This window comes from Halomonas ramblicola (assembly GCF_030409215.1).
GTDB lineage: Bacteria > Pseudomonadota > Gammaproteobacteria > Pseudomonadales > Halomonadaceae > Halomonas > Halomonas ramblicola.
The window spans coordinates 1-84617 of the sequence record NZ_JAUFPL010000018.1 but is presented as its reverse complement, the minus strand read 5'-3'; the positions used below and the strand labels follow the sequence as shown (position 1 = coordinate 84617).

Here is an 84617-nt window from a genome sequence, read left to right as displayed (position 1 = left end):
GTAGGCGGGTAGCGGCGGGGCCCAGGGCCCCGCCGCCATCGACAGTAACGCCCCATGCGCAGGACTCGCTTGACCCGCCCCGACTCGAGAGCCTCACCATGAATGCCATTGCCAGGGCCATCGATGCCCTCAACGAGGGGTTCGGACGCCTGATCGCCCCGCTGCTCGCCGTGATCACCCTGATCGTGATCTACGATATCCTCGTGCGCTTCTTCATCGGTCGCCCCAGCGACTGGGCCTTCGATGTCACCAAGATGCTGTTCGGCGCCCACTTCATGCTGATGGCCGCCTACGGGCTGCGCCACCACGCCCATGTGGAGGTCGACGTGCTCAAGCGCCTGCTGTCCCGGCGCAAGCAGGCGGCACTCGCGCTCCTCGGCTACCTGATCTTCTTCGTGCCCTTCATCTGGATGCTGCTCACCTTCGGCTGGAGCTTCTTCGAGCGCTCCTTCAGCCGCGGCGAGACTACCTACGGCATGGTCGCCATCCCCGTCTACCCGGTGAAGGCGGTCATCGTCGTCACCGCGGTGCTGATCCTGCTCCAGGCCATCGCCATCGTGATCCGCGCCGTCCAGGAGTTGCGCAAGGAGGAAGCCGCATGAGCGCCGAGATGCTCACCCTGTTCATGTTCGGTGGCCTACTGGTCGGCCTGTTCATGGGCCACCCACTGGCCTTCGTGCTGGGCGGCGTCGCCGTACTGGGCGCCTGGCTGGGCCCCGGGGCCAATACCCTGGGTATCCTCATCAACAACATCTACGGCAACGCCATGGACAACTACGTCCTGGTGGCCATTCCACTGTTCATCCTGATGGCGCGTTTCCTCAACGACTCGGGCGTCACCGAGAAGATGTTCGAGTCGATGCGCCTGCTGCTGGCCAACCTGCGGGGCGGCCTGGCGCTCACCGTGGTCATCGTCTCGGTGCTGCTGGCCGCCACCACCGGCATCGTCGGCGCCTCCATCGCGGTGATGGGCATGATCGCGCTGGTGCCCATGCTCGGCTACGGCTACAACAAGGAGCTCAGCACCGGGGTGATCATGGCCAGCGGCTGCCTGGGCATCCTGATCCCGCCGAGCATCATGCTGATCCTGATGGCCAGCTACTCGCCGGTCTCGGTGGGCGCCCTGTTCGCCGGCGCCCTGGTGCCCGGCGTCATGCTGGGCGCGATGTATGCCCTCTACGTGCTGGTGATCTGCCACCTGAAGCCTTCCTACGGTCCACCGGTACCCGCCGAGGAGCGCGCCGAGGTCTCCACCGGCGAGCTGCTGGGCATGCTCGGCAAGTACGTGCTGCCGCCCATGGCGCTGATCCTCGGCGTGCTGGGCTCGCTGTTCACCGGCATCGCCACCGCCACCGAGGCCTCGGCCATCGGCGTGACCATCGCCTTCGTGCTGTTCCTGATCTTCGGCGACCGCAAGGCCGCCACCTGCTATCGCACCCTGATCGAGGCCAGCAAGACCACCACCATGGTGATGCTGGTGCTGGTGGGCGCCACCGCCTTCACCGGGGTGTTCTCCATCGGCGGCGGCATGGAGGTGATCCACGAGGTGGTGATGGCCATGCCGGGTGGCACCACCGGCGCGCTGATCCTGATGCTGTTCCTGGTGTTCATCCTGGGCATGTTCCTGGACTGGACCGGCATCGTGCTGCTCAGCTTCCCGATCATGCTGCCCATCGTCGAACAGATGGGTGTCGACGTGCTGTGGTTCGTGGTGATGGTGGCAGTGGTGCTGCAGACCTCCTTCCTCACCCCGCCCTTCGGCTATGCGCTCTTCTACCTCAAGGGGGTGGCCCCCAAGGGGGTCGAGATCGTCGACCTCTATCGGGCGGTGGTCCCCTTCTGCGCGTTGATCGTGCTGGCCTGCGTGCTGATGGCCTTCTTCCCGGGGCTGATCACCGGGCTGCCGTCGATGCTGCTGGGCTACTGAGCCCTGCCCCGCCGCCTCCCTCGAGCCCGCCATCCGCGGACGGCGGGCTCGTCTTGTGACGATCGGGCGTAGCGTTCCGGCTGCAGGGCCCGGCGGCAGCTGATACCATTTACCGCCGTCAACGCCTCGCATTCGTGAGGACAGGCCTCGCAAGGAGTCTCCGCTTGTCCCGATCCGCCAGCGGCGGGCCGGCCGCCATGGCGCGCCGGCTCGCCCCCGCCCTCACCCCCTGGAACCTGCTGCTGCTGGCCGTGGCGCTGGTCGTGGCCCTGCCGGTACTCGCGGTACTCGCCCATATCGTCATGCCCACCGACGGGGTGTGGGGACACCTGGCCAGCACCGTGCTGCCGCGCTACCTGGCCAACACCCTCTTCCTGGTGGTCACGGTGGGGATCGGCACCCTGGTGATCGGCACCGGCACCGCCTGGCTGGTGGTGATGTGCCGCTTCCCCGGGCGGCGGCTGTTCGAGTGGGCGCTGCTGCTGCCGCTGGCCGTGCCCACCTACGTGATCGCCTACGCCTATACCGACTTCCTGCAGTTCTCCGGGCCCTTCCAGGGCTGGCTGAGGACGCTGTTCGGCTGGAGCCACGGCGACTACTGGTTCCCCGCCATCCGCTCCCTCGGCGGGGCGGCGACGCTGATCACCCTGGTGCTCTACCCCTACGTCTACCTGCTGGCCCGCGCCAGCTTCATGGAGCAGTCGGTGTGCATGCTGGACGTGGGGCGCACCCTGGGACGCGGCCCCTGGCGGCTGTTCGCCGGCGTGGCGATCCCGCTGGCACGGCCCGCCCTGGTAGGCGGCGTGTCGCTGGTGCTGATGGAGACCCTCAACGAGTTCGGCGCGGTGCAGTTCTTCGGCGTCGACACCTTCACCACCGGCATCTACCGCACCTGGTTCGGCCTGGGGGAGCAGGTGGCCGCCGCCCAGCTCGCCGCCTGCCTGCTGGCCTTCGTGATCGCCCTGGTGCTGCTGGAACGCTGGTCGCGGGGCCGGCGCCGCTACTTCCACACCTCCGCCCGCTACCAGCAGCTGCCCGAGTTCCGGCTGCACGGTTGGCGCGCCGCCGCCGCCTGCCTGGCCTGCACCCTGCCGATCCTGATCGGCTTCCTGGTACCCAGCGGCATCCTCGCCCAGTTGGCCATCGAACGGGGCGACAGCCTCCTGGGCGCCCGCTTCCTCGACTATGCCCGCAACAGCCTGCTGTTGGCGACCGTCGCCGCGCTGATCGCCGTGACCCTGGCGGTGGTGCTCAGCTACGGGGTACGGCTCCACGACAGTCCCCTGACGCGCACCGCCACGCGCATCTCGGCCATGGGCTACGCCATTCCCGGCTCGGTAGTGGCGGTGGGCATCCTGATCCCCTTCGCCTGGCTGGACAACGCCATCAACACCTGGCTGCTGGCGCATCGAGGAGAGGTGATCGGACTGATCTTCAGCGGCTCGGCGTTCATCCTGGTCTACGCCTACGTGGTGCGCTTCCTGGCGGTGTCGTTCAATGCCGTGGAGGCCAGCCTGGGCAAGGTGACGCCGAGCATGGACGCCGCCGCCCGCACCCTGGGCCAGACGGCCACCGGCACCCTGCGGCGGGTCCACACCCCCATCATGCGCGGCAGCCTGCTGGCGGCCTGCATCCTGGTGTTCGTGGACGTGATGAAGGAACTGCCGGCGACCATCATCCTGCGCCCCTTCAACTTCGATACCCTGGCGGTGCGGGCCCACAGCCTGGCCTCGGACGAGCGCCTCGCCGAGGCCTCCACGGCGTCACTGGCCATCGTCGCCGTAGGCATAGTCCCGGTGATCCTGCTCAGCATCGCCATGCGACGCTCCCGCCCCGGCTCCGACGGGGCCTGAGGGAAAGACGAACACCTGGGAGGCGTCCAGGCGGATCGCCACCGGCTGCCCCTCGGCGGGCAGGAAGACGCCCGGCACCCGGGCGTGCAGGTGGGCTTCGCGCCCGTCCTCGCCGTGGGCGCAGATGTGCAGCAGGCTGCTGCGTCCCAGCAGCTTGGCCATGATGATATGGCTATGGCGATGCTCGGGCGTCTCATCCAGCGCCACCACGCGCAGCGCCTCGGGGCGCACCATCACCTGGGCCTCGCTGCCCTCGGCCAGCCAGCCGGCGTCCACCGGGCCCACCGGGGTCTGGACCCGGCCGTCGCGCACCACCCCGGTGAGCTCGTTCACCTCGCCGAAGAAGGTCACCACGAAGGGGTCGCTGGGGGTGCAGTAGAGCTCGCGGGGCGTCCCGGTCTGGACGATGCGGCCGTTGCGCATCAGGGCGATGCGGTCGGCCATGAACATCGCCTCCTCCGGGTCGTGGGTCACCAGCAGGGTGGCCGCCCCGACCTTCTTCAGCACGTGCAGGGTGTCGTCGCGGATGCGATCGCGCAGCCGCGCATCGAGGCTGGAGAAGGGCTCGTCGAGCAGCATCAGCTGGGGAGCCGGGGCTAGGGCCCGGGCCAGGGCCACGCGCTGCTGCTGGCCGCCGGAGAGGGTGTGGGGGTAGCCATCGGCATGGTCGACCATGCCCAGCTGCTCGAGCAGGTCCAGGGCGCGGCGGTGACGCTCACGCGCCGGCAGCCGCTTGAGGCCGAAGGTGACGTTCTCGCGCACCGAGAGGTGCGGGAAGAGCGCCGAGTCCTGGAAGGCCAGCCCCACGTTGCGCTTCTCGGGCGGCAGGTGGCGGCCACGCGACAGGGCGATGTCGCGCCCGTCCAGGGCGACCCGGCCCCGCTGCAGCCGTTCCAGGCCAGCCGCGATACGCAGCAGAGTGGTCTTGCCGCACCCCGAGGGGCCCAGCAGGCAGACTACCTCGCCGGCCCCCACCTCGAGGTCGATGCCCTTCACCACCTCGTGCTTGCCGAAGGAATGGTGCACGCCCCGCATCGACAGCGCCGGGGCAGAAGCATCATGGGAGGCGGGCGTTGGATTCGGATGACGATTCATAGGCTCACGACGCTGGGTCCATGGCAGTGTCACATCATACCCGATCGACGCGGTGAATGCGTTTGAAAGCGACTCGCATTCCTTCGCTTACCGGTATCGCCCGCCGATCGTCTATCAGCCGAGACTTGACGAAGGCCCCGGCAGGGACTTCAATACCTGAGAAGTAATGTAACGTATTATCATTTCACTGACAGTCCACACTCGAGGTCCCGATGATCAAGCCCGTTCGTCTCGCCGCCCCCTTCGCCGCCGTGCTGGCCGGCTCGGCCTTCGCCACCACCGCCGCCGCCGACGAGCTCAACCTCTACTCGGCGCGCCACTATGACTCCGACGAGGCGCTCTACCAGGCCTTCACCGAGGAGACCGGCATCGAGGTCAACCTGCTGGAGGGCGACTCCGACCAGCTGATCGAGCGCATCAAGCGCGAGGGCGTGGCCAGTCCCGCCGACGTGATGATCACAGTGGACGCCGGCCGCCTGTGGCGTGCCGAGCAGGAAGGCGTCTTCCAGGGCATCGAGTCCGAGGTGCTGGCCGAGCGCCTGCCGGAGTCCATGCGCCACCCCGAGGGGCTGTGGTTCGGCCTCAGCCAGCGCGCCCGAGCCATCTTCTATAACCCCGAGACGGTCGAGGCGGGCGAGCTCGAAAGCTATGAGGACCTGGCCGACCCCGAGTTCGAGGGTCAGGTGTGCATCCGCTCCTCCAACAACATCTACAACCAGTCGCTGCTCGCCTCGCTGATCGCCCATCACGGCGCCGAGGAAGCCGAGGCCTGGGCCCAGGGCGTGGTCGACAACATGGCCCGCGACCCCGAGGGTGGCGACACCGACCAGATCAAGGGCGTCGCCAGCGGCGAGTGCGACATCGCCGTGGCCAACCACTACTACTACGTGCGCCTGCTGAAGTCGGATGATGACGCCGACCGGGAAGTCGCCGAGCAGGTCGAGATCTTCTTCCCCAACCAGGACGGCCGCGGCACCCACGTCAACGTGGGCGGTGCCGGCGTCGTGGAGGGCGCGCCGAACCGCGAGAACGCCATCCGCTTCCTGGAGTTCCTGGCCTCCGACGAGGCCCAGACGATCTTCGCCGCGGGCAACTACGAGTTCCCGGTGGTCGAGGGCATCGAGAAGGATGAGGTGCTGGAATCCTGGGGCGACTTCAAGAAGGACGAGCTCAACGTCAGCGAGCTGGGCGAGAACAACCCCGAAGCCGTGCGGATCTTCGATCGCGTCGGCTGGCGGTAAGCATCATGCATCGATAGCGAGAGGCCCGCGGCAATGCCGTGGGCCTCTCATGTTACGCGCCTGGGACAGCGGTTAGCGCGGCACCATCAGCACCACGCCGGAGACCAGCGCGAACAGCAGCACCCCCTGGCGCAGCCGGCGGGCGTCGAGGCGGTGGTGCATGACGCGGCTGGCGACGCTGCCGACCAGCAACGGCGGCAACAGGTAGAGCGCCCAGCGCAGCTGCTCCTCACCGACCTTGCCCGCCGCGGCCAGGATCACAAGCGACACCAGCTCGCCGATCAGGAAGCAGCAGGCGATGGTCGAGCGCAGCTCCGGCCCGGGACGATGCTGATAGAGCAGCGCCAACGGAGGACCGCCGACGCCGGTGGCGGTCTCGGTGACCCCGGTGATCAGCCCCACCGAGGCGCAGGCCCCCGCCTTGGGGCGGAACACCGGCGCGAACAGCGCGGCGAGCACGGCCAGCACCGTCGAGGCGCCGATCAGCTGGTTGAGGCCGTTGGTGCTCATGATCACCAGGATCCACAACCCCAGGAAGGTCCCCGGCAGGCGGCCCACGCCGATCCAGGCCGTGCCGCGCCAGTCGATCGCCTCGCGCTCGCGCAGCGCCACATAGAGGTTGAGCGGCAGCATCAGCACCAGCAGGGCGACCGGCAGCAGGTCGGGACGCAGGAAGCCCATCACCGGGGCGACGATCAGCGCGAAGCCGATGCCGATCGCTCCCTGCATGAAGGCCGCGATGCCGGTGGCCGCGGCGAGGACGGCGTAGACGACGAGCTCACTCATGGGGCGTCCACGCCTCCGCGCCCGGCCGCGACGCCATGACTCGCTCGCGATGGACCGCCGAGGTCGGGTGCACCCGCTGGATCGGCGCACGTGCCACCGCGGCGCCGGCCGCCTCGCGCACCTCGGCGAGCAGCGCGCGGGCGTCCCAGTCCACCGGCCAGCCCTGCCACAACCGCAGCCGGCCGTTGGTGAACACCGCCTCGATCTGGTCGCGGTTGGCGTAGCGCACCAGCTCCCAGGGGCGATCCCAGGACGGTGTCATCTCCGGCACCTCGAGATCCACCAGCAGGAAGTCGGCGGCCAGGCCCGGGGCGATCGCCCCGGTCACGCCCGAAAGCCCCGCGGCATCGGCGCCGGCGCGGGTGGCGTGATCGAGCCACAGCCAGCCGCCGCCGCAGGAGGAATCGCCGCTGGCCAGCCCGAAGGCCAGGCGCTGGCTGGTCTCGGCGGCATCGAGCAGGCGGAAGGCGTCGCTGCGCGTGCCGTCGCTGCCCAGCCCGAAGCGAATGCCCTGGGCCGCCATCTGCAAGGCCGGCGCCACGGCGTTGCCTTTCCAACTGCTGGCCACCGGATTGACGGCCACCGCGGTGCCGGTGTCGCGCAGCAGGTTGAGCTCCCAGGGCGTCACCAGGGTGGCGTGGGCGACCAGGGTCTGCGGGCCCAGGGCGCCGGCGGCGTGCAGGTGCTCCAGCGGTCGCTGTCCCCGGGCCACCAGGGAGCGCTCCACGGCCTGCAGGTGCTCGTTGACATGGGTCTGGAAGATGGCCCCGCCCTCGGTACAGAGCGCCGCGGCGTCGCGCAGCATGGCATCGCTGGCCACCTCGGGGATCGATACCGCCAGCGACGGATGGACCAGCGAATGGCCCGCCCAGTCCGCCAGGTGGCGTTCGGCGGCGCGGCGGATCGTCCCGCCGTCGGGGCGGCCGCCGCCCAGGTCGTTGCAGATGAAGCCCAGCACGCAGCGCAGGCCGGTCTCCTCGGCGGCACCGGCGATGCCGTCGAGCTCCGCCGAGGCCCGGGTGCCGGCGTCCACGGCGGTGGTGAAGCCGCCGCGCAGGGCCTCCAGGGCGGCGAGCTTGGCCGACAGATGCAGCAGCCGCTCGTCCAGGCTGCCCTCCAGCGGTACCCAGATGCGCTTGAAGATCTCCGAGGGCTCGCCGAACACCAGCGACTTGCCGAGCGACTGCGTCAGGTGGTGATGGGCATCGATGAACCCCGGCATCAGCAGCTTGCCGGGGAGCTCGATGGGCACGAGCTCGGGGTGGCGGGCCAGCAGCTCCCGGCGCTCGCCGACCTCGGCGAAGCGGCCGTCCGCCACCAGCACCGCCCGGTCGCGGGCGCAGCCCCCCTCCAGCAGCACCTCCTCGGGCAGCAGCAGCAGCGTCTCGTCGGCGAAGTCGGCCGGGGCCAGCGGGTCGGTGGAATACGGTGTCGGCGACATGGGTTACTTTCCTTTGATCTCTTGACGGGGCAGCGCCGCGCCCGCGGGGGCATCGTTCCGGCGGCCGAGGTGATGGAACAGCAGGTTGACCAACACGGCGGTCAGGGTGCCCATGGCCAGGCCGTTGCCGAGCAGGATCTGCAGGTGTTCGGGGAAGGCGCTGTAGAAGCCGGGCACCAGGATCGGCAGCAGCCCCATGGCCAGCGCCGAGGCCAGGGTGAACATGTTGCCGTGCTCGTCGAAGTCGACCCGACGCAGGATATTGATGCCCATCACGCCGATGATGGCGAAGACGATTACCGCGGTGCCCGCCACCACGGCGGTGGGCAGCAGCGACGCCAGACGGCCGAGCGGCGCGAACAGGCCGAGCAGCACCAGGATCAGGCCGGCGGCAACGGTGACGTAGCGCGAGCGCACCCCGGTGGCACGCACGATGCCGATGTTCTCGCCGCTGGTGATGATCAGCGAGGTACCGAAGCAGCCGCCGAGCAGCGAGCCCAGGGCGTCGGCGCGGATGTTGCGCGGCACCAGGGCCCGGGCGTCGCCGTGCTTCTCGACGATCTCGGCGGTGGCCAGGGTCTGGCCGGTGGCCTCGGTCATCGACACCACGCTGAAGATGATCAGCGGCAGCGAGGCGAAGAGGTCGAACTTGGGCAGGCCGAAGGGGAACAGCGACGGCAGGGCCACCACCGGGCCGGTGAGCACGCCGTCGAACTCCATGACGCCGAACACCGCGGCCAGGGTGGCGCCGATGAGCAGCCCCAGCATCACCGCGATGCGCTGCAGCACGCCGGTGAACAGCCGGGCGCACAGCACGATGGCGGTCATGGTCGCCAGGGCCAAGGCGATGCTGGTCAGGTTGGCGAAGTCCGGCGAGCCCTCCTGGCCGGTGATCAGCCCGCCGAAGATGCGCACCAGGTTGATGGCGACCAGCAGCAGCATGGTGCCGATCACGATCGGCGGGAAGAACCTCAGCACCTTGGTGAAGAAGGGCAGCGCCAGGAAGTAGAACACCCCGGTGAGGATCACCGCGCCGGTGGCCGTCTGCAGGTCGGTGGCCTGGGCGATGGTCAGGAAGATCACCAGAGGCGCCCCGCCCGGCACCTGCACGAAGGGCAGGCGGGCGCCGATGCCGAAGGGGCCGAAGGACTGCAGCAGGGTGCCAAAGCCGCAGACCAGGAAGGTGGCGCTCATCAGCGCGACCATGACGTCGTTGCCGAAGCCCATCGCCTGGCCGACCAGGAAGACGGCGGTGATCGGCGCGGCGGCCATCACCAGCACGTGCTGCACGCCGTACAGCAGCATCGAGGGTAGCGGCAGCTTCTGGTCGACCGGTTCGACCCGGGAGTCGCGTGAGCCGAGTGGCTCGTGGGGAGTGCACATGGTGAGGAGCCTCGCTTGTTGTGTTGTGGAGGTAGGTTCAAGCTAGCGCCGCCCGACTGTACTGGTCCATAATAATGTTTCGCTCATTTCGTTGCCGAAAAGGCAACAGATATCCCTCGGGAGACGGCCATGCACCTGTTGCTCACGGGATTGCGCTACTTCGAGGAGGTCGCCCGTCAGGGCTCGCTGCGCAAGGCGGCGGAGCGGCTGCATGTCGCCGCCTCGGCGGTGAATCGCCAGATCCTCAAGCTGGAGGACGAGTTGGGCGTGCCGCTGTTCGAGCGGCTGCCGCGGGGCCTGCGGCTCTCCCCGGCGGGCGAGCTGATGCTCGCCCAGATCCGCCAGTGGCAGCGCGACGAGCGCCAGCTGCTCGAGACCCTCGGCGATATCCGCGGCACCGGCTGCGCCGAGGTGCGCATCGCCACCGTCGAGTCGCTGACCGACGAGGTCCTGCCCAGGCTGCTGGGCCGCTTCGGCGAGCGCTTTCCCCGGGTCCGCTTCGCGCTACGCACCGGTTTGACCGAGGCCATCCTCGAGGAAGTCGCCACCGGCGAGGCCGACATCGGCATCTGCATGAACCCGCCCCCGACGCCTCGGATCCGCTTCATCGAGTCGGTGGAGCTGGGCTTCGGGGCGGTCGTCGTCCCCTCCCACCCCTTGGCCGAGCGGCCGGACGTGCGCCTGGACGACTGCCGCGACTATCCGGCGATCCTGCCGGATGCCGAGATGTTCCGCGGCTCGACCCTGGAGCGGGTACTGGCCCAGTCCGATATCGAGCTCTCGCCGCTGGCCGGCTGCAACCGGATCCTGGCGATCAAGTCGCTGGCGCGGGCGGGGCTGGGGGTGGCCTTCCTCAACGAGCTCGACGTCGCCCGCGAGCTGGCGCATGGTGAGCTGGTGTTCAAGCCGTTGCGGGACCCGCGCATCGACGGCGCGCGGCTGGTGCTGTGCGGCGCCGCGGGGCGTACCCTGCCGCTGGCGGTGGAGGTCCTGGTGGAGGAGCTGAGCGTGGCGATCCGGGAGCTTGCACCCCAAGCATGACGAGCCTGGGGCGAGGCATCACCCTGGCCTTCCCTGCGCCGATAGCAAAAGGCCCGCGGCAGTGCCGCGGGCCTTGAGGATATGAATGAAATGCCAGGCCTCACCTCCGGCGCCTGTTTCCCTCTCCGTGGGGGTTCGGCATGACAGAGCATATCCCATCGATATGCTCATTCAACTCGGGCCGGATCGGATTCCACATGGGGTCGAGTATGAAGTCGATGCCATTGCGACGCGCCATCTTGGCAGCTGGAACAAAATCCGAATCCCCAGCGACCAGAATAATCTGGTCCACCTGCCCCTGCTGTGAGATCGACGCGATATCGAGACCGATCCGCATATCGACTCCTGCCTGCTTGACCTTGTAGAAAATGCTCGAAGGCTCCAGGTCGTCCAACGTCGCCCCAGCCCGTAGTCGGCGGACCGCCTCCCTGGACAAGGTCCAGTCCCCGTTCTTCACGTGGAGCTCCCCGAGACGAAGCGCCACCTTGCGCTGACGCCGCAGTTGCTCATGCAGGGCTTCCCGAAACGTGAAGTCGATCGTGTCCTCGACCCGAATAATGTCGCCGGTAATGGGGTGAGGGCCGGCGTTGTGCCGCTCGGGACCACAGTCATAGAAGAAAATCCGGTACAGCTCACGCTGTCGATAGCCATGAGGGTTGGCCTTGCGAATCCACCGAAAGGCCGACGCCGATATATCCCTGGCCAACGTCTCGGGCGTAACCTCCTCGTCGGGCGTCACTTTTGCCTTGATGGTCTGATAGCGCCTCACGAAGAAACCACCATCAATCAGAATGGCCGTCTTCATCGTCGCCCCTAACGTCCAGACATAAGAAAGCCCGCGAGGCTGCTCTGGCGGATAAGAGTGCCAGTTAGGCCTCGCGGGCACTATTCACCGTCAGTATATGGCCATCACGCTCATGGTCAAGGCCTCAGTGCGCCTCGTCCCAGTTGGCGCCGCTCTCGGCCTCGACGATCAGCGGCACGCCGAGCTCGGCGGCGGCCTGCATGCGCCCCTTCACCGCCTCGATGAAGGCGTCCACCTGGCCGTCGGCCACCTCGAAGACCAGCTCGTCGTGGACCTGCATGACCATCCAGGCGTCCATCTCGCCGGCCGTGAGCCAGGCATCCACGTCGATCATGGCGCGCTTGATGATGTCCGCCGCGCTGCCCTGCATGGGAGCATTGATGGCGGTGCGCTCGGCGCCCTGGCGGCGGGCGCGGTTCTGGGAGTGGATCTCCGGCAGGTAGAGGCGCCGGCCGAACACCGTCTCGACGAAGCCGTCTTCGGCGGCCTGGGACCGAATGCGCTCCATGTAGCGCGCCACGCCGGGGTAGCGGTCGAAGTAGCGGTCGATGTAGGTCTGGGCCTGGTTGCGCTCGATGTGCAGCTGGCGACCGAGGCCCCAGGCGCTCATGCCGTAGATCAGCCCGAAGTTGATCGCCTTGGCGCTGCGCCGCTGCTCGCCGGAGACCTTGTCCAGTTCCACGCCGAAGACCTCGGCGGCGGTGGCGGCGTGGATGTCGCGACCCTCGGCGAAGGCCTCGAGCAGGCCCTTGTCCTCGGAGAGGTGGGCCATGATGCGCAGCTCGATCTGCGAGTAGTCGGCGGCGACGATCCGGTAACCCGGGCGGGCGATAAAGGCCTGCCGGATCTTTCTTCCTTCTTCGGTCCTGATGGGGATGTTCTGCAGGTTGGGATCGGAGGAGGACAGCCGCCCGGTGGCGGTGACCGCCTGGTGGTAACTGGTGTGCAGTCGCCCGGTGGCCTTGTTGACCAGCTTCGGCAACTTGTCGGTGTAGGTGGACTTGAGCTTGGCGAGGCCCCGGTGCTCCATGATCACCTTGGGCAGCGGATAGTCCAGCGCCAGCTCCTCCAGCACCGCCTCGGCGGTGGAGGGCGCCCCCTTGGGGGTCTTCTTGATCACCGGGATCTGCTGCTCCTCGAAGAGGATCTGGCCGAGCTGCTTGGGCGAGCCCAGGTTGAACTCGCGTCCCGCCAGCTCGTGGGCGCGGGCCTCCAGCTCGCGGATACGCGTCTCGAGTTCGCGGCTCTGGGCATGCAGCCGCTCGGGGTCCAGGGCCACGCCGGTGCGCTCCATGCGCGACAGCACCGGCACCAGCGGTAGCTCGATCTCCTCGAGCACGCTGGCCAGCCGGCCCTCGGCCGCGACGCGCGGGCGCAGCTCGCGATGCAGGCGCAGGGTGATGTCGACGTCCTCGCAGGCGTAGGGCGCGGCCTGCTCCAGGGCGACCTGGTTGAAGGTGAGCTGCCCCGCTCCCTTGCCGGCGATCTCCTCGAAGGAGATGGTCTTCTCGCCCAGGTACTTCAGCGCCAGCGAGTCCATGTCGTGACGGGTAGCGGTGGAGTCGAGCACGTAGGACTCCAGCATGGTGTCCTCCAGCAGCCCGGCGACACGGATACCGTAATTGGCCAGTACCGAGATGTCGTACTTGAGGTTCTGGCCGATCTTGGTCTGGCGAGCGTCCTCCCACAGCGGGCGCAGCGCCTCCAGCACCGTCTGCCGGTCGAGCTGCGCCGGGGCGTCGAGGTAGTCGTGGGCCAGCGGGATATAGGCCGCCTCCCCGGGCTCGAGCGCCAGGCCCACGCCGACGACCTCCGCCTCCATGTAGTCGAGGCTGGTGGTCTCCAGGTCGAAGCAGAAGGCCTCCGCGGCACCGAGCCGCTCGAGCCAGCCATCGAGGTCGCCTCGCTCGAGGACGACATGATCCTCCCGGCCACCGGCCGTCGCGGCCTCCCGCGCCTCGCCGTCGCCCGCCGGCGTGCCGCCGGCCACGTCATCCACGCCCTCGTCCCGGCCCTCCAGCAGCTCGGCGAGCCAGGCCTTGAACTCGAGCTCGCGATAGAGCGCGAGCAGCGCCTCACGGTCCGGGTGGGCGATGTCGAGGTCGTCGAGCCCCACCGGCAGCTCGCAGTCGGTCTTGATGGTGGCCAGTCGATAGGAGAGGAAGGCCTGGTCGCGGTGCTCCTCGAGCTTCCTGGGCAGCGTCTTGGCGCCGCGGAAGCCCAGCTCTTTGACCCGCTCCAGCTCGGCGTAGATGGTCTCCAGGCCACCGTCCATGCCCTGCAGCAGGCCCAGGGCGGTCTTCTCGCCGACCCCCGGCACCCCCGGGATGTTGTCCACCTTGTCGCCCATCAGGGCCAGGAAGTCGATGATCCGCTCGGGCGGCAGCCCGAACTTCGCCTGCACGCCGGCCACGTCCAGGGTCTCGTCCTTCATGGTGTTGACCAGGGTGATGTGGTCGTTGACCAGTTGGGCCATGTCCTTGTCGCCGGTGGAGATCACCGCGTCGCGCCCGGCCTGGGTGGCGTGACGGGCCAGGGTGCCGATGACGTCGTCGGCCTCGACCCCCTCGATGCATAGCAGCGGCAGGCCCAGCGCCTCGACGCAGGCGTGCAGCGGTTCCACCTGGTCGCGCAGGTCGTCGGGCATCGGCGGACGCTGGGCCTTGTACTCCTCGAACAGCTCGTCGCGGAAGGTCTTGCCCGGGGCGTCGAAGACCACCGCCATGGGGCTGTCGGGATAGTCCTTGATCAGCCGCTTGAGCATGTTGAGCACGCCCTTGATGGCACCGGTGGGCTGCCCCTTCGAGGTGGTCAGCGGCGGCAGGGCGTGGAAGGCACGGTAGAGGTAGGAGGAACCGTCGACGAGAACGATGGGTGTGTCGGCCATGTAAGGCATCCATTCAAGCTGGGCGGAAAGTGATCCTGATCCCCCATGATACGCATTGCCGCCGCGTTTTGCCGCGGCCGGTGGGCGCCCCGTCCCTGAGGCCTTACACTGAGGGACAGTCACCCCGGCCAGGAGGCCACCATGAACGCGCATCGCACCCTTACCGCCCTGCTGCTGGTCCTGGGGCTCGCGCTCGTCGCCACGGGCCCGGCACTCGCCCAGTCCGAGGACGACCTGGAACCGGACATCACCATCCGCCAGGAGGAGGACCGCACCATCCGCGAATACCGCGTCAACGGCGAGCTCTACGCCATCGAGATCCGTCCCTCGAGAGGCCCCTCCTACTACCTGGTGGATCGCGACGGCGACGGCAACTTCGAACGCCAGGACGGCGACCGCATCGCGGTGCCCGAGTGGGTCCTGCGCACCTTCTGAGAAGGCACCCTTGCTTCAGAGCCATTCAGAGGTCTTCCATCGCTCGGGGCCGATCCGGGGACAGGCCTCCTCTTCAGCTTGTCCCCGGCGCCCCTCGCTGTAGGCAACGACAATAGCCCTGATCTCCGCCTACGGACGCGTGCATCACACTCCCAAGTCGCTACAATAGGCGGCTTGGCAACCCGGGTGAGAGACACATGGCCGTATTCACACCGCTTACCGAGACCCAGGTCGAGGCGTTCCTGGGCCGCTTCGATGCCGGCTCGCTGGTCTCCCTGGAGGGCGTGCCCGCCGGCACCGAGAACAGCACCTTCTTCGTCACCACCGACCGGCGCCAACTGGTGCTGACCCTGTTCGAGCAGGGCGAGCACGAGGAGTTGCCGTTCTTCGTCGAGCTGCTCGACTACCTCGACGAACACCGCCTGCCGGTACCGGGCCCGCTGCACGACCGTGACGGGGTGGCGCTGCACAGCCTGGCCGACAAGCCCGCCCTGCTGTTCCCGCGGCTGCCCGGCCGGCACCCCAAGGCCCCCAACCTGGCCCAGTGCCGCGCCCTGGGCGACGCCCTGGGTCACATGCACAGGGTATCGCAGCACTTCCCGGGCCACCGTCCCAACCCGCGCGACCTCCACTGGCTGCTGCCCATGCACCACAAGGTGCTGGTCTACCTCTCGCCGGAGGACCAGACGCTGATGAAGGACGAGGTGGAGATCTACCAGGACGCCTTCGGCAACGGCCCCGAGCTGCCCCAGGGGGCGCTGCACGGCGACCTGTTCCGCGACAACACCCTGTTCGAGGGCGACCGCCTGGGGGGGGTGATCGACTTCTACAACGGCTGCACCGGCGACCTGCTGTTCGACCTGGCCATCGTCATCAACGACTGGGCCATCGACGCCGACGGCCGGTTGAACCCCGAGCGCCACGACGCCATCCTCGGCGCCTACCAGGCGCGACGCCCGCTGACCGTCGCCGAGCGCGACGCCTGGCCGATGATGCTGCGCATGACCGCGCTGCGCTATTGGCTGTCGCGGCTGCTGGTGGTCTACGTGGACCCGCCGGCCCACGACCTCACCCCCCACGATCCCGAGCAGTTCCGCACCATCCTCAAGGCGCGCATCGACCACGGTGCCCTGCCGCTTCCGGAGGTGAATGCATGAGTCTCCCCATGGCCAGTGCCGGCAGCCCCGCACGGCGCGCCCGCCGCGTCTGGAACATCGACCAGTGGGGCAGCGGCTACTTCGACGTGGACGACTCCGGCCATGCCCTGGTGCGCCCGCTGGGCAGCGAGACCGAGGGCCCGGCCCTGCCCCTGGACGACCTGGTGGCCGAGCTCAAGGCCGCCGGCCTGCGCCTGCCGGTGCTGGTGCGCTTCATCGACATCCTCCACGACCGGGTCGAGCAGCTGTGCACCGCCTTCGACACCGCCATGGCCGAGGAGGCCTTCGATGGTGGCTACACCGCCGTCTATCCCATCAAGGTCAACCAGCAACGCCGCGTGGTGGAGGAGATACTCGCCACGCCCGAGCGCGGCCGCGACCGCGTGGGCCTGGAGGCCGGCAGCAAGCCGGAACTGCTCGCCGTGCTGGCGCTCTCCGGCGACGGCCCTTCGCTGATCGTCTGCAACGGCTACAAGGACCGCGAGTACGTGCGCCTAGCGCTGATGGGCGAGAAGCTCGGCCATCGCGTCTACCTGGTGGTGGAGAAGCTTTCCGAGCTGCCGCTGATCCTCGAGGAGGCCGCCGAACTCGGCGTCAAGCCGCGCATCGGCCTGCGCGCCCGCCTGGCCACCGTGGGCCGCGGCCGCTGGCAGAACACCGGCGGCGAGAAGTCCAAGTTCGGCCTCACCGCCAGCCAGGTGCTGGCGGTGGTGGAGCAGCTGCGCGAGGCCGATGCCCTGGCCAGCCTGCAACTGGTGCACTTCCACCTGGGCTCGCAGATCGCCAACATCCGCGACATCCAGCGCGGCCTGCGCGAGTGCGCGCGCTTCTACCAGAGCCTGGTGGAGCTGGGCGCCCCGGTGGACACCGTGGACGTGGGCGGCGGCCTGGGGGTCGACTACGAGGGCACCCGCTCGCGCAGCTTCTGCTCGGCCAACTACTCGATGCTGGAGTACGCCCGCAACGTGGTCTACGCCTTCCGCCTGGCCTGCCAGGAGCACGACCTGCCCCAGCCCCACCTGATCAGCGAATCGGGCCGCGCGCTCACCGCCCACCATGCGGTGCTGATCACCAACGTGATCGGCGAGGAGCGGGTCAGCGAGACCACCCCGGAGCGACGGATCGAGGGCGATCCCCAGGTGGACGAGCTGTGGCGGGTCCACGACCTGCTGGGTGATACGCCCGACCCGCGCGGCCTGGTGGAGGCCTGGCACGACCTGGTGCAGGCCATGGGCGAGCTGCACGAGCGCTTCGTGATGGGCCTCACCGACATCACCGCCCGCGCCGAGGGCGAGGCCGTCTACTTCGTCGCCTGCGCCCGGCTGCGCGCGCGCCTCGACACCCGCAACCGCGTGCACCGCGAGATCGACGACGAGCTGGCCGAGAAGCTCGCCGACAAGCTGTTCGTCAACTTCTCGTTGTTCCAGTCGATTCCCGACGTCTGGGGCATCCAGCAGATCTTCCCGGTGCTGCCGCTCACCGGCCTCGACCACGAGCCGGAACGCCGCGGCGTGATCCAGGACATCACCTGCGACAGCGACGGTCGCATCGACGGCTACGTGGACGGTCAGGGCGTCGAGACCACCCTGCCGCTGCCGGAATGGCAGGAGGGTGACGAGAAGCTGCTCGGCTTCTTCATGGTGGGAGCCTACCAGGAGATCCTCGGCGACCTGCACAACCTGTTCGGGGACACCGACTCGGTGGACGCCACCCTCAACCCGGACGGCAGCTGGACCTTCAGCCACGTCCAGCAGGGCGACCGGGTCGCCGACGTGCTCGGCTACGTCAACTTCGACGCCGAGGTACTGCGCGACAACCTGGCCGAGCAGCTGGCGGCCAGCGGCCTCGACGAGGCCGAGCAGCAGCGCTTCCTCGACGATCTCTCCGAGGGCCTGGCCGGCTACACCTACCTGGAGTGATCGCGCCAAATGATCAGCGTGAGAAGGCGCCGGGGTCAGATCGAAGAGGGAGTCTGACTGGTGGCGCTACTCCACCACGCGGGTGACCACCTCCAGGCCACCGGTGAGGGTGAAGCGCAGCTCGGCGCCGCGGGGCAGTGGCCCCACCCCGGCCGGCGTGCCGGTCAGCACCACGTCTCCCGGCTGCAGGGTGAAATGTCGACTCATCTCGGCGACCAGGCTGGCCACCGGGAAGAGCATCTCCGAGCCCTCGCCGTGCTGGCGCAGCTCGCCGTCCACCTCCAGGGTAAAGGAGATGGCGCTCCAGTTGGGCACCTGGGCGAGCGGTTGGAACACCGACAGCGGGCAGGCACCGTCGAACGCCTTGGCGATCTCCCAGGGATGGGCCTTCTCCTTGAGGCGCGACTGGACGTCGCGCAGGGTCAGGTCCAGCGCCAGGCCGATGCCCACCACGGCACGCTCCGCCTCGTCGGTGGTGGCGTGGGAGAGTTCCTCGCCGATCAGCAGCGCCAGCTCGGTCTCGTAATGCACCTCGCCCCGCGAGAAGGGAGCCTCGATGGTCGACTCCAGCGGCACCGCACTGGTCGCCGGCTTGATGAACAGCAACGGCTCGCTGGGCACCGGATTGTCGAGCTCCCGGGCGTGGTCGGCGTAGTTGCGGCCGACGCAGACGATCTTGCCGAGTGCGTGGGGGAACGCCTGGCCATCGGTGAATCGGGGTACAAAGCGCATGGCGCATCTTCTCCTTCTCATTGGGCGTGCCGTACCACGGCGACAAGCCCCCCAGTCTACCGCACCGGGCCCCGTGCACCACACACCGAGGCCGTGTCGCCGGATCAGGCATCCGGGTCCCACGCCGCGTCGGGATCATGGGCCAGGAAGTCCGGGCGCCGCTTGGGTGCCGCGAAGGGCGCCTGGCAGCGGTTGTCGCGCCGATTGTAGACGAAGAAGGCGTTGCTGCGCGGATCCGGTGACATGTTGGCGTTGGAGCCGTGCAACACGTTGCAGTCGAACAGCAGCAGGCCGCCGGCGGCCCCGGTGGGCGCCTCGATGCGGTGACGCTCGACCAGCGCGGTCAGCGCCTCGCGGCTCGGCACGCCGAGCTCCTGCCTCTTCAGCGACTGCTTGTGGTTGTCGTCCGGCGTCTCGCCCAGGCAGGGCACGAACACCCGGTGGGAGCCCGGGATCAGCATCAGCGGGCCGTTGAAGTGGTGGTTGTCGGTGAGCACGATGGAGGCACTCACCGCATGCATGCCCGGCATGCCGTCCTCGGCGTGCCACGTCTCGAAATCCGAGTGCCAGTTGAAGCCCTTGCCCTCGAAGCCGGGCTTGTAGTTGATGCGCGACTGGTGCACGTAGGGCTCGTCACCGATGATCTGGCGGGCGCGGCCCATCAGGCGCTCGTCGCGGGCCAGGCGGCCGAACAGCTCGGAGAGGAAGTGCACCGCGAACAGCGAGCGGATCTCCCGGCCCGACGGCTCGGTGATGCTGAAGTCGCGGTCGCGGAAGTCCTCGTGCTCGAGCAGCGCCGCCAGCTCCCGACGCAGCTCGTCGAGCTCGTCGCCGCCGATGAAGTTGGGCTCGAAGAGGAAGCCCTTGCGATCGAACTCGTCGAGTTGTGCCTGGCTCAGGGGGCCCTCCTCGGCACGCCCCTTGACCACCGGCTCGCGGCGGTTGAACCAGGGCATGTCGAACGGCTCGGCGAGACGGGTGGGATACGGATCCTCGCCCGGGCGCGGCGCGGTGCGCACGCGACTCTCCGGGTCCGGGGAATCGACGATGGTACGGTTGGTAACTGCCTGTTCCAGCGTACGGTTGGACGTTGTCTTGACTGACATCCAATCACCTCCTGTGCATCCGTGATCAGTTTCAGCAAGGCTCATCCCGACGGCGAGACAGCCGTGGGCGACCCCAATGAAGGAGCCGCGTATCGCCATGTAGGGACGCCCGGCACGGGGTTCAAGGCCCACAGGGCCGGGACCCGACGGCCGGGGACGAAAAAAACCGCCACGAGGGCGGTCCTGGACGTACTTCAAGCTACTGATGTGGCAGGCATTTTCGAGATGCCTTTACCCGGCATTGGAACCGGGTGCTGCGATGAAGGGTCGTTGGCCGCATGGGCCGCCGCATGGACTCCTTTACGAATCAGTAACTTGCAACGCCCTCGGCGTCACCGCCCACCCTAGCAGCCAAGATCCCTGGGGTGCAACGGCAAAAAACCGCCTCGATGGGCGGTTTTCAATCTAGGGCAATGCCTGATTTCCAAGGCGTTTAGATGGTGCTGGCACCAGGAGTCGAACCCGGGACCTGCTGATTACAAGTCAGCTGCTCTACCAACTGAGCTATGCCAGCAACGCGTCACCTACATCCCGCGCGGAGGCCGAGGCTCCGAGCGAGAAAGACCGTGAACCCCTGTTCACGGCCTTTCGGAATCGAGGTTGGCAATGGCTGGGGTACCAGGATTCGAACCTGGGAATGCCGATACCAAAAACCGGTGCCTTACCACTTGGCTATACCCCAGCAACGTGGTGGCCAGAGAGGGAATCGAACCCCCGACACGGGGATTTTCAATCCCCTGCTCTACCGACTGAGCTATCTGGCCCGTGCCAACGGGGCGTATTAAACCCTAGCGGGCTTTCCGCGTCAACCCCTTCCGTTTCAAAAAGATGGGGGCATCGGCGGGTCACTCGCCCCGAGGCACGTAGCCCTCGGCCTGGTCGGTCTCGCGGTTGTCGAGGAAGCGCTCCATCTGCTCCATCAGGTACTCCCGCGTGGACGGGTCGAGCATATTGAGGTGCTTCTCGTTGATCAGGCGGGTCTGCAGGGCCTGCCACTCCTCCCAGGCCCGGCGGGAGACGGTGGCCTGGATCTCCTGGCCCTTCTTGCCGGGCAACGGCGGGAATGGAAGGGCCTCGAGCTCCTGCTGGTACTTGCGACAGAAGACGGTCTGGCTCATGGGGTCTACTCCTCAGGGATCGGGGATTCAGGGGCCCGGCGGCGCGTCGAGGGTGAAGGCGGCCAGGCTGGCCAGCAGCGCCTTCACCGGCGCCGCCAGGCCGATGCTGTCGGGGTCATCGGGATCGTACCAGCGGCGCGCCTCGCCCACCGAATCGAGGCGCTCGATGCTGGCCGGCTGGGGGGTGATCTCCAGGCGGAAGTGGCTGAACACGTGGGTGAAGGGAGACCAGGCGGGGCCGAGCCGGCTGGCCGGGGCGTGGGCGTCCAGCCAGGCCCGCAGCGCCGCCGGGTCGTCGAACTGCGGCAGGCTCCACAGCCCGCCCCACAGCCCGCTGGGCGGGCGCTGCTCCAGCAGCACCCGGCCCCGGGCGTCGCGCAGCAGCAGCATGCGGGTGGTGCGGGTGGGCAGCGCCTTCTTCGGCTTGGACTCGGGGAAGCGGCGCTCCTCGCCACGGGCATGGGCCACGCAGACGTCCGCGAAGGGGCAGCGCCCGCACTCGGGGGTGCCGCGGCGGCACAGGGTGGCGCCGAGGTCCATCATCGCCTGGGTGTAGTCGGCGAGCCGTTCATGGGGCGTGTAGTGCTCGGCCAGGGCCCACAGGCGGCGCTCCACCGCGGGCCGGCCGGGCCAGCCCGCCACGCCGTGCAACCGGGTCAGGCTGCGCTTGACGTTGCCGTCGAGGATCACCGCCCGCCGCCCGCAGCTCTGGGCGACGATGGCCCCGGCGGTGGAGCGGCCGATGCCGGGCAGCGCGGCCAGGGCCTCGATGTCCAGCGGCAGTTCGCCGCCGTGTTCCATGACGATAGCCCGGGCCGCCTTGTGCAGGTTGCGTCCCCGGGCGTAGTAGCCGAGCCCCGTCCACAGGTGCAGCACCTCGTCCCGGTCGGCTTCTGCCAGGTCACGGACATCCGGAAACCGCGCCATGAAGCGCTCGAAATAGGGGATCACCGTGGCCACCTGGGTCTGCTGCAGCATGATCTCCGAGACCCACACCCGGTAGGGGGTGCGGTCCTGTTGCCAGGGCAGGTCGTGACGGCCGTGTGCGTCGAACCAGTTCAGCAGGCGGCGCTGGAAGGCCGCCGGGGGCAACACGGGAGTCGGCGTGTCGGTCATCGCGGCTCCATAAAAAAGCGCCGACACGAGGGTCGGCGCAGGGACTGACTGTTGCTCAATCGAATAGACCGCGCAGCGAGTCGCGAAGTTCCTCACCGGCTTCATCACCGATGCGCTCATCGAGATCCTCGAGGGCGCCTTCCAACTCCTCGCCGGCGCGGCGACCCAGCTCCTCGCTCAGCAGGCCGCCGAGCGTCTCCTGGAAGGCCGCCCGGTCGAAGCGGCACCACTCGCCGCTGTCGCCGCCCAGGCTGCCCTCGCAGCGTACCGGGAAGGGCACCCGCTCGAGCCGCGGGTTGACGTTGCAGGCCAGGTCGGCGGTGTCCACCACTCGGGCCGCGGCACGCAGGTCGAAACGCTCGCTGGTGAGGTCGAGCCAGCCCTCGCCACCCAGCTCCATGCCGGGCAGGGTGGCGATCAGGTCGTCGCTCTCCAGGGTGCCATCGCGCACCACGAAGCTGGCCTCGGCACGGTCGAAGCGGGTGTCCGGTGCCCAGTCGCGGCTGGTCTCCTCGCCCTCCAGGCTGGCCACCGCGGTGCACAGCTCCTTCGAGACGTTGACGTCGAGGATGGCGCCATCGTCCAGGCGCGAGGCGAAGTTGCCGTTGAGGTGGCGCTTCAGCGCCGGCCAGGTGTTACCGCGCGAGGTCAGCTCGCCCTCGGCGGAGAGGCGCCCGCGCAGCGGCGCGGACTCCTCGCCGAGCGCCTCGAACAGCGAGTCGGTCCGCACCCGGTCGAGGCGCGGCGCCAGCTGCCAGGCGACGGGATCGCGGGTCAGGTCCAGTTCGCCGCTGGCGGCCAGGTCGCCCTCGTAGAAGGCCGACTCGAGGCTCGTCAGCCGCTGGCGACCGTCGCCGCCATCGAGTGCCAGCGTCAGGTCGGTGAAGTCGAGCCCGGCCAGCGTCAGGCTGCCCAGGGTAAGGCGCGCATCCAGGCCGAGCTCGGCCAGCCACTCGACGGGCACCAGGGGCGCCGGTTCCTGGGCATGGGCGCTGGCGATCCCCGGCACGCCCAGGGCGGCGCTGTCCTCTCCGTTGGCCGACGCCTCGCGGGGCGGCAGGTAGGCATCCAGATCGAGGCCGTCGCCCTGCAGGTCGGCCTCCAGGCGCCGGCCATCCAGGCCGGCGGCGAGCCGCCCGGTGAAGGTGCTGTCGTCGAGCACCAGGGTCAGGCCGGTGAGCTCGACCCCGTCGAGGTCTCCCTCCAGCGGACTGGTCAGGGCCACGTCGGAGAGCGCCTCGGCATCGGCCGTGGCCGGCAGGCGGTCGAAGCGCTCGAGCCAGGGGCGCAGCGACAGCGGCGCCAGGCGCAACTGACCGTCGTAGGTCGGCGCCGCGGACAGGCCATGGAGGTTGAGGTTGCCGCTCAGCCGCAGGCCGTCGTCGCCGGTCAGCTCCAGGTCGCGGAGCTGGGCGCTCTCGGCGGCCAGGTCAGCCTCCAGGGCGAAGTCCAGGGCCAGCGCCAGGGGCGAGTCGCCCAGGGCGGGATGCTGGAGGTCGGCTTCCAGGTTGCCCTCGTCCAGGAGCAGGCGCCCCTCGTGCATGTCGACCACCAGCCGGGCGCCGCTGAGGTCCAGGCCCTGGGCGTTCTCTCCTCCGTCCAGGCGGCTGCTGGAAGAGAGCGTCAGGTCCTCCATGAGGTAGCGGCGCTCGGCCAGCTCCAGGGCCACGCGGCCGTCGAGGGTCACGTCGCTGGCCAGCCGCGGTGTCGCCTCGTCGATCACGTCCGGGTCGTCGTGGCTGATCAGGCGGAAGCTCGCCTCAAGCGGGAAGGCACGGCGCGGGTTAACGTTGCGGCCGGTGATGGAGAGCTCCTCCAGGCGCAGTGCCTGGTCGGCGCCCAGGTCGCGGTAGTTCAGCTCCCCATCGCGCACCTGCACGCTGGCGATGTTGAGCGCCACTGCCAGGCCGCCCTCGCCGCTGGGCAGGGGGCCGGTGGAGGCGCCGGCCGGCGCCAGCACCTCCTCGGCTCCGGTGCTGCCCTCGGCGAGACGCTCCAGCAGCGACTCCCAGTTGCCGCGGCCCTCGGCGTCGCGCTCCAGGTTGAGGCGCAGGCCGTCCAGGGTCATGCCGTCGATGGCGATTTCGCCGCGCAGCAGCGGCGCGAAGGAAAGGCTCACCTCGGCGCGGCGGAAGGCCATGAAGGAGGCCTCCTCGCCGGGCTCCTGGTCGGGCAGCCAGGCATCGGCCTGCTCCACGCCGACCCCCAGGCGGGGATAGAAAGACCAGGTCAGGGGGCCCTCCAGGGCCAGCTCCAGGCCGCTCTGCTCGCGCACCACCTCCACCAGTCGCGGCTTGAGGTCCTCGGGGTCGAAGAAGGTGGTGACATAGACCACGGCCCCCACGGCCAGCACGGCCAGTACGCCGATCACGGCCAGCAGGGCGCTCAGCAGTCGCTTCATCGATGGGTCTCCTTGTCCAGGCCCGGCAGAATGAGTTCGTAGTGGTCGCCGTCGCGGGTGAGTCGATAACCCAGCCGCGACAACAGCACCTGGTCGGCCATCTGCAGCTGGGCGGCCTCGGCACGCAGCGGCTTGCCCTCGGCGTTGGCCGACTCGCTGACCAGGGCGAGCAGGCGCGAGCCCACACCGCGCCGCCGGGTCGGCTTGCGTACGCAGAAGTGCGACAGCCACCAGGCAGTGCCATCGTCGCGCACGGCCACGGCGCCCAGCAGGCGGTCGTTGAAGCGGGCACACAGGAAGGCGTGGCCGGCGGCCAGGTGATCGTCGATGAAGGCATCGACGGGGGCCGGCAGGCGCTCGGCGGGGGCATCGGCATAGATGCGCGCTAGGTCGCTGCGGGCCTGGGCATCCGCTTCCCAGGCGGCGCGGTCGACGGGGTGCAGTGTCACCGGCATAGATGGGTCTCCCTGGCCCGGGGCGGCGTGTGTCGCCGCCGCGCAGTGGTGTGCATTGTAGCGGATGGGGTCGACGATTCTCTATAATGGCAGTTTTCGACCGCGCCCCGGCGCTGGAGAGCCTCAATGTCCGAGCGTATCGCCACGGTCAGCCGTGACACTCAGGAGACCCAGATCAGCGTCACCGTCAACCTCGACGGTACCGGCCAGTTGACCTGCGAGACCGGCGTCCCCTTCCTCGATCACATGCTCGACCAGGTGGCCCGCCACGGGCTGATCGACCTCGACATCAAGGCGGTGGGCGACCTGCATATCGACGACCATCATACCGTCGAGGACCTGGGCATCACCCTGGGTCAGGCCTTCGCCCGCGCCATCGGCGACAAGCGCGGCATCCGCCGCTACGGCCACGCCTACGTGCCGCTGGACGAGGCGCTCTCGCGGGTGGTGATCGACTTCTCCGGCCGCGCCGGGCTGTTCATGGACGTGACGTTCACCCGCGCCAGCATCGGCCGCCTGGACACCCAGCTGTTCTGGGAGTTCTTCCAGGGCTTCGTCAACCACGCCATGGTCACCCTGCACATCGACAACCTGAAGGGCTTCAACGCCCACCACCAGGCGGAGACCATCTTCAAGGCCTTCGGTCGCGCCCTGCGCATGGCCGTGGAGCCCGACCCGCGCATGGCCGGCCAGCTGCCGTCCACCAAGGGCAGCCTGTGAGGCCGCCGCACGACCACACGAGGAGCGCCCCATGACCATTGCCGTCATCGACTACGGGATGGGCAACCTGCATTCCGTCGCCAAGGCACTGGAGCACGTCACCCACGAGAACGTGGTGGTGACCCGCGATCCCCGCCGCATCCGCGGCGCTACCCGCCTGGTGCTGCCCGGCCAGGGGGCCATCCGCGACTGCATGGGCGAGCTGGAGAGGACCGAGCTGCGCGGCCTGGTGGAGGAGCAGCTCGCCAGCCAGGAGAAGCCGCTGCTGGGCATCTGCGTCGGCCAGCAGATGCTGCTCGACCACAGCGAGGAGAACGGCGGCATCGATTGCCTGGGCTTCCTCGCCGGCGAGGTGAGGCGCTTCCCGTCCGACATGACGGATGCCCGGGGCGACCGGCTCAAGGTGCCGCACATGGGCTGGAACCTGGTGAACCAGCGCCACGATCATCCGCTGTGGGCGGGCATCGACCAGGACGAACACTTCTATTTCGTGCACAGCTACTATGTCGATGCCGCCGACGACGCCAGCGTGTTCGGCACCACCGACTACGGCCGGGTGAGTGCCCATGTGGCCATCGGGCGCGACGCGACCTTCGCCGTGCAGTTCCATCCCGAGAAGAGCTCCCGCGCCGGCCTCCAGATGCTCGAGAATTTCGTCAACTGGGCGCCCTGAGCGGCGCCGAAAGGATCCCCACATGCTGGTAATTCCCGCCATCGACCTCAAGGACGGCCAGTGCGTCCGCCTCAAGCAGGGCCGCATGGACGACGCCACGACCTACGGCGACGACCCGGTGGCCATGGCCGAGCGCTGGGTCAAGGCCGGCGCCCGCCGCCTGCACCTGGTCGACCTCAACGGCGCCTTCGAGGGCAAGCCGGTCAACGGTGAGGCGGTCACCGCCATCGCCCGCCGCTACCCCGACCTGCCGATCCAGATCGGCGGCGGCATCCGCTCCGCCGAGACCATCCGCCACTACCTGGATGCCGGCGTCGCCTACGTGATCATCGGCACCAAGGCGGTCAAGGAGCCCGACTTCGTCGGCGAGATGTGCCGCCAGTTCCCGGGCCACGTGATCGTCGGCCTGGACGCCCGCGACGGCTATGTGGCCACCGACGGCTGGGCCGAGGTCTCCCGGGTGAAGGCGGTGGACCTGGCCCGGCGCTTCGCCGACGACGGCGTCTCGAGCATCGTCTACACCGATATCGCCCGCGATGGCATGCTGGGCGGCGTCAACGTCGAGGCCACCGCGGCGCTTGCCCGCGACGGCGGCCTGCCGGTGATCGCCTCCGGCGGGGTGACCGACCTCGACGACCTGCGCGCCCTGGTGGCCGCCGGCGAGCCCGGGATACTGGGTGCCATCACCGGTCGCGCCATCTACGAGGGCAGGCTGGACCTGGCCGAGGGCCAGCGGCTCTGCGATGCCCTCGGCCACGCCACCAACCCGCAAGGGGGGAGCTGATCATGGGACTCGCCAAGCGTATCATCCCCTGCCTGGACGTCGACGCCGGCCGCGTGGTCAAGGGCGTCAACTTCGTCGGCATCCGCGACGCCGGCGACCCGGTGGAGATCGCCCAGCGCTACAACCAGCAGGGCGCCGACGAGATCACCTTCCTCGACATCACGGCGAGCCACGAGGACCGCGACACCACCGTGGAGATGGTCGAACGCATCGCCGGTGAAGTGTTCATCCCGCTCACCGTGGGCGGCGGCATCCGCACCTGCGACGACATCCGTACCATGCTCAACGCCGGCGCCGACAAGATCTCCATCAACACCGCCGCGGTGAACAACCCCGAGTTCGTGCACGAGGCCGCCGAGCGCTTCGGTAGCCAGTGCATCGTGGTGGCCATCGACGCCAAGCGGGTCTCGCAGGAAGGCGAGACGCCGCGCTGGGAGATCTTCACCCACGGCGGCCGCCGCCCCACCGGCCTGGACGCCGTGGAGTGGGCGCAGAAGATGGTGGAGCTGGGCGCCGGCGAGCTGCTGCTCACCAGCATGGACCGCGACGGCACCAAGGCCGGCTTCGACCTGGGCGTGACCCGCGCCATCTCGGACGCGGTGAGCGTGCCGGTGATCGCCTCCGGCGGGGTCGGCAACCTCCAGCACCTGGTGGAGGGCGTGCGCGAGGGCGGCGCCGACGCGGTGCTCGCCGCCAGCATCTTCCACTTCAGCGAATACACGATCCCCGAGGCCAAGCGTTACATGGCCGAGCGGGGCATCGAGATGCGACTCTAGGGTCAGTCGGCGGAGAGCCCCAGGTTGCTGACGCCCTCGTTGCGCCCCAGGCGGCGCAGCGCCCTGAGGGCGTCGCGGTCCAGTTCGCCCTCCACGGCCTCGAGCACGGCGTCCTGGAAGTCGTTCTCGTCCGCCATCAACGGATGCTCGCGCACCAGCGCCGCCAGGCGCTGGTCGTCCTCCTCGCCCTCGGTCAGTTCGATGAAGGCCCTGACCCCACCGCGCGACGCCCTGCTCACCTCCAGCACCGCCTCCGGCGCCTCGCCCTGCAGGGTATCGAGCAGCGCCGAGAGCGCCGCCACCGCCTCGGTGGCCCGGCGGGCACCGAAGCTGTCGTCGGCGGCGGGGGGCTCCAGCGCGGCGAGCTTCTCGGCCTGGCGCTCGAAGTCGATCCGCGCCCCCTTCACCGTCAGCTGCTCCCACACCAGGTCGAGGATGGCGCGCAGGCCCTGGGGGTCGCCGTGGCCGGCGGTCTGGGCGTAGAGGGCATAGTTGGGCAGCAACCGCTCGCACAGCGCCGCCATGAAGGCCTGCTGGCGACGCGGCTCGAGCCGCTGCAGGCGCTGGAAGAAGCCGCTCATGGACTCTCCTTGGTATGTCGTTGTCTCAGGGCCACATAAGCGAGGCCGGGGCCCGGCCGCGGGCATCCAGCAGCACCCCCTCGGCGGCGAGCCGTTCACGCTGCTCGGCGGCGCCGGGATGGTCGGCCAGCTTGCGCGAGGCGGTGATGATGCGGAACCACGGCAGGCCGTGGCCCGCGGGCAGTTCGCGCAGGGCGCGGGCCACCAGCCGCGGGGTACCGCCCTCGGTCATGGCGGCGATGCGCCCGTAGGTGGTCACCCGGCCGGGGGGAATCTCGGCGATGATGGTATGGATCTGTTCGCGCAATGCCGCCTTCATGTACCCTTCCGCTCCCTGCATCTCCCACTCCGCCGGGCCCGGTACCCGGCACTCCGCGACGGTGAGGTTTCCCCATGCATCTGCACCTGCTCCAGCACAGCCCCCATCAGGGCCCGGCTCGCCTGGCCGACTGGCTGACCAGCATGGGCCACAGCCACACGGTGTTCCACCTGGACGCAGGCGACCTGCCGCCACGGCTGACCGACTGCGACGCCCTGGTGGTGCTCGACGGCCCGGCCGGCGCCATCGACCCGGCCGACCAGCCCTGGCTGAAGCGCGAGCGCAAGCTGATCGAGCGCGCCCTGGACAGCCGCAAGCCGCTGCTGGGCATCGGCTTCGGCGCGCGACTGATCGCCGAGGGACTGGGCGCCGTGGCGGCCTGCGGCACCTTCGCGGAGACCGGCTGGCACCGGGTCACCCTGGCGCCGGAGAGCGGCCTCGACCTGCCGGAGAACTTCGACGCCTTCATGTGGCACCGCGAGGTGTTCACCCTGCCCGACGCCGCCCTGCCGCTGGGCGGCAGCGAGGCCAGCCCGCTGCAGGGCTTCAGCTGGGACGGCGGCCGGGTGGTGGGACTGCTCTGCCACCTGGAGGCGACCCGGGAGAGCGTGGCCACACTGCTCGAGTACGTCGCGCCGCCCAGCGGCAGCGCCGAGAGCCCCCATGCCCAGGGCGGCGAGACGATGCTCGCCGATCCCCGGCGCTTCGACCGCCTGGCCCCGCTGCTCGACCGGCTGCTCAGCCAGTGGCTGCGCTCGTCCGCGACCTGACGCAGCCGGCCTGCTCCGCCGACCACTGGCGGGCGGCCTCCAGGCAGCTCTCCCAGTCGCCCACGTGCAGGAAGCGCTGCTCCGGATGCTTCTCCAGCTGGTAGCGGTACATGGGGTCGTAGTACTCGGTGAGCAGCGGTGCCAGCCAGGCCTCGTGGGCCCGGGCATTGCCGCGCTCGTGCTCGCGGAAGGCGAGTTCCTGCAGGCGCTGCAGCCGCGCCAGGCGCGCGCCGCCCAGGCGCTTGCGGAGCCGGGCCAGCGACGAGGCCAGCTGCTTGCGCATCAGCGCCCAGCCCAGCCATTCGCCGCACTGCATCCGGTAGACCTCCCAGAGGTCCTCGATGTAGTCCCTGTGGATCTGCGCCAGCCGCCAGTCCAGGGGCATCTCCACGCGCAGTCGCGGGGCCCGCTCCATGGCCCGCCAGAAGGTCAGCGGCAGGTTGGCGGCACCGATGTGGCGCGACTCGTCCTCCACCGCCACGGGGCCCTCGATGTCCAGCAGGCGCCGCCCCATGGCGTGCTCGAAGTCGATCTGGCTGGGCGCCGGCAACGGGTGGCGACCGAAGGCGGAGCCCTTGTGGCGGGCGCAGCCCTCCAGGTCGAGGCCATTGTCGAGGGCCTGGATCAGCGCCGTCTTGGCGCAGCCGGTCAGCCCGCCCACCACCAGCAGCGGCTGTTCGGCGGCGACGTCGATGCGTGCGCAGAGCGCCTGGCGCATCGCCTTCCAGCCACCGCGGATGCGCGGCCGGGTGATGCCGGTCTCGGCCAGCCACTGCTGGGCGACCTGCGAGCGCAGCCCGCCGCGGAAGCAGTAGACGATGGCGTCCGGATGGGCCTCGAGCAGTTGCCGCCAGGCCGCCACCCGGGCCGCCTTGATCTCGCCGCTGACCAGCCGCTCGCCCAGCACGATGGCGGCCTGCTGGCCGCGGCGCTTGTACTCGATGCCGACCCGGTGGCGCTCCTCGTCGTCCATCAGCGGCAGGTTCACCGCCCCGGGCAGGCCACCCTGGGCGAACTCCACCGGGGCACGCACGTCGATCAGCACCCGCCCCTCGCGCAGCAGGGAGAGGTCCGGCTCGACCAGCGGCAGCTCGCTCATCCGCGCACCTCGATCAGGGCCGGGCCGCCGCCGGCCTTGACCACCTCGCCGAAGGGCACGAGCTCGATGCCATGCTCGCGGCCGATGCGCTCCACGTCGTCCTCCCAGGAGGGATGCACGGAGAGCAGCAGGCCGCCGGAGGTCTGGGGATCGCAGAGCCACTGCCAGTGCACCTCGTCCATCGCCGGCAGGCTCTCGCCCAGCGCCTGGCGATTGCGCTCGGTGCCGCCGGGCACGGCGCCCTGGCGGCGGTAGGCCTCGGCCTCGGCCAGGCGCGGCAGGCGCCGGAAGTCGATACGCGCGGCCACCTCGCTGGCCGCACACATCTCGACCAGGTGGCCGGCCAGGCCGAAGCCGGTGACGTCGGTCATGGCGTGCACGCCCTGCACCTGGGCCAGCTTGGCGCCGATGCGGTTGGAACGCAGCATGGTCTCCCGCGCCAGGCCCTGGTGGCCGGCCTCCAGCAGCCCCTTCTTCTCGGCGGTGGTGAGCATGCCCACGCCCAGCGGCTTGGTCAGGAACAGCAGGTCGCCCGGCTGGGCGCCCTTGTTGAGCTTGAGGTGCTCGAGGTCGACCAGGCCGTTCACCGCCAGGCCGAAGATCGGCTCCGGGGCGTCGATGGAGTGGCCACCGGCCAGGGCCAGGCCCAGCTCGCGGCACACCGCCTGGGCCCCGGCCAGGACGTCGCCGGCCACCTCGGCGGAAAGCTTGTCCAGTGGCCAGCCGAGGATGCCCAGCGCCATCACCGGGGTGCCGCCCATGGCATAGACGTCGCTGATCGCATTGGTGGCGGCGATGCGGCCGAAGTCGAAGGGGTCATCGACGATGGGCATGAAGAAATCGGTGGTGGCGATCATGCCGCGCCCGTCGCCCAGGTCGTAGACGGCGGCGTCCTCGCGCCCCTGGTTGCCGACGATCAACCGGGAATGGCTCGCCCCGGGGCCGGCCTTGGCCAGGATGCCGTCCAGCACGTCGGGGGCGATCTTGCAGCCGCAGCCGGCGCCGTGGCTGTACTGTGTCAAGCGGATGGCGCTCATGATGGTCTCCTTGGCATGGGTTACCGTCATTCTACAACAGTGTGGCGCGGGTACGCGGCCGACTACAGAGCCTCCAGGGCGTCGGCGAGCTTGTCCACGGCCACCACCTGCATGCCCTCGGGGGCGCGCTTGGGGGCGTTGGCCCGTGGCACGATGGCGCGGATGAAGCCGTGCTTGGCCGCCTCGACGATGCGCTCCTGGCCGCTGGGCACCGGACGGATCTCGCCGGACAGGCCCACCTCGCCGAACACCACCAGCTCGCGGGGCAACGGCCGGTTCTGCAGGCTGGAGACCACCGCCAGCAACACCGCCAGGTCGGCGCTGGTCTCCAGCACCTTGACGCCCCCCACCACGTTGAGGAAGACGTCCTGGTCGCCGGTGAACAGCCCGCCGTGGCGGTGCAGCACGGCGAGCAGCATGGCCAGGCGGTTGGGGTCGAGGCCCACGGCGACGCGGCGCGGGTTGCCCAGGGCCGAGTCGTCGAGCAGCGCCTGCACCTCGACGAGGATCGGCCGGGTGCCCTCCCAGACCACCATCACCAGGCTGCCCGGCGCCTGTTCCTCGGCCCGCGACAGGAAGATGGCGCTGGGGTTCTTCACCTCCTTGAGGCCGTGCTCGAGCATGGCGAAGACCCCCAGCTCGTTGACCGCACCGAAGCGGTTCTTCTGGCCGCGCAGGGTGCGGAAGCGCGAGTCGGCGCCGCCCTCCAGCAGCAGCGAGGCGTCGATCATGTGCTCGAGCACCTTGGGGCCGGCCAGGGTGCCGTCCTTGGTGACGTGCCCCACCAGCAGCAGCACGGTGTCGGACTGCTTGGCGAAGCGCGTCAGGGCCGCGGCGGACTCGCGCACCTGGGCCACCCCGCCCGGTGCCGAGGCGATGTCCTCCAGGTGCATGGTCTGGATGGAGTCGATGACCAGGATCTCGGGACGCTCGCGCTCGGCCACGCCGAGGATCGTCTCGACGCTGGTCTCGGCCAGCATCTTCAGGCCCGCCACGGGCAGCTGCAGGCGGTGGGCGCGCATCGCCACCTGGGAGAGCGACTCCTCGCCGGTGACGTAGAGCACCCGCCGCGACTGGGCCAGCTTGCCGGCCGTCTGCAGCAGCAGGGTCGACTTGCCGGCGCCGGGATGGCCGCCCAGCAGAACCGCCGAGCCCGGCACCAGGCCGCCGCCCAGCACCCGATCGAATTCCTCGAAGGTGGAGGAGAGCCGCGGCACTTCCGAGAGATCGACATTGGCCAGGTCGACCACCTCCCGCGACAGCGCCCCGGCGTAGCCGCCCCGGCCCGCGCCGCCCACCGCGGCACCGCTCCCGGCACCGGGCCGCGCCGCCGACAGCCGCACCTCGCTGAGGGTGTTCCACTCCCGGCAGCTTCCGCACTGCCCCTGCCACTTGCGGTATTCGGCACCGCACTCGGTGCAGACGAAGGCGCTCTTTGCCTTGGCCATGGCTCGCTCGTATCTCGACTCTCGTGAAAAGGGGGCAGCCGCCAGGCCACCCCCTTCGATGATCGCCCTCGGCCGCTCACAGGCGCTTGAGCTGCAGCATCTCGCTGTTCTGGAAGCGACGACGCTGGGGATCGATCAGCTCCAGGGTCTGGCCGTCGACGCGCAGGAAGTAGTAGATCTGGCCATCGCCGTCCGGGGTCAGCTCGTAGACGGTGGCATCCGGCTCGTTGGCGGTGCCCTCGAGCACCTCCCAGTTGCCGGCGTAGTTCTCGTCGGGCGGATCCTGCGGGTGCTCGCGGTAGGAGGCCTGGAGTTCGAAGGTGCGCTCCTCGGCCGCCGCCTGCTCATCGCCACGCAGCAGCACGTCGAGGTCGATGCCATCGCAGTTGCGGCACGGCAGGGTGCCCTGGTAGCGCGCCTCGGCGGCTTCCTCGGGGGCGTCGGGGGTGGTGCCGGGGCCAGCGGCACAACCGGCCAGCACGAGCAGGGCCGATCCGGCGAGCAAGGTCCTGATTTGCATGTGTGTCCTCCTTCCCAATGGGCGTTTCACCGTGATCCACGGCGGCCTGGACCACAGCATAACCTCTCATTCCGTCGGCGGACAGCCTGGCTGCGACGAGGGTTCCTCAGCCCACCCCGGGACCTTGTCGTCGTGGGTCGTGAAGTCGGCCAGCCTAGCACGAAGGCGGCTTGCGCGGCCCGGCCGCGCAGGTCACCATGACCGTCGTTTCCCGTCGAGAGCCCGAGCGAGATCCATGAGCAAGTTCTGGAGTCCCGAGGTGCGCGAGCTGACGCCCTACGTCCCCGGCGAGCAGCCCCGCGAACGCCTGATCAAGCTGAACACCAACGAGAACCCCTACCCGCCGGCGCCGGGCGTCGAGGCGGTGCTGCGCGACTTCCCCGCCGACCACCTGCGCCGCTACCCGGACCCCGAATCCCGCGCCCTGCGCGAGGCCCTGGCCGCGGAACTCGGCGTGACCCCGGAACAGGTGTTCGTGGGCAACGGCTCCGACGAGGTGCTGGCCCTGGCCTTCCAGGCCTTCTTCCGCCAGCCGCGTCCCCTGGAGATGCCCGAGATCACCTACAGCTTCTACCCGGTCTACTGCCGGCTCTACGGCATCGAACGCCGGGCGCTGCCGCTGACCCCGGCCCACGAGGTGGACCTCGACGCCTTCTCCCCCGACAGCGGCGGGGCCGTCTTCGCCAACCCCAATGCTCCCACCGGCCACGGCCATGGCCGCGAGGCGCTCGCCGGGCTGCTCGAGCGGGTCAGCGAGTCGGTGGTGCTGGTGGACGAGGCCTACGTCGACTTCGGCGGCGAGAGCGCCGTGCCGCTCGTCGAGCGCTTCCCCAACCTGCTGGTCACCGGCACCTTCTCCAAGTCGCGCAGCCTGGCCGGCCTGCGTCTGGGCTATGCGGTGGGCTCGCGGGAACTGATCGAGGGCCTGGAGCGGGTCAAGGACTCCTTCAACTCCTACCCCATCGACAGCCTGGCCAGCGCCGTGGCCATCGCCGCCCTGGCCGACCGCGAGCACTTCGAGGCGTGCCGCGAGAAGGTGATCACCACCCGCGAACGCACCCGCGACCGGCTCGAGCGGCTGGGCTTCACGGTGCTGCCCTCGCGGACCAACTTCCTGCTGGTGACCCACCCCGAACAGGACGCCGCCCAGCTGTTCGTGGGACTGCGCGAGCGCGGCATCCTGGTGCGCCACTTCAATACCGAGGCGCTACGCGACTACCTGCGTATCAGCGTGGGTACCGAGGACGAGATGGACAGCCTGGTGGAGACCCTGGAGACGCTCTGCCAGGCCGCGCCATGAGCGCGCTGCCGCTGGCCGGGGTGCACCATGTGGCGCTGATCACCGCCGACTACCCCCGGGCCCGGCGCTTCTACCTGGAGGTGCTCGGCGCCGAGGTGATCCAGGAGGCGTACCGCGAGGCCCGCGACAGCCACAAGCTCGACCTGCGCCTGCCCGGCGGCATCCAGCTGGAGCTGTTCTCCTTCCCCGACCCGCCGCCGCGGCCCAGCCACCCCGAGGCGTGCGGGCTGCGCCACCTGGCCCTGGCCACGCCGGACCTGGACGCCTGCGTGGCGACCCTGGAGGCGCGTGGCGCCCGGCCGGAGCCGGTCCGCGTCGACGAATTCACCGGCGCCCGCTTCACCTTCCTGGCCGACCCCGACGGCACCCCCATCGAGCTTTATGAAATCACCGATTAGAAATGCGGCGTGAGCTGCTGCACCAGGGCCTTGTAGAGGCGCGGGCCGGCGGCCATCAGCTGGCCCTCCGCCGCCACCGACGGCTTGCCGTCCGGCGTGCCCATCAATGCGCCGGCTTCCTTGAGCAGCAACGAGCCGACCTGCAGGTCCTGCTCCTCCAGGCCCAGTACGAAGGCCGCGTCGGCACGGCCGGCAGCCAGCTCGGCGAGATCCAGCAGGCCGCTGCCGGTGGCGCGCTGCACCTCGATCACCGGCCCCAGTTGCTGCACCAGGGTCAGGTAGGCGGGCAGGTGACGCGAGCGCAGCCAGCTCTCCGGCATGCCCATGGCCACGCGCGCCCCGCCCACCGCGGTGGTGCGCGGCACGCGGATGCGTTTGCCGTTGAGCTGGGCGCCCCGGCCGCGGCTGGCCAGGTACTCGTCGTCACTGAAGGGACAGATCACCACCGCATGCTCCGGACGGCCCTTGACCAGGCACACCAGCGACAGGGCGAAACCGGGGGCGGCCACGCCGAGGTTAGAGTAGCCGTGGAAGGGTTCGAGCCGCCACAGGGTGTCCCGGCCCTCGCCTTCACCGTCGCGGTGCGGGGTGAAGCGGCCGACGACGCCGTGCTGGGGGTAGCCGCGGGAGAGCTGACGGACAATCAGCGCCTCGGCGTTGCGGCCGGCGTCCTCCAGCAGGCGATCGAGGTTGTGCTCTTCGTGGGCATTCTCGATTCGCTCGCGAATGCGCAGGAACTGTTCGCCGGCGCTGCGCGCGGCGCGCAGCGCGAATTGGACCATCGGATGCATGATCGGGCCTTGGGGAGTCGGTGGTGTTAAAGAACGGGTCGGCGCGAATGCTAGCAGAAGCACGCGGGACGCGCCATTCGACTCGCCGCTGTGGCCAAAGCATATGCTGCTGCGATAGCGAGGGGCGCCGGGGGCAGGCCGAAGAGGAGGTCCTACGCCAGGGAAGGCGTCGGTAGCGCCCAGGGAGGGGTTTACAGCGCCTCATCGATGGTCCGACACTTCGGGGCCTGCCGCCGGATCAGCCCCGAGCGCGACACCGCTGACGCTAAGCAGGCGCTAGGCAACATGCTAGACTCCCCTACCCTTATTTCCTTTCAGCTGCCCAACGGTTCTCCCATGCTCGACCGCATCCGCATCGTCCTGATCGGCACCAGCCACCCCGGTAACATCGGCGCCACCGCCCGCGCCATGCACAACATGGGCCTGGCCGACCTGGCCCTGGTGGCGCCACGCTGCGAGCCGATCACCGCCGACAGCGTGTCGCGGGCCTCCGGCGCCGACCACCTGGTCCACAGCGCCCGGGTGGCCGACGGCCTGGAGGAGGCGGTGGCGGACTGCACCCTGGTGGTGGGCGCCAGCGCCCGTTCGCGCACCCTGCCCTGGCCGATGATCACCCCCCGCCAGCTGGGCAGCCGGCTGCCGACCGAACTCGCCGGCGAGGGCGCCCGGGTGGCCCTGGTGTTGGGTCGCGAGGACAGCGGCCTGACCAACGCCGAGCTGCAGCGCTGCCACGCCCATGTGCACATCCCCACCAACCCCGAGTTCAGCTCCCTGAACCTGGCCGCCGCGGTGCAGGTGCTGGCCTACGAATGCCGCCTGGCCTGGCTCGAAGCCGCCGGAAACCCGCAGGCAGATGACGCGGAGACGCCGCCGCTGGCCAGCCACGAGGAGCTGGAGCACTACTTCGCCCACCTGGAGCGCACCCTGATCGCCATCGGCTTCCACGACCCGGCCACGCCGCGCCAGCTGATGGCCCGCCTGCGCCGCCTCACCCTGCGCGCCCGCCCCGAACGCATGGAGCTCAACATCCTGCGCGGCATCCTCAGCGCCACCGAACGGCTCGCCCCACGCCGGAACGACGACCCCGCGCCTTGAAGGGGGCGCCCGGCGCCCCCACACTTAAGGAATCGAACCCGTCCAGCCCCGCCCTCATCCCCAAGGACCGCCGCATGTTTCAACACCTGCGCGAGGACATCAACAGCGTCTTCGACCGTGACCCGGCCGCACGCAACTTCCTGGAAGTGCTGACCAACTATCCGGGCCTGCACGCCCTGTTGATCCATCGCCTCAGCCACCGGCTGTGGCGGGCCAACCTCAAGTGGTTGGCGCGCAGCCTCTCCACCTTCGCGCGCTGGCTCACCGGCATCGAGATCCATCCCGGCGCCAGCATCGGCCGGCGCTTCTTCATCGACCACGGCATGGGCGTGGTGATCGGCGAGACCGCCGAGGTGGGCGACGACGTCACCCTCTACCAGGGCGTGACCCTGGGTGGCACCAGCTGGAACAAGGGCAAGCGCCACCCCACCCTGGAGGACGGGGTGATCGTCGGCGCCGGCGCCAAGATCCTCGGCCCCTTCAGCGTGGGCGCCGGGGCCAAGATCGGTTCCAACGCCGTGGTCACCAAGGAGGTACCCGCCGGCGCCACCGTGGTGGGAATTCCCGGCAAGGTCGTCAAGCGCGCCGAACCGGACGCCGCCGAGGTGCTGGAGGTGGACCCGAAGCGCCGCGAGGCCATGCGCCGCAAGTTCGGCTTCGACGCCTACGGTATCAGCGAGGACATGCCCGACCCGGTAGCCCGCTCCATCCAGGCGATGCTCGACCACATGCACGCCGTGGACGAGCGCATCGAGCGCATGTGCCAGACCCTGCGCAAGGTGGACGCCAGCTACCGCGACGGCCAGCTGCCGGAGCTCCGCGACGAGGACTTCGCCGACGTCCTCGAGGATGCCTGCGGCATGCCGGAGAAGTCGCCGGCAGCGAAGTCGGAGGCCACCGACGACGACGTCGAACCGCCGCGCCGCGAGTCGAATGGTTGACCCTCGCACTGGGTCTTTCACATAATGCGCAGTCAGTCCATGCCGCTCCCGCCGGGAGCCGACGACCATCCACCGCCGCCCGCCGCGGCGCCGAGGACGCCATGCGCCTGACCACCAAGGGACGCTACGCCGTCACCGCCATGCTCGACCTGGCCGTGCACGCCCAGGCGGGGCCGATCTGCCTGGCCGACATCTCGCGGCGCCAGGAGATCTCGCTCTCCTACCTGGAGCAGCTGTTCGCCCGCCTGCGCCGCGCGAGCCTGGTGGAGAGCGTGCGCGGCCCGGGCGGCGGCTACCTGCTGGCCATGGCGCCGGCGGCGATCTCGGTGGCGCGGGTGATCGACGCGGTCGACGAGTCGGTGGACGCCACCCGCTGCGGCGGGCTCTCCGACTGCCAGCACGGCAACACCTGCCTGACCCATCACCTGTGGTGCGAACTGTCGGAGCAGATCCACGGCTTCCTCGACGGCATCACCCTGGCTGAACTGGCCAGCCGCCAGGAGGTCCAGCGGATCGCCAGCCGCCAGCGTCGCCACCAGGGCGATGACGGCATCCTCGCCTCGGCGCCCTGAATCGCCAGGCAGCAACCGACGACATCCCGAGGCCATGACCACACCCGTCTATCTCGACTACGCCGCCACCACGCCGGTCGACCCGCGAGTCGCCGAGGCCATGGCGCGCCACCTGACCCTCGACGGCATCTTCGCCAACCCCGCCTCGCGCAGCCACATGCTGGGCTGGCAGGCGGAACAGGCGGTGGAGAGCGCGCGTCGCCAGGTGGCCGACCCGATCGGCGCCGACCCCCGCGAGATCGTCTGGACCAGCGGCGCCACCGAGGCCGACAACCTGGCGCTCACCGGCCTGCTGCGCGCCAACCGGGCGCGGGGGCGCCACCTGGTGACCTCGCTCATCGAGCACAAGGCGGTGGTGGACACGGCCAAGGCCCTGGAGACAGAGGGCTTCGAGGTCACCTGGCTCGCCCCCGGCCGCGATGGCCGCGTCACGCCGGACCAGTTGCGCGAGGCGCTGCGCCCCGACACCGTGCTGGTGTCGCTGATGGCGGTGAACAACGAGCTGGGCAGCATCCACGACCTGGCCTCGCTCGCCGAAGTGGCCCATGCCGGCGGCGCCCTGTTCCACGTCGACGCCGCCCAGGCGGTGGGCCGCCTCCCCCTGGACGTCGAGCGCCTCGGCATCGACCTGATGTCGCTCTCCGGCCACAAGGCCTACGGCCCCAAGGGCGTCGGCGCCCTCTATGTGCGCCGCCACCCGGACATCCGCCTGGAGGCGCTGATCCACGGCGGCGGCCACGAGCGCGGCATGCGCTCCGGCACCCTGCCCACCCACCAGATCGTCGGCATGGGCGAGGCCTTCGCCCTGGCCGCCGCCGAGGGCGAGGCCGATCAGACGCGCATCGCCGCACTGCGCGACCGCCTGCTGGCGGGCCTCGACGGGCTGGGCGGCATCCACCGCAATACCGACACCGCGGTCTCGGTACCCAACATCCTCAACCTCGCCTTCGAGGGCGTGGATGGCGAATCGCTGCTGATGGCGCTGCGCGACATCGCGCTTTCCACCGGCTCGGCCTGCAACTCGGCGAGCGTCGAGCCGTCTTATGTGTTGAAGGGCATCGGCTTGCCCCGCACACTGGCGCTGGCCTCGCTGCGCTTCAGCTTCGGGCGCTTCACCACCGAGGCCGACATCGACCGGGCCATCACCGCCCTGCGCCACGCCCTGGACGGGCTGCGCCGCCAGGCGATCTGACCACTGCCGACAGGAGACAGACCATGGCGCACCTCAACATCACCACCGCCGCCGCCGACCAGATCCGCCGGGTGCTCGACGAGCGCGGCCAGGGCCTGGGCCTGCGCGTCTCGGTCAAGCCCAGCGGCTGCTCCGGCTACAGCTACGTGCTCGACTTCGCCGACGAGGCGGCGAGCCACGACGCCTGCTTCGAGGAGCACGGGGTCAGGGTCTTCGTGGCCCCCGACGCCCTGGAAATGCTCGACGGCAGCGAGGTCGACTATGTCAACGAAGGGCTCAACCGCTACTTCCGCTTCAACAACCCCAACGTCAAGGATCAGTGTGGCTGCGGCGAAAGCTTCAGCGTCTGACCCGGCGACGATTGTTCAACGCCCGCCCGGGGCGCTATAATCGCGGCCCAGTCGGCGCACAGCCGAACCGCATCACCCGATTCGCCGCGCCGCCCTCTCCCCCGGGGAGCCAGGGGCGGCGCGGCGCTATCCATCGACACCACGTCAACCACGCTTCCACTGGAGACCCCAATGGCCAACCAGCGCACCCTGTCCATCATCAAGCCCGACGCCGTCGCCAAGAACGCCATCGGCGAGATCATCGCCCGCTTCGAGAGGGCCGGCCTCCAGGTCGTCGCCGCCAAGATGCAGCGCCTCTCCCAGGAGCAGGCCGAGGGCTTCTACGCCGAGCACAAGGAGCGCCCCTTCTTCAAGGACTTGGTGGGCTTCATGACCTCCGGCCCGGTGGTGGTGCAGGTGCTGGAAGGCGAGGACGCCATCGCCAGGAACCGCGACCTGATGGGCGCCACCAACCCCCAAGAAGCCGCGCCGGGCACCATCCGCGCGGACTTCGCCGAGACCATCGACGCCAACGCCGTGCACGGCTCCGACTCCCCCGAGTCCGCCGAGCGCGAAGTGGCCTACTTCTTTGGTGCCGACGAGATCTGCCCGCGCTGATCGGCCCAGGGGCGGGGAGTCTCCCCCGCCCTCCGGCCGCCGCCCTCCACTGCCCCACGACCCGCTGACCGCCATGACCGCTGATACCGCACCCCAACGCACCAACCTGCTCGGCATGACGCGCGAGGAGATGGAAGCCTTCTTCCTCTCCATCGGCGAGAAGAAGTTCCGTGCCGCCCAGGTGATGAAGTGGATCCACCACGAGGGCTGTGACGACTTCGCGGCCATGACCAACCTCTCCAAGGCGCTGCGCGCCAGGCTCGCCGAGGTGGCCGAGATCCGCGGCCCCGGCGTGGTCTACGAGGGCAGCTCCAGCGACGGCACCCGCAAATGGGTGCTGGAGGTGGAGGACGGCAGCTATGTCGAGACGGTGCTGATCCCTGCCGACAACGGCAAGCGCCGCACCCTGTGCGTCTCCTCCCAGGTGGGCTGCTCGCTGGACTGCAGCTTCTGCTCCACCGGCAAGCAGGGCTTCCAGCGCAACCTCACCGCCGCCGAGATCATCGGCCAGGTGTGGGTCGCCCAGCGCAGCGTGGGCCCGCGCCGCGATACCGCCAATCGCCCGGTCACCAATGTGGTGATGATGGGCATGGGCGAGCCGCTCTTGAATTACGACAACGTCGTGCCGGCCATGAAGCTGATGCTCGACGACGACGGCTACGGGCTCTCCAAGCGCCGCGTCACCCTCTCCACCTCCGGGGTGGTACCGATGCTCGACCGCCTCGGCGACGAACTCGACGTGAGCCTGGCCATCTCGCTGCATGCCGCCAACGACGAGCTGCGCAACGAGCTGGTGCCGCTCAACCGCAAGTACAACATCCGCACCCTGCTGGACGCCTGCCACCGCTACCTGGCCAAGTGCGACGACACCCGCATGGTCACCATCGAGTACACGGTGATCAAGGACGTCAACGACCAGCAGGAGCACGCCCGCCAGCTCGCCGAGCTGCTGCGCGAGCTGCCGTGCAAGATCAACCTGATCCCCTTCAACCCCTTCCCCCACTCGGGCTACGAGCAGCCGTCGCGCAACCAGGTGCGACGCTTCCAGCAGTGGCTCTTTGAACTGGGCTACACGGCGCCGATCCGCACCACCCGCGGCGACGACATCGACGCCGCCTGCGGCCAGCTGGTGGGTCGGGTGAAGGATCGCACCCGCCGTCACGAGCGCTACATCCAGTCCATCCAGATCGACGCCGACTGAGCGGGGGCCACCTTGACTTCGACCGGGCACAACGCTTTGATGGTCAGGCCCTGTTTCCCCCCGGCACTCGTCCGCGCGCGGCACGCCGCCGGAGGGAGGCTGTCGATCGTCCGGAGGAAACCATGACGCGCCGTTATCGCCTGCCCGCCGCCGTCCTGCTGGGGGCCCTGTGGCTCGCCGGCTGCGCCACCCAGCCCCAAGGCGTGGCCGGTGGCGAGCGCGACGAGGATCCCGCCGCCGCCTACACCCAGTTGGGCGTCGCCTATCTGGAACGCGACAACCTGAGGCGCGCCATGGGAGCCCTGGACCGCGCCCTGGAGATCGACCCCGACGACGCCGAGGCCCTGCAGGCCATGGCCATGGTCTACCAGCGCCAGGGGGAGCGCGACCTGGCCGACGAGACCTTCCGTCGCGCCCTGTCCGCCGACGCCGACTTCACCCGGGCGCGCAACAACTACGCGGCCTTCCTGTATGGCCAGGGGCGGGTCCGCGAGGCCTGCGAGCAGCTGGACCGGGCCTCCGGCGATGCCCAGTACCCCAACCGCGCCCAGCTGTTCGCCAACCTCGGCCAGTGCCGGCTCGAACTCGGCGAGACGAAGGCGGCCCGGCAGAGCCTGCAGCGCGCCCAGGATATCGACCCGCGGGCGGCGCGCAGCTACTACACCCTGGCCGAGCTGGAGTACGCCGAGAACAACCTGGCCCGGGCGCGGCAGCAGATCGAGGCCTTCATGCGCCTGGCCGGCCCGCGCCCAGAGGCCCTGCGGCTGGCCGAGGAGATCGCCCGCGCCCAGGGCGACGGCGAGACCGCCGCCGTCTATGCCGAACAGCTGGAGGGGAGCCCCTCGGCGCCCTGACCCACGACCACTGACGAAGGAATGCTCCGCCATGAGCGACACCCACGAACCGGATCTGACCGATGCTGACGTCTCGGCCTCGCCGGGCGAGCAGCTGAGGCGCGAGCGCGAGTCCCAGGGCCTCTCCGTCTCCGAGGTGGCCGGCGCGCTCAACCTCCGGCCAGCGGTGATTCGTGGCCTGGAGGAGGACAGCTACGACGAGGTGCCGATCGCCACCTACCGGCGCGGCTACCTGCGTGCCTATGCCCACCTGCTGGGCATCGACGACCGCCCCGTGCTGGACGCCTACCGCACCCGCTTCGGCCACGAGGACGCCGCCCAGCGCAAGGTCACCCCGGTGCACGTCACCAAGCCGCCGTCGCGCCTCGGCGCCTGGCTGTTCCGCCTGGTCACCCTGCTGGTGATCGCCGGCCTGGTCGGCCTGACGCTGCTGTGGTGGCAGAGCCGCGGTGGCAACGAGCCGCCCCGCATCGGCAATAGCGACCCGGTGTCGGTGGACAGCCTCGACGGCTCCACCACAGTCACCGAATCCAACGCCGCGGCCCCCGCCGAGCCCGAGAGCCTGCCGCCACTGCCCGAGGAGACGGTCGACGCCGCGCCCAGCGCAGACCTCGCCGCGGCCGACGGCCCGGCGAATGCGGCCGACGCCCCGGCGGGGGACACGGCGACGGTCGACGCGCCCCCCGCGGAGGGCAGCGAGCTGCCGGACGCGGAGGCCGCCGCCGCCCCGGACGAGGCCGAAGAGGCCAGCGAGAGCGCCGAGGACGAGTCCGAGGCCCCGGCCGTCGACCCGCGCCAGCTGGAGCTGACCTTCAACGAGCAGTCCTGGACCGAGATCTTCGACGCCGACAACCAGCGCATCTTCGTCGGCCTGCAGGAACCCGGCACCACGGCGAGCGTCGAAGGCGAACCGCCCTTCCGCCTGACCGTGGGCAACGCCACCGGCGTCGAACTGGTCTGGCAGGGCGAGAGTGTCGATCTCGGCGCGCGCGCCGGGGCCAACAACGTCGCCCGCTTCACCCTGGGAGAGTGATACCGTCGCCATGCACGCAGCATCCCCCATCGTTCGTCGCAAGTCACGCCAGATCCACGTCGGCCGGGTGCCGGTCGGGGGCGACGCCCCCATCTCCGTGCAGAGCATGACCAACACCGACACCCTGGACGTGGCCGCCACCGTGGCGCAGATCCGCCAGCTGGAAGCCGCCGGGGCCGATATCGTGCGCGTCTCGGTGCCCAGCATGGACGCCGCCGAGGCCTTCGGCCGGATCAAGCAGCACGTGGCCATCCCCCTGGTGGCCGACATCCACTTCGACTACCGGATCGCCCTGCGCGTCGCCGAGCTCGGCGTCGACTGCCTGCGCATCAACCCCGGCAATATCGGCCGGGAGGATCGTGTCCGGGCGGTGGTCGGCGCCGCCCGCGACAACGGCATCCCGATCCGCATCGGCGTCAACGCCGGCTCGCTGGAGAAGGACCTGCAGAAGAAGTACGGCGAGCCCACCCCGGCGGCGCTGGTCGAGTCGGCGATGCGCCACATCGACCACCTGGAGCGCCTCGACTTCCCCGACTTCAAGGTCAGCGTCAAGGCCTCCGACGTCTTCATGGCAGTGGCCGCCTACCGCGAGCTGGCCGGCCGCATCGAGCAGCCGCTGCACCTCGGCATCACCGAGGCGGGCGGGCTGCGCTCGGGCACCGTCAAGTCCTCCATCGGGCTGGGCATGCTGCTGATGGACGGCATCGGCGACACCATCCGGGTATCGCTGGCCGCCGACCCGGTCGAGGAGATCAAGGTCGGCTTCGACATGCTCAAGAGCCTGCGCCTGCGCAGCAAGGGCATCAACTTCGTCGCCTGTCCCAGCTGCTCGCGCCAGAACTTCGACGTCATCGGCACCATGAACGCCCTGGAGGAGCGCCTCGAGGACGTCATGACCCCGCTCGACGTCTCGGTGATCGGCTGCGTGGTCAACGGCCCCGGCGAGGCCAAGGAGAGCGACATCGGCCTGACCGGCGGCTCGCCGGCCAACCTCGTCTACATCGACGGCAAGCCGGCCAGCAAGCTGCGCAACGACCACCTGGTCGACGACCTGGAGCGGCTGATCCGCGACAAGGTGCGCGAGAAGGAGCAGGCCGAGAAGGACGTGATCGCCCGCGACGCCTGAGCCGCCGGCGACCCATCAAGGAGCAACCGTTGAGCAAGCCCGAAGCAAGCCAGAAACGAATCCAGGCCATCCGTGGCATGAACGACCTGCTGCCCGACCAGTCGGCCCTGTGGCAGTACTTCGAGGGCACGGTCCAGGCGCTGATGCAGCGCTACGGCTACGCCGAGATCCGCACCCCCATCGTCGAGCAGACCGCCCTGTTCGCCCGCTCCATCGGCGAGGTCACCGACATCGTCGAGAAGGAGATGTACACCTTCGACGACCGCAACGGTGACAGCCTGACCCTGCGTCCCGAGGGCACGGCCAGCTGCGTGCGCGCCGCCATGGAGCACGGCCTGCTGCACAACCAGACCCAGCGCCTCTGGTACCAGGGCCCGATGTTCCGCCACGAGCGTCCCCAGAAGGGCCGCTACCGCCAGTTCCACCAGGTCGGCGTGGAGACCTTCGGCCTCGACGGCCCCGACATCGACGCCGAGCTGATCCTGCTCTCGGCGCGGCTGTGGCGCGAGCTGGGCCTGATGGAGCACGTCACCCTGGAGCTCAACTCCCTGGGCTCCTCTGATGCCCGCGCCGCCTATCGCGACCGACTGGTGGCCTACTTCGAGGAACATCACGAGCTGCTCGACGAGGACTCCCGCCGGCGCCTGTCCAGTAACCCGCTGCGCATCCTCGACTCCAAGAACCCGGCGATGGCCGAGATGCTGGCCGGGGCCCCTCGACTGATCGACCACCTCGACGCCGAATCCCGCGAGCACTTCGAAGCGCTCACCGCCATGCTCGACGCCGCCGGCATCGACTACGTGATCAATCCACGGCTGGTGCGCGGCCTCGACTACTACTCGCGCACCGTCTTCGAATGGACCACCGCGGCGCTGGGCAGCCAGGGCACGGTGTGCGCCGGCGGCCGCTACGACGGCCTGGTGGAACAGCTGGGCGGCAAGCCGACCCCGGCGGTGGGCTTCGCCATGGGCATCGAGCGGCTGATCCTGCTGCTCGAGACCCTGGAGCTGGTGCCCGACGCGGCCCGCGGCGAACTCGACCTCTACCTGCTGCCCATGGAGGACGCCGCCATCGGCGCGGCCCTGCAGCTCGGCGAGCGCCTGCGCGGCGAGCTGCCCGGGCTGCGCGCCCAGCTGCACTGCGGCGGCGGCAGCTTCAAGAGCCGCATCAAGAAGGCCGACCGCAGCGGCGCCCACCTGGCCCTGCTGCTGGGCGAGGACGAGCTGGCCCGGGGCACGGCCACGCTGAAGTTCCTGCGCGAGGAGCGCGAGCAACTGAGCCTGTCCCAGGACGCGCTCGCCGCCACCCTGCGCGACCTGCTGCCCATCGCCTGACGGCGAACCGACACAGAGGAGACCGCCCGTGGCGGAGCTGAGAACCGAAGAAGAACAGGTCGAGGCGCTGAAGCGCTGGTGGAAGGAGAACGGGCTGGCGCTGGTGGCCGGGGTGGCCATCGCCGCCGCCGGCGTGATCGGCTGGAATGCCTGGCAGGGCTATCAGGAGAACCAGGCCACCGCCGCCTCCATGCGCTATCAACAGCTGATCAACCTGACCGGCGGCGAGACCCTCGACGAGGAGCGCCTGCCCGAGGCCCGCGCCCTGGTGACCGAGATCGTCGACGAGCACGGCACGACCCTCTACGCCGACCTGGCCCGGCTGATCGACGCCCGGCTGGCCGTGACCCAGGGCGACAACGCCACCGCCCGGGCCAGCCTGGAGGCGGTGATCGACGCCGGGCGTCGCGACTACGTGACCGGCCTGGCGCGGCTGCGCCTGGCCCGCCTGCAACTCGCCGACGGCGACGCCGAGGCGGCCCTGGCCACCCTCGAGGCGGGGGTACCCGAGGCCCTGGCCGCCCAGCGCGCCGAGGTGCGCGGCGACGCCCACCATGCCCTGGGCCGCGACGACAAGGCCGGCGAGGCCTGGCGCGAGGCCCTGGAGCTCGCCGAGGCCGACGACCAGCCGCTCTACGGCGTCCAGCTCAAGCTCGACAACTTAGGTCTTGACAACCAGGGACTCGACTCATGAAACCGACCCTCCTGATCGCCGCCCTGGCGGGCCTGACCCTGCTGGCCGGCTGTGCCGGCAACGACGTGGAACCGCAGTATCCGCCCAAGGAGCTCGGCGACTTCGACGCGCGCGTCAGCCTGGAGCGCGCCTGGCGCGAAGGCGCCGGTGACGGCCTCGGCCGCGCCGGCTACCCCATCGCCCCCGCCCGCGACGGCGACGCCGTCTTCGCCGCCGACGTGAACGGCGAGCTGTTCGCCTTCGATGCCGACGACGGCGAGACCCGCTGGGAGGTGGAGCTCGAGGTGCCGGTCTCCAGCGCCCTGACCGCCGTGGCCGGCGAGGTCTACCTGGGCACCCGCAACGGCGAGGTGCTGGCCATCGACCAGGACGACGGCAGCGTGCGCTGGCGCGCCCGGGTGCCCAGCGAGGTATTGGCCGCCCCTCAGCCCAACCAGCAGTTGCTGGTGGTGCAGGGCGTCGACGGCAGCGTCACCGCCCTGGATCGCACCAGCGGCGACCAGCGCTGGAGCTACAGCGCCAACCTGCCCTCACTGACCCTGCGCGGCACCGGCACGCCCACGGTGATCGATCCGGTCACCTTCGCCGGCTTCGCCAACGGCCGCCTGGTGACCCTCGACAACCGCAGCGGCCAGCCACTGTGGGAGCAGCGCATCGCCGTGGCCCAGGGCCGCAGCGACATCGAACGCCTGGTGGACCTGGCCGGCCAGCCGGTGCTGACCCCCGACGGCCGCCTCTTCGTGACCAGCTACAACGGTCGCCTGGTGGCGCTGGAGGCGACCCGCGGCGAACCCCTGTGGGCCCGGGAACTCTCCAGCTTCCACACCCCCATCGTGGTGGGCGACCTGCTGTTCGTGGTCGAGGAATCGGGCCGCATCCTGGCCCTGGACGTCGACAGCGGCGACGAAGTCTGGCGCAACGCGGCCCTGGAGGGTCGCCAGCCCACCTCGCCCGCCTTCGCCGACGGCCACCTGGTGTTCGGCGACTTCGAGGGCTACCTGCACCTGATCGACGCCCGCAGCGGCGAGCTGGTGGGCCGCGAGCGCATCGACGGCTCCGGCATCAGCGTACGCCCGGTCACCGATGGCAACCGCATCCACGTGCTGGCCAACGACGGCAGCCTCGAGACCCTGGACCTCCGATGACCCCAGTGATCGCCCTGGTCGGCCGCCCCAACGTGGGCAAGTCGACCCTGTTCAACCGCCTGACCCGCTCCCGCGACGCCCTGGTGGCCGACTTCCCGGGGCTGACCCGCGACCGCAAGTACGGCAACGGCGTGCTCGGCGGCAAGGCCTACACGGTGATCGACACCGGCGGCATCAGCGGCGACGAGGCGGGCATCAATGCGGTCATGGCCGAACAGTCGCTGCAGGCCATCGACGAGGCCGACATCGTGCTGTTCATGGTCGACGCCCGCGCCGGGCTCAACGTCGCCGACGAGGCCATCGCCAACCACCTGCGGGTCAACCAGAAGAAGACCTGGCTGGTGGTCAACAAGACCGACGGCCTGGAAGAGCATGCCGCCATGGCCGACTTCTGGCAGCTGGGGCTCGGCGACCCGCACCCCATCGCCGCCGCCCACGGCCGCAACGTCACCACCCTGATCGAGGAGGTGCTCGCGCCCTTCCCCGAGCGCGACGAGAGCATCCCCGCCGACACCGGCACCAAGGGCATCCGCATCGGCGTGATCGGCCGCCCCAACGTGGGCAAGTCGACCCTGGTCAACCGCCTGCTCGGCGAGGAGCGGGTGGTGGTGTTCGACGAGGCCGGCACCACCCGTGACGCCATCGAGATTCCCTTCGAGCGGCGCGGCAAGCCCTATGTGCTGGTGGACACCGCCGGCGTCCGACGACGCAAGAACGTCCGTGAGATCGCCGAGAAGTTCTCGATCATCAAGACCCTGGAAGCGATCAAGGAGTGCCATGTCGCCATCATGGTGCTCGACGCCCGCTCCGGCCTCGTCGAGCAGGACCTGCACCTGCTCGACTATGTGCTGACCAGCGGCCGCGCCCTGGTGCTGGCGGTCAACAAGTGGGACGGCCTGGAGCACGAGGCGAAGGACAGGATGCGCGCCGAGATCAAGCGCCGCCTGGGCTTCACCGACTACGCCGACCTGCACTTCATCTCGGCGCTGCACGGCACCGGGGTGGGCGACCTCTACCCCTCCCTCGAGCGCGCCTTCGCCTCGGCCAACGCCCACTGGTCCACCAACCGCCTGACCACCCTCCTCCAGGACGCCGTGGAGGCCCACCAGCCGCCCATGGTGCGCGGGCGGCGCATCAAGCTGCGCATGGCTCACCAGGGCGGCAGCAACCCGCCGATCATCGTGGTCCACGGCAACCAGACCGAGGCCCTGCCCGAGGCCTACCGCCGCTACCTCATCAACACCTTCCGCAAGGTGCTCAAGGTGCGCGGCACGCCGATGCGCTTCGAGTTCCGCTCCGGCAAGAACCCCTACGACAAGCTGGCCGGCGCCAGCGACCGGGAGAAGGCCAAGCAGCGCGAGCTCGGCCGCACCCGGGAGGCGCGCGGCGGTCGCCGCCGCTGACCCGCGCCAGACGGGAGTCGGATGCCCGGCCCTCGTCGTGGGCCGGCCTGGACGTCGGCGGCCTGCGACAGGGAGGATTCGAGGGTGTGCACCCGGGGCGGGGTGGCCATTGACAGCCGGGGCCCGGCGGCCTCAAATACGCTGCCTTGCGCTGCAGCAACGGCGCACAGGACCGTCGCCCCCACCACCGGAGCCCCTCCATGCCGCTCTCCCGAACCCTTCGCGCCCGGCGCTGGCGCCTGCTCGCTCCCCTCTGTCTCTCCGCCCTGCTCGCCGGCTGCCTGGCGCTGCCCTCGACCGGCCTGTTCGCCTTCCGCCTGGCGGTCACCTCCTTGGGGGTGGAGGAGGTGCGCATCGGCCCTTATACCCTCCAGGCCGGCCTCGACACCAGCGATGTCATGTCGCTGGCGCTGTCGAGCCTGGGCGCCGGCAGCCTGCCGGTGCAGGCGACCCTGGCCATGGGCCTGGGGCTGCCCACCGGCATGCCCGCGGTGGAGATGGCCGGCTTCCGCTGGACCCTGGACATGCCCGGCGTCGACCCGGTCAGCGGCGACTACGACGAGGACGTCACCCTGACCTCCGGCGACGACGCCAACCTGCGCCTACCGGTGGCCTTCGACCTGCTGGGCGGCGACCGCGAGCGGCTGGCGCCCATGGTGGAGCTGGCCACCCAGTTGGCCAACCGCGGGGAGCTGCCGCCCGGCAGCGAGCTGGCCATCACCCCCGGCGACCTGCGCGGCCTGGGCATGACCCTGCCCGCCGGCCTGCTCACGCCCACCCTCCGCCTGGGCGTGGGCGAGGACGGCACCCTGATCCCCCAGGGCTGAGCCCAAGGGAGCGGCAAGGGAGCTGGCCGCCGAGGATCTGCACCGAACATGCCGCTTACGTCACGGAAGTCGTGGTGGGGGCTGCCCCAAAGGCGCAGCCTCGGTCCTTGTCGCTACTCCCCGTGCAGGCGGCGCCTGCCCACCCACTGGCTGGCGAACTGCCAGGCGCCGCGACCGCTGCGCCCGCCGCGCAGGGTGGCGAAGCGGATCGCCTCGGCACGGGCCTCGGCGTTCCAGTCCTCGCGGCCACCCAACTGGGTCACCCAGTGGCAGCACGCCTCCAGGTAGACATCCTGGTTGAAGGGGTGGAAGCCCAGCCACAGCCCGAAGCGATCGGAGAGCGAGATCTTCTCCTCCACGGCGTCGCCGTGGTGCAGCTCATCGCCCACCAGGCGCGAGGCGTCGTTGTCGCTCATCGCCTCCGGCAGCAGGTGGCGACGATTGGAGGTGGCGTAGAGCAGCACGTTCTCTGGCGGCCCGGTCAGGGCGCCGTCGAGCACGCTCTTCAGCGCCTTGTAGGCATCGTCATGGCCCTCGAAGGAGAGGTCGTCGCAATAGACCACGAAGCGGTGCGGCGTGCGACGCAGCTGCTCCACCAGGGTCGGCAGGCCGGAGAGGTCGTGGCGGTCCACCTGCACCAGGCGCAGCCCCTCGGGGGCCAGGGCATTGAGCAGGGCACGGATCAGCGACGACTTGCCGCTGCCCCGCGAGCCCCACAGCAGGGCGTGGTTGGCCGGCAGGCCCTGGAGGAAGGCGCGGGTGTTGTCCACCAGCGCCAGCTTCTGGCGCTCGATGCCCAGCAGGTCGTCGAGGCCCAGGGCGTCCCGGGACGGGACCGGCACCAGGTGGCCGCCCAGGCTGTGGCGCTGCCACAGGGCGGCGATATCCCGGTACCAGTCCACCGGCTGGGGCGCCGGAGGCAGCCAGTGCTCCGCACGCTCCAGCAATTGGGTGAGGCGGCGGACGAGTTCGGCATCCATGTTTCCTTGTCTCCTCTGCGATACGGTTGACCCGGCGGGCATTCCGGGTATCTTGTGGCGAACCGCGCGGCCCCGTCCAGGGTCACAGGAGCCGGACCACAAGGAGGAACCCTTCCATGCGCTGGATCCATTGTCTCGCCATCGGTGCCCTGAGCCTTGCCCTGGCCGCCTGCACCACCTCGCCCACCGGCCGCCAGCAATTGACCCTGGCGTCCGACGCCCAGCTCGACCAGATGGGCGCCCAGGCCTACCAGCAGTACCAGCAGGAACTGCCCACCGTGGGCGGTGCCCCGCAACGCTACGTGCAGTGCGTGGCCAACGCCCTGGTGCAGGCCCTGCCCGCCGAACAGCGCCAGTCCCAGGACTGGCAGATCCGCGTCTTCGAGTCGGAGGATGCCAACGCCTTCGCCCTGCCCGGCGGCTACATGGGCGTCAACACCGGCCTGCTGGAGATCGCCGAGAACCAGGACCAGCTGGCCGCGGTGATCGGCCACGAGATCACCCACGTGCTGGCCCGCCACGCCAACGAGCGGGTCTCCACCCAGACCGCCACCCAGCTCGGCCTGTCGGTGCTCTCCTCGGCCGCCGGCCTGGAGGGCCAGGGCGGCCAGCAATTGATGGGGGCCCTGGGCCTGGGGGCCCAGTACGGCATCCTGATGCCCTTCTCGCGGCGCCATGAGAGCGAGGCCGACGAGCTGGGCCTGCGGCTGATGGCCGACGCCGGCTTCGATCCCCGCGCCAGCCTCGCGCTGTGGGAGAACATGAGCGCCCAGGGCGGCGCCCGGCCGCCGGCCTGGATGTCCAGCCACCCCAGCCACGGCCAGCGCGTGCAGGGCCTGCAGGCCCGCATGGACGACGCCCTGGGCCGCTACGAGCAGGCCCGTCAGGCCGGCCGGACGCCCAACTGCCCGAGGCCCTGACACCCAGGCAACCGCCGCAAGGGGAGTTGGTGAGGGGCGCCGGGGACAAGTCGTAGGGGAGGTCCTATTCCAGGGGTGAGGAGCACTGCTCCGAACGGGCTGGCCATGGATGGCCAGCACCGGCCCTGCAAGCGGAGCAGGATGCGAGAGCGAAGCAGGGAATCGGTAGCGCCCAGGGAGGGGTTCACAGCGCCTCCCCGAAGACTTGTCGCTGGGTCAGCCCCGTGCCGACTAATCCTTTAACGACCTTACTAACCGCCAGGAAGACGCATGTTGAGAGTGGGACTGCTGCTGTTGATCGCCCCCATGCTGCTGCTGATGGGAGGCTACCTCTGGGAGCTGTCGGCGGTGCGCGAGTGCACCCTCGGCGGCGGCCACTGGGACTACCTGGAGGGGGTGTGCCGCGACACGCCCCAGCCCTTCGTCTCCTGGCTCGAACGCTACCCCTGGCGGGTCAACGGCGGCATGCTGCTGTCGGTGATCGGGCTGGGGATGTGCATGGTGGGACTCTACACGAAACGGCGGTAATGCCTCACCTTTCTCGACGATGACGCCTTTTTGTCGCAGGCGGCGGCATGGCCCGCCGGCGCTGGAGATCAACCACATACCGCGTGGTAATTAGCCGCATGAAGTCCTACCCGCCAGTTACGCCTACAGCGCCCGCCTGAGCGCCTCGAGCACCGGGGCGGTGTCGGGGTGCTTGCCGCGCCACTGGAAGAAGGACTCGGCGGCCTGCTCCACCAGCATGCCCAGGCCGTCGACGCCACGCGCACCGCGTTCGGCGGCCCAACGCAGGAAGACCGTGGGCTGGGCACCGTACATCATGTCGTAGGCGCTGGCGGCCGCGGCGAAGAGGTCGTCGGGCAGCGGCGGCAGGTCCCCGGCCAGGCTCGCGCTGGTGCCATTGATCACCAGGTCGAAGGGGCCGGCCACGGCGTCGAAGCCGCCGCCGGCGATCGCCCCCAGGTCGCGAAAGTCCGCGGCCAGGGCGCAGGCCTTGGCCGCGGTGCGATTGGCCACGAACAGGCTCGCCGGCCGCTCGGCCAGCAGCGGCTCGAGCACGCCGCGCACCGCGCCGCCGGCGCCCAGCACCAGGATCCGCGCCCCCGCGAGGGTAACGCCATGCCGCCGGAGATCGCGCACCAGGCCGATGCCGTCGGTGGTGTCGCCATAGACCTTGCGATCAATGCTGGCGCCGTTGCCGCCCAGGATCAGGGTATTCACCGCCCCGGCGCGCCGGGCGCGCTCGCTCAGGGTATCGCAGAGCCGGAACGCCTCCTCCTTGAAGGGCACGGTGACGTTGGCGCCGCGTCCGCCCTCCGCCACGAAGCGCCGCCAGGCGCCGGCGAAGTCGTCCAGCGGCGCCTCGATGGCGGCGTAGTCGATGGCCTCGCCGGTCTGCTCGGCGAAGGCGGCGTGGATGGTCGGGGACTTCGAATGGCCCACGGGGTGGCCGAAGACACAGTAGCGGTCGATCATGGAACCTCCTCGGTCAGTCGCGCGGCTCGGCCTCGCCGAGCCAGTCGCGGGGACGCAGGTAATCGCGGTAGAGCGCCTCCTCGGGGCTGCCGGGCTCGGGCGTCCAGGCGTATTCCCAGCGCGCCAGCGGCGGCATCGACATCAGGATCGACTCGGTGCGCCCGCCGCTCTGCAGCCCGAACAGGGTGCCGCGGTCCCACACCAGGTTGAACTCCACGTAGCGGCCCCGGCGGTAGAGCTGGAAGTCACGCTCGCGCTCACCCCAGGGAGTGTCGCGGCGGCGCCGCACGATGGGCAGGTAGGCGTCGAGGAAGGCGTCGCCCACGGCGCGCTGGAAGGCGAAGCAGCGCTCGAAGTCCCAGGCGTTGAGGTCGTCGAAGAACAGCCCGCCCACGCCGCGGGTCTCGTCGCGGTGCCTGAGGTAGAAGTAGTCGTCGCACCAGGCCTTGAAGCGCGGGTAGACGTCGTCGCCGAAGGGCGCACAGGCGTCCCGGGCCACCCGGTGCCAGTGCAGCACGTCCTCGCGCACCGGGTAGTAGGGGGTGAGGTCGAAGCCGCCGCCGAACCACCATACCGGCGCCTCGCCGGCCTTCTCGGCGATCAGGAAGCGCACGTTGCCGTGGCTGGTGGGCACGTGGGGGTTCTCGGGGTGCAGCACCCAGGAAACGCCCACCGCATGGAAGCTGCGTCCGGCCAGTTCGGGCCGCGCGGCGGTGGCCGAGGGCGGCAGCCGCTCGCCGAAGACGTGGGAGAAGTTGACGCCGCCCTTCTCGAAGACGCGCCCGCCCTCGAGCACCCGGGAACGCCCGCCGCCGCCCTCGGGACGCTGCCAGGCGTCATCGCGGAAGCCGGGGCCGCCGTCCTCGGCGGCCAGGGCGTCGCACAGGCGCTCCTGGAGGTCGAGCAGGTAGGTCTTGACGTCGTCGAGTCGGGGGTGGGCCAAGGCGAACTCCTCGCGCAGCGATCGGTGTGGATAACGGGAATCAGGAACGCAGCACCCGGCCGGTGACCAGGTCGCGGATGACGCTGGGGCGCTCGAGGCCGCCGAGTTCGCCCTCGACGACGGCATCGAGGGCGTCGCCGAAGGCGGCACGCACCTGCTCGGCGCTCATGGCCGGCGGCTCGCCGGCCCGGTTGGCGGAGGTGGAGACGATCGGCCCGCCGAAGGCATCGCACAGGGCGACCACCAGCGGATGGGCACTGACCCGCAGCGCGACCCGCTCATGGCAGCCGCGCACCAGGGCGCGGGCGCGGCCGTTGTCGGGCACCAGCCAGGTGTGGGGGCCCGGCCAGCTGGCCGCCAACGGTGCATGCAGCTCCACGGGCAGCCCCTCGAGCCAGGGGGCGAACTGCTCGATGCGCCCCGCCACCAGGATCACCCCCTTAGCGGGGTCGCGGGCCTTGATCCGCAACAGGCGGGTCAGCGCCGCGTCGTCGTCGGGGTCGCAGCCGAGGCCCCAGACGGCCTCGGTAGGATAGGCGATCACGCCGCCGGCGCGCAGGGCGGCCACGGCGGCCTGGAGTGCATGGGCCTGGGTCATGGGCGATGGGCAGTCCTGGATCGTTCCGGATGGGCTGGGAGTCTATCACGGCCCCGACAGGCGCACCCAGCCACCGGCGACCTGGGCGACGCTGCCCTCCAGCTCCAGGCCCAGCAGGCGGCGCTGGCACTCGGCGATCCCCAGGCCGGTCAGGCCCACCAGGCTGTCCACCGGCGTGGGAGCCCCGCTCAGCCAGCGCAGCAGGGGGTCGTCCGTCGCCGGTGGCGCCGCGTCCGGGACCACCGGCACCAGCGCCGCCTGCCACTGGGTGAGCTCGGCGAGGATGTCGTCCACCCCGCGCACCAGCACGGCGCCGTCGCGGATCAGCCGCAGGCAGCCCCGGGCCTGGGGGTTGTGCAGCGAGCCGGGCAGGGCGAAGACCTCGCGCCCCTGTTCGGCGGCCAGCCGGGCGCTGACCAGCGAGCCGCTCTGCTCGGCGGCCTCGACCACCAGCACGCCCAGCGACAGGCCGGTGACGATGCGGTTGCGGCGGGGGAAGAAGCCAGCGCGCGCCGGGGTGCCCGGCGGATGCTCGGCGAGCAGCAGCCCGCCCGGCTCGCGCAGGCGGGCGTGCAGGCGGTGGTGGCGCGGCGGATAGACGACGTCGGCCCCGCAGCCGAGCACCGCCACGCTGGTCCCGCCGGCCTCCAGGGCGGCCCACTGGGCCGCGGCGTCGATGCCCAGGGCCATGCCGCTGACCACGCACCAGTCTCGGCCGGCCAGCTCCCGGGCGAAGGCGGCGGCGTTGGCCAGCCCCTCGCGGGTGGCGCGCCGCGCCCCTACCATGGCCAACCGCGGCGGCTCCAGGGCGGCGAGGTCGCCCCAGGCCCACAGCAGCGGGGGCGGGTCGGCGATCTGGGCGAGCAGGGCCGGCCAGGCCGGGTGATCGGCATGCAGCAGGTGGCGGCCGTCGCCCTCGACCTGCCAGGCCAATTGGGCCTCGACGACCGGAGTCAGCGAGCTGCGCGCGGGGTGGTCGAGCCACAGGCGCAGCGCCGTGGCGGCCTCCCGCGGCAGCAACGCCAGCCAGCCGTCGGGCCAGGCCGGTGCCCGGGCCGCCAGTCGCGCCAGCTGTCCGGCCCCCATCCCCGGCAGCCACGCCAGGGCCAGCCACTCCCGGGTTCCCAGCCTCCCTGCCGACATGCCGGGTGCCTCAGCGCAGGGCGGCGCTCAGTGCGCGCTGCGGGCTGTGCACGCGGTCGCCCACCGAGAGGGTACGGTTCGCCCGCATCACCAGGGCATAGCTCATCTTCTCGTAGGGCTTGAAGACCAGCACCAGGCCGGCCTCCTCGCCGGGCAGGCGCAGGACCTCGTCGGTACGCGGGTCGCTGACCAGCTCGCCCTGCTGCTCCACGCGCAGCACATGCCCGGGCTCCAGGCCGTCGCGGCGCCCGCGGTCGAGGGCCACCACCTCCAGGCGACCGATGAACTGCACGCCCCCGGGCACCGACAGGATGGTGCCCTCCACCTCGCGGTCGGGGGCACGGGGGATGAACTCGGTGACCAGCTCACGGCTCTCCAGGGGCAGCACGATGTCGTCGTTGCGCACCTCCTGTCTCGAGCGGGTCACCTCCAGCACCACGATGTCATCCTCCTGGCGCTCACGGCGCGCCTGGCCGACGCCTTCGAGTTCCAGGCCCAGCAGCTCGCCACTGACCGGGGCGTGGAAGCGCTCACCCACACGATAGAAGCCGACGCGGCCGCCGCCCGGCACCTCGCCGCGGGCGTAGAGTCGGTCGCCCTCGCCGCTGAGCAGCCGGCGGTCGTCGCCGCCCACCACATAGGCCAGCTCGTCGAGGGCCTCGGGGTCGTCGACGATGCGGTAATCGCGCAGGAAGTGACGGATCGCCTCCAGGGGGATCGGCTCGATCGCCTCGCGATGGGGGATGGTGCGCATCTCGGGCGAGAGCCGCACCTGTCCCTGACCGCGCTCGAGTCCCAGGCAGGGCCGCCCGCCGCAGTCGTAGAGGTAGATGACGTCACCCGGGTAGATCAGGTGAGGATTGTCGATCTGCGGGTTGACCTGCCACACCTCGGGCCACTGCCAGGGATGGCGCAGGAAGCGCCCCGAGATGTCCCACAGGGTGTCGCCGCGTACCACGGTGTAGCGCTCCGGCGCATCGCCGCGCAAGCCGTCATCCCAGGTGAGCCCCTGGGCCAGGGCATCGCCGGCCAGGGCCAGGGTCGCACCCAGCGCCATGGCCGTCCCGCCCAGCCAGCGGCGCCAGGCCTTGCCGTCTGTCGTCTGCTTCATCCCTGCTGTCCCCCGCGTTTGGCCTCTGCCGGTCCACGGAACGCGGCCGGCATGGTATAGTCTGACACTATCCAGATGATGCGCGGTCGGTGGTTTCTTCCCCCGGCGCGTCTCCCTAGAATAGTGTCATTGTGTAAATGACAGCATAACGGTGAATCCAACGCCATGGCCAAATTACCGATTCTCGAATATCCCGACGAGCGCCTGCGCACCAAGGCGGCGCCCGTCGAGACGGTCGACGACGAGGTGCGCCGGCTGGTCGACGACATGCTCGAGACCATGTACGACGCCCAGGGCATCGGGCTGGCCGCCACCCAGGTGGACGTGCACCGGCGGGTGATCGTCATGGACGTCAGCGACGAGCGCGCGAGCCCCCTGGTGCTGATCAACCCCGAGGTCACCCCGCTGGGCGACGAACGCGAGCCCATGCAGGAGGGCTGCCTGTCGATCCCCGACTACTATGCCGAGGTGCCGCGCGCCCTGCGGGTCCACCTCAAGGCCCTGAATCGCGACGGCGAGTCCTACGAGCTGGAGGCCGAGGGCCTGCTGGCCCACTGCATCCAGCACGAGCACGACCACTTGGAGGGGGTGCTGTTCGTCGACTACCTGTCGCCGCTCAAGCGCGACCGGGTGCTGAAGAAGATGCAGAAGCGCCACAAGCAGATGCAGGGCGCCTGAACCCGGGTTAGCGCACCGCCCCGTGAAGGCCGATGCGATCCGCGTCGGCCTTCGTCGTTCGGGCCCGGCTCCGTTATGATGGGGCAGATCCACTCACCGGCCAGGCCCCGAACCATGTCACGACCCCTCGACGTCATCTTCGCCGGCACCCCCGACTTCGCCGCCGGGAGCCTCAAGGCGCTGCTGGCCAGCCGCCATCGCGTGCGCGCCGTCTACACCCAGCCCGACCGGCCGGCTGGCCGCGGCCGCCGGCTGACGCCAAGTCCGGTCAAGGCGCTGGCCCTCGAGCACGGCCTGGCGGTCCATCAGCCGGCGACGCTCAAGTCCGCGGAGGTTCAGGCCGAGCTGGCGAGCCTCGGCGCCGATGTCATGGTGGTGGTGGCCTACGGCCTGATCCTGCCCGCGGCGGTGCTGGAGACGCCCCGGCTCGGCTGCCTCAACGTCCACGCCTCGCTGCTGCCGCGCTGGCGTGGCGCCGCCCCCATCCAGCGCGCCATCGAGGCCGGCGACCCCGAGAGCGGCGTGACCATCATGCAGATGGACGAGGGGCTCGACACCGGCGACATGCTGCTGGTCCGACGCACGCCGATCACCGCCACCACCACCGGCGGCGAGCTTCACGACACCCTGGCGGAGCTGGGCGGGGAGGCCCTCGTCGAGGCGCTGGACGCCCTGGCCGGCGAGGGCCTCGACGCCAGCCCGCAACCCGAGGCCGGCGTCACCTATGCCGCCAAGCTCTCCAAGGCCGAGGCCGAGCTCGACTTCCGCGAGCCCGCCGACGCCCTGGCGGCCCGGGTCCGCGCCTTCAACCCCTGGCCGGTGACCTGGTGCGCCCTGGGCGACGACCGCCTGCGCCTGTTGCTGGCCGAGGCCACCCCCCCGGCATCGGCGGAAGCCCCGCAGGCCCCGGGCACCCTACTGGCCGACGACGGCGAGGCGCTGCGCATCGCCGTCGGCCCCGCGGGCGACCAGGTACTGCGCGTGACTCGCGCCCAGCTCCCCGGTGGCAAGGCGCTGCCGGTAAGCGAGCTGCTGCGCGCCCGCGCCGACCGCTTCCCCCCCGGCCTGCGCCTGGGCCGCCACGATGAGGAGGCCCCGGCATGAGCCAGGAGACCCCTGACAACCGCCAGCACAAGAGTCCGCGCGGCCTGGAAAACGATGGTGGCCTGGCGGTGCGCGCCGCCGCCGCCCGCGCCCTGGTCCCGGTGATCACCGGCAAGGGCTCGCTGGCCGGGCTCGACGACCACCAGGTGGTGGCTCGCGACCGCGCCCTGTTCAAGGCGCTCTGCTACGGCACCTGCCGCACCCTGCCGCGGCTGGAGGCACTGGCCGCCAAGCTGCTGGTCAAGCCGTTCAAGGTCCGCGATGCCGACGTCCAGGCGCTGCTGCTGCTGGGCATCTACCAGCTGCTCTACCTGCGCGTGCCCGCCCATGCCGCCGTGGGCGAGACCGCCGGCGCCGCGCGCCTGCTGGGCAAGGAGTGGGCCACCCGGGTGCTCAACGGCTGCCTGCGCCGCCTGCAGCGCGAGTCCGCCGCCCTGCAGGCCGAGGCGGACCGCGACCCGGCGGTGGCCCTGCTGCACCCCAAGTGGCTGCTCAAGGAGCTGCGCCAGGCCTGGCCCGACGACTGGCGCACCATCGCCGAGGCCAATAACCGCCCCGGTCCCATGACCCTGCGGGTCAATCGCCGCCATGGCGACCGCGAGGCCTACCTCGACCGTTTGGACGCCGCCGGCCTGGAGGGCCGGCTGTGCCTGCACGCCCCGGACGGCATCACCCTGGAGGCGCCCTGCGACGTCCACGACCTGCCGGGCTTCGCCGCCGGCCACGTCAGCGTCCAGGACGAGGCCGCCCAGCTCGCCAGCGTGCTGCTGGGCCCGGTGCTGGCGCCACGCCCGGGGGCCCGGGTGCTGGACGCCTGCTGCGCCCCGGGCGGCAAGACCGCCCACCTGCTGGAGATCTTCGACATCGACTTGCACGCCCTGGACAGCGACGCCGAGCGCCTGGCCCGGGTCGAGGACACCCTCGAGCGCCTGGGCCTGGAGGCGAGCCTGGGCCACGGCGACGCCACCGGACGCGACTGGTGGGACGGCACCCCCTTCGACGCCATCCTGCTCGACGCCCCCTGCTCGGGCAGCGGTGTGATCCGCCGCCACCCCGACATCAAGCGGCTGCGCCGCCCCGCGGACATCCCGGCGCTGGCCGCTCTCCAGGCCGGCCTGCTCGACAACCTCTGGCCGCTGCTCGCCCCCGGCGGCACCCTGCTCTACGCCACCTGCTCGGTGCTGCCCGAGGAGAACCACGAGCAGGTGGCGGCCTTCCTGGCCCGCACCCCCGACGCCGAGTCGACCACGCCCGGCGACGTGGCCTGGGGGCGTCCGGCCGGGGCCGGCCGCCAGCTGCTGCCGGAGATCGACAGCCACGACGGCTTCTTCTATGCCAGACTGAGGAAGCGGTCCGACTGAGGGCCGCCATCCGCCAGGCAACCAGGGAGGCTGCATGAGCCATCACATCTACAAGCACATCGAGCTGACCGGCTCCTCCGAGCAGGGCATCCAGCCGGCCATCGAGAACGCCATCGCCAAGGCCGCCGAGAGCCTGCACGGCATGCGCTGGTTCGAGGTGATCGACACCCGGGGCCATGTCGAGCACGGCCGCGTCGCCCACTGGCAGGTCACCATCAAGGTGGGCTTCACCCTCGACTGACCCCGGTGGCCTGTCATTCTCGCCACGGCTGGTTTAGGCTGGCCGTCACGTGCTGCGGCGCACCAGGCTGCGCCGCTCCCGACCCAGCGGAACCCTCTACGCGATGAAGATCATCATTCTCGGCGCCGGCCAGGTCGGCGGCACCCTGGCCGAACACCTGGCCCGCGAGGAGAACGACATCACCGTCGTCGACACCAACGGCGACAAGCTGCGCGAGCTGCATACCCGGCTCGACATCCGCACCGTGACAGGGCCCGGCTCCTACCCCATGGTGCTGCGCCAGGCGGGCTGCGAGGACGCCGACATGCTGATCGCGGTGACCAGCGCCGACGAGGTCAACATGATCGCCTGCCAGGTCGCCCATACCCTGTTCCGCACCCCCACCAAGATCGCCCGGGTGCGCGCCACCGCCTACCTGACCCGCAAGGGGCTGTTCGCCCACGAGGCGGTGCCCATCGACGTGCTGATCAGCCCCGAACAGGTGGTCACCGACCATATCCGCCGGCTGATCGAGCACCCCGGCGCCCTGCAGGTGCTCGAGTTCGCCGGCGGCCTGGTGCAGCTCGTCGCGGTCAAGGCGATCTACGGCGGCCCCCTGGTCGGCCAGGACCTGGCCTTCCTGCGCCGCCACATGCCCAGCGTGGACACCCGGGTCGCCGCCATCTACCGCCGCAACCGGCCGATCATCCCGCGCGGCGACACCGTGATCGAGGCCGACGACGAGGTATTCTTCATCGCCGCCCGGCGCGACATCCGCGCGGTGATGAGCGAACTGCGGCGCCTCGACCGCGACTTCCGCCGGGTGATGATCGCCGGCGGCGGCAACATCGGCGAGCGCCTCGCCGAACACCTCGAGCACAGCCACCAGGTGAAGATCATCGAGCACAGCCTGGAGCGCTGCACCATCCTCTCCGAACGCCTCGACCGCACCGTGGTGCTGCATGGCAGCGCCACCAGCAAGCGGCTGCTGGAGGAGGAGAACATCGAGGAGTGCGACATCTTCTGCGCGCTGACCAACGACGACGAGGTCAACATCATGTCGTCGATGCTGGCCAAGCGCATGGGCGCCAAGAAGGTGCTGACGCTGATCAACAACGCCGCCTACGTGGACCTGGTGCAGGGCGGCGAGATCGACATCGCCATCTCGCCACAGCAGGCCACCATCGGCAGCCTGCTGACCCATGTGCGGCGCGGCGACATCGTCAACGTCCACTCGCTGCGCCGCGGCGCCGCCGAGGCCATCGAGGCGATCGCCCACGGCGACACCCAGTCGTCGAAGGTGGTGGGACGCGCCATCGGCGAGATCGACCTGCCGCGGGGCAGCACCATCGGCGCCATCGTGCGCGGCAAGGAGGTGCTGATCGCCCACGACGACGTGGTGGTGGAGTCCGGCGACCACGTCATCCTGTTCGTCATCGACAAGCGCCGCATCCGCGACGTGGAGCGGCTGTTCCAGGTGGGGCTGACCTTCTTCTGATGGCCCGCGACGCAAGGAGAGCCGTCCGATGAGCCTGCGCATGATCCTGCGCATCCTGGGCCTGCTGCTGATGCTGTTCAGCCTGACCATGATGCCGCCGATCCTGATCTCGCTGCTGTTCGGCGACGGCCTGTGGCAGGCCTTCATCATCGCCATCGGCATCACCGTGGCCACCGGCGCGCTGATGTACCTGCCCAACCGCGGCTCGCGCAAGGAACTGCGTACCCGCGACGGCTTCCTGATCGCCGCCCTCTTCTGGAGCGTGCTGGGACTGTTCGGCTCGCTGCCGCTGATGCTCACCGGCGACGCGGCGCTCTCGCCCACCGACGCCGTCTTCGAGTCCTTCTCGGGGCTGACCACCACCGGTGCCACGGTGATCACCGGCATCGACCACCTGCCGGAGTCGATCCTCTACTACCGCCAGCAGCTGCAGTGGCTGGGCGGCATGGGGATCGTGGTGCTGGCGGTGGCCATCCTGCCGACCCTGGGCGTCGGCGGCATGGCCCTCTACCGCACCGAGATCCCGGGGCCGTTGAAGGACTCCAAGCTCACCCCACGCATCACCGAGACCGCCAAGGCGCTGTGGTACATCTACGCCACCCTGACGCTGACCTGCTTCGCCGCCTACTGGGCGGCGGGCATGGACTGGTTCGACGCCCTGGGCCACAGCTTCTCCACCGTGGCCATCGGCGGCTTCTCCACCCATGACGCCAGCATCGGCCACTTCGACAGCGCCATCATCGAGCTGATCTGCGTGTTCTTCCTGATCGTCTCGGCGATGAGCTTCAGCCTGCACTTCACCGCCTGGCGCGAGCGCCGCCTGACCCACTACTTCCAGGATCCCGAGGCACGCTTCCTGCTGCTGTTCCTGGCCGGCCTGATCACGATCACCGCCATCTCCCTGTGGCTCACCGGCACCTACGAGACCGAGCTCGGCCTGCGCCATGCGCTGTTCGAGGTGGTCTCGGTGGCCACCACCGCCGGCTTCGCGGTGGCCGACTTCTCGCTGTGGCCCGGCGCCCTGCCCTTCCTGCTGTTCATGGCCGCCTTCGTGGGCGGCTGCTCCGGCTCCACCGGCGGCGGCATGAAGGTGATCCGCATCATCCTGATCCTCAAGCAGGGCATGCGCGAGGTGATGCGCCTGATCCACCCCAGCGCGGTGATCACCGTGAAGATCGGCCGGGTCAGCGTGCCCGACGGCATCGCCCAGGCGGTGTGGGGCTTCTTCTCGGTCTACGTGATGCTGTTCTTCCTGATGCTGGTGGGGGTGATGGCCACCGGGGTCGACCAGGTCACCGCCTGGTCCACGGTGGGCTCGGCGCTCAACAACCTGGGCCCGGCCCTGGGCGAGGCCTCGGCCCACTACGGCGACATGCCGGCCCTGGCCAAGTGGATCCTGGTGATGGCCATGCTGCTCGGCCGCCTGGAGATCTTCACCGTGCTGGTACTCTTCACCCCGGCCTTCTGGCGGGGCTGAGACGCTGGCAGGCAAACCCGCTCGAGCCTGATCCGGCGGCAGGCCTCTCGCCCGACTTGGCAAGTCTTCTTCAACAGCACTGCTCGGGGTTTGGCCGCCCGGGGCCGTTCGTGGATAATCGACCTCTCACCCCTTCGAATCGAGCCTTCATGACCGAGTCCCAGGCCCCGACCCCCACCCGCCCGGATGACGCCGCCAGCGGCCCGTGCCGCGTGCTGCAACTGGGCGAGACCCGCTACACCCTGCTGGGCACGGCGCATGTCTCCGCCGAGAGCGCCGCGGACGTGCGCCGCCTGGTCCGCTCCGGCGAGTTCGACGCCGTGGCCATCGAGCTGTGCGACTCCCGCCACCAGAGCCTCGCCAACCCGGACGCCCTGCACGACCAGGACCTGTTCGCGATCTTCCGCCAGGGCAAGGCCGGCATGGTGGCCGCCAGCCTGGCGCTGGGCGCCTTTCAGCAGCGCGTGGCCGAGCAGTCGGGCATCGAGCCCGGCGCCGAGATGCGCGCCGCCCTGGAGGAGTCGAAGCGGGCCGAGCTGCCGCTGCTGCTGATCGACCGCGACGTGGGGGTGACCCTCAAGCGCATCTACCACAACGTGCCCTGGTGGCAGCGCCTGTCGCTGTTCTCGGGACTGCTGGGCAGCGTGCTGTCGCGCCAGGACGTCTCCGCCGAGGAGATCGAGCGGCTCAAGGAGGGCGACGTCCTGGAGTCCACCTTCAGCGAGTTCGCCGCCCAGTCGGAGTCCCTCTACGCGCCGCTGATCAGCGAGCGCGACCGCTACATGGTGCTGCGCCTGGCCGAGGAGGCCCCGCCGGGGCGCTATGCCAACGTGCTGGTGGTGATCGGCGCCGGCCACATGAAGGGCATGGTCGAGCACCTGGAGGCGCCGCTGCCGGAGGCCCCCACCCCGGAGCGCGAGCGGCTCGAGGCCACGCCGCCGCCGTCGCGGCTGTGGAAGGCGCTGCCCTGGCTGATCACCGCCCTGGTGCTGACCGGCTTCGTCATCGGCTTCTCGCGCAACACCGACCTGGGCTGGCAGTTGGTGGGCGAGTGGTTCCTGATCAACGGCGTCCTCTCGGGGCTGGCCACCCTGGTGGCCCTGGCCCACCCGCTCACCGTGCTGGCCACGGCGCTCGCCGCCCCGCTCACCTCGCTCAACCCCACCATCGGCGCCGGTTTCGTCGCCGCCGGGGTGGAGCTCTACCTGCGCAAGCCCAAGGTGCGCGACTTCTCGACCCTGCGCCACGACGTCACCGAGTTGAAGGGCTGGTGGCGCAACCGGGTGTCGCGCACCCTGCTGGTGTTCCTGATGGCCACCCTGGGCTCGGCCGCCGGCACCTGGATCGCCGGCTTCCGCATCGCCGGGGCGCTGTTCGGCGGCGCCGCCTAGCGCCTCTCCTTGCGCGCCAGCAGCCGCCGCATCGCCGCCGTCGGCGCCTCGATCCGCTCGAAGCGCCGGCTGGCGGCATAGCTGTCGTTGAAGGCATCGAAGTAGTCGTCCAGCACCCCGGCGGCCTCCCCGTCGCCCCCCTGACGCAGCAGCTCGGCGGCCACCTCGGCGGTGCACAGATGCGCCCGGGAGGCCGGCTTGCGCAGCCGATAGCGGGTCAGTCGCTCGCTGCGCAGCGGCAACACCGGCAGGGCGTCCAGGTAGGGGCTCTTGCGGAAGATGCGCCGCGCCTGGCGCCAGGTGCCGTCGAGCAGGATGAAGACCGGGATTCTGGCATCCCGCTGCACCTCGGCAACCGCCTCCATGCCCACCACCCGGTGGGCATAGTCGGGCTGGTCGTCGGGGAAGATCACGAAGGGGGCATAGGCCGGGTCGTCGAGCAACGCCAGCAGGGTCGCGTCGGGAGCGATGCGATACCAGGTGAAGACCCGGGTGCCGGGCAGCACGTCACGAATCAGCCGCCCGGTATTGGTGGGCTTGTGGTGCTCCAGGGGATGGGTGAGCAGCCACACCCGGGCCCGGCTCGCGGCTTCCACGCGATAGGGACAGAGGCAGTTGAGCGCCGGCAGGTGGCACCCGGAGCAGCGTTCGACGAAGCTGCCCCGCGCCTTGAACTCGCGGCGCGGCGGACGCGGGCGATGGGAGACGGGGTCACGGCTTTCCGCGACAGGGGCTTCGCGGCTAGGGTCATCCTGCATGGGCGGCTCCCGGATCGAGGGGGTGGCATTCTACCACCGCTCATGCGCGCTTCGCTCGGCGCGACCGCTACGCCAGCAGGGCCTCCGGCATCCACAGCCGTCCCTCGCGCTTCCAGTGGCGCACCAGGGCGGGCACCCCCTCGCCGGCCGGCCGGGCGAGCCGGGTGACGCCGGGCGGCGCCAGCGCCTCGGCCTCGGGGTCGACCAGTACGCAGGGGGCATCCAGGGGGGCGTGATGCAGCAACGAGGCCGCCGGCATCACCGCCAGCGAGGTGCCCACCACCAGCAGCAGGTCGGCCTCGGCGACCAGATCGCAGGCCTCGCCGAAGTGCGGCACCGCCTCGCCGAACCACACCACGTCGGGGCGCAGTTGGCTGCCCTTGTCGCACACATCGCCGAGTTCGATGCCGCCACGCGGCAGTGGGTAGTGCATGCGCCGGTCCACCGTGGAGCGCGCCTTGAGGATCTCGCCGTGCAGGTGCAGCACCCGGCGCGAGCCGGCCCGCTCATGGAGGTCGTCGATGTTCTGGGTGACGATGCTGACCCGGAGGCCCGCCTTCTCCAGGGCCGCCAGGGCCTGGTGGGCGGCGTTGGGCCGGGCACGGCGCACCTGGTCGCGGCGGGCGTTGTAGAAGGCCAGCACCCGGCCGGGGTCGCGCCGCCAGGCCTCGGGGGTGGCCACCTCCTCGATGGGATGGTCCGCCCACAGGCCGTCGTCGGCGCGGAAGGTCTGGATGCCGCTCTCGGCGCTGATGCCCGCCCCGGTGAGCACCACCAGGTGCGGCGGAATCGGCTCCGCCATGCGCTGCCTCGCTGGTCGCTACGGATGGCCCCGGCCATGCCACGCGTTGCCACAGTGGCCAGGTTCCCCGGGAAGGTAGCACCGGACCCCGGGAATACCAAGCGACGTCCGCAGGCGCCTACCAGGGCAGCGGCTCGCCGTTGCTGTGCCAGAAGCCGCCGCTGGTCTCGAGGGTCAAGGCCGCGATGCGCTCGGCGATGCCGGCCGCGGCCTCTTCCGGGGTGATCATCCCGCCGAAGTTGACCATGCGTGTCTTGACGAAGCCCGGGTGCAGCTGGGCCACGGCGATGCCGCGCGGCGCCAGGTCCACCGCCAGAGACTTGCCGAAGGCGTTGAGTGCGGCCTTGGAGGCGCGATAGCCGTAGCGGCCGCCGGAGTCGTTGTCGGCGATGGAGCCCATGCGGCTGGTGATATTGGCCACCTTGCCGCCCTCGACCAGGTGGTCGAGCAGCGCCTCGGTGACGCGCAGCGGCGCATAGGCGTTGATCTCCATCTGGCTGCGGATGGAGTCGAAGTCGATCTCGCCGAGCACCTCGTCGCGCAGCAGGCCGGCGTTGTTGATCAACAGGTCGAGGCGCTGCCCGGCGAGTTCGCCGGCCAGGCGGGCCACGTCCTCGGGCCGGGTGACATCGATGCCCTCGATCACCCGCTCGGCAACCTCGCGCAACTCGGCGGCCGCCTCGCCGCCGCTGCGGCAGACGCCGATGACACGCCAACCGGCATCGTGGTAGTGGCGGGCCAGCGCCAGGCCGACGCCGCGATTGGCGCCGGTGATCAATGCAGTCTGTGCCATGGGGATTCCGCTCTCGTCGCAGGGTTCAGGACGGGAGATGGGGGCCCGGAGAGGCGATTCAACCCATGACGCCCACGATGGGCTCCCGGGCCACGCCCGCCCCGGCGCCATCCTGCCCCCAGGAGGTGACGAATCGATGACGGTGGGACCGGACGATCCATGCTTGCCGAAATCCGTACCCCTTCGGTACCATTTAGCAGGCTAAGACCCTGCCCACGGTGTCAACCCGAGGTAGCGTTCCAGGATCCGCTATGCAAACGAACCCCGACAAGCATCAGGCCACCCGCCGCGTCACCTTCCTGTCGCTCGGGGTGAACACCCTGCTGGGCATCGTCAAGATCATCGTCGGCTGGATCGTGGGCTCCGCCGCCCTGGTGGCCGACGGGCTGCACTCTTTCTCCGACCTGGTCACCGACGGCTTCGTGCTGGCCGCCTCGCACTACGGCCACCAGGGGCCCGATCACGACCACCACTACGGCCACGGCCGCATCGAGACCCTGGCCACCCTCTTCCTGGGCAGCGTGCTGATCTTCGTGGCCGGCGCCATCGCCTGGTCCAGCCTGGAGCGCCTGCTCTCCGCCGCCGAGATCCCGCCGCCGGGCTACTGGGCCATCCTGCTGACCGCCTTCGCCCTGCTGACCAAGGAGTGGCTCTTCCATCTCACCCGTCGCGTGGCCCGGCGCATCGGCTCCAAGATGCTCGAGGCCAATGCCTGGCACCACCGCAGCGACGTGCTCTCCACCGGGGTGGTGATGGTGGCGCTGGTGGGCAGCCAGTTCGGGGCCGCCTGGATCGATACCCTGGCCGCGGTGGTGGTCGGCCTGCTGGTCGGCAAGGTGGGCTGGGACCTGCTGTGGGAGTCGGGCCGCGAGCTGGTGGACACGGCCCTGCCCGTGGCGACCCAGGAGGGCATGCGCGAGGTGGCGATGAGCGTGCCCGGGGTGGAGGGCATCCACGACCTGCGCACCCGTCAATCCGCCGGCCACACCATGCTCGACCTGCACGTGGTGGTCTCGCCGCGCATCAGCGTCTCCGAGGGCCACGAGATCGGCAACGAGGTGAGCCGGCGCCTGCGCCGCGCCTACCCGGCCCTGACCGACCTCACCTTCCACATCGACCCCGAGGACGACGCCGGCGAGGGGGATCCCAGCCGTTTCCCCGGGCTGCCGCTGCGTCCCGACGTGGAGGACGCCCTGGCCCGACGCTGGGCGACCCTGGACGTCTGGCAGGAGATCCGCGACCTGGAGCTGCACTACCTGGAGGGCGAGGTGATCGTGGTGGTCTGCCTGGAAGAGAAGTCCCCCTTCGACAGCGCCGAGGTCATCCGCCGCCTCGAGGCCCGCGCCAGCGACATCGACTGGTTCTCCCACGTGGAGGTGCGCCGCCTGGCCCACGCCACCGTCCCATCCGCCTCCTGACCCTCGCTCCCGCACGGGCGAAGCCGGCGACAGAACCCACCTCAGGCCGCTGGAAAACGGGCCTGGAAGGCCTCCACCACCGCGCATAGCTCCGGCGTCAGCCGCGTCAGGGTCTCGTGTCGAAGGTCCTCGGGCAGCCCGCCATGGAAGGCCTCGGCCATGGCCCCCGCCATGCACGCCTGGGTATCCGCGTCGCCACCCAGCGAGACGGCGTTGCGGATCGCCGCCTCGACGCTCTCCGCCTCCAGGAAGGCGATGATCGCCGGCGGCACCGAGCCCTGGCAGGAGACGTCGAAGCGGTACCCCGGGCGGATCTCGTCCAGGCGCCGGGAGAGGTCGTAGCCGAAGCGCGCCTCCACCTCCTCGCGCAGGCTCGCCTTGTCGGCGCCCTGGCGCGCCAGGAAGATCACCGCCGCCACGGCCTGGGCGCCGCGGATGCCCTCGGGGTGGTCGTGGGTGACCTCGGCGCTGCGCCGCGCCAGCCACAGGGTCTCGTCCAGCGTCTGGGCGGCGAAGCCCACTGGCGGCACCCGCATGGCCGAGCCGTTGCCCCAGCTGTGGTAGGGTCGCCGGTCACGGCTCGCCGCCCAGCGCATGAAGCCACCGCCGAAGCCGGCATCCGGGTAGCGGTGGAAGTAGTCGTGGAAGGCATCGACGAAGTCGCCGCCCGAGAGCAGCACCTCCGCCACCGCCACGCAGAGCACGCTGTCGTCGGTGAAGGTGCTGTGCGGCGTGAACAGGGGAAAGTCCCGGCGCTTGGTTCCCCGCCCCTCATGCACCGAGCCGATGATATCGCCGGCAATGGCGCCGAGCATGGTGACCTCCTGGGCTATCGATCACTCCTCATAGGGCTCATCCGAGCGTGGAGCCTGGGGCGCCTGCTCGTCCAGGGACTGGCGATACCTGATGCAGCCCCGCATGAACTCCGGCCATTCCGGCACCACCGGCAAGGGATCCGTTCTCTCGGGCAGCAGGCACCAGAGCGCCGGTTGATGCCAGCAGAGGTCGTGCCCGCTGCAGTCCCGGTGCTCGCGGATCGCCTGCCGCAACTTCTTGACCTCGCTCAGCAACTCCTCGCGCGTCATCTCGGCCAGATCTTCATCCACGACACCCTCCCGGGCTCACGCCCCGTGGTAGCCATCCTCCTCCGGCTCGTCGCTGGCGCCGCTGGGCAATTCGCCGACCCAGGCCATGGCGGCGTCGCGTTCGCGCCGGGGGAAGGTGCGGATCTCCAGGGTCCTGAACAGCCGCTCCTCCAGGTGGGCGATGTGCTTGATCCACTCCTTGTCGGTGATCACTGCGACACGGTAGTAGTGTTCGAGGTCGCCGAGCTGGGTCAGGCCATAGCCGATGTCCCTGATCAAGGCGGTCAGCGTCATCCAGCGCAGGTCGTCGAGCTCGGCCACCATGCTGACCCGTTGATGCGCCTGCTTGGCGGCCTCGAGGGCGTCGATGGCGCGCTGCAGCTCCTGCGCGGTCACGGTACCTCCGGCCTTCATCGCCACGACGTGGTCCGCCGGGTGGGGAATGAGTTCCAACATGGACGGTCTCCTGGGATCGAGGGAAACGAAACGCCTCGCTGACTTTCAGCATAGCGCGGCCACCCTGCCGGGGCCCACGGGACGGTTCACAATAGCGTCACCATCTGCGCGCTAGACTGTCATGGGAGCCGAGCACCATGTCACGACCGCGAAGTCGCCCATGAAGCATCTCTACCTGATCCGCCATGCCCGCGCGAAGCGGGCCGGCGACGTCGACGACCACGGGCGCCCGCTGAGCGGCCGCGGTCGGCGCCAGGTGGCCGCCATGGCGGAACCGCTGCAGCGCCTGGGCGCCTTCGACGGCGAGGTCCATGTCAGTACCGCCGTCCGCGCCAGAGAGACGCTGATGGGGCTGGATGCGGCACTGCCCGAGCTCGGCCTGGCCGGCCGGGCCCACTATCACGAGGCACTCTATGCCTTCGAGGAGAAGTCGCTGCGCCGGTGGCTCAAGGCCACCGCCCCCGACGCCGACCACCTGGCCCTGATCGGCCACAACCCGGCCCTGCTGGAGCTCGCCCGGCGACTATGCCCCCAGGCGGCGCAGTGCCTGCCCACCGGAGGCTTGCTGCACCTCGCCCTGCCCATCGCCACCTGGCAGGAGCTCGGCCGCCGGCACGGCGAGGTGCTCCACTGCCTCACGCCGCGGATGGCGAGCCATGCCCTCTTCCGGCGCCAGGCACCGGCGCCTCCCGCCCTCGACGGCCTGGGAACCCGGCATCGCGTCATTACCCAGCTCGAACACCAGTACCGCATGATCCGGGCCCTGGAGCAGGGCGTCGCCGCGGGCCAGGACCCCGAGTTCCTGCACCAGTACCGGGTCAACCTGCGTCGCAGCCGGGCCCTGGCCGAGACCCTGCTGGCCATCGTCGAGGTCGCGGGCCTGAATGGGGCCCTGAAGGGGCTCAGGCGACGCGCTCGGGCCACCAGCGAGCTGCGCGACCTCGACGTCTTCCTGGATGGCCTGGATCACCGCCCCCCACCTGAAGCCGGCCCCGCCCTCACGCCCCTGGTCGCCTGGCTCCACGAGCGAGCCCGTGAGGCCCGCCGCGAGCTCTGTCGCCAGCTGCGGCGCCGGGCCTATGCCCGGGACATGCTGGCATGGCGGGACGCCATCGCCTCCCAGGAGCTGGCCGGGGCGCTGTCCGGCCTGCAGGAGCACCAGATCGACGGAGTGCTCGAAGAGCGCCTGGCCCGGCACGATGCCCAGGCGCTCTCGCTGACCGAGGCCTCGACGGATGCGGCACTGCACAAACTGCGCAAGCGGGTGAAACGCATCCGCTACCTGGCGGAACTCTCGCCGGAGCGGCATCGGCACCTGCTCGAACGCCTCAAGGAGCGACAGGCGCTGCTCGACGACTTTCAGGACCTCTGCACCCAGCTCGACTGGCTCGACACCTTCGTCGCCTCGTCGGCGGGCCCGGAACTGCCGGACGCCTCGCACCAGGGGCTGGAGCACTGGCTCACCACGCTGCGCGTACGCAAGGCCGAGCTGCGCCTGGCGATCCTGGCCCTCCCGCCACTGGGCCAGGGGGCACGCTGAGGCCCCGGCGGGATGACAAGCCGGCGCCTGGCGGCGACAATGGCCGCCCTCCACGAGTGGATCGGATGGCATGATGGATGACCTGCGGATACTCCATGGCGACGAGCACCTGGTCGTCGTGCACAAGCCGGCGGGGCTGCTGGTGCATCGCACCGCCCTGGCCCGCGGCGAGCGCGACTTCCTGGTGCAGCGCCTGCGCGACCGGCTGGGTCGGCGGGTCTACCCGGTGCATCGCCTCGACCGCCCCACCTCCGGGGCCATGGTCTTCGCCCTGTCGCCGGAGATTGCCGCGTGCCTCGGCGAGGCCTTCAGCGGCCGCGGGGTGGCCAAGCGCTACCTGGCGGTGGTACGCGGCATCGGCCCCGAGGCCGAGCGTCTCGCCTACCCGCTGCGCGAGGAGGACGGCCGACGCCCCAAGGCGGAGATGCCGGCCCAGGAGGCCATCACCGAGGTGCGCCGCCTGGACAGCGTGGAGCTGCCGGTACGGGTGGATCGCTACCCCCAGGCCCGCTACTCGCTGATGGAGGCGCGCCCGCTCACCGGTCGCCGCCACCAGATCCGCCGCCACCTGTCGCGGCGCGGCTATCCGATCATCGGCGACGCCAAGCACGGCAAGGGCAACCACAACCGCTTCTTCGCCGAGCGCCTCGACGCCCCGCGCCTGCTGCTGGTCGCGGTGGGCCTGGCCTTCGAGCATCCGGTGACGGGCCGGCGCCTGGCCATCGACTGCGCCCCGGACGCCACCCTCGCGGCGCTGCTACAGCGCCTCGGCTGGGCCGGTCACCTGCCCGTGGATGCCATTCACCACGCCCCGCAAGTCTCGACCACTGCCGCCATTCCCTGAGCCCATGACCGACTCCATCGCCCCCTCCCCCGCCAGCTCCTTCCAGGACGACCATGCCCTGCGCTTCGGCGGCATCCGCCGGCTCTACGGCACCCGCGCCTATGAGCACTTCCGGCGCGCCCACGTGGTGGTGGTCGGCGTGGGCGGCGTGGGCAGCTGGGCGGTGGAGGCCCTGGCCCGCTCCGGGATCGGCAAGCTGACCCTGATTGACCTCGACGACGTCTGCGTATCGAACGTCAACCGCCAGTTGCACGCCCTGGACGGCACCGTGGGCCGCCCCAAGGTGGAGGTGCTGGCCGAGCGCTGCCGGGCGATCCAGCCGGGCATCGAGGCGGTGGCCGACACCGCCTTCGTGACCCCCGGGAACCTGGCCCAGCGCATCCCCGAGGACGCCGACCACCTCATCGACGCCATCGACAGCGTGGCGGCCAAGGCGGCGCTGATCGCCTGGTGCCGACGGCGCAAGTTGCCGCTCACCGTGACCGGCGCGGCGGGTGGCCAGACCGATCCCACCCGCATCCGGGTGGCGGACCTGGCGCGCACCGAGCACGACCCCCTGCTGGCCAAGGTGCGTGCCCGGCTGCGCCGCGACTACGGCTTCTCGCGCAATCCCAGGCGGCGCTTCGCGGTGGAGTGCGTCTACTCCGACGAGCAGCTGGTCTATCCGAGCGGCGACGGCGAGGTGTGCCTGCAGAAGCCCGGCCACGGCGAGGCGATGCGCCTCGACTGCGCCTCGGGCTTCGGCGCCGCCACCTTCGTCACCGGCGGCTTCGGCTTCGCGGCCGCCTCGCGGACCCTGGCCCGGCTGGCCAGGCAGGCCACCAGGGACCACACTGCCTCAGACCGGGGGTGACCCCCGCCATCGCCATCCGGGGCCGTCCCGGCCCCGCCGACCTGGAGCCCACCATGACCCAGCCGTTACCCGTCCCCGGTATCTACTACCACTACAAGGGCAACCGCTACGAGGTGCTCGGCGTGGCCCACCACAGCGAGACAGAGGAGCCGCTGGTGGTCTATCGCGCCCTGTACGGCGACTATGGCCTCTGGGTGCGGCCCCTCGACGACTTCACCGAGCTGGTGGAGGTGCAGGGCGAACCGGTACCCCGCTTCGACCTGGAGAAGGCCTTCTAGCCAACAACGCGACACCGGCGCCACGTGGGCGCCGGTGCGGAAAGGCATGCTGGCGGAATCGCCGGGCGGGAATCACTCCTCGCCGGCCTGCTGCATCTGCTTCTGCAGGTAGTTCTCGAGGCCAACCTTGTCGATGAGGCCGAGCTCGGTCTCGATGTGGTCGATGTGCTCTTCCTCGTCGGCCAGCAGGTCACGCAACAGATCGCGGGTCACATAGTCCTTGACCTGCTCGCAGTAGGTGATCGCCGCGATGTAGTCCTTGCGGCCGTCATGCTCGATCTGCAGGTCGCACTCCAGCATCTCGCGCACGTTCTCGCCGATGTGCAGCTTGCCGAGGTCCTGCAGGTTGGGGATGCCCTCGAGGAAGAGGATGCGCTCGATCAGCTTGTCGGCGTGGACCATCTCCTCGATCGACTCGTCGTACTCCCACTTGGCCAGCTTCTGCAGGCCCCAGTCCTTGTACATCTTGGCGTGCAGGAAGTACTGGTTGATGGCCACCAGCTCGTTGCCCAGGGCGCGGTTGAGATGTTCGATGACCTTGCTGTCGCCTTTCATGGATTCGCCTCTCGCAATCGTCGGGGGAGATGACTGAAAGCTTGGCACGCCGTGAGAAGCTTGCCAAACACTGAGTGACAGTCTAGACGAATCTCAGAAAAATCCAATGAAATCAGCGCCCTGATAACGCCAACAAGAATGATCGCGATTGCCGTCAAACGGCGTAGGCGAGCTCGTCGGCGGTCATCAGCAGTTCGTCCTTCACGGCCTCGCGGGTGATGTCCTTGCCCAGGCAGGCACACTTGCCGCACTGGGTGCCACAGCCGGTCTCGGCCTGGACCTCGCGCCAGTTGCGCGCGCCGTCCTCGACGGCCCGGCGGATGCGGTGGTCGGAGACCCCCTTGCAGATGCACACGTACATGCCTGTCACCTCGCGTTCGATTGCGAGGAATAATGTAAATGATTCGCAAAGGTCATTGCAAGCCACTTGCCGACCAAAGTCTGATGCCTACCATCCCCGCCGTGACTTCCCCGCCCGGGGCAGCACCACCACCCGGGTGCCGGAGGCGATGTCCGACCAACTGCGCCGCTCGCGATCGACCAGGATCCACAGGTAGCCGAGCCCCAGGGCCGCCACCGAGAGCCAGGCCACCAGGTAGCGGACCAGGCTCTGGCACAGGGTGATGGAGTAGCCGTCGCGGGTCTGCACCCGCAGGCGCCAGGCCTGCATGCCCAGGGTCATGCCCCCGCGGCACCAGCAGAAGGCGAAGAAGGCGAAGGCGGCGGCGAGCATGGCCAGGCGCAGCGACAGTACCTGAACGAGGCCGGTGCCCACCTGCTCTGCCGACAACCCGATCAACTGGCGCACCACCAGGAGGTGCAGGCCGGCCACCAGGATCCAGAGGGCGGCGACCAGGAAACCGTCGTAGAGCATGGCACCGAGCCGGCGGGCGAGTCCCGCCGGCCAGGCGTCGTCGAGATTGCCGAAGCGTCGCTGCATGGGAAGTCCTTGACTCAGGCGGTACGCCGCAACAGGTAGAGGCCCAGGGCGGCACAGATCAGGGTCGGCGCCAGCACCGCCCAGGCGGGGGAGAAGCCGAACACCGTGGAGGCCGGCGCCAGCAGGTCCTGCAGGTACTTGAACACCAGGCCGGTGACCACGCCGTAGAAGACCCGGGTGCCGGCCGCCACGCTGCGCAGCGGTCCGAACACGAAGGAAGCCGCCACCAGCACCAGCGAGGCCATGGTCAGCGGCATCAGTATCTTCTGCCAGAAGTGCAGCAGCGGCAGGGTCGCCTGCTGCCCCTGGCCCCGCAGGTAGTGCGCATAGGCCCACAGCTCGCTGGGTGCCTGGCTCTCGACGTCGCGCAGCAGGCGCGACAGCTGTGCCGGCGTCAGGGCGGTCTCCCAGGGCTGGCGATCGAGGCGCTCGGCCTCGGTCCGGCCCTCCTCGAAGCGCGTCACCGCCACGTCCTCGAGCTCCCAGCGCCCCTCCCGCCAGACGGCGCGCTCGGCGCTGGTCGCCTCGCGCAGCTGCTGCCCCTCGAAGCGGTAGCGGGTCAGGTCGAGCACGGTGTCGTCGGCGCGGATGGCGCCGAAGCGGTAGAAGCTGTCGCCCTCGCGTTGCCAGCCACCGCTCTGGGTGACCACGGCCCCCGTCCCCTGGATCTTCTCCAGCCGCCAGGCGTTGGCGAATTGCTCGGTGCGCGGGCTGACGAACTCGGCCACCAGCAGCAGCACTACCACCACCAGGATGATCGGCTTCATCGTCCCCCAGAGGATGCGCGCCAGCGAACGGCCTGCGGCGCGCATCACGGTGAGCTCGTTGCTCGAGGCCATGCTGCCCAGCCCCACCAGGGCACCGATCAGCACCGCCACCGGGGCGTACTGGTAGAGCCGCCAGGGCAGCCGCATGAGCAGGTAGAGCAGCACCTGGAAGGCGCCGTAGTCGCCCTCCACGTCGCCCAGGTCGTTGATGTAGGTGATGACCAGGTCGAGCCCCAGCAGCACCAGCTGCACCACGATGATGGCGGCCAGGACGTTGCGCGCCAGGTAGCGGTCGAAGCGATCGGCGATCATCCGGCCATCCCCCGGCGCTGGGCACGCACCGTCATGATCAGGCCCAGGGCCAGGAAGGCAGCGTGGATCGGCCACATGCCCAGCGCGGCCGGGAAGCGACCGCGACCGATGGCGTCCAGGGTCGCCAGTAGCAGGCTCAGGTAGGCCACGTGCAGGAAGATCGCCGGCAGCAGCTTGGCGAAGCGCCCCTGGCGCGGATTGACCCGGGACAGCGGCATGGCCAGCAGGGTGAGGATGAACACCATCAGCGGCATCCCCAACCGCCACTGCAGCTGGGCCTGGGCCCGCGGCGCGTCATCACCGAGCAGCGCCGCCGTGGTGGCATACTCGACGGCGTCCGGATCGCCGGCCACCTCGGCGCGGGAGAGGCGCACCGCATAGGTGTCGAACTCCAGGCGCTCGGCCTGGTGGCGACCGGGCTCGACGCTGTAGCGCTCGCCGTCGGCGAGCACCAGGAAGCGGCTGCCGGTCTCGGGGTCCAGGGTCTGGTAGCCGGCCTCGGCGCGGGTCACCACGCTCTCCGGCGTGCCATCGCTGCGGCGTTGGCGCTCGCTGATGAAGACTCCGCGCATCTCGCGGCCGTCCTCGCTGAAGCCCTCGGTGTAGGCCGTGCGCCCGCTGCCGAACTCCTGGAAGCGCCCCGGTCCCAGGGTCGTGAAGTCCACCCGGCTGCGCTGGTCCTCGAGCAGCCGCTCGGTCTGCAACGCCCCGGTCGGGGTCAGCCAGAGGCTGCACAGGCCCACCAGCAGCGCCACCAGGGTCGCCGGCACCAGGCTCACCTGCAGCAGCCGGTTGGGACTGGTGCCACAGGCCACCAGCACGGTGATCTCGCTGTTGAGGTAGAGCTGGCCGTAAGCGAGCAGGATCCCCAGGAAGAAGGCCAACGGCAGGATCAGTTCGAGGAATCCCGGCAGGTGGAGCAGCATCAGGGTACCCAGGATATCCACCGGGATCTCGCCCTCGGCGGCGTTGCTGAAGTAGCGGATGAAGCGGCTACCCATGATCACCAGCAGCAGCACGCCGGCGACGGCGGCCATGGTCAGCAGGATCTCGCGGGTCAGGTAACGAAAGATGATCATGTGGCGGCTGCCATGCAATGGGGCCATGCCTTGGGTACACTGGGGTGACACGGCGACGTGCCGGCATTATCCAGAATCCCTCTTCGACTTGTAACCCCAACGCTTGTCTTGTGGAGACGTCATGGAATTCCCAGTAAAGACGGGTAATCCCGCCAAGATCGAGACCGCCTGTCTCGTCATCCCGGTGTTCAAGGAGGCCGAGCTGCTGCCCACCGCCGCCCGCCTCGACGACGCCAGCGAGAAGCTGATCGGCCAGCTTCTGGAGCGCGGCGACTTCGACGCCAAGCTGGGCAACGTACAGCTGATCCCCTTCGCGCCGGGGCTGGGGACTGAACGCCTGCTGCTGGTGGGCCTGGGCGAGCGCGACAAGTGCCAGGAAGCGGGCTTCCGCAAGGCCCTGGACGCCGCCCTGGGCGCCCTGGCGGGCCTGCCCGTGGACGACTGCGTCATGGCCTTCACCGAGGTGCCGCTGGCCGAGCGTGACGTCGCCTGGAAGGCACGCATGGTGGCCGAGGCGACCCACCGCACCCTCTATCGCTTCGACGAGTTCAAGTCCGAGAAGGCCCCCACCCCACGCCTGGAGCGGGTCACCCTGCTGGTCAGCGAGGACGGCGACGCCGCGGCCGCCGGCGAGGGCGCCCGTATCGGCGATGCCGTGGGCGAGGGCATCGACTACACCCGCACCCTGGGCAACCTGCCGGCCAACGTCTGCACCCCGCGCTACCTGGCCGACCAGGCCGAGGCACTGGGCCAGGCCTCCGGCGGGGCGCTGGAGGTGGAGATCCTCGACGAGGAGGCCCTCGAGGCGCTGGGGGCCAATACCCTGCTCTCCGTGGGCCGCGGCAGTGCCGAACCCTCGCGGCTGATCGTCATGAAGTACCAGGGCGCCGAGGATCCCGACGAGGCGCCGCATGTGCTGATAGGCAAGGGCATCACCTTCGATACCGGCGGCATCTCGCTCAAGCCCGGCGAGGCCATGGACGAGATGAAGTTCGACATGTGCGGTGCGGCCAGCGTGTTCGGCACCGTCAAGGCCACCCTGGCGATCCGCCCGAGCATCAACCTGGTGGCCATTGTCGCCGCCGCCGAGAACATGCCCGACGGTCGCGCCACCAAGCCCGGCGACATCATCAAGACCCTCAAGGGCCTGTCGGTGGAGGTGCTCAACACCGACGCCGAGGGTCGCCTGGTGCTGTGCGACGCCCTGACCTACGCCGAGCGCTTCGAGCCGGCCAGCGTGGTGGACATCGCCACCCTCACCGGCGCCGCCATCATCGCCCTGGGCCACCACGCCTCCGGACTGCTGTCCAACGACGACGACCTGGCCCTCGACCTGCTCGAGGCCGGCGAGACCGCCTGGGACCGCGCCTGGCACCTGCCGCTGTGGGACGAGTACCAGGAGCAGCTCGACTCCAATTTCGCCGACCTGGCCAACATCGGCGGCCGCCCGGCGGGTACCATCACCGCCGCCTGCTTCCTCTCGCGCTTCGCCGACACCTTCCCCTGGGCGCACCTGGACATCGCCGGCACCGCCTGGGCCTCCGGCAAGCAGAAGGGCGCCAGCGGTCGTCCGGTGGGCCTGCTGACCCAGTATCTGCTCGACCGTGAGGCGGACGCCAGTGTGGAGACCGAGGCCTCCTGACCCCTGCTCCCCATGGAGGGGTTGCCTTTTTGCGGCGGCGACTTTCTCATGGGGACTGACCGACGAATCGATGTCCCGGGCCGGCCGATGCCGGCCCGTGGTTCCCTTACTACCCCGGGGCGGGGAGAGCGCCCCGGGTGCAGCGGAGACCCCTTGCCGTGTCGACAGACAGCTTCGAACTGCTACCCAATGCCCATCCCACGGCCGATGCCATCCGCGAGGACATCCTCGCCAATCCCGGCTTCGGCCGCCACTTCGCCGACCATATGGCCCACGTGCGCTGGACCCTGGACGCCGGCTGGCACGGCCGCGAGGTGCGCCCCTATGGCCCGCTGACCCTGGACCCGGCCGCCGCCGTGCTGCACTACGGCCAGGAGATCTTCGAAGGCATCAAGGCCTACCGTCACGCCGACGGTTCCGTCTGGACCTTCCGCCCCGAGAAGAACGCCGAGCGCTTCCGCCGCAGCGCGCGTCGCCTGGCGCTGCCGGAGCTCTCCGACGCCGACTTCATCGGCTCGCTCAAGGCGCTGCTCGCCCAGGACCACGCCTGGGTGCCGACCCCGGCCGGCGAGGCCGACGAATCGAGCCTCTACCTGCGCCCCTTCATGATCGCCAGCGAGAAGTTCCTCGGCGTGCGTCCGGCCCACGAGGTGGACTACTACGTGATCGCCTCGCCGGCGGCGGCCTATTTCAAGGGCGGCGTGGAGCCGGTGTCGATCTGGCTCTCCAGCCACTACAAGCGCGCCGCCCCCGGCGGCACCGGCTTCGCCAAGTGCGGCGGCAACTACGCCGCCTCGCTGGCCGCCCAGAAGGAGGCCGAGAAGCACGGCTGCGGCCAGGTGGCCTTCCTCGACGCCCGCGAGAACAAGTGGCTGGAAGAACTGGGCGGAATGAACCTGTTCTTCGTCTACCAGGACGGGCGCCTGGTCACCCCGCGCCTCACCGACACCATCCTCGAGGGCGTGACCCGCGACTCGGTACTGACCCTGGGCCGCGACGAGGGCCTGACCCCCGAGGAGCGCCCGATCAGCATCGACGAGTGGCATGAGGGTGCCGCCAGCGGTGAGATCACCGAGGTCTTCGCCTGCGGCACCGCCGCGGTGATCACCCCGGTCGGCGAGCTGGTCACCGAGGAGGACCGCATCCGGCTGGCCGGCGCGGACGGCAACCCCATCGCCAAGCGCCTGCGCACCAAGCTGCTCGACCTGCAGTACGGCCGCGCCGAGGACACCCACGGCTGGCTGACCCGGTTGACTTGATCCACTGGTAGCTTTCTTCCGTTCTCATACGCCGACGGGGCGCCGGGGACAGGGCGAAGAGGGGGTCCTATGCCAGGGATGGCATCGGTAGCGCCCAGGGAAGGGTTCACAGCGCCCCCTCGCAGCCCTGTCGCCGGATCAGCCCCGACTACCACTGTCTGGCGAGTGCCATGACCCAAGTCGATTTCTACGTCTTACCCGACACCACGCTGGAAGCGCGCCTCGACTTCGCCTGCCGGCTGGCCGAGACCATCCAGCGCAAGGGCTACCGGCTGCACCTGCACGCCGAGGACGAGGCCATGGCCAAAGAGCTCGACGAGCGGCTCTGGACCTTCCGTGGCGATGCCTACGTGCCCCATGCCCTGGCGAACAGCGAACATGCCGGGGCGGTACCGGTGACCCTGGGCTGGGAGGCTCCCCCCGATCCCGACGCGTCCGTCCAGGCCCTGCTCAACCTCTCGCCGGGCATCCCCGAGTGGTTCTCGCGCTTCGAGCGGGTCGCCGAGATCATCAACCAGCACCAGGACGTGCTGACCGCCAAGCGCGAATGCTGGCAGACCTACCGGAAGCGCGGCTACCCGGTGAAGGCCCACCAGTTACGCGGCCAGTCGAGCTGACGTTCGAGGCCCCGACAGGCTATAATCGGGGCCATTTTTCAGCATATCCTGACGCAATCCCGCCCCTCGGCCGGCGGCGCCCCCGGTGGGCCCGACGCCGAGTGCGCCCATTTCTGGACCCGGAACGCCCATGGACAAGACCTACCAACCCGAGCAGATCGAATCCCGCTGGTACGAGCGCTGGGAGGCCGACAACCGCTTCGCCCCCTCGGGCCAGGGCGAGCCCTACTCGATCATGATCCCGCCGCCCAACGTCACCGGTAGCCTGCACATGGGGCACGCCTTCCAGGACACCATCATGGACACCCTGATCCGCTGGCGGCGCATGCAGGGCCGCAACACCCTGTGGCAGGTGGGCACCGACCACGCCGGCATCGCCACCCAGATGCTGGTGGAGCGCAAGGTCGCCGCCGAGGAGGGCAAGAGTCGCCATGACCTGGGGCGCGAGACCTTCATCGACAAGGTGTGGGAGTGGAAGCACGAATCCGGTGACCATATCACCCGTCAACTGCGCCGCATGGGCGCCAGCGTCGACTGGAGCCGCGAGCGCTTCACCATGGACGACGGCTTCTACAAGGCGGTGCAGGAAGTCTTCGTGCGCCTCCATGAAGAGGACCTGATCTACCGCGGCAAGCGCCTGGTCAACTGGGACCCGACCCTGCACACCGCCATCTCCGACCTGGAGGTGGAGAACCGCGACCAGCAGGGCCAGTTCTGGCACTTCCGCTATCCGCTGACCGATGGCGTGAAGACGGAGGCGGGCCACGACCACCTGGTCGTCGCCACCACCCGCCCCGAGACCCTGCTGGGTGATACCGGGGTGGCGGTCAACCCCGAGGATCCACGCTATGCCTCCCTGGTGGGCAAGTTCGTGGAGCTCCCCCTGGTCGGCCGACGCATCCCCATCGTCGCCGACGAACACGCCGACATGGACAAGGGTTCCGGCTGCGTGAAGGTCACCCCGGCCCACGACTTCAACGACTACGAGGTCGGTCGCCGCCAGGACCTGCCGCTGATCAACGTCTTCACCCAGGACGCCGCGATCCTCGAACGCGCCGAGGCCTTCGATATCCAGGGCCGGCCACTGCCGGACATCGACCCGACGCTGCCCGAGGCCTACGCCGGGCTCGACCGCTTCGAGGCCCGCAAGCGGATCGTCGCCGACATGGAGGCGGCGGGACTGCTCGAGCAGGTCGAGACGGTCAGCAACACCCTGCCCTATGGCGACCGCTCCGGCGACGTCATCGAGCCGCTGCTCACCGACCAGTGGTTCGTCGCCGTGGAGAGCCTCGCCAAGCCGGCCATCGAGGCCGTGGAGAAGGGTGACATCCAGTTCGTGCCGAAGAACTACGAGAACATGTACTTCTCGTGGATGCGCGACCTCCAGGACTGGTGCATCTCCCGCCAGCTGTGGTGGGGCCACCGCATCCCCGCCTGGTACGACGCCGAGGGCAACGTCTTCGTGGCCCGCAGCGAGGCCGAGGCCCGTGACAAGTACGGCCTGCCCGAAGACCTCGAGCTGGCTCAGGACGAGGACGTGCTGGACACCTGGTTCAGCTCCGGGCTGTGGACCTTCGGCACCCTGGGCTGGCCGGAGCATACTGAGGAGCTGGCCACCTTCCACCCCTCGAGCGTTCTGGTCACCGGCTTCGACATCATCTTCTTCTGGGTCGCGCGGATGATCATGCTGACATGCAAGTTCACCGGCGAGGTGCCCTTCAAGCAGGTCTATGTCCACGGCCTGATCCGCGACGGCCAGGGTCAGAAGATGTCCAAGTCCAAGGGCAACGTCCTGGATCCCATCGACCTGATCGACGGCATCGACCTGGACAGCCTGGTCGAGAAGCGCACCGGCAGCCTGATGCAGCCGCAGAAGGCCCAGGCGATCGCCAAGGCCACCCGCGCCGAGTTCCCCGAGGGCATCGAGCCCCACGGCACCGATGCGCTGCGCTTCACCTTCCTCTCCCAGGCCACCACCGGGCGCGACATCAAGTTCGACATGGGCCGCCTGGATGGCTACCGCAACTTCTGCAACAAGCTGTGGAACGCCTCGCGCTATGTGCTGATGAATGCCGAGGGGCAGGACACCGGCCTGGGCGACGCCCCCGTGGAGCTGTCGCTCGCCGACCGCTGGATCGTCTCGCGCCTGCAACAGACCGAGGCCCAGGTGACCCGTGCGATGGAGGAGTTCCGCTTCGACCACGCCTCCCAGGCGCTCTACGAGTTCGTGTGGAACGAGTACTGCGACTGGTACCTGGAGCTCTCCAAGCCGGTACTCTGGGACGACAACGCCAGCGCGGAAGCCAAGCGCGGCACCCGCCGCACCCTGGTCCGCGTGCTGGAGGCGATCCTGCGCCTGGCCCACCCGATGATGCCCTACATCAGCGAGGAGATCTGGCAGCGCGTGGCGCCGCTGGCCGGCGTGGAAGGTGAGTCGATCATGGTCCAGCCCTGGCCGCAGGCCGAAGACGACAAGATCGACGCAACGGCCACCCACGATATCGAGTGGCTCAAGGGGGTGATCGTGGCGGTGCGCAACATCCGCGCCGAGATGAACATCGCCCCGGGCAAGCCATTGGATGTGCACCTGGCCAAATGTGATCAAGAGGATCTTAGGCGTTACATCCAGAATCATCGTTTCCTGATGAAGCTGGCGAAACTCAACTCGATCGCTCCTCTCGACGAGTCAAAAGAGGCGCCGCTGTCGGCGACGCAACTGGTCGGCGATATGGAAGTCCTGGTGCCCATGGCCGACCTGATCGACAAGGAAGCAGAGCTCCAACGCCTCGCCAAGGAGATCGACAAGCAGGAAAAATTGATCGGCGGCATCGAGAAGAAGCTCGGCAACGAGAACTTCGTGGCCAAGGCCCCCGAGGCGGTGGTGGAGAAGGAGCGCGGCAAGCTCCAGGAGTACCAGGCCGCCCGCAACCTGCTGGTGGAACAACGCGACAAGATCGCCGCGCTGTGAGGGGTTCCATCCCCCGATGATGCTTCCAGGCCCGGCCCATGCAGTCGGGCTTTTTCATGCGCCACCTCCGCGAAATATCGCGTCGCATGATGGTGGCTCGGAAACGACAAAACCCCAGCCTCTCTCGAAGCTGGGGTTTCTGAATTTGTGCCTGACGATGACTGGGCCGTAACCGCCCGGTGAACACACCTTACACGGAAGGCCCTGGCTGGCGACATTAGGTGCCCATCTATTGTTACGTGGGCACCTATTCATGACTCCCCCAAGCAC

The 84617-nt window shown here is 69.9% G+C and carries 84 protein-coding genes and 3 tRNA genes; 48 read left to right on the top strand and 39 right to left on the bottom strand.

The genetic code is table 11. The features are described from left to right. The first annotated feature begins 98 nt into the window (after positions 1–98). From QWY80_RS06955 to QWY80_RS06945, 3 genes are all read left to right on the top strand, one after another. Positions 99–602, top strand: a complete 504-nt coding sequence (locus tag QWY80_RS06955) for a TRAP transporter small permease subunit (protein ID WP_290230018.1) — start codon at positions 99–101, stop codon at positions 600–602. Further along, positions 599–1927, top strand: a complete 1329-nt coding sequence (locus tag QWY80_RS06950; RefSeq protein WP_290230017.1) for a TRAP transporter large permease — start codon at positions 599–601, stop codon at positions 1925–1927. Before QWY80_RS06955 ends, QWY80_RS06950 begins: the two co-directional genes overlap by 4 nt. A gap of 197 nt (positions 1928–2124) precedes the next feature. Further along, on the top strand, positions 2125–3780 hold the full coding sequence (locus tag QWY80_RS06945; protein WP_290230269.1) for an ABC transporter permease: 1656 nt from the start codon (positions 2125–2127) through the stop codon (positions 3778–3780). Here QWY80_RS06945 and QWY80_RS06940 read toward each other — a convergent pair. Further along, a complete protein-coding gene (locus tag QWY80_RS06940; RefSeq protein ID WP_290230268.1) occupies positions 3691–4815 on the bottom strand; it encodes an ABC transporter ATP-binding protein in 1125 nt (374 codons plus the stop codon). The genes QWY80_RS06945 and QWY80_RS06940 overlap by 90 nt on opposite strands. A 272-nt stretch (positions 4816–5087) precedes the next feature. On the opposite strand from QWY80_RS06940, the gene QWY80_RS06935 reads away from it, so the two are divergent. Then, entirely contained in the window at positions 5088–6116 is a 1029-nt protein-coding gene (locus tag QWY80_RS06935; protein ID WP_290230016.1) for a Fe(3+) ABC transporter substrate-binding protein, read from the top strand. 72 nt (positions 6117–6188) lie between these two features. Here the strand turns inward: QWY80_RS06935 and QWY80_RS06930 are convergent, their stop codons facing one another. From QWY80_RS06930 to QWY80_RS06920, 3 genes are read right to left on the bottom strand one after another with little or no spacing between them, the layout of a single operon-like run. After that, entirely contained in the window at positions 6189–6902 is a 714-nt protein-coding gene (locus QWY80_RS06930) for a sulfite exporter TauE/SafE family protein (RefSeq protein ID WP_290230015.1), read from the bottom strand. Further along, a complete protein-coding gene (locus tag QWY80_RS06925) occupies positions 6895–8343 on the bottom strand; it encodes an amidohydrolase family protein (RefSeq protein ID WP_290230014.1) in 1449 nt (482 codons plus the stop codon). The genes QWY80_RS06930 and QWY80_RS06925 overlap by 8 nt, the downstream gene beginning before the upstream one ends. Before the next feature lie 3 nt (positions 8344–8346). Then, a complete protein-coding gene (locus tag QWY80_RS06920; protein ID WP_290230013.1) occupies positions 8347–9726 on the bottom strand; it encodes a uracil-xanthine permease family protein in 1380 nt (459 codons plus the stop codon). A 129-nt stretch (positions 9727–9855) separates the two neighbouring features. Here QWY80_RS06920 and QWY80_RS06915 point away from each other — a divergent pair, with 129 nt between their 5' ends. Next, on the top strand, positions 9856–10767 hold the full coding sequence (locus QWY80_RS06915; RefSeq protein ID WP_290230011.1) for a LysR family transcriptional regulator: 912 nt from the start codon (positions 9856–9858) through the stop codon (positions 10765–10767). Between the two features lie 100 nt (positions 10768–10867). Here the strand turns inward: QWY80_RS06915 and QWY80_RS06910 are convergent, their stop codons facing one another. Both QWY80_RS06910 and polA read right to left on the bottom strand, forming a co-directional pair. Beyond that, the gene (locus QWY80_RS06910; protein WP_290230010.1) at positions 10868–11572 is read right to left on the bottom strand and encodes an NYN domain-containing protein; all 705 of its coding nucleotides are present in this window, start codon (positions 11570–11572) and stop codon (positions 10868–10870) included. Between the two features lie 124 nt (positions 11573–11696). Next, complete coding sequence (gene polA, locus QWY80_RS06905) at positions 11697–14459, bottom strand: DNA polymerase I (protein ID WP_290230008.1); 2763 nt, start codon at positions 14457–14459, stop codon at positions 11697–11699. A 141-nt stretch (positions 14460–14600) separates the two neighbouring features. Here polA and QWY80_RS06900 point away from each other — a divergent pair, with 141 nt between their 5' ends. The 3 genes from QWY80_RS06900 to speA all read left to right on the top strand — a co-directional run bounded on the left by QWY80_RS06900 (position 14601) and on the right by speA (position 17970). Then, positions 14601–14894 (top strand): DUF2782 domain-containing protein, encoded by a 294-nt coding sequence (locus QWY80_RS06900; RefSeq protein WP_290230007.1) that lies wholly within the window; start codon positions 14601–14603, stop codon positions 14892–14894. 197 nt (positions 14895–15091) lie between these two features. Then, positions 15092–16051, top strand: a complete 960-nt coding sequence (locus tag QWY80_RS06895) for a homoserine kinase (protein ID WP_290230006.1) — start codon at positions 15092–15094, stop codon at positions 16049–16051. Continuing rightward, complete coding sequence (gene speA / locus QWY80_RS06890; protein WP_290230004.1) at positions 16048–17970, top strand: biosynthetic arginine decarboxylase; 1923 nt, start codon at positions 16048–16050, stop codon at positions 17968–17970. The genes QWY80_RS06895 and speA overlap by 4 nt, the downstream gene beginning before the upstream one ends. 66 nt (positions 17971–18036) lie before the next feature. On the opposite strand, the gene QWY80_RS06885 is transcribed toward speA, so the two are convergent. The 9 genes from QWY80_RS06885 to QWY80_RS06845 all read right to left on the bottom strand — a co-directional run bounded on the left by QWY80_RS06885 (position 18037) and on the right by QWY80_RS06845 (position 24898). After that, positions 18037–18702: a fumarylacetoacetate hydrolase family protein gene (locus QWY80_RS06885; protein ID WP_290230003.1), complete on the bottom strand. Its 666-nt coding sequence runs from the start codon at positions 18700–18702 to the stop codon at positions 18037–18039. A 104-nt stretch (positions 18703–18806) separates the two neighbouring features. Then, on the bottom strand, positions 18807–19808 hold the full coding sequence (gene thpD / locus QWY80_RS06880; RefSeq protein ID WP_290230002.1) for an ectoine hydroxylase: 1002 nt from the start codon (positions 19806–19808) through the stop codon (positions 18807–18809). A 438-nt stretch (positions 19809–20246) separates the two neighbouring features. Next, a tRNA-Thr gene (locus QWY80_RS06875) sits at positions 20247–20322 on the bottom strand. A 93-nt stretch (positions 20323–20415) separates the two neighbouring features. Then, positions 20416–20490, bottom strand: a tRNA-Gln gene (locus tag QWY80_RS06870). A 6-nt stretch (positions 20491–20496) separates the two neighbouring features. After that, positions 20497–20572 (bottom strand) — tRNA-Phe (locus QWY80_RS06865). Between the two features lie 81 nt (positions 20573–20653). Further along, the gene (locus QWY80_RS06860) at positions 20654–20926 is read right to left on the bottom strand and encodes an oxidative damage protection protein (protein WP_290230001.1); all 273 of its coding nucleotides are present in this window, start codon (positions 20924–20926) and stop codon (positions 20654–20656) included. Between the two features lie 27 nt (positions 20927–20953). Next, entirely contained in the window at positions 20954–22042 is a 1089-nt protein-coding gene (gene mutY / locus QWY80_RS06855) for an A/G-specific adenine glycosylase (protein ID WP_290230000.1), read from the bottom strand. A gap of 55 nt (positions 22043–22097) precedes the next feature. After that, positions 22098–24443, bottom strand: a complete 2346-nt coding sequence (locus QWY80_RS06850) for an AsmA family protein (RefSeq protein ID WP_290229999.1) — start codon at positions 24441–24443, stop codon at positions 22098–22100. Further along, on the bottom strand, positions 24440–24898 hold the full coding sequence (locus tag QWY80_RS06845; RefSeq protein WP_290229998.1) for an acetyl-CoA sensor PanZ family protein: 459 nt from the start codon (positions 24896–24898) through the stop codon (positions 24440–24442). Before QWY80_RS06845 ends, QWY80_RS06850 begins: the two co-directional genes overlap by 4 nt. 126 nt (positions 24899–25024) lie before the next feature. Here QWY80_RS06845 and hisB point away from each other — a divergent pair, with 126 nt between their 5' ends. Genes hisB through hisF form a run of 4 tightly spaced genes read left to right on the top strand, consistent with a single transcriptional unit; the run spans position 25025 to position 27851 of the window. Next, positions 25025–25618, top strand: coding sequence for an imidazoleglycerol-phosphate dehydratase HisB (gene hisB, locus QWY80_RS06840; RefSeq protein WP_290229997.1), 594 nt, complete (start codon positions 25025–25027; stop codon positions 25616–25618). A 31-nt stretch (positions 25619–25649) separates the two neighbouring features. Continuing rightward, on the top strand, positions 25650–26291 hold the full coding sequence (gene hisH, locus QWY80_RS06835) for an imidazole glycerol phosphate synthase subunit HisH (RefSeq protein ID WP_290229996.1): 642 nt from the start codon (positions 25650–25652) through the stop codon (positions 26289–26291). Positions 26292–26313: 22 nt separating this feature from the next. After that, positions 26314–27075, top strand: a complete 762-nt coding sequence (gene hisA, locus QWY80_RS06830) for a 1-(5-phosphoribosyl)-5-[(5-phosphoribosylamino)methylideneamino]imidazole-4-carboxamide isomerase (RefSeq protein ID WP_290229995.1) — start codon at positions 26314–26316, stop codon at positions 27073–27075. A gap of 2 nt (positions 27076–27077) precedes the next feature. Beyond that, on the top strand, positions 27078–27851 hold the full coding sequence (gene hisF / locus QWY80_RS06825; protein WP_290229994.1) for an imidazole glycerol phosphate synthase subunit HisF: 774 nt from the start codon (positions 27078–27080) through the stop codon (positions 27849–27851). A 2-nt stretch (positions 27852–27853) separates the two neighbouring features. Here hisF and QWY80_RS06820 read toward each other — a convergent pair whose 3' ends face one another. Together QWY80_RS06820 and QWY80_RS06815 are read right to left on the bottom strand one after the other, a co-directional pair. Then, a complete protein-coding gene (locus QWY80_RS06820; protein WP_290229993.1) occupies positions 27854–28432 on the bottom strand; it encodes a YjaG family protein in 579 nt (192 codons plus the stop codon). A gap of 25 nt (positions 28433–28457) precedes the next feature. Next, on the bottom strand, positions 28458–28751 hold the full coding sequence (locus QWY80_RS06815; protein WP_290230267.1) for an MGMT family protein: 294 nt from the start codon (positions 28749–28751) through the stop codon (positions 28458–28460). Positions 28752–28825: 74 nt separating this feature from the next. Here QWY80_RS06815 and QWY80_RS06810 point away from each other — a divergent pair, with 74 nt between their 5' ends. Continuing rightward, a complete protein-coding gene (locus tag QWY80_RS06810) occupies positions 28826–29521 on the top strand; it encodes a type 1 glutamine amidotransferase (protein ID WP_290229992.1) in 696 nt (231 codons plus the stop codon). Here QWY80_RS06810 and mnmH read toward each other — a convergent pair. The 4 genes from mnmH to QWY80_RS06790 form a co-directional block, all read right to left on the bottom strand. Continuing rightward, the gene (mnmH, locus tag QWY80_RS06805) at positions 29490–30620 is read right to left on the bottom strand and encodes a tRNA 2-selenouridine(34) synthase MnmH (RefSeq protein WP_290229991.1); all 1131 of its coding nucleotides are present in this window, start codon (positions 30618–30620) and stop codon (positions 29490–29492) included. The genes QWY80_RS06810 and mnmH overlap by 32 nt on opposite strands. Beyond that, positions 30617–31660 (bottom strand): selenide, water dikinase SelD, encoded by a 1044-nt coding sequence (gene selD / locus QWY80_RS06800; RefSeq protein WP_435389306.1) that lies wholly within the window; start codon positions 31658–31660, stop codon positions 30617–30619. Before selD ends, mnmH begins: the two co-directional genes overlap by 4 nt. Positions 31661–31719: 59 nt before the next feature. Continuing rightward, positions 31720–33105, bottom strand: coding sequence for a DNA repair protein RadA (radA, locus tag QWY80_RS06795; protein WP_290229988.1), 1386 nt, complete (start codon positions 33103–33105; stop codon positions 31720–31722). Positions 33106–33181: 76 nt separating this feature from the next. Then, complete coding sequence (locus tag QWY80_RS06790; protein WP_290229986.1) at positions 33182–33625, bottom strand: copper resistance protein NlpE N-terminal domain-containing protein; 444 nt, start codon at positions 33623–33625, stop codon at positions 33182–33184. Between the two features lie 235 nt (positions 33626–33860). On the opposite strand from QWY80_RS06790, the gene hisC reads away from it, so the two are divergent. Beyond that, entirely contained in the window at positions 33861–34925 is a 1065-nt protein-coding gene (gene hisC, locus QWY80_RS06785) for a histidinol-phosphate transaminase (protein WP_290229985.1), read from the top strand. Then, a complete protein-coding gene (gene gloA2 / locus QWY80_RS06780) occupies positions 34922–35323 on the top strand; it encodes an SMU1112c/YaeR family gloxylase I-like metalloprotein (protein WP_290229984.1) in 402 nt (133 codons plus the stop codon). The genes hisC and gloA2 overlap by 4 nt, the downstream gene beginning before the upstream one ends. Here gloA2 and QWY80_RS06775 read toward each other — a convergent pair. Continuing rightward, positions 35320–36114, bottom strand: a complete 795-nt coding sequence (locus tag QWY80_RS06775) for an inositol monophosphatase family protein (RefSeq protein ID WP_290229983.1) — start codon at positions 36112–36114, stop codon at positions 35320–35322. The genes gloA2 and QWY80_RS06775 overlap by 4 nt on opposite strands. A gap of 336 nt (positions 36115–36450) precedes the next feature. On the opposite strand from QWY80_RS06775, the gene trmJ reads away from it, so the two are divergent. From trmJ to QWY80_RS06700, 15 genes are all read left to right on the top strand, one after another. After that, positions 36451–37209 (top strand): tRNA (cytosine(32)/uridine(32)-2'-O)-methyltransferase TrmJ, encoded by a 759-nt coding sequence (gene trmJ / locus QWY80_RS06770; protein WP_290229982.1) that lies wholly within the window; start codon positions 36451–36453, stop codon positions 37207–37209. 74 nt (positions 37210–37283) lie between these two features. Continuing rightward, on the top strand, positions 37284–38150 hold the full coding sequence (gene cysE / locus QWY80_RS06765; RefSeq protein ID WP_290229981.1) for a serine O-acetyltransferase: 867 nt from the start codon (positions 37284–37286) through the stop codon (positions 38148–38150). A gap of 101 nt (positions 38151–38251) precedes the next feature. Further along, positions 38252–38722, top strand: a complete 471-nt coding sequence (gene iscR, locus QWY80_RS06760; RefSeq protein ID WP_290229980.1) for a Fe-S cluster assembly transcriptional regulator IscR — start codon at positions 38252–38254, stop codon at positions 38720–38722. Positions 38723–38756: 34 nt separating this feature from the next. Next, positions 38757–39914, top strand: coding sequence for an aminotransferase class V-fold PLP-dependent enzyme (locus QWY80_RS06755; protein WP_290229979.1), 1158 nt, complete (start codon positions 38757–38759; stop codon positions 39912–39914). Between the two features lie 23 nt (positions 39915–39937). Then, positions 39938–40264 (top strand): HesB/IscA family protein, encoded by a 327-nt coding sequence (locus QWY80_RS06750; RefSeq protein ID WP_290229978.1) that lies wholly within the window; start codon positions 39938–39940, stop codon positions 40262–40264. Between the two features lie 171 nt (positions 40265–40435). Next, complete coding sequence (gene ndk / locus QWY80_RS06745; protein WP_290229976.1) at positions 40436–40861, top strand: nucleoside-diphosphate kinase; 426 nt, start codon at positions 40436–40438, stop codon at positions 40859–40861. Positions 40862–40934: 73 nt separating this feature from the next. Then, entirely contained in the window at positions 40935–42062 is a 1128-nt protein-coding gene (gene rlmN / locus QWY80_RS06740; RefSeq protein ID WP_290229975.1) for a dual-specificity RNA methyltransferase RlmN, read from the top strand. 122 nt (positions 42063–42184) lie between these two features. Beyond that, positions 42185–42916, top strand: coding sequence for a type IV pilus biogenesis/stability protein PilW (gene pilW / locus QWY80_RS06735; RefSeq protein WP_290229973.1), 732 nt, complete (start codon positions 42185–42187; stop codon positions 42914–42916). A 31-nt stretch (positions 42917–42947) separates the two neighbouring features. Then, positions 42948–43949 carry a RodZ domain-containing protein gene (locus tag QWY80_RS06730; protein WP_290229972.1) on the top strand — a complete coding sequence of 334 codons (1002 nt, stop codon included), beginning with the start codon at positions 42948–42950 and terminating at the stop codon, positions 43947–43949. A gap of 10 nt (positions 43950–43959) precedes the next feature. After that, entirely contained in the window at positions 43960–45075 is a 1116-nt protein-coding gene (gene ispG / locus QWY80_RS06725) for a flavodoxin-dependent (E)-4-hydroxy-3-methylbut-2-enyl-diphosphate synthase (RefSeq protein ID WP_290229971.1), read from the top strand. 29 nt (positions 45076–45104) lie between these two features. Then, positions 45105–46409: a histidine--tRNA ligase gene (hisS, locus tag QWY80_RS06720; protein WP_290229970.1), complete on the top strand. Its 1305-nt coding sequence runs from the start codon at positions 45105–45107 to the stop codon at positions 46407–46409. Positions 46410–46437: 28 nt separating this feature from the next. Next, on the top strand, positions 46438–47103 hold the full coding sequence (locus QWY80_RS06715; RefSeq protein WP_290229969.1) for a YfgM family protein: 666 nt from the start codon (positions 46438–46440) through the stop codon (positions 47101–47103). After that, positions 47100–48248, top strand: coding sequence for an outer membrane protein assembly factor BamB (bamB, locus tag QWY80_RS06710; RefSeq protein WP_290229968.1), 1149 nt, complete (start codon positions 47100–47102; stop codon positions 48246–48248). Before QWY80_RS06715 ends, bamB begins: the two co-directional genes overlap by 4 nt. Then, positions 48245–49651 carry a ribosome biogenesis GTPase Der gene (gene der, locus QWY80_RS06705; protein WP_290229967.1) on the top strand — a complete coding sequence of 469 codons (1407 nt, stop codon included), beginning with the start codon at positions 48245–48247 and terminating at the stop codon, positions 49649–49651. Before bamB ends, der begins: the two co-directional genes overlap by 4 nt. Before the next feature lie 200 nt (positions 49652–49851). Beyond that, a complete protein-coding gene (locus QWY80_RS06700) occupies positions 49852–50478 on the top strand; it encodes a hypothetical protein (protein WP_290229965.1) in 627 nt (208 codons plus the stop codon). 113 nt (positions 50479–50591) lie between these two features. On the opposite strand, the gene QWY80_RS06695 is transcribed toward QWY80_RS06700, so the two are convergent. After that, positions 50592–51458, bottom strand: coding sequence for an ATP-binding protein (locus QWY80_RS06695; protein ID WP_290229963.1), 867 nt, complete (start codon positions 51456–51458; stop codon positions 50592–50594). A 116-nt stretch (positions 51459–51574) separates the two neighbouring features. On the opposite strand from QWY80_RS06695, the gene QWY80_RS06690 reads away from it, so the two are divergent. Both QWY80_RS06690 and QWY80_RS06685 read left to right on the top strand, forming a co-directional pair. Continuing rightward, positions 51575–52378, top strand: coding sequence for a M48 family metallopeptidase (locus tag QWY80_RS06690; RefSeq protein WP_290229962.1), 804 nt, complete (start codon positions 51575–51577; stop codon positions 52376–52378). Between the two features lie 270 nt (positions 52379–52648). Beyond that, complete coding sequence (locus QWY80_RS06685) at positions 52649–52906, top strand: hypothetical protein (RefSeq protein ID WP_290229961.1); 258 nt, start codon at positions 52649–52651, stop codon at positions 52904–52906. 123 nt (positions 52907–53029) lie between these two features. Here QWY80_RS06685 and aroE read toward each other — a convergent pair whose 3' ends face one another. Genes aroE through QWY80_RS06660 form a run of 5 tightly spaced genes read right to left on the bottom strand, consistent with a single transcriptional unit; the run spans position 53030 to position 57652 of the window. Then, positions 53030–53857 (bottom strand): shikimate dehydrogenase, encoded by an 828-nt coding sequence (gene aroE, locus QWY80_RS06680; RefSeq protein ID WP_290229960.1) that lies wholly within the window; start codon positions 53855–53857, stop codon positions 53030–53032. Positions 53858–53870: 13 nt separating this feature from the next. Continuing rightward, positions 53871–54800, bottom strand: a complete 930-nt coding sequence (gene hemF / locus QWY80_RS06675; RefSeq protein WP_290229959.1) for an oxygen-dependent coproporphyrinogen oxidase — start codon at positions 54798–54800, stop codon at positions 53871–53873. Between the two features lie 40 nt (positions 54801–54840). Beyond that, on the bottom strand, positions 54841–55398 hold the full coding sequence (tsaC, locus tag QWY80_RS06670) for an L-threonylcarbamoyladenylate synthase type 1 TsaC (RefSeq protein ID WP_290229958.1): 558 nt from the start codon (positions 55396–55398) through the stop codon (positions 54841–54843). 45 nt (positions 55399–55443) lie between these two features. Beyond that, positions 55444–56541: a DNA-processing protein DprA gene (gene dprA, locus QWY80_RS06665; RefSeq protein WP_290229957.1), complete on the bottom strand. Its 1098-nt coding sequence runs from the start codon at positions 56539–56541 to the stop codon at positions 55444–55446. 10 nt (positions 56542–56551) lie between these two features. Beyond that, positions 56552–57652, bottom strand: a complete 1101-nt coding sequence (locus QWY80_RS06660) for a LysM peptidoglycan-binding domain-containing protein (RefSeq protein WP_290229956.1) — start codon at positions 57650–57652, stop codon at positions 56552–56554. A 165-nt stretch (positions 57653–57817) separates the two neighbouring features. Here QWY80_RS06660 and def point away from each other — a divergent pair, with 165 nt between their 5' ends. The 7 genes from def (at position 57818) to QWY80_RS06625 (ending at position 65381) form a co-directional block, all read left to right on the top strand. After that, positions 57818–58330 (top strand): peptide deformylase, encoded by a 513-nt coding sequence (gene def / locus QWY80_RS06655; RefSeq protein WP_290229955.1) that lies wholly within the window; start codon positions 57818–57820, stop codon positions 58328–58330. 114 nt (positions 58331–58444) lie between these two features. Then, entirely contained in the window at positions 58445–59434 is a 990-nt protein-coding gene (gene fmt / locus QWY80_RS06650) for a methionyl-tRNA formyltransferase (RefSeq protein WP_290229954.1), read from the top strand. Further along, positions 59431–60795 carry a 16S rRNA (cytosine(967)-C(5))-methyltransferase RsmB gene (rsmB, locus tag QWY80_RS06645; protein WP_290229953.1) on the top strand — a complete coding sequence of 455 codons (1365 nt, stop codon included), beginning with the start codon at positions 59431–59433 and terminating at the stop codon, positions 60793–60795. The genes fmt and rsmB overlap by 4 nt, the downstream gene beginning before the upstream one ends. 34 nt (positions 60796–60829) lie before the next feature. After that, complete coding sequence (locus QWY80_RS06640; protein ID WP_290229952.1) at positions 60830–61036, top strand: dodecin; 207 nt, start codon at positions 60830–60832, stop codon at positions 61034–61036. A 103-nt stretch (positions 61037–61139) separates the two neighbouring features. Further along, the gene (gene trkA, locus QWY80_RS06635; protein WP_290229951.1) at positions 61140–62513 is read left to right on the top strand and encodes a Trk system potassium transporter TrkA; all 1374 of its coding nucleotides are present in this window, start codon (positions 61140–61142) and stop codon (positions 62511–62513) included. Between the two features lie 28 nt (positions 62514–62541). Further along, complete coding sequence (locus QWY80_RS06630) at positions 62542–63990, top strand: TrkH family potassium uptake protein (RefSeq protein WP_290229950.1); 1449 nt, start codon at positions 62542–62544, stop codon at positions 63988–63990. A 149-nt stretch (positions 63991–64139) separates the two neighbouring features. Then, positions 64140–65381: a TraB/GumN family protein gene (locus QWY80_RS06625; RefSeq protein ID WP_290229948.1), complete on the top strand. Its 1242-nt coding sequence runs from the start codon at positions 64140–64142 to the stop codon at positions 65379–65381. On the opposite strand, the gene QWY80_RS06620 is transcribed toward QWY80_RS06625, so the two are convergent. The 3 genes from QWY80_RS06620 to QWY80_RS06610 all read right to left on the bottom strand — a co-directional run bounded on the left by QWY80_RS06620 (position 65378) and on the right by QWY80_RS06610 (position 67734). Next, positions 65378–66139, bottom strand: a complete 762-nt coding sequence (locus QWY80_RS06620; protein ID WP_290229947.1) for a tRNA-uridine aminocarboxypropyltransferase — start codon at positions 66137–66139, stop codon at positions 65378–65380. The two genes, QWY80_RS06625 and QWY80_RS06620, sit on opposite strands and share 4 nt — an antisense overlap. A 67-nt stretch (positions 66140–66206) precedes the next feature. Further along, on the bottom strand, positions 66207–66941 hold the full coding sequence (locus QWY80_RS06615) for an SIR2 family NAD-dependent protein deacylase (RefSeq protein ID WP_290229946.1): 735 nt from the start codon (positions 66939–66941) through the stop codon (positions 66207–66209). Positions 66942–67059: 118 nt separating this feature from the next. Then, positions 67060–67734, bottom strand: coding sequence for an SDR family oxidoreductase (locus QWY80_RS06610; protein WP_290229945.1), 675 nt, complete (start codon positions 67732–67734; stop codon positions 67060–67062). 251 nt (positions 67735–67985) lie between these two features. On the opposite strand from QWY80_RS06610, the gene QWY80_RS06605 reads away from it, so the two are divergent. Next, positions 67986–69152: a cation diffusion facilitator family transporter gene (locus QWY80_RS06605; protein WP_290229944.1), complete on the top strand. Its 1167-nt coding sequence runs from the start codon at positions 67986–67988 to the stop codon at positions 69150–69152. Between the two features lie 41 nt (positions 69153–69193). Here the strand turns inward: QWY80_RS06605 and QWY80_RS06600 are convergent, their stop codons facing one another. From QWY80_RS06600 to QWY80_RS06590, 3 genes are read right to left on the bottom strand one after another with little or no spacing between them, the layout of a single operon-like run. After that, the gene (locus QWY80_RS06600; protein ID WP_290229943.1) at positions 69194–69967 is read right to left on the bottom strand and encodes an ADP-ribosylglycohydrolase family protein; all 774 of its coding nucleotides are present in this window, start codon (positions 69965–69967) and stop codon (positions 69194–69196) included. Between the two features lie 21 nt (positions 69968–69988). Next, positions 69989–70258: a hypothetical protein gene (locus tag QWY80_RS06595; RefSeq protein ID WP_290229942.1), complete on the bottom strand. Its 270-nt coding sequence runs from the start codon at positions 70256–70258 to the stop codon at positions 69989–69991. Positions 70259–70273: 15 nt separating this feature from the next. Beyond that, a complete protein-coding gene (locus QWY80_RS06590; RefSeq protein WP_290229940.1) occupies positions 70274–70693 on the bottom strand; it encodes a SpoIIAA family protein in 420 nt (139 codons plus the stop codon). Positions 70694–70853: 160 nt separating this feature from the next. On the opposite strand from QWY80_RS06590, the gene QWY80_RS06585 reads away from it, so the two are divergent. The 4 genes from QWY80_RS06585 (at position 70854) to QWY80_RS06570 (ending at position 74208) form a co-directional block, all read left to right on the top strand. Beyond that, complete coding sequence (locus QWY80_RS06585) at positions 70854–72233, top strand: CHAD domain-containing protein (protein WP_290229939.1); 1380 nt, start codon at positions 70854–70856, stop codon at positions 72231–72233. A 73-nt stretch (positions 72234–72306) separates the two neighbouring features. Beyond that, positions 72307–73077: a pseudouridine synthase gene (locus tag QWY80_RS06580; protein WP_290230265.1), complete on the top strand. Its 771-nt coding sequence runs from the start codon at positions 72307–72309 to the stop codon at positions 73075–73077. 4 nt (positions 73078–73081) lie between these two features. Next, positions 73082–73930: a tRNA cyclic N6-threonylcarbamoyladenosine(37) synthase TcdA gene (tcdA, locus tag QWY80_RS06575; RefSeq protein WP_290229938.1), complete on the top strand. Its 849-nt coding sequence runs from the start codon at positions 73082–73084 to the stop codon at positions 73928–73930. A 53-nt stretch (positions 73931–73983) separates the two neighbouring features. Then, positions 73984–74208, top strand: coding sequence for a DUF1653 domain-containing protein (locus QWY80_RS06570; protein ID WP_290229937.1), 225 nt, complete (start codon positions 73984–73986; stop codon positions 74206–74208). Positions 74209–74280: 72 nt separating this feature from the next. On the opposite strand, the gene bfr is transcribed toward QWY80_RS06570, so the two are convergent. The 5 genes from bfr to lptF all read right to left on the bottom strand — a co-directional run bounded on the left by bfr (position 74281) and on the right by lptF (position 77861). Next, positions 74281–74763, bottom strand: coding sequence for a bacterioferritin (bfr, locus tag QWY80_RS06565; protein ID WP_290229936.1), 483 nt, complete (start codon positions 74761–74763; stop codon positions 74281–74283). A gap of 154 nt (positions 74764–74917) precedes the next feature. Further along, a complete protein-coding gene (locus QWY80_RS06560) occupies positions 74918–75124 on the bottom strand; it encodes a (2Fe-2S)-binding protein (RefSeq protein WP_290229935.1) in 207 nt (68 codons plus the stop codon). Positions 75125–75211: 87 nt separating this feature from the next. Continuing rightward, positions 75212–75703, bottom strand: coding sequence for an RDD family protein (locus tag QWY80_RS06555; RefSeq protein ID WP_290229934.1), 492 nt, complete (start codon positions 75701–75703; stop codon positions 75212–75214). A gap of 14 nt (positions 75704–75717) precedes the next feature. Continuing rightward, positions 75718–76782: an LPS export ABC transporter permease LptG gene (gene lptG / locus QWY80_RS06550; protein WP_290229933.1), complete on the bottom strand. Its 1065-nt coding sequence runs from the start codon at positions 76780–76782 to the stop codon at positions 75718–75720. Next, positions 76779–77861, bottom strand: a complete 1083-nt coding sequence (lptF, locus tag QWY80_RS06545; RefSeq protein ID WP_290229932.1) for an LPS export ABC transporter permease LptF — start codon at positions 77859–77861, stop codon at positions 76779–76781. The genes lptG and lptF overlap by 4 nt, the downstream gene beginning before the upstream one ends. A 121-nt stretch (positions 77862–77982) precedes the next feature. Between lptF and QWY80_RS06540 the strand changes: the two genes are divergently transcribed. The 4 genes from QWY80_RS06540 (at position 77983) to QWY80_RS06525 (ending at position 84347) form a co-directional block, all read left to right on the top strand. Next, positions 77983–79503, top strand: coding sequence for a leucyl aminopeptidase (locus QWY80_RS06540; RefSeq protein ID WP_290229931.1), 1521 nt, complete (start codon positions 77983–77985; stop codon positions 79501–79503). A gap of 158 nt (positions 79504–79661) precedes the next feature. Next, complete coding sequence (locus QWY80_RS06535) at positions 79662–80762, top strand: branched-chain amino acid aminotransferase (protein ID WP_290229930.1); 1101 nt, start codon at positions 79662–79664, stop codon at positions 80760–80762. A 170-nt stretch (positions 80763–80932) separates the two neighbouring features. Beyond that, positions 80933–81379 carry a DNA polymerase III subunit chi gene (locus tag QWY80_RS06530; protein ID WP_290229928.1) on the top strand — a complete coding sequence of 149 codons (447 nt, stop codon included), beginning with the start codon at positions 80933–80935 and terminating at the stop codon, positions 81377–81379. 130 nt (positions 81380–81509) lie between these two features. Beyond that, positions 81510–84347 (top strand): valine--tRNA ligase, encoded by a 2838-nt coding sequence (locus tag QWY80_RS06525; protein WP_290229927.1) that lies wholly within the window; start codon positions 81510–81512, stop codon positions 84345–84347. The last annotated feature ends 270 nt before the right edge of the window (positions 84348–84617 follow it).

Excerpts from the sequence above, each read along its gene's own strand:
- rlmN (WP_290229975.1), top strand. The coding sequence starts at position 40,935 with ATGACCGCTGATACCGCACCCCAACGCACCAACCTGCTCGGCATGACG.
- QWY80_RS06690 (WP_290229962.1), top strand. The coding sequence starts at position 51,575 with ATGCGCTGGATCCATTGTCTCGCCATCGGTGCCCTGAGCCTTGCCCTG.
- QWY80_RS06815 (WP_290230267.1), bottom strand. The coding sequence starts at position 28,751 with ATGAAGGCGGCATTGCGCGAACAGATCCATACCATCATCGCCGAGATT.
- QWY80_RS06915 (WP_290230011.1), top strand. The coding sequence starts at position 9,856 with ATGCACCTGTTGCTCACGGGATTGCGCTACTTCGAGGAGGTCGCCCGT.
- QWY80_RS06845 (WP_290229998.1), bottom strand. The coding sequence starts at position 24,898 with ATGCCGGTGACACTGCACCCCGTCGACCGCGCCGCCTGGGAAGCGGAT.
- polA (WP_290230008.1), bottom strand. The coding sequence starts at position 14,459 with ATGGCCGACACACCCATCGTTCTCGTCGACGGTTCCTCCTACCTCTAC.
- hisF (WP_290229994.1), top strand. The coding sequence starts at position 27,078 with ATGGGACTCGCCAAGCGTATCATCCCCTGCCTGGACGTCGACGCCGGC.
- hisC (WP_290229985.1), top strand. The coding sequence starts at position 33,861 with ATGAGCAAGTTCTGGAGTCCCGAGGTGCGCGAGCTGACGCCCTACGTC.
- tcdA (WP_290229938.1), top strand. The coding sequence starts at position 73,082 with ATGACCGACTCCATCGCCCCCTCCCCCGCCAGCTCCTTCCAGGACGAC.
- QWY80_RS06910 (WP_290230010.1), bottom strand. The coding sequence starts at position 11,572 with ATGAAGACGGCCATTCTGATTGATGGTGGTTTCTTCGTGAGGCGCTAT.
- QWY80_RS06640 (WP_290229952.1), top strand. The coding sequence starts at position 60,830 with ATGAGCCATCACATCTACAAGCACATCGAGCTGACCGGCTCCTCCGAG.
- pilW (WP_290229973.1), top strand. The coding sequence starts at position 42,185 with ATGACGCGCCGTTATCGCCTGCCCGCCGCCGTCCTGCTGGGGGCCCTG.
- tsaC (WP_290229958.1), bottom strand. The coding sequence starts at position 55,398 with ATGACCCAGGCCCATGCACTCCAGGCCGCCGTGGCCGCCCTGCGCGCC.
- hisH (WP_290229996.1), top strand. The coding sequence starts at position 25,650 with ATGACCATTGCCGTCATCGACTACGGGATGGGCAACCTGCATTCCGTC.
- QWY80_RS06810 (WP_290229992.1), top strand. The coding sequence starts at position 28,826 with ATGCATCTGCACCTGCTCCAGCACAGCCCCCATCAGGGCCCGGCTCGC.
- QWY80_RS06610 (WP_290229945.1), bottom strand. The coding sequence starts at position 67,734 with ATGGCACAGACTGCATTGATCACCGGCGCCAATCGCGGCGTCGGCCTG.
- ndk (WP_290229976.1), top strand. The coding sequence starts at position 40,436 with ATGGCCAACCAGCGCACCCTGTCCATCATCAAGCCCGACGCCGTCGCC.
- QWY80_RS06630 (WP_290229950.1), top strand. The coding sequence starts at position 62,542 with ATGAGCCTGCGCATGATCCTGCGCATCCTGGGCCTGCTGCTGATGCTG.
- QWY80_RS06730 (WP_290229972.1), top strand. The coding sequence starts at position 42,948 with ATGAGCGACACCCACGAACCGGATCTGACCGATGCTGACGTCTCGGCC.
- mnmH (WP_290229991.1), bottom strand. The coding sequence starts at position 30,620 with ATGAGCGAGCTGCCGCTGGTCGAGCCGGACCTCTCCCTGCTGCGCGAG.
- QWY80_RS06940 (WP_290230268.1), bottom strand. The coding sequence starts at position 4,815 with ATGCGGGGCGTGCACCATTCCTTCGGCAAGCACGAGGTGGTGAAGGGC.
- def (WP_290229955.1), top strand. The coding sequence starts at position 57,818 with ATGGCCAAATTACCGATTCTCGAATATCCCGACGAGCGCCTGCGCACC.
- QWY80_RS06895 (WP_290230006.1), top strand. The coding sequence starts at position 15,092 with ATGGCCGTATTCACACCGCTTACCGAGACCCAGGTCGAGGCGTTCCTG.
- QWY80_RS06935 (WP_290230016.1), top strand. The coding sequence starts at position 5,088 with ATGATCAAGCCCGTTCGTCTCGCCGCCCCCTTCGCCGCCGTGCTGGCC.
- QWY80_RS06685 (WP_290229961.1), top strand. The coding sequence starts at position 52,649 with ATGTTGAGAGTGGGACTGCTGCTGTTGATCGCCCCCATGCTGCTGCTG.
- QWY80_RS06560 (WP_290229935.1), bottom strand. The coding sequence starts at position 75,124 with ATGTACGTGTGCATCTGCAAGGGGGTCTCCGACCACCGCATCCGCCGG.
- QWY80_RS06750 (WP_290229978.1), top strand. The coding sequence starts at position 39,938 with ATGGCGCACCTCAACATCACCACCGCCGCCGCCGACCAGATCCGCCGG.
- thpD (WP_290230002.1), bottom strand. The coding sequence starts at position 19,808 with ATGTCAGTCAAGACAACGTCCAACCGTACGCTGGAACAGGCAGTTACC.
- QWY80_RS06860 (WP_290230001.1), bottom strand. The coding sequence starts at position 20,926 with ATGAGCCAGACCGTCTTCTGTCGCAAGTACCAGCAGGAGCTCGAGGCC.
- QWY80_RS06620 (WP_290229947.1), bottom strand. The coding sequence starts at position 66,139 with ATGCAGGATGACCCTAGCCGCGAAGCCCCTGTCGCGGAAAGCCGTGAC.
- ispG (WP_290229971.1), top strand. The coding sequence starts at position 43,960 with ATGCACGCAGCATCCCCCATCGTTCGTCGCAAGTCACGCCAGATCCAC.
- QWY80_RS06615 (WP_290229946.1), bottom strand. The coding sequence starts at position 66,941 with ATGGCGGAGCCGATTCCGCCGCACCTGGTGGTGCTCACCGGGGCGGGC.
- mutY (WP_290230000.1), bottom strand. The coding sequence starts at position 22,042 with ATGACCGACACGCCGACTCCCGTGTTGCCCCCGGCGGCCTTCCAGCGC.
- QWY80_RS06925 (WP_290230014.1), bottom strand. The coding sequence starts at position 8,343 with ATGTCGCCGACACCGTATTCCACCGACCCGCTGGCCCCGGCCGACTTC.
- cysE (WP_290229981.1), top strand. The coding sequence starts at position 37,284 with ATGTTTCAACACCTGCGCGAGGACATCAACAGCGTCTTCGACCGTGAC.
- QWY80_RS06525 (WP_290229927.1), top strand. The coding sequence starts at position 81,510 with ATGGACAAGACCTACCAACCCGAGCAGATCGAATCCCGCTGGTACGAG.
- QWY80_RS06580 (WP_290230265.1), top strand. The coding sequence starts at position 72,307 with ATGGATGACCTGCGGATACTCCATGGCGACGAGCACCTGGTCGTCGTG.
- QWY80_RS06955 (WP_290230018.1), top strand. The coding sequence starts at position 99 with ATGAATGCCATTGCCAGGGCCATCGATGCCCTCAACGAGGGGTTCGGA.
- radA (WP_290229988.1), bottom strand. The coding sequence starts at position 33,105 with ATGGCCAAGGCAAAGAGCGCCTTCGTCTGCACCGAGTGCGGTGCCGAA.
- QWY80_RS06775 (WP_290229983.1), bottom strand. The coding sequence starts at position 36,114 with ATGCATCCGATGGTCCAATTCGCGCTGCGCGCCGCGCGCAGCGCCGGC.
- QWY80_RS06570 (WP_290229937.1), top strand. The coding sequence starts at position 73,984 with ATGACCCAGCCGTTACCCGTCCCCGGTATCTACTACCACTACAAGGGC.
- iscR (WP_290229980.1), top strand. The coding sequence starts at position 38,252 with ATGCGCCTGACCACCAAGGGACGCTACGCCGTCACCGCCATGCTCGAC.
- QWY80_RS06900 (WP_290230007.1), top strand. The coding sequence starts at position 14,601 with ATGAACGCGCATCGCACCCTTACCGCCCTGCTGCTGGTCCTGGGGCTC.
- QWY80_RS06540 (WP_290229931.1), top strand. The coding sequence starts at position 77,983 with ATGGAATTCCCAGTAAAGACGGGTAATCCCGCCAAGATCGAGACCGCC.
- gloA2 (WP_290229984.1), top strand. The coding sequence starts at position 34,922 with ATGAGCGCGCTGCCGCTGGCCGGGGTGCACCATGTGGCGCTGATCACC.
- rsmB (WP_290229953.1), top strand. The coding sequence starts at position 59,431 with ATGAGCCAGGAGACCCCTGACAACCGCCAGCACAAGAGTCCGCGCGGC.
- QWY80_RS06950 (WP_290230017.1), top strand. The coding sequence starts at position 599 with ATGAGCGCCGAGATGCTCACCCTGTTCATGTTCGGTGGCCTACTGGTC.
- QWY80_RS06660 (WP_290229956.1), bottom strand. The coding sequence starts at position 57,652 with ATGAAGCAGACGACAGACGGCAAGGCCTGGCGCCGCTGGCTGGGCGGG.
- dprA (WP_290229957.1), bottom strand. The coding sequence starts at position 56,541 with ATGTCGGCAGGGAGGCTGGGAACCCGGGAGTGGCTGGCCCTGGCGTGG.
- QWY80_RS06590 (WP_290229940.1), bottom strand. The coding sequence starts at position 70,693 with ATGTTGGAACTCATTCCCCACCCGGCGGACCACGTCGTGGCGATGAAG.
- QWY80_RS06625 (WP_290229948.1), top strand. The coding sequence starts at position 64,140 with ATGACCGAGTCCCAGGCCCCGACCCCCACCCGCCCGGATGACGCCGCC.
- bamB (WP_290229968.1), top strand. The coding sequence starts at position 47,100 with ATGAAACCGACCCTCCTGATCGCCGCCCTGGCGGGCCTGACCCTGCTG.
- QWY80_RS06850 (WP_290229999.1), bottom strand. The coding sequence starts at position 24,443 with ATGAAGCGACTGCTGAGCGCCCTGCTGGCCGTGATCGGCGTACTGGCC.
- hisB (WP_290229997.1), top strand. The coding sequence starts at position 25,025 with ATGTCCGAGCGTATCGCCACGGTCAGCCGTGACACTCAGGAGACCCAG.
- QWY80_RS06600 (WP_290229943.1), bottom strand. The coding sequence starts at position 69,967 with ATGCTCGGCGCCATTGCCGGCGATATCATCGGCTCGGTGCATGAGGGG.
- QWY80_RS06820 (WP_290229993.1), bottom strand. The coding sequence starts at position 28,432 with ATGAGCGGCTTCTTCCAGCGCCTGCAGCGGCTCGAGCCGCGTCGCCAG.
- hisA (WP_290229995.1), top strand. The coding sequence starts at position 26,314 with ATGCTGGTAATTCCCGCCATCGACCTCAAGGACGGCCAGTGCGTCCGC.
- QWY80_RS06885 (WP_290230003.1), bottom strand. The coding sequence starts at position 18,702 with ATGCGCTTTGTACCCCGATTCACCGATGGCCAGGCGTTCCCCCACGCA.
- QWY80_RS06920 (WP_290230013.1), bottom strand. The coding sequence starts at position 9,726 with ATGTGCACTCCCCACGAGCCACTCGGCTCACGCGACTCCCGGGTCGAA.
- QWY80_RS06930 (WP_290230015.1), bottom strand. The coding sequence starts at position 6,902 with ATGAGTGAGCTCGTCGTCTACGCCGTCCTCGCCGCGGCCACCGGCATC.
- QWY80_RS06585 (WP_290229939.1), top strand. The coding sequence starts at position 70,854 with ATGAAGCATCTCTACCTGATCCGCCATGCCCGCGCGAAGCGGGCCGGC.
- QWY80_RS06605 (WP_290229944.1), top strand. The coding sequence starts at position 67,986 with ATGCAAACGAACCCCGACAAGCATCAGGCCACCCGCCGCGTCACCTTC.
- QWY80_RS06555 (WP_290229934.1), bottom strand. The coding sequence starts at position 75,703 with ATGCAGCGACGCTTCGGCAATCTCGACGACGCCTGGCCGGCGGGACTC.
- QWY80_RS06755 (WP_290229979.1), top strand. The coding sequence starts at position 38,757 with ATGACCACACCCGTCTATCTCGACTACGCCGCCACCACGCCGGTCGAC.
- lptF (WP_290229932.1), bottom strand. The coding sequence starts at position 77,861 with ATGATCATCTTTCGTTACCTGACCCGCGAGATCCTGCTGACCATGGCC.
- trmJ (WP_290229982.1), top strand. The coding sequence starts at position 36,451 with ATGCTCGACCGCATCCGCATCGTCCTGATCGGCACCAGCCACCCCGGT.
- QWY80_RS06945 (WP_290230269.1), top strand. The coding sequence starts at position 2,125 with ATGGCGCGCCGGCTCGCCCCCGCCCTCACCCCCTGGAACCTGCTGCTG.
- QWY80_RS06700 (WP_290229965.1), top strand. The coding sequence starts at position 49,852 with ATGCCGCTCTCCCGAACCCTTCGCGCCCGGCGCTGGCGCCTGCTCGCT.
- fmt (WP_290229954.1), top strand. The coding sequence starts at position 58,445 with ATGTCACGACCCCTCGACGTCATCTTCGCCGGCACCCCCGACTTCGCC.
- QWY80_RS06530 (WP_290229928.1), top strand. The coding sequence starts at position 80,933 with ATGACCCAAGTCGATTTCTACGTCTTACCCGACACCACGCTGGAAGCG.
- aroE (WP_290229960.1), bottom strand. The coding sequence starts at position 53,857 with ATGATCGACCGCTACTGTGTCTTCGGCCACCCCGTGGGCCATTCGAAG.
- bfr (WP_290229936.1), bottom strand. The coding sequence starts at position 74,763 with ATGAAAGGCGACAGCAAGGTCATCGAACATCTCAACCGCGCCCTGGGC.
- QWY80_RS06695 (WP_290229963.1), bottom strand. The coding sequence starts at position 51,458 with ATGGATGCCGAACTCGTCCGCCGCCTCACCCAATTGCTGGAGCGTGCG.
- QWY80_RS06790 (WP_290229986.1), bottom strand. The coding sequence starts at position 33,625 with ATGCAAATCAGGACCTTGCTCGCCGGATCGGCCCTGCTCGTGCTGGCC.
- lptG (WP_290229933.1), bottom strand. The coding sequence starts at position 76,782 with ATGATCGCCGATCGCTTCGACCGCTACCTGGCGCGCAACGTCCTGGCC.
- der (WP_290229967.1), top strand. The coding sequence starts at position 48,245 with ATGACCCCAGTGATCGCCCTGGTCGGCCGCCCCAACGTGGGCAAGTCG.
- speA (WP_290230004.1), top strand. The coding sequence starts at position 16,048 with ATGAGTCTCCCCATGGCCAGTGCCGGCAGCCCCGCACGGCGCGCCCGC.
- trkA (WP_290229951.1), top strand. The coding sequence starts at position 61,140 with ATGAAGATCATCATTCTCGGCGCCGGCCAGGTCGGCGGCACCCTGGCC.